We start from the raw sequence: 115,343 nt of genomic DNA, 5'->3' as shown, positions 1-115,343 counted from the left end.
ATACATTCCCTGAGAAAACTGATGTTCCTCACCATATATTGAACCCTTAAACCCTGAATAACCTACCACTCCATATATCTTATTATCAATTCCGTTTTGAAGGTTAGAAGGGCCTGCATGCGTATCAAAAGTGCCCCATCCATCAATTATAATTTCCCTTATATCGGCTTTATCATCGCCATCAGCATCTTTTAAAAACAAAAAATGGGGCGCTTGGGAAACTATTATTCCGCCATTATAAAAAGTAAAACTAGTGGGTATATTCAGCTTATCCGCAAAAACGATAACCTTATCCGCACGACCATCACCATTGGTATCTTCCAGTATTTTTATTCGATCATCTCCTTCTCCTTTATCATCACGAACAGTGTTTGGGTAATCTACAGTTTCAATGACCCAAAGCCTTCCTTTCTCATCCCAATTGGCCGCTATAGGATTTACAATATCAGGCTCAGAAGCAAACAACTGAAGTTCAAAACCTGGCGAAACTTGAATAAGTTTTGCAGATTCTTCAGGCGCGAGCGGCAGTTGGTATTTTAGTGGAGGGTCTCGTTTCTCATAATTGGGAATATTATCTCTTTCCTCATATTTCAATTCCGGCATTTCTTTTACAAATGCAGCCCAATTCTGTTTGGCCCGATTACTTACCGCCCAAAGAATTCCTTCCTTTAAAAGCTTATGGAATTTAGGATTCTCCCAAGTGCGTTCATCATGGCCAAGGGCCGTATAAAAAACCTTTCCTTCTCCATATTCCTTTACCCAGGTATACGGTTCACGTTGGTTGCCTTCTACACGCTCCATTAAAACGGTAATGTCTTTGGCTATTTTATCATGAACATAAGTTTCATCCCAAGTTTCAAATTCCTCAGTATTTTTAATAGCTGGATGGGTAGAATCTCTAACGGTTGCCGTAAATGTTCCCGTCTCGTGTGTAGCGAACTGCGCACCTACCAAATCTATATATTCCTCTGAATTTTTAAAACAAAAACTTGCCGAATGAATGGGTATAAATCCTTTGCCTTGTTCAACAAAATCTAACAAGGCCTCTTCTTGACCGGCAGTAATCTGTTCATGATTGGCATAGATAATTAGACCATCATAAAGACTCAAGTTTTGAGTATTAATATCGCTTACATCTTCCGTATACGTAATGTTGATTGCATCTTTGGCCAATGCCGAAGCTAAAATAGGCATATAGGCCCTGGAATTATGATTATCCTTATCATGGCCCAAAAACAGTAATTCCAATCGTCTAGGCTTATCATCCAATAGATTTTTTTCTTCACTTTTGGTCTGGCAAGAAACCATTAAAAGATTCAATGCCAGAAAGCTAAAAAACAATTTTATATCAGTTTTCATAATGTTGGATATAAGTACACCCCAATTTTATGAAATAAATGAAGATATGGTAGACTGTCTATTGTCAGATGCCGACTGTATTATGTCATCATATGTATATTTATCACATTTTAGTGATAAATTAGTATCTATAACATCATAAATACGTTTTATGAAAACTGCCCTTAAAAAATCTCCAATACCTAAAACACATGCTTTTGTGGTACAACAACTTAACCAACCTATTTTTGACCCTAATTGGCATTTTCACCCAGAATACCAATTATTTATGGTCTTAAAAGGGCAAGGCACCCGCTTTATTGGAGATCATGTAAAACAATTCTATGTGGGTGATATAACATTTACAGGACCAAACCTTCCCCACCTGTGGAAAAGTGATACGGAAGACCCCGGAAAAAGAGCCGAAGGTATTGTGGTTTATTTTGATTACGATTTTATAGGCGAATCCTTATTGCAAAAAGAAGAGTACATTAGACTAAGACATCTCTTTAAAAAGAGTTTACGTGGTTTTGATGTGATTGGAAAAACTGCGACCATAGTTGGAAAGAAACTAAAGGAACTACCCAATTTACAAGGTTTTGATGCCGTTTTAGGATTACTCCAAATTTTAAACCTTTTTTCCAAAACCGAAGATTTAAAAGTTTTGGCAAGTTCTGGATATACCAATACTCTAAGAGAAGGTGATACAGAGCGTATGAACATGGTTTATGCCCATGTAATGAAACATTTTACCCGTAAAATTCCAATAACGGAGATGGCCGGACTAACCAACATGACCACATCATCTTTTAGCAGGTATTTTAAGACCCATGCCAATAAAACATTTTCGGAATTTGTAAGCGAAATTCGTATCGGACACGCATGCAAGCTACTTATTGATAAGAAAATGAACGCCTCACAAGCATGTTACCAAAGCGGGTTTAGAACATTGTCTAACTTTAACAGACAATTTAAAGCTGCAACCAACTGTACGCCCACTGCCTATAAAGAAAGCTATAAAATGAAATAAGTTTAAAATAGCACTCACTTTACTTCACATTACAGTACCAATACCTCCTTACAGGACATTTATTTCAGCTCCTACATCCGTTTAGTTAAAAAAATATAAAACCCTTCAAAACATCAGTAAATAATTCTTATATTGAAAGTATATTCTTATAAACTGACCAAGTTTGAAACAAGCAACCAAAAAATCAAAAAAAAATATACCCTACCACGAAATTTTTGTTGAACAAGCACCCACTGCTATTGCGATGTTGGACAAGAACATGCGTTTCCTTGCCGTCTCCAATTGCTGGATCAAAGAATATAAACTAGAGGGAATTGAAATTATAGGTAGGTGTTACTTTGATATTTTCCCACATTTGAGCGAGGATTCTAAAGACTTGTACCAACAGTGTCTAAAAAATGCCATTAACATATACGATGAAACACCATTTACACGAAAAGATGGTACCGTACAATGGCTGTATTGGGATATACACCCTTGGTATGAATCAAAAAACCAAGTAGGAGGTCTCTTTATTCATACTATTGATATTACTCCCAATAAAGAGAGTGAATTAAAAGTAGCTAGGACACTAGATATTTTTACGCAAACAAAAGAGGTTGCAAAAATAGGGACTTGGGAAATTAGTATAGCCACAAAAAAAGTTTTCTGGAGTAGAATAACCAGAGAAATACATGAAGTTTTACCGGGGTACCAACCTGTTTTAGAAGAGGCTATCAGCTTTTTTGAAGAGAAAAAAAGCCGCCCTATCCTAAGAGCCAAAGTTAACGATGTTATTGAAAACGGTATACCATTTGACTTTGATTTTGAATTAATTACTGCTAAAAACAACCTTCGTTGGGTACGGGTCATAGGTAAACCCGAAATCATAGATGGAAAAATCATTAATGTCATTGGCCTGGTTCAGGATATAAGTGACGTAAAATTCTCAAAACTACAGCTGAACATTGCCCATGCACAATTGAGAGCTATTTACAACTCGGAATCTATTTCTATATTTTCAACAGACAGTAACGGTATTATAAATCATTTTAATAAAGGAGCCGAAAAACTTCTAGGCTATACGGAAGAAGAAATGAAAGGCAAAAGAGAGCCAACTCATTTTCTGTTTCCAGAAGAGGTGATCGCATTTAGAAAAGATCTTGCCGTTATTTACAAAAAGAACCCTGATGAATTCAGCCATTATAAAGATTTAGAGCATGAAAACGTAAACGATACCAGGGAGTGGAGGTATATCCGTAAAGATGGTCATGTAGTACCCGTTCAATGCACAGTATCCTCAGTTAAAAATGATAAGGGAAAAAATACTGGCTTTATTGTAGTTTCAACAGACATATCCGATTTAAAAAAATATCAAAACGAACTTCTCGCCAAAAATCAGTTGCTCAATTTTGCTGAGCAAATGACCTTAATGGGACACTGGCGGCGTAATTTTATTACGAACAAAGGGTATTGGTCCAAAAGTTTACATAGAATTTTTGAAAGCGATAAAGATATCTCAGATTTTGATCAAAAAGAATTTGAAAGTCTCATACATCCTGATGATAGGCAAATGATTTTTGATCATATGGAAGAAACATTGAAAACAAAATTGTTCAAGAGTTTCTCACATAGAATTATTACCCCTTCTGGAAAAATTAAAACCATTCATGTAATGGGTAAGGTTATAACTAATGAAAAAGATGAAATTTTAGAGATTATTGGTACAACTCAAGATGTAACCGAACTTAAAATGGCCGAAAAGAAATTTAAAGGCCTGTTAGAGTCCGCACCGGATGCCATGATAATAATAGATGAGGAGGGCTCCATTCAACTCGTTAATAAACAAACCGAAAGCTTATTTCAATATTCATCTAAAGAATTGGTAAACGCTTCCGTAGAACCTTTAATACCGTGTATTCTTGCATCTGTTAAAGCAGCTAAATTTTCGGTAAATAATAACACAAGACAAGTTGGTATCATAGAAGAGCTTTTTGCGATACACAAAACGGGTAAAAAAATACCTATTCAGATAAATATGGCTCCATTACAGTGGGAGGATGGAATTTTAGTGTCTTTGGCCATACGGGACATTACCAAGCAAAAAGCAGCGGAAAGGAAGCTCATTAAAGCAAAAGAGAACCTTGAGGGGTTTGCAAAAAAATTAACGGAGCAAAACAAACAACTTGCAGATTTCACCCATATTACTTCACACAACTTACGCTCGCCAGTAAGTAACCTTAATTCACTTTTAGATATCTATAAAACCACGGATAGTGAAACCCTACGTTCAAGTTTATTTGAAAAATTTGAAACAGTAATAAATCACCTCACTTTAACACTAAATACACTTGTTGAAGCGTTAAAAACAAAAAGCGAACCTTCTAGTGAAGATATTCAAGATATTTTATTTGAAGACATGCTGAATATAACTAAAGATGTTTTGGCCGGTCAAATTCTAAAATCGGGTATTACCATTACATCCAATTTCACAAAATGTCCTAAGATTGAATATCACAGAATCTATTTAGAAAGTATTTTTTTAAACCTGATCAGTAATGCTATTAAGTATAGGTCTGAAAAACGAAAACCAGAAATAGAAATAGAATCAATGTGCCAAGATGGTAAAATAATGCTGAAATTTAAAGATAATGGCCTAGGCATTGACTTGGAACAGCATGGACATAAATTATTTGGCCTAAATAAAGTTTTCCATAGGCATCCAGATGCCAAAGGTGTTGGTTTATTTTTAACCAAATCTCAAATAGAGGCTATGGGCGGTACTATTTATGCAACCAGCAAAGTAGATCAGGGTACTACTTTTACTATAAATTTTAATTGACAGAATGAAAAATGCACCTAAAATCTGTATTATAGATGACGATTACATTTACCGCTATACAGTGGTTAAAAAAATGGAGACCATGCACTTGTCCGTAAGCACACTGGCTTTTGAAGATGGGGAAATGGCTTTGTCGTTTATACAGGAAAACCTTGATACAAACTCGGAACTGCCCGATGTTATATTTTTGGATATAGATATGCCGGTTATGGACGGTTTTCAGTTTTTAAAAGAATATTCAAAAATTGAAAATCAGTTAAAGAAGAAAATCAACATATACATGATATCTTCCTCCTTAGACCCCGTAGACATTGATAGAGCCCAACGCATAAACTCTATACTGGACTATTTTGTAAAACCCATTAAGACAGAACAATTAGAATCTGTGTTTTTAAGTCTAAAATAAAACCTCTTCATTTTAGACCTGCCCTAAAAACTTTATTTTTCTATCCCATTAAGACCTATTGAGTATTACTTTTTGCCGCAAGTAATACTGTTAGCTACATTTGAACAGATATATAGATGACACCCCCTATGTAACATAGCCTTGCTCTATGTGACTCTTTATATTTTCTAAAATTAAGAGTTCTTCTTTTTAAGATTCAACTGATAATCATTCTGATGAGTTTTTTCCCACAATTGGGACTTTCTTGACTACAAACTCAATTTTTGCGCATTTTTGCCAACAAAACCTTAAAAATGGTAAAATAGTGCAATAGCCAGTTAAATTTCGCAAATATCCCCCCTCCTTTTTATGGTTCTTTTGTAAAAACTAAATGAATATTATCAATTTCATATACCAACCCAACAAATATGACCCTAACAAAAAACTAAAATAACGCGATATAACTGACCAAAAAAAGGAGAGTTCGCTAAACACTCTCTTTTCGAATTTCATGCTAGGCATGAAGTAAAGTAATACCCCATTGACCCTGGGGCATGTTTAACTCTAACTAATTCAAATTTATGAAAATTAAATGGTTCACTGATGCGGGTTGCCCAGGCAGCTCCATCAAAAGATTATTCGTTCTTAAGTTCGTGATAATCTTAGCTGTAACGATTCCGATTGAATCACACGCATCTTCAACATTTGCGGAATCGACCTTAGAAAACGACCTCACCACCAATCCCGTTCAACGTACCGTAACCGGTACTGTTTCTGATGCAATGGGGCCATTGGCTGGTGTAACTATCCTAATTAAAGGAAGTACTAAAGGTACTTCTACAGATTTTGACGGTAATTATAGTATTGAAGTAGATGAGGAAGCTACCCTTGTATACTCATATATAGGGTATTCTTCAAAAGAAATGCAAGTAGGTAGCCAAACTGAAATTAACGTTACATTAGAAGAAGATGCGGCCAAACTTGAAGAGGTGGTTGTATTGGGGTATTCAACCAAGAAAAAAGGAGAAGTAACTGGATCGGTAAGTACTATTGATAACAAAGCAATTGAGCAATCTTCAAGTAAAGATGTAGCTAAATCTTTAGCTGGTAGGGCTTCTGGGTTAATCATTAGTGACCGTGGTGGTGTACCAGGTGCAGGTAATGGCGGGGGTGGTAATACAGATGATGATGCTACAACAATTTTGATTAGAGGTAAATCTACCCTTGGAAACAACAGTCCTTTAATTCTTATAGACGGTGTTCCCTCAGGTTCATTCTCTCAATTGGCACCACAAGATATTGCATCACTTACCGTACTTAAAGACGGTGCTGCTGCAATTTATGGTTCTAGAGCAGCCAACGGGGTAATTTTGGTAACTACAAAAAGAGGTAAATCCGGCAAACCGAAAATCAATTTCTCTCATGCTTACAACGTTTCATCTTTTACCAAACGGCCAGAATTGATGAATGTAAACCAGTTTGCAACCTACGAGAATGAAATAAATGCAAGAGTTAATGGTGCTGATGCTGATCCTGTATTTACATCTCAGGATATTGCTGGTTTTCCAAATACTGATTGGGCCGATGAGGTATTGGCAAAGACTTCTCCTGAATCTAGAACATCTCTTTCTGTTTCTGGAGGCGCCGAAAAAGCAAAGTACTTCGTAAGTGGTGATTTTATAGACCAAAAAGGTTTATATAAATCAGGTGCTTTAGGTTTTAAGCAATACCAACTTCGTTCTAATATTGATGTAGATCTAACAGATAGCTTTAAATTAGGAGTGGATTTAGCTACACGTTTTGGTAAAAGGACTGCTCCAGGTGTTAGCGCCAATGGTATTTATAAATTAATTTTTGCCTTGCCGCCAAATGAAATTGCAAGATATCCCAATGGTCTTCCTGCACGAGGGGGTGATGAAGGCAATCCTATTTTAACCTCTAGCAATGCCTCTGGGTTTGATAATATCTTTACAAATACCATAACAGGTCGTTTCACAGTAGATTGGAACCTTGGAAAGGTGATAAAAGGTTTAAGTATAAAAGGGTTTACAGGATTTAGAAAAATAGAGAACAATAGAAAGACTTGGTATTCTCCTTGGACATTTTATGCACAATCTGATGATGGAACTTTTGAGCCAAGAATTGGATCTAATCAGCAAGGAACAGAACGTATCTTGACCGAGAGATTTGATAAATTTGATGAACAAATCTATAATGCACGTTTACATTACGATAACACGTTTGGCGACCACTCCGTAAGCACCTTTGTGGGAATGGAAAGGCTAAATAATGCTTCAAATGATTTCTTTGCAACTAAAGTTGGTGGATTTCCCGATGCCAGAAGAGGAGAATTATTTCAAGGTAATAATGATGATAGACAGTCTTCGGGCGGAACTAGCTCTGAGTTTAAAAGACAGGATTTCTTTGGATCGTTATCGTATGATTTTAAGAAAAAATATTTCATTGACTTTACAATGCGATATGATGGATCCAGTAGATTTGGTGAAGGCAATCGTTATGGAACATTTCCAAGTGCTGCGGCCTCATGGGCAATAGATAAAGAGAGTTTTTTAGATAATGTAGCTTGGATCGATGGTTTAAAACTTAGGGCTTCTTTGTCAAAAATGGGCAACGATCGTATTGGTGCCAACCAATTTCTTTCCTTGTTTGATCTTGGAACAAATACAGATAACACAAATAATCCATTAGGCACAAGATTTCCAAATTATTATGTATTGGGAGAAGGTGGTGAAATTTTTTCCAACACCTATAATCTTGCTAGGCTAGCAAACCCCGATGTTACTTGGGAGACTGCGCAGCTATGGAACATTGGTTTAAACTTTTCATTGTTCGATAATAAATTATCAGGTGACCTCAACTACTACGAACAAGATAGATCAGATATTTTAGTAAATAGATCAGGGGCTATTCCTGGGTTTATAGGATTACAGAATAGTCAAATTCCGGCTGAAAACATAGGTGAGACCAGAAGCTGGGGTTACGAATTTGAATTGGCTTGGAATGACCAAGTAAACGATAACTTCTCTTATAATTTAGGAGTCAATTTCACAAATGCTCGTAACGAAGTAGTTTCATTACCTGAGGGTGAAAATATCCTAGATTCCCAAAAGCAAGCTGGTAAACCAATAGACTCATATAATAATGTTTTCCCGACCAATGGAATCTTTAAAGACCAAGCCCAGGTTGATGCTACTGCTATTAAAAGGGAAGGTACTGTACCGGGAGAACCAATTTACGTAGACGTAAATGATGACGGTGTTGTTGATGGAAATGATTTTATCAGAACATCAACTTCGAACATCCCACAAGTACAATACGGTATATATGGGGGCTTCAATTACAAATCTTTTGGTTTCAATTTCTTGTTCCAAGGACAAGCTGAAGCAGAAACATTGGTATTCTTTGATCAATCAGGAGCAAAACCAGAATTTGTATTCAATGAAAGATGGACGCCAAACAACACAAACTCTATCTACCCAAGAGCGTTTGCGCAAGGAGATGCTATTAGTGGAGGGCAAATAGACGGAACTGATGGTTTTGCTGACATTTACTATTTTGACGCCTCTTTTGTGCGCCTTAAAGAAGTGGAACTTTCGTACACTTTAAAAAGCGATGTTATCAAATTTGCTGATGTTCGCCTGTTTGCCAGAGGGTTTAACTTAGCCACTTTCTTCTCAGATATCTGGGACTTGGGCCTTGACCCTGAAGCTACAGGGTATAACAATTTTAGAGGAGCACAATATACTCCCCTAAAAACATATACTTTGGGTGTTAATTTTAGTTTCTAAAAAAATAATTATGAGAAATAATAAAGCAATAAAAAAAATAAGCATTACAATGCTGATGGCGTTCTTTATGACCTTTAGCAGTTGTGAAGAAAGCTTGGATATAGATGTAAGGGACTCTTTTGCCAGTGATTTGGTATTGAGTACACCAGAACAAGTTGAACTGTTATTACTTACTACTTATAACAGTACGGAATCATTTGGGGCTGGCACCCAATTTTGGGCACGTTACATGAATGTGGAAATAGCATCTCTTGAAGCTAGAATGAATTTCAACGCAGCAACACAAGCCTTGGACATCTTTGGAGTTCTTAGGGGTTGGTCTTCTCAAAATGTAGGACAGTTAGGTCAAAAATGGCAAGACCTTTATACCTATGTTAGACAAGCCAATGTGTTTTTAGAATTGGTTGAAGGTAGCGAGGCTCAAATAAATAATCCTGATGAAATAGAGGCCTTAAAGGCAGAGATGCGTTTTCTACGGGCTAATCAGTATTCAAAACTATTAAAGTTTTTTGGGGGCGTACCATTATTAACCTCGGCTACAACGCTAGATGATGACTTTAATATTCCACGTAATAGTTATCAAGAGGTGGTAGATTTTATAGTTAGTGAAATAGATGAAATCGCCCCACTTTTACCGCTAACTAGAGAAAGTGGTGAATTTGGTAGAGCCACAAGATTGGCTGCGTTGGCCTTGAAATCTAGAACTTTGTTATATGCTGCAAGTGATTTGCATGATCCGTCTATGGCTCCGCAAACATCTAATTTGGAATTGTACACCTATGACAAGGCCAACAAATGGCAAGATGCAGCGGATGCTGCTAAAGCGGTGATTGATTTAGTAGGGGACCGAGATTTGATAAGTACTCCAGATGCTAAGGCTTATCAAGAACTATTTTTATCAGCAAATCAAGATATCTTGTTCGCAAGACCTTTTGGGGGAACTGTTTTAGGCTTCGGTACCGATGTAACCACGCAACCTGACAATGCGCAATCGCCTAGAGGTTTTGATGGATGGAGTCTTTCTACGCCATTGCATAACCACACCTTAATTTATAATATGGACGACGGTAATACTACAGATAGTCCTTCCTATGATGCAGCAAACCCTTACGAGAATCGCGAAATGCGTTTCTACGCCAATATCAATTACCAAGGGGCTATTTTTAGAGGAAGACCTATTGATTACTCTATTTCTTTAGATAACACGGTTGTCGCAGATGGTTTAGATTCTTTTTCACAAGACCAACAAACCTTAGGGAACTTTAGACACGGTTCTACAACTGGGTATGCAATACGTAAATTTCAAAATGAGGCATTGGGTGCAGATGTAAAACAAGCTACCCCAGGAAGACCCTATATCATCTATCGACTTGCAGAAATTTATCTAAATTATGCAGAGGCTTCATTTAGATCTGGTGATGAAGAGACGGCAAGAAGATATGTAAGTAGGGTTTCAGAAAGAGCCTTGCAGCCAGCTATTACAGCTAGTGGTCCAGAACTATTAGAGGCAATAAAAAGAGAGCGACGGGTAGAGCTTGCCTTTGAAGGTCATAACTTCTTTGATGAAAGACGTTGGTTAAATGAAGATAATCTTGGTTTTGACGTAAAAGGTATGCGCTGGACAAAAGATCTTGATGAAAATACTTCTTTTGAAGAATTTACAATTGAAACAAGACCATTTGATAAAAAACAGTACTACTTACCAATACCGCAATCAGAAATAAATAGAACTGAGGCACTTATTCAAAATGAAGGATATTAATTAAAATTAAAAGCCGCAGACGGTAATTTAACCAATGAAGAATACACCGTAGTAGAAAGACCATGGTTTGATAGACAGTACTATCTGCCCATTCCACAGTCCGAGGTTGAAAAAGCTCCTTCAATGGTTCAAAATGCAGGGTACTAAGGCCCTTATACCTTAGAAAAGTTGTTTGTTGAGTTAGTTTGTAACCGGAGAGCCATAAGGCTCTCCGGTTTTTTTGTACAAACTATAAGTCTTCTTACTCAATTGAAACTAAAAAAAAAGGAACAATCCGTTTTACCGGTTGCTCCTTCTCTTCAATAACAATCAACATCATATGATTTATCTCGTTCGCTCTAATTTGGGTGATGCATCAACCTTTCTTAGATAGACATAGAAAGCTCCAAATCTAACATCATCCTCTCCAATGAAATCCGCATACAATCGCTTACGACCTTTTACCAAGTAGGCTTTAAAAGTTGCATTATCCGCTTTCATATTTACCGGCATATCCAAATGCAATGCATCAATATCTATACTTGCTTGTTTAATAGGAATCAAAACTCCTTCAGGCTTGGTAACATACCATTTTTCACGCTTGCCCAATTCGGGCATTGTAGCATCAAAACTGAGTTTGGATTCTTTTGGCCATCTTCTCAATTCAACTTCATAATATCCATCTTGCTGTACATCTATCATATAGAAGCCCTTTCCAAAAGCGGGTTGCTTTCCTGATTTAGGATCACGAATATATACTTGACTCCATGCTATAGGCTCGGAGCTATGTAGATCATGAACGGTAATAGTGGTTTCGGCTATGCCCGGTTCACCCACTTTATACGCTTCATAGTGCGAAAAATCACGCGATGTATATGCCCACCATTCCTCATAGGCATTCCTCATTTCTTTAACCTTTTCCGTGTGCTTTAATGCAATATCATTTTCTTGGCTTGGGTCTTTTTTAATATTGTACAGTTCTTTACCGTCTATAAGCCTCCATTCGTCATCCATAACAGCACTCATACGCCATTTTACAGGTTGCTGTAACCTATTATTGTCTACAACGCAATACCGATGCGGGGCGGTTTTTATTTCATTTTCCAATATAGGTGCCCAGCTTTTACCATCATAGCCAAGGTTGGGTACTTTTCCCAAGTCACATAAATCTATTAATGTGGGCAATACATCAAAATTCATGGCCAGCTGATCAATTGAGCGACCACCGGTTAGTTTACCATCCTTCCAACGCATAAAGAACGGCACTCTATGTCCGCCTTCATATTGTGACCCCTTGTGTCCCCTCATGCCTGCATTAAAACCTTCAACTTTACCATTTGCTTCTCTATGTCCGGTAGAAGTCCCGTTATCGGTCATAAAAATTAAAATTGTATTGTCCTTTAAACCTAGTTCATCCAGCTTTTTATCCAGAAGGGCCATATTATCATCAATATTGGTAATCATTCCGTAATATGCCTTTTGACCTTCGTTTATAGAAGTTTCCGTTTTGTACATCTCATAATACTCTTGGGGTACATTTAAAGGGCCATGAGGTGCATTCAACGATATATAAACAAAGAAAGGGTTATCTTTTTTTTGTTCTATAAAATCCATAGCTTCGGAGAAAAAGACATCTGTACAATACCCTTCAAATTTTTCAGGAGTACCATTTCTCCAGTACGTATCATCAAAATAATCATTCTGCCAATAATCCGGGGTTTGGCCTACACCTCCACCACCATGGACTACAGTTTCTTGAAATCCTCTATCCTCTGGACGGTAAGGAAAAGCGTCTCCCAAATGCCATTTTCCGTACATTCCCGTAGCATAGCCATTATCCTCGAAAACCTGCGGCATTAACATGAATTTCTCCCGAAGGAAATTACCTCCTCCAATGGTATGCCATACCCCGGCACGATTACCATCCGCTCCCGTAAGCAGGCCAGAACGGCTAGGCGCACAAGTAGTACCACTATGAAAATTAGTAAAATGAACACCCTCGTGATACATTTTATCCATTGAAGGTGTTTTTATAACCTTGTTACCATGGGCAGCAACATCTCCATAACCCTGGTCATCGGTTAAAATAATAATCACATTTGGCTTATCATCACTCTGTGCCGTTACCATAGTACTTAAAAAGCAAAAGCCAAGTACCCATTTGTACGATACCTTCTTTAGTATTTTCATTTTTTAATTTTTATGAATGTTCTTATTTTTTCTGTTTTTGGCCTCTTGCTCCAGAAGCTGACCGTAATTGAGTTTACGGTATTTTTTCTTTAAGCTTTCCGGTGCTTTTCGGTCAAACAGAACCGCATATTTTGCGTAATCATTGGTCTGCATTCCGTCTTTTACCAAACTCATGTATCGCTCATCATACAGCTTACGCATTTTATCCAGCTCCGTTTTGTACGTCTTATCCTGCGCCAGGTTGTGCATTTCTAGTTTATCTTTGGATATATGGAACAATTCTTCAGTGGGTTGCATACGCTCATCCGTATATTGCCAATAGATGTATTTGAAGTCTTTTGTAACCACGCTTAGCGTCTGAATTTCATCATTGCCCCACATATTGGTCAATGCAATATGCTCTCTCTGTATACCCGCTTCCTTTTGTGCCAACGGCACCAAATTTTCACCATCCATATTATCCGGCACCTGAACACCGGCATAGGCTAAAATGGTAGGAGCCATATCTATATTGGCCGTTACGGTCTTTCGTTTTACCCCTTGTTTATTCTTTGGTACTCTTGGGTCATAAATAATGAGAGGTGATCGTGAAGCTTCCTCATAAGGAAGTACTTTCCCGCCAAGGTTATGTGCACCACAACTATACCCATTATCACTGGTGAATATGATAATGGTATTTTTATCCACACCTTGTTCTTCCAGCGACTTACGAATCATACCGATAGCATAATCCACACCGTGAATCAGCTGATTATATTTTCTGATCGCCTCTTGATAGCTGTCTTCGGATTCTCGCCAGAAATTATATGAATTATACTGCCTACCTGATTTTGCCTGTGGCGCTAAATGTTTGGCATTTGCATCACCATAATTTTCGGGTTTTTTATACGTCTGCCCAGCATATACGTCATCAAAGAAAGGGTCTGGAGTAAAAGGTAAATGAGGTGCCTTAAAACTTATGGACATACAGAACGGTTTTCCCGAAGCTTTGGCTTCCTTTATAAAGTCTCCCGCCCAAGCGCCATACGCTCGCGTGCTATGTGGATACTTTTTTGCGTACTGGGCTATAGTTGGATTCTTGGCCGTCTCATAAAGTGTCTGCCCAGGGCCTCCACCCCATTCGTCAAAATAACCTACTGGAAGTCCATCTTCTATTTTTTCTGTTTTTGTCTCATCAAGAACAAAACCCACTTTACCCGCGAAACCTGTAAAATACCCTTCCTTTTGGAGTAATACTGGATAGGTGTTTTCAAATTTATCTACGGCCAAATCGCCATGCATAAAATTACAACCGGTCTTGTACTCATACATACCTGTTAGAATATTGGCCCTGCTTGCCATACAGATGGAAGTAGTATTATAATGGTTCAGGAATAGAACACCATCTTTGGCCAACTTATCCATATTCGGGGTTTTTACCTGATCATTACCGTAGCAACCTGTGGCTACACTGGTCTGATCATCGGAAAGAAGGAATATGATATTGGGTCTATCATTTTGTCCAAAAACATGTTTTCCAACCATGAACGAAATTAGAAACATTATAAAAACCGTATTTCTTTTTTTCATACCTCTATTAATTTATCTATAATCCTTACTCAGTTACAAATAGTTTCACCAAGTTATAGGTTATTCAATTTTTTTGAATAAAATGTACCCCTCTTACTTTTACCTAAGAGAGGTACATTCATAGTTCCGTTTTTAATACCCGGGATTTTGCACCAGTACTCCTTGTGACAAATCTATTTGAGACAAAGGTATAGGCATAATCTCGTGCAATCCTTTTTTAAAGCCCAAGGATCCTAGCAAAGCCTCTGCTCTATCCGTTCTAATTAGGTCATGATACCGGAAGCCTTCGCCTGCCAATTCAACCCTACGCTCGTGATAAATGGCATCCAACAAAGCCTGCCCGTTTAGACTGCCGTCCAAATCCGGAACAACGGAAGCATCATTATCACCTCTTGCTCTCTGCCTTACCTTATTTACATAGTTTATTGCAGTTGTGGGGTCTGTATTGTAAATAGCTTCTGCATACATTAAATACGCATCGGATAAACGAAGGATTCTAATATTGTTACCGCTATTTCCGTTTCCTCCAACCGAAGGTTTAGGGTTTTCACTAAATGGAGTTATTGAATATTTTTTGATATACCACTCCGTTCCATACCCTCCCGGGACATTGTAAAATGAAGCATCAAACCTAGGGTCGTTAGGTTCAAATTCATTTCTTAAGTCTTCTTTAATCTGAGAGAAACCAACACCACCTTTTTTTCTTGCACCGATCATACGTGGGATTAAGGTACCCAACTTATCTGAATTAGAGGAAAAATTAATTTCAAAAATTGATCCCGTATTCCACTCACCTGAAGGTTCAAAAATAGTAGCATAATCTGCTAGTACATATGGCAATTCAATTAGTTGCTCCCCGTACGTTTTAACCTGATCCATTTTATTTTGGTAAAGCGCTACTCGCATCATTAAACCAAGGGCGGCTCCTATATCTGCATGCCCTAAGAAATCGGCTCCTTTATCAAATCTAGAAGGCAATTCTGAAATTGCTTTTTTCAAATCCTCTTCAATGAACCTGTATGTCTCTTCAGTTGAGGAACGTGCCACATTGTATTCTCCTGGCTCTAACGGCGTATCTATTATTGGTACGCCTCCAAAAGTATTTACCAGGTCAAAATAATAATAGGCCCGTAAAAAATGTGCTTCGGCAATAATGTCCTTTTTTCTCTCTTCATCCTCAAATTCAATACTAGGTACATTTGCCAAAACTAAATTGGCATAAAGCACCCCTTTGTAGTTTACTTGCCACAGTTTTTCTACAGCAGAATTAGAAGTCGTAAGACTATATATTTCTTTTTCATACAGATGTGGGCCATCATTTACTCTGGCTCCTCCCTTTAAAATATCATCTGTTCCTATATCTCCAAAGACCAGATCATTGGCATTGGCCGCTCCAAAATTCTCACGGGCATACATCTCACGCATTGGAGAATAGGCCGCTGTTAGAGCTTGTTCCGCATCTACCGGAGATTTATAAAAATTCTCAATAGTGGGCTCTCCGGAGGGCACTACCTCAAGATAATCTTTACTGCATGAACTTAACGCAAAAATCAAAGCCAAGGAACAAAACTTTAGTCCGTTATTAATTGTTCTATATGGTATCATAATAAATGTCTTTTTAAAATTTAATGTTCAAGCCCAAAGTGAATGTTCTTGCGGATGGGTACAATCCGTTATCAATACCTATGTCCAAAGGACTGGTGCCATTATCGGATGTATCTACACCTACCTCTGGATCCATACCTTCGTATTTGGTAAAAGTGAGCAAGTTCTGTGCGGCCAAATAAATACGAAGACTTGAAATTGGCGTCTTGTCCAACATATCTTGCGGTAACGAATAGCCTAATTGTACATTCTTCAATCTTAGATAAGAACCATCCTTAACGTATCTACTGGATGATTTTGGCATGTTAACTCCATTGTTGGCAAAAGTTACTCTTGGCAAGGTATTGGATGTTCCTTCTCCTGTCCAACGGTTCAACATATTGGTAGACATATTGGTTCCCAAATCTGCTTCTAACCAGTAAATTGTGTGATTCAAAATATCGTTCCCTTGACTTCCTTGGAAGAACATTGAAAAATCGAACTGTTTGTAATTCATATCCAGATTTATACCATAGGTATAATCCGGAAAAGGCGAACCAATGTACTTTCTATCGTCATCATTAATGATTCCGTCATCATTAAGATCTCTGTATTTTACATCACCAGGTTGGGTCTTAGGAAGTACTGCACTATTATCTACCTCATCTTGTGTCTGAAAAATACCGATCATTTCATATCCATAAAAAGAAGCAATAGGGTGGCCGGCCTCTGTACGACTATAATCTTTGGAACGGTTACTACCAATTAAGATACCGTCATCTGCTAAAGAAATAACCTTGTTCTTCACAAACGAAATGTTCCCTCCTAAGTTGAACGAAAAATCACCAAAACTCTTTCTGTAATTTGCGGTAAGTTCAAAACCTTTGTTCTCTATATCACCTGCATTTCCGTAAGGACTTGTCTTATAACCCGCTGTATTAAGAATAGGTATCGCCAAAAGCAGGTCAGTTGTATTCTTAATAAAATAATCTGCTGTAAGCGTCAGTGAGTTATTGAAAAGACCTAAATCAACCCCTACATTCTTAGTAACGGTAGTTTCCCACTTTAAATCTTGATTACCGGGTCTTAGAGGAGCTGCACCAACAGTAGTTACCTGATCTGCCCCATAAATATAATTTGTGTTTAGATTAAGGGTGTTGAAAGTTGAGGAATTAGGTATATTTTGATTACCCGTTTCTCCCCAACCTGCTCGAAACTTCAACTGATTTAAGAATCCAATATTATAAAAATGTTCGTTGTGAACATTCCAACCTAAAGCTACGGATGGAAACTTACCCCAACGTTGGTTTTCCCCAAAACGAGAAGACCCATCAAACCTATATGTAGCGGTTATTAAATAACGCTCATCATAGTTATAATTTAACCTCCCGAAAAACGAAAGTAATTTAGACTCGGATATACCACCATTGTTAGTAGAGGTAGATACATTTCCCGAACCCAAGGTTGGATTGGCAACACTTGAAGGAATCTCGCTACGCTCTGCCTGAACGTTATTAGCGTTTAAATTTTGGATTTCCTGTCCCAATAAGGCGTTAAAATTATGTTTGTCCTTAAAAACCTTTAGGTAATTAAGCGTATTTGAAAGTACCATCACCCTGTTTTCCGAACGGCTCAAAGTATAACTACTTACCGGACTGTTATAGGTTGGTCCCACAAAATATTCAGGCACGTAATTATCACTTTTTACATTTGTGATTTCCAACCCGTAATTAGACTTGAACTTTAAACCTTCCGCTAGGTCCAGCTCAACAAATAAGTTGCCGAAAAAACTTTCTTTCTTACGATTTCTTTTTCCATATTCTACAAGGCCCAATGCATTAATGGCACTCGAATAACCGGGAATACCTAAACTCCCATCAGGCGCATAAATTGGAGAGACCGGATCGGTAACGTAACCAACAAAGGCCGCTCGTTGCCAGGGGTTACCACCCACCTCGGGAACGGATGTCCTGTCTGAATTAGAGTACTGAATGTTGTGTCCTACTTTAATTTTCTTCCCTACTTGATAGGTGTTATTTACCCTGAAGTTATGACGGCTATAGCCCGACTCCTTGAGTATACCATCTTGCGAAATATATCCGTAGGATATGTAATAGGTAGATTTTTCACTCCCTCCGGAAATGGATAATTGGTGATCTTGAATAAACCCGGAACGGTAAGCGGCATCTTTCCAATTATATGTAGGCAAAGCCCCTGGATTGGCCAACTCTGGATCTATAGCGGTTCCATCATTTGTATTTGCCTCATTAACCAGCATGGCCCACTGTGGCCCCGTAAGAACATCTAAATTATCTATTTTGTTCTGTACTCCGGTATATATGTTGTAGGATACCGTAGTCTTACGTTTAGACCCTTTTTTTGTTTCAATTAAAATAACCCCGTTCGCTCCTCTTGACCCATAAATTGCAGTTGCCGAGGCATCTTTAAGGACATCTATAGAAGCAGCATCTGCCATATTAAAGTTGGCAATATCATTAATAGGTACACCATCAATAACATATAAAGGGTCTGAGTTGTTAACCGTTCCCGTTCCTCTAATTCTTACCGTTGGGCTAGCTCCCGGAGCACCAGAAGTTCCCGAAACCGTAACACCTGCCGCCCTACCCTGTATGGCTTGATCCAAGGAAACTGTATTGGTTTTTTGAATGTCCTCTGTACTAATGGAAGAAATAGAACCTGTTAAATCTTTCTTTTTCTGTACCCCGTACCCAACTACCACAACTTCTTCCAAAGCCTGTGCATCCTCTTGCATGGTTACATTAAGGTCTGCGCCTGATACGATTACTTCTTGTGACTTGTAACCTATGTACGAGAAGACCAAAGTGGCTCCTTTTGACACATCTTGAAGCACAAAATTACCATCAAAATCTGTAGTTGTTCCCTTTGATGATTCCTTTAAAAATACGTTGACGCCAGGCAGTGGACCTTGGCTATCGGAGACGGTTCCTTTTACTGTTTGGGCCTGCGCAAAAGCACTAAAAAAGGCCAACAATAAAAAGCACCAAAATTGACGAGAAAAACGTGTGTTCCTCACAATTAATCTAGTAAGTTTCATAAGCATTATTGTTTGAGTTTTTTTGAGTTGACCAAATTGATAATATTACCCACGGAAAAATGCAACAATTGTTTTTATCCATAGAACAACTTGCCATATTGCCAAATACTTACAAAAATCAGGCCTTCTCTCGGTAGTGACACTTGGGAAAGGTTACCATCTTTATCCGCCACCGTATACCTAACAATAATTCTGAAACCAAAAGAGCCTTGCTATTCTAGCAAGGCTCTTTTATTAGTTCATACTAAAATTGCTTCTTAGTCTCCTTCAACCACAGGTAAATTAATTACATCTGGCGATGGTATATCCAAAGGCCTTAAAAATGGGTTGCGCATGGCAGGCATCTCATTTCTAAAATTTATGTAGGCGTCAAAAATAGTTTGCATGACCTTGGGGTTTTGCTTACTTACATTTGTAGTTTCTGCAATATCGTTTTCCAAATCAAAAAGGTAATGTTTGTTGTCCTCTACCAAGAACTTCCATTTTCCCATTCGTGCGGCACCCATTCTATTGGCATACCAAAATAGGGTTTCATGGGGTTGTGTGTCATACCCGCCCCTAATAAAAGGCAATAGGTTTACCCCATCCAATATCGTTTTATTCGGAATTTTAACATCCGCAGCCGCACATAAGGTTGGATATAAATCTAAAGTGCTAACTGGTTTTTTAAACGTTACGTTCTGTTCTAATTGCGCAGGCCAACTTATAATGTACGGCACACGTATTCCAGCTTCCCACATATTACCTTTAAAGCCTGAAAGTGGCCCTCTTTGCCCTAACAAGTGATAGGGAGTATCCTCTGGCCACCAAGTGGGCAACGACAGATGAATGGGATTGGCAGGGCCGTTATCGCTAACGAACACAATAATGGTATTATCCCGTAATTTTTCTTTCTCGAGGTAATCCAAAATACGCCCTACGTTATCATCAATAGCTAGAACCATAGCTGCGTACAATTTCATGGCCTCAGACTTAATATGGCTTACCCTGAGCAGGTCCGATTTTTTTGCCTGAAGTGGTGTATGTGGCGCATTGAAGGCTAGGTAAAAGAAAAAAGGTTTTTCTTTATTCTCTTCAATAAATTCAATGCATTGCCTTCCACAACGATCCGTTAGATATTCTTCCCCTGGCCTTTCAGGACCCCATAACATCGGTGTCCAACCTCCTTTTGGTTTGGAATTCTCCCCTGGTTTATCATCTACCCCCAAATACTTTCCCGTCGGTTCCGGAAAATAATTGGAACCTGATGAAGTAAGGGAATAATTATAATCAAATGTAGTTTTAGGATAGCCTTGAAGGTTTATTTTACCTGCCATAGCGGTAACATAGCCTGCATCCGAAAACGCTTGATTCATGAATTTTTGGTTATTAGGAACAATCAGCTCATCTTGGCGATGCTTCATTTTCCATGTATCATGGTTCCATTGTACTCCAAAGCGCTGTTGATAGGCTCCTGATAACAATCCGTGTCTACTCGGAGAACAAACCGGAGCAGAAACGTAACCGTCCGTAAAGCGTACCCCTTCATTTACCAAACGGTCTATATTAGGTGTCGAAAAAAGTTCATTGCCATAAGAAGACAGGTCTCCATACCCCAAATCATCAACATTGATTAGAATAACATTTGGCCGTTTAACGGTCTCAACGTTCTTTTTCTTTCTTTGGGCCGTAGCTATAGTTCCAGACACAAAAAAAGCTAGCAGCAGTAAGCCTGTTAAACTTTTGCCGTATGCTCTTTTTAAATGTAACATGATGTTTCTTTTAATTATGAACAAATAATTCTTGGGGAGTTATTTCATTTCAGGATTCAAAAACTCCAAACGACGAAGAACTTCTGACTTCTCAGTTCTAAACTCTGGGTTTATCTTACTAATATCAATTGGAAATTCATATCCATAATCATACGAACCAAGAAGTACTATTGAATTTAAAATTAACAAGGCTTCTGTCTCATGTTTAGCGGAATAAAGGGCTTCCAACATAATAGGAACAGGTTCTCCCGCTTTAGTGATACCTAAAAACTCTGCAGCTCTAACTTTATTTACACCTTGATCATCATTCTGTGCTATTTTTTTTATTTCCGGAGTTAAGCTTTTCAATTCATTTCCAAAGCTGCTGCAAACAATCAATGCCCAATATCGTTGCCATGGGTCTGAAGAGACCAGTACTTCCTTTAACTTGGTTTGGGCCGTTGCAGCATCTTCTAACATTATATTTGCCGTTGCCACATAATCTTGAATCTCCTTTTTATGTGCTCTACCAAACTTTACGGGATTACTAAAAGCATTTTCCACTAAATAGAACTCGGGGTAAAAAGATAAATCCGGCATACCCATTACCCAATCGTTTAGAAGTCCACGCATTTCTAAAAGCTTTGTGTCAAAATTAGGGTCGGCGGCCAAATTCACGGTTTCATAAGGATCGTTCTCTACATCAAAAAGCATTTCAGGTGTACGTGATTTGAAAAAAGTAGACTGTTTATCATTTAATGCTCCTTTTTCGTACATTTTTTCCCACTCGCGATAGGCTGCTTGTTGGTAACGGTAATTATTCATTAACCCATCAAAATTAAAGGGCTGGTAGTTTCTTATGTATTTGTATTTGCCCTTACGAACGGAGCGTACCATATCATACTTTTCGTCAAACCTATCGGCATAACCATAAGCAACATCTTCTTTGCTCAATTCTTCTGCGTTAACATCCTTACCCAAAAACGGTTTACCGTCTATTTGTTCCGGAATTTTAGCACCGGCTAGGTTCAGTACAGTTGGGGCCAAATCTATAAAGCTCACAAAACGGTCTGTTTGGCTTCCTGATTTTAAGTCCACCATGTCTTTGTAGTTCTCGGGAATCCTGACCACCATAGGCACATGAAGTCCGGTTTCATATAAATACCCTTTACTTCCTGGTAATACCCCACCATGGTCTCCGTAATAAAAAATGAATGTGTTTTCTAGCTGTCCATCGGCTTCCAAGGCTTTTACAACCTCCCCCAATTGACCGTCCATTTCCACAATTTTATCACGATAGCGTGCATTAGTGTACCTGAACAATTCCGTGTCCGGATGGTTAGGTTGCACCTTATAATCATTAACTCCAGTTTGCGTAGGCGAATCGCTTAAATCACTCTCTGGAAAATGTAGTCTGGATTCGTGGGTAGTTCCAATATTATGCACATAGAAAAAAGGCTGGTCTCCTGAACGGTTTTTCCAAGTTGCTTTTCCCGATGATTCATCCCATGCATCATCACCTTTAACAAAATTATAGTCTTCTTTACTATTGTTTGCGGTATAATATCCGACATCTCTTAAATAAGCAGGAAACATTCGTAACGAGTCCGGCATAGGAACCAATTGCGACTTCCTATGATACTGAGCTCCTGTCCTGGGCGCGTAACACCCTGAGATTATAGTTGAACGTGCTACACTACAAACAGGAGCATTTGAAAAGGCACGGTTAAACTGCACACCATGTTGGGCCAATGCCTGAATATTGGGAGTTTCAATACCATTTTCATCAAACATTTTTAGATAATGTTTGGAGTTATCCTCTGAAACGATCCAAACTATATTTGGTGGTTTTTGATGGGTTTCCTGTTGCCCTTTGCACGCAATATTGATTATTAAAATAAAAACTGGGAGCACATATTTAAGCTTCATAACTAGCTATGATTTAAAAAATGAAAGTCTGGTTGTAACAATAAACAATCTCAATACCTCAAAAATGTCAATTATCTTTATAATACGGTAAGACTTTTGGCTTGAATAGTAGAACAAAAGTCTTTTGTGTAGAATTAGTTTAGTTCTTCTGGTCATATTTATGCTAGAAAAGTATCTATAACCAAAAAATATCATGTATTTGCACGGATGGTTCCCAAGTTCAACGTCTAGGAATGAAACAAATGTTTAAAAGATTAAAACTTTTGATTTTAAACTGAAAAAACCAACCTAAAACAATGGTTTCACGTTATTTTTATTTGTTTCTTATTATCCAAAGCTTTTACCCTATCTGAATTCTCTTAAAATTGAAATTCATTTAGGTGATGTTCAAAGACATATCCACATAAAAAAATAGTTATTCGTACTGCTCATATATTTTCGAAATTTAGACTTTGTTCAAGAAGACTTGGAACAATGGCAGGCGTTTTTACCCTATTGTTCTCATTGGTCCTAAACGCTCAAACTGAGACATACTTTCAGCATTTGGACAATAATGATGGTCTTTCCCAGAATGATGTGGTAGCCCTTTACCAAGACTCCTATGGCTACATATGGATCGGAACGGATGATGGTCTTAACCGCTATGACGGCAGAAATTTTAGAAAATTCAAACCATCCCCAAAAAACCCTTATGCAATAAGTGGCAACTTAATAAGTGCCATTGCCGAAGACTCTATAGGCAATCTTTGGATCGGGACGGCCGGTTACGGTATTAATTTCTACGAACGAAAAACAGGAAGATTCCACTCTTTTATGGTAGGGAAAGATAATTCCAACGGACTTATCTCAGATATTGTTAAGAGCATAATTATTGACGACGAAAATAGGCTGTGGGCACGAACAGACGGTGGTTTGCAGGTGGCTCAGATAGTAACCGGTCGTAAAACCCTCTCCTTTAATTTTCCTAATGCCGAGAACCCTAATATCCTAAAAAAACCAACTTCTGCCTTATTCAAAGACCAACAAGGAACTATATGGGTTGGAACCTCCTTTGGAATTTTAAAGACCACCAAAGAAGATAAAAGTGAAATTCCTCAGCTTGTTCGGGTACATACAGATACGGTTGCCGTAAGAAGTATGGGACAAAGCCCCAACGGCCAAATGGTTTTTGCAACCTCTAACGGTATTTTTACCCCCACCGAATCCGACGACCCTAATAATTTTCAACTAAAACGAATAGGAAACGAGACTATTCTAAAAATGGTAATCGACTCAAAAAACAGACTTTGGGGAGGAACCAAAAGCGGCCTGAATCAGTATAGGTTAAAAACCGATACCTTATTGCTAAAAAAACACCATGACAATAGTTTTGAAAATAGTTCAAGTTTAAGTTCCGACTATGTGCGGTCTTTGTTAATCGATAAAACAGGGGTTCTATGGATAGGGACCTTTGGTACAGGGATTAACAAATTAGACCTGAACGGCAAGCAGTTTAACCATTACTTGGGAGACATGCGCCCCGGAACATTGGGCCATAATATTGTAAAATCTATATACGAAGATAGCAACGGTACTCTTTGGTTTGGCACCAGGGGCGGACTAAGCTTACTCCTAAAAGAAGATAGTGACGGTACGTTTACAAACTTTAGACAAATAGACCGAGTAAACGCTGCTTTCTCTATGAACGAAATCAAGGTGGACGGCAAAAAAATACTGGAACTAGGAAACTCGGGTACACCGGGTGTCTATCAAATAGACATTACCACTCCTAGCCGTAATCCCAAGGTTACGTTTAGCGATAAAATAAAGTCTACCGTATTTAGTATGTGTACGGACCGATTTGGGCAAGTCTGGTACGGCACCTATTCTAAAGGGCTTTTTCGTGCAAAACATGCACCTTACAAGGCGGTTGAAAACTTTGATAGCTCCCATAATTTTGCAAGCAAGATTATTCGCAATATAGTTGAAGATAGCAAGGGAAACCTATGGGTAGGTACTGGGAAAGGGTTGAACAAACTACCCGCAGACCAATTACAAGAAGAAAATCCACAGTTCCAGTATTTTTCCGTAATCGCAAATGATTCAACCAGTATAAGTAATAACTATATCCTACCCATTTTTGAAAGTTCAAAAGGTACAATTTGGATAGGAACCCTTGGTGGAGGACTAAATAAACATGTTGTAGATAAAACTACGGGTAAAGAATCTTTTAAAGCCTATACGGAAGCTGATGGGCTTCCCAACAATGTAATTAAAAGTATTGAAGAAGATGATGACGGTAAGCTTTGGATTTCTACAAACAACGGTATTTCAAAATTTGACCCTTTAACCGAAACCTTTAAAAATTATGACGTTGAAGACGGTTTACAAAGTAATGAGTTTGAAGAATTAACATCATTGAAAAAATCCGACGGGCAACTAATTTTTGGTGGTGTCAATGGTTTTAATGCCTTCTATCCAAGAAAAATCAAGCAAAATAAGATTCCGCCCGAAATTCACATAGACCGTTTCTTGCTGAACAATAAGCTTGTGCTTCCGAATAAAAAAATAGCGGACGAGGAAATATTAGACCAGACCATTTTAACCGCTAACAAGGTAAACCTTAACCATAACCAGAATAATATTTCATTGGGGTTCTCTGCGCTACATTTTTCTTCCCCTAACAAAAATGAATATCAATATAGATTAAAAGGTTTTCAAGATGAATGGTCCGTTGCCTCCAACAACAGAAATTTGGTCACCTATACCAATTTAGAACCAAGAACTTATACTTTTGAGGTGAAAGCGGCCAATAGCGATGGTTTTTGGAATTTAGAACCAGACGCATTACAAATTGTTATTGCTCCGCCATTTTGGAAAACTACTTGGGCATATGCTCTGTATACCCTTTTGGCTATTTCATTGCTTTATGCCTTTGGTAAATTTACCCTGATCCGAATAGAGGAAAAACACCAACTCACCATGAACCATCTTACCAAACAAAAGGCAGATGAGCTCAACAAAATGAAAATGGAGTTTTTCACCAATGTTTCCCATGAATTTAGAACACCCCTTTCCCTATTGAACGGCCCGTTACAGTTCTTGGAAAAAAACAACGACATTATAGAGCCTAAAGAACGCCTGAACCAATACAGGCTTATGCAAAAAAATTCATCTTTATTGCTACGGCTTGTAAACCAATTATTGGATTTTCAAAAAATAGAACAGAAGAAAATGGTTTTAGAAGTTGGTTACTTCAACATTCTAAAAAACATACATGAGATAAAAGAATCCTTTGATTTCTTGGCTACCAATCGATCAATTCAGTTTTCGCTAATTTGTGACGAGCCCACTCTTATTACTTGGTTCAGTCCGGATGCATTGGAAAAGGTAATGAACAATTTATTGTCCAATGCTTTCAAATTTACTCCTGATGGTGGTGAAATATCCATCGTTGTAAGCAACACCTCCAAAGAAATAGACCAGACCAGAGAGGAGTACGTAAAAATAGAGGTACGTGATAATGGCAACGGCATTTCATCTGCTAGTCTAGAGAAAATATTTGACCGTTTCTTTAATGACGATAGCGCCGACAATAGGAATACTTACGGCATGGGTATTGGCCTTGCCCTTACAAAAAGCCTTGTACAGCGGCATCATGGCGAAATTCTGGTAGAAAAAGGAACCCGGAAAGGAGCCAATTTCATTTTCTACCTTCCTAAGAAATTTGATTTTTATAAAGATGATAAAATTATAGGTTCCGAGTCCACCAAAGCCATGGTCGTTCCTAATTTGGACCACCTTAAAGAGGTAGATTTTGAAACCGAAGACGAAACAGAAGTTCTGACTTCTGATGAAAAGCCAACCTTATTGGTTGTTGAAGACAATGCAGACCTCAGAGCTTTTATAAAAAGTGGTTTTTATAGAAAGTATGAAATACTGGAAGCGGAAAATGGCCAACATGGGCTTGACATATTAAAAAACCATATGCCCAATATTATCATTAGTGATATCATGATGCCCACTATGGATGGTATATCTTTTGCCAAGGAGGTTAAAAAACAGGTAGAGTATAATCATATCCCCATTGTATTTCTTACGGCAAAAACGGATGATGACAGCCAGCTTGAAGGTCTAAAAATTGGTGTGGACGATTACCTTACCAAACCCTTTAACTTAGAGCATCTAGAAGTGAAGCTGAACAATATTATGCGGTACCGAAAAGAATTACGGAACTATATGCAACGTGAAGTATCCCTTTCTCCAAGTGAAATTGAGGTTACCTCACCTGATCAAGAATTTCTAAACCGTGTTATTGAGCTTTTGGAAATGAATATTATGGATGCGGAGTTCAATGCAGAATCGCTTACGGCGGCCTTGTCTATGAGCAGAAGTGCCGTTTACAATAAATTTAAGGAATTTACCGGCCTTTCTACCGGAGAGTTCATTAGACGTTTTAGACTTAAAAGAGCCAAGCAATTATTGGAGACTACAGATCTTACCGTAAAAGAAATTCTCTACATGTCCGGATTTAATACGGCATCCTATTTTACGAAATGCTTTAAGAAAGTGTACGGAACACTGCCTAAAGAACATCAGGCAAACTATCGCCAACAAGGGAAACCCAACAATGAATTCCAAATTTAATTCGTTGCTTTTCTATTGTCGTGCAACTGCTTCGCTATTCGTATAAGCTTAATTTATTTCTAAGCCTTACAAGCTCTTCTTCAGTTTGTTCTATGCGCTTCAGTAATCTCGTGATTACCTCAACCCCTTCTAGGTTAATGTTGAGATCGGTATGCAATCTCAATATTTTCTCCGCCTTGGGAAGTTCTTCCATAGGAATATACAAACTATCACTACGTTGTATGATTTTTACCAGACCAAATTCATTCAGCTGACTTATGACCGTTGATGAAATGCTATGGCCGTTACAAAACTCGGTTACGGATACGTATTCTTCTTGTTGCATAATCTTAGCTTTTAAGTGATGCCAATTGTTTGAAAAGTGCCTTTTCTTGATCAGAAAGATTTGTAGGTGTTTTAACGTTATAGGTAATAAAAAGGTCCCCAAACTGACCTTCCTTCTTATAAACAGGAAAACCTTTGCCTTTTAGCTTCACCTTGGTATTACTTTGCGTTTCCGGCTTTACCTTTAGCTTAGCTTTACCATCAAAAGTATCTACGGTAATTTCACCACCTAATATTGCGGTATACAAATCTAGGTCTACCGTCTTGTACAAATCATTACCATCTCGTTTGAACGCGGTATTATTATCTACTACAAAAGTGAGGTACAAGTCTCCCTTGGGTCCCCCATTTCTTCCCGGACCGCCGTGACCCGAGATTTTTATGGTCTGTCCGTTTTCAATACCAGCAGGAATAGTTATTCTTATGTTCTTACCATTGACTGTTAAGGTTTGCTTCTGAGTCGTGTATACGTCCCTTAATTGCAAGCGAAGTTCTGCATTCAAGTCTTGCCCTCTATATCTTACCTGTTGTCCTCTATTTGAAGTATATCCACCTTGAGAAAATCCACCTCCCCCGAACATTGATTCAAAAAAATCTGAGAAATCCCCGCCGCCAAAATCCTGTTCATAGCTCTGGCCGCCGCTACGTCGTGAACTTTGCTGTTGTGCTTTGGCTTTCTCAAACGCTTCGGCATGCATCCAATCTTTTCCGTATTGATCGTATTTTTTTCGATTTTCGGCATTACCCAAGACCTCATTGGCCTCATTTATTTCCTTGAATTTCTTCTCTGCCTCAACGTCATTGGGGTTGACATCAGGGTGATATTTTCGGGCCATTTTTCTATATGCCTTCTTGATGTCCTTTTCCGTGGCATTCCTACTTACCCCCAATACTTTATAGTAATCTATGTATTCCATATTGATATTTTATATAAGAGAAGTACTAATTACACCTTGAAATTAACTAAAAAACAACCTTAGGTCAACCGTTTTCCGTAATGTTTTTAATGCTAAAAAAAGATAATTGATATCATATGACCATTGTCACCTTTTTGAGTATAAAGCACAAAAAAACCATAGGTACCAATTTAATTGGGGGAACTACCTATGGTTTAATTTAAGAACGTCCATACGCTCTAACAATTCAAAAAAATGAAAAATCTATTTAGCTACAGGCTTATAAATCCTAATCCAATCTACCCTAAACGTGTTGTTATCTATATTCTCTAACTCCTTATCTGTTGGGGTATACGTGTCCGATGCTAAACCAGAAGCCGGGCTAGAACGCCATGTTTGATCCTCAGTATTTATAATAATATCCATTTCTTTACTAAGGCCCGTGCGGGTATCTACCTGCGTATTTCCCTGATCCGCTTCATTTGTAAAATATTTGGGGTCTATAATATCCTTTCCCGAAACGGTTCTCACCAATTCTCCGTCTATATAATATTCTAAGTGCCATGGATTTTTCCAATAGACTCCGTACGTATGAAAATCCCTGTTCCAAACGGTACCGTTTTCAAACCAAGTTCCTGCGTCTCTGGGCTGATAGTCCTGAAAAGGCTCCCTAATGAATACATGATGACTGATATGAATCTTCTTGGAGAAATACGAATGTTCCTTTTGCGCGCTTTCCGAATAATCTGCACCGTAAGCCTCTAGGATATCTATTTCTTGGGTGTCATCTGGGCTCAGAAGCCATACATCCGACGCTAAAGTAGAGTTCATAACCTTTGCCCTAGCCTCAATATATACCGGATAGATTACCCTTGTTTTTGATGTAATGCAGCCCATGTTCATTCTTTTTGAACCTGGTTTTCTAGTGGCCCACATTTGTAGTTCTCCGTTTGCTACATAAGATTGTTCCCTTCTCCATTCCGTGAGGCCGGGCCCTGACCATCCGTTGTGGTAAAAGTCATCCCACTTTTCAAAAAAAATATCTCCTTTATTATCTCCCGGGGATTGGTATTCAAAATCATCTGACATTTCTTGAAACTCCCAAACCATATCCGGCCCTGCATTAGCGGGTACCGGAATTTCTTTCCAGTTGACTTCTTTAGTATCTGGTGGAACGGTTTCTTGTTCCTCTTCCTGTTGGTCCTCTACTTTCTGTTCTTGATCTACGGGCAATTCTGTAGAATTATCAAATTTTGAACCCGTACCGCAACTTCCCAACAAGACACAACAAAGCATTAATGCAAGTTGATTTCTATTCATAGTTTTTACTTTCTTGTTCATTTTTAAGTTTGATTTCTAAATGAAAAAAAAGGGAGAATCTTTCAATTCTCCCTTAAACTCAAACAAACTACTTTGTGGGGAATTATGGTCTTTCTTCTTTTTCTATGATAGAGAAATCATCATAGTATACGGTCATGTCCGTAGTTTTTTCTGCATTAGGAATAATTCTCAAATAGAACTGAGATAACGGTGTTGTACTTGTGTAATCTACAGTATGGGTCTTCCATTCTCCTACAGGATGTGCAAAATTGTTCCAAAATTGGAAACCCCAATTCTGTAACAAAAACAGACCTGTATGTGTACCACCATCTGTACCTACACCACCTGGTGCAATGTACATTTTATACGAAACGGTATAGGTTTTACCTTCTTCAAAAATTATTGGATTTTCAAACGGAGCACTGGCTTCAGCATTATCCTGACCTGCCTCAATTTTTAATTTTAAGCTATATTCACCGGTTGCTGCTTGCTCCGTAGAATACTCAACCGTTCCCTTATTACTCCAATATGGCACCCAACTATCAGCTCCTGTTTCCAACCCTGCAATAGCTGCGGGAATTAAATTAACCGTACTCATTATTACAGGCTCATCCGTAAAAGGCAATGCCTCCCTAGTATCTGAAGATTCTATACTACCACCTGCATAGGAAACCGTGATTACGTCAGGACGATAGATTGGAGCCGCCAATTTGATATCCATTTTTGTAGCATCATTTGCATTTACCGCTACAGAAGCAATTTCAAAGGCTTCTCCGTTTACCATAACCGTAAAGAACTCCTCTTGTCCTCCAAATGAAGCAAACTCCCCATTGTAAGGTACTTGTATGGTTTCATCTTCCAATTCGCGGATTTCTCCGGTAAGTTCAAATGGTTGAGATGAAGGGATTACCCTAATTGGTGCGTTCATAACATAGGTTTCTGAATCACCAGGAATGTTCTGACCTGAACGGGACAGGTTCATCGTAGCCCTAAAAGCTCCCAATTTATTAAAGGCAATATTGGCCAATGAATCTCCGCTACTGTTTACAACAGGATTTTCCGCAACTTCCTCACCCGGCTTCAAAGCTCTTCTTATGTTCCATGAGCGACCTGTAGGCTCACCAATAGTAGACAGATCAGTAAACTCCATAGTATTACCTGCCTCTATATAAACTGTATCCGTTGCTTCATGATTTACAACCACATCGCCATTTCTAACCTTAATTTTAGGTACAAGTTTAGGATAGACCTTTACTAAAAAAGTAGTGTCTATAACATAAAGGTCTCCTTCTTTCTTGGCCGGCATCTCATAATCTACATCTCCGCGATTACCTTTAAAGACCACCATTTCATTAAAAGTGTTGTACAACCTTACTTTTTTCATTCCGGAGGTTTTGAATTGCACATGAACGGTTTTCTCAAACGACGTTGTGCTTCTAGGCTCTATTATGAACTGATCAAGGATTGTATCTGTCCTATCTATAGGACCTTCAAGAAAAACATCCGTTTTATCAATTCTCCACGAATGGGATACTGCACCTTGGGATAAATCCGTGAAAGACACATAATCGTCCAAATTTACTTGAAGGTCATTTAACGTACCCTTGCTGGTATAGAAACCTATATCGGAGAAAGGAAAAGGCGCCTCGTACTCATTATCGTCACATCCTACAAACAGGATGGCCAAGACGGCTAAAATTCTTATTGCGTTTTTCATTTTATACTTTTTAAATTTCTTGCTTTTTGCATTTTTCATTGATGTTATCACTGTAACCGTCAATTTTAATTATTCAATTGCGGGTTAGATATGATTTCAGAATTTGGCAATGGCCAATACGCATGTAACGCTTCGTTATAATTTGAAGATGCTTCCTGAAATTCGTTCCAGTTCTCGTCAATATCAGGATCTCCAACTGGCAACTCCTTAACAATTGAAGCCCATCGGGTTACCTCTTTACCATCTTCATCCAGCAATTTGTAGTGATCGGCCGTATAACGTCTTTGGGCCAATTCTTTAAAACGATCTGCCTTAACACCCCATCTTCTAAGGTCTACATTTCTGTTTCCATCTCCTTCAGCGGATAGTTCCAAAGGCAATTCGGTAAACATTAAATGTTCCATCAAACTTTGAGCATCATAAGCTACATTGTCATGGTCATTTGCCGGAAACTCTCCAGTACCTGCTAAACCTAACAACTGCACTCCAGACCTTCTTCTAACCCTATTGATATAAGTTAAGGCTTCGTCTATGTTTCCTAACTTTATCTGACACTCGGCATATTGAAGATAAATTTCCGCTAGACGTATCAAACGCTCATTTACACCTGACCTTACTTTACCTGGAGAAAGCTCTTCTTCCGATCTAGTAATATCCCAGTTGGTATGCTTACGCCAAAAAGCGGTCATACGCACATTAAAGACAGACCCTTGTCCGGTCTCTTCCCTTAAGTAGTAACCCATATCCGTGTCATCCACCAAAGCTACTGACCAAGAGGTTCGCAAGCTGAACTTCCTAAAGCCTTCATTACCATCTTCATCCACAACCTTGTTACGAGGGTCAGAAAAATCCAAAGGTTCATTCCTGTATTTTAAAATAAGCCAGTTTGCAGGAATCGCTCCACGCCAAGTACCGGCACCTCCGGTAAATTGTCTTACATAAGCAGAATTTGCTACATCTCTTCCATCCCAAGGGCCCAATTCATTTTTATAATCCAATGAATACCCTATTTCAAGAATAGATTCCTCATTAAACTCATCCATAGTTGTAAAGTTACTTCCTATGTTAGGTGTTAATGCGTAACCAAAGTCATCTATAACACTTTTAAAAAGCGTAGCTGCGGTTTCATAATCACTGGCATATAAGTATGATTGTCCCATTACGGCAACGGCCGCACCCGCAGTAACACGCCCTTTGTCCTTGCCTTCCCAAGAAATAGGTAGGTTCTCTGATGCAAACTTTAAGTCTTCTAAATAGAACGCTTTAACCTCTTCTGCCGTAGCTACAGATTGATAAAACTCACTCTCTTCTACCGGTACAAAATCATAGATGGGAACCGCACCTCCGTTAAAAGAATTGTACAGGTTAAAATATATATACCCTCTTATGAACCTTGCTTGGGCCAAAATGCTAAGACCTTCTTCCTTTTCGTCTTCCGTAGTATAGGTTTCTGCTAATTTCCCAGCCGCTTCTATAACTTGGTTGGCCCTAAAAATGGTTGTGTAATTAGCACTCCATTTTTGGTTTATTTCATTATTGGCATCATTAAAAATCTGCAAATAATATGGGTTAGTATTAGTAGGTCGTTGGTATCCACTAGCCCAAGCTAAATCAGTACGTGCCAACTCCGCTACCAAATGAATATTCTGAGAACTCGCCAAACCTTTATAGGTAGCGGTTAGACCTTGTCCTAAGTCTTTATTATTGTTCCAGAAAGTTTCAGTAGATATTTGGTTAGGATTGGTTTGCTCCAAAAAATCATCAGAGCAGCTCCAAAAAGCTAACATGGGCACTATTATAAAAAGTAACCGTTTTGTTATCGTTGTTTTCATAACTATCATTTTTTCATTTTTTTTATCGGAATTATTCATCTTCATATCAAATTCTTTTAAAATTCAATTTGAAGTCCTGTTCGTATTTGAGAACTTACAGGATAGGTCCCTTTATCAATACCTCTTGTACTAAGACCATTGTTCCCAACTTCTGGATCATACCCATCATACTGGGTAATGGTAAAAAGGTTTTGTGCTGCTACGTATACCCTAAACTTGGTGATACCCAACTTCTCCGTGTAATCTCTAGGTATAGTATAGCCTAAAGAAATGTTACGTAATCTGGCAAAAGTTCCATCATCCAACCAATAGTCCGTCTGCCCTCTAAAGTTGTTATGTGTGGCATTTCTGTTTACAGGAATATCAGATGTGTTGTTCTGCGGAGTCCATTGATAGACCAAATCCTGATGGTTGGCTACCTTATAAGCCAATGCTTTGTTACCATTTATAATTTCTGCACCAAAGGCACCGTACCATTGCATTGAAAAGTCCATTGCTTTATAATAGGCCGAAAAATTAAAGCCTATTTCAAATTCAGGAGTACCACTACCCATATATTGACGGTCGTTAATATCTATTAAGCCGTTCTTATCAAAATCTACATACTTTAAATCTCCTAATTTTGCATCAGGTACAATTTCTTGGTAGGCCGCCAATTCTTCTTCGTTCTTAATAGTACCATCGGTCTCTATTAAAAAGAAAGCACCGCCTTCATACCCTTCTGCCAATGCAGATACCAAATCCTGATCATTACTATGTCCGGAAATACTACTATCATCAAAATAGATGATTTTGTTACTACCGCTCATTTTAGTAATAACATTTTCGTTTTTGGTATATGTTAAACCGGCATTCCAAGAAAATTTACCCGAATGGCGATAGTTCATGGCAAATTCCATACCCTTATTGGTCATATCGCCCACATTTAGCGTAACCTCAGCATTTTGACCACCACCTGCAGTAGGCGGCAATAATACTGGGAATAACATATCTTCTTTCTTGGTTTCATACATATCTGCGGACAAGGTTAACTTATTATCAAAAAAGCCCATGTCCAAACCTCCGTTCAATGAAACCGAAGTTTCCCAGCTTACCAAAGGATTGGCAAAACCAGTTTGGGTAGCCCCTAACAATAAATTCTGATTGTCTCCAGCACCAAGTACATAATCATTATCTAATGTAATAGTAGGTGTATATGTATAATCTGCAATACCTTGGTTACCTGCTGTACCTCTACTTCCCCTTAGCTTAAATGAGGAAACGGTATTCTTAATAGGGTTCCAAAATTTCTCTTCGGAAACGTTCCATCCGGCAGATATAGAAGGAAACACACCCCATGGCTCTTCTTTAAATTTAGAAGACCCATCATGTCTTACAAAAGCATTCAACAGATATCTTCCTTTATAGTTATATTGTAAACGGGCCAACATACCTATTAAAGTGCTGGTACGATCTTGTGTCCATTGGTTGTTACCCGACCCCACATTAGGGTCTGCCGTAGCACCATTTAATACGGTTATATCATTGGAAGCCAAATCGCTCTTCTCCGCAAAGAATTCTGAGTAACTGTACTTTTCCGATGAATATACACCCGTTAAGTTAATGTTATGATCCCCAAAACTTTTCTGGTAATTGATAATGTTCTCCCAAGTAGACTTTTTGGCCAAAGAACTTAAATTTCTAATTCTTGAACGTTGAGATGTAACTTCTGTACCATCATCTCTATACGCGATAAATTTAGGGTTAACGGTAATTCTAGTACCGTTGTCATAACTTGAGGCCACCCTTGAAGTGAATTTAAGGTTATCTGTAATATTGTAGGTAACACTTAAATTTCCATCAAAATATTGATTCTCTTGATTATCTTCTTGCAAGAATTGGTATCCTAAAGAAGAAAGGTTGTTAGCCCCGCTACCATCTCCTGCATTTTCTAACACGCTCGTATTTGGATCTATAAGGGGTTGATAAGCGTTATACCCTATTGCATTTCTTAAAAGTCCCCAAGGCTCATACTCCCTATCTTCTATTCTAAAGGAAAGGGCCGTAGTTATATCCCATCTTCCTTTTTTAAACTGTGTATTGGCCCTAACGTTGAATCTCTCGTAACCTGATTTAATCACAACACCTTCTTGATCAAAATAGTTTCCAGTAACATTGTACGTAAGACCGTCTTTACCTCCTGATAGCCTAAGACTATGGTTTTGGATAGGTGCCATATCATTTTCCACCACACTCACCAAATCTGTATTATTGGTAAGGAAATGAGGACTCTGTTCTATGGTAGTCCATGTATTACCATATCTTCTATCACTTAACGCTGCGGATTGAACAAAAGTCGTATATAGTCTATCCTCCACGTTCAACAAGGGCGTTCCGGAAGTAATATTTTGAAGACCATAATAACTGTCTACCGCAATTTTCATTTGTCCTTCTTTACCCCTTTTAGTGGTAATCAAGATTACACCGGCTGCACCACGAGTACCATAAATTGCCGCCGAAGCTCCATCCTTTAGAACATCTATGGTTTCTATTTCATTGATACTTAATTTTGGATCTCCTTCAAAAGGAATACCATCTACAACATATAGTGGTCTATTGGCCCCGTTAATGGAAGTAAGCCCCCTAATCTGTACGTTAGCTTCCGCTCCAGGAGAACCCGAACTGGCCGTTACGTTTACCCCAGCAATCTGACCTTGTAAAGCGGCACCTATATCGGATGTTGATGTTTTCATTAACTCTTCCGACTTCACTTGCGCTACCGCACCTGTCAATTCCTTCTTTTTCTGGGCCCCGTAACCAACAACGACTACTTCATCCAACGCGGATACATCTTCTTGCATCGTTACGTTAACCGACTTTTTTCCGCTGATGGCGACTTCCTTGGTTTTGAATCCAATGTAACTGAATACCAATACGTCACTAGGTTCTGCCTTTATTGAATAAAGACCATCAAAATCTGTAACGGTCCCGGTATTGGTGCCCTTGACCACCACACTTACTCCCGGCAAAGGCGTATCATCTGCAGATACGGTACCACTAACTGTTTGAGATTGTGCTATTGCCGTACTTAGACAAAAGACCAAGAACAATCCCAACCGAAAAGCGTGGGATTTAAAATGAAAAATGTTTTTGAAATTCATATAATTTTCTTGTTAAATATTAAAAATGACCAATGAAACCATGAAGTAGGTTTAACCTTGTTAAGAAGGTTGTATTCCAATTCAAAACCTATATTATTTTCTGATTTCATTGTATCTAGACCATACATTCCACCCCTCTTGACTGAGGACTTAAAAATGAGTTGGTTTTAAGCTAAACCAATTATTTGCTCAAAAGGAAATGAACACGATGTCCATTTTTTTTAGGAATACATGTTAAGAAACACCTGTTCTAAAATGGGGGGAGGGTTGTTGAGAGGCGAGTGATTTTTTCTTTCCATAATACGAGTTGGTTTAAAATGAGTAAAGTTTGTTTATTAGATTACCAATTAAGTGCGCTATAAATTTTCATATACACTGTAATTGGTGTCCAAAATAGAGATATTGTTAATTTACTCCTAAAAAAAGTGCTTGACAAAAACTTGACAAAACGTTTATTTTCTACCAACAACACCTCCTCACTCCCCTATCTACAAAGCTTTTTGAAAAATTATATGGTATAGACAACTCTACAAAAAGGTCAATTAGAGAAATGTTAAAATTAAGGGGTGAAATCCACAAAAAAGGGAGGTAAATACGTATTAAAAATGAATAATGAAGCCTATAAACTATGGACTTTCGCTAAATTCCTATCGGCTTTAACCATTCTCTATATTACCCTAGAGCAATTGGAGAAATAAGCCAATTAACACGCCTACTTTGAGTATAACATATGGTTTAGAGTATAACATATGATCTGTAGGAGACCTCTTTAAAACCTAAAATTGAATAACATACGTTAAGCAGCCGCAAGTCTCTATCAATCTAAAAATCCATTGCATTTTATTTCCAAAAGACATAAAAACAATACAGATTAGAAGGTTAGTTTAAAAACATAAGCATGTTTTCCTTTCGGTTCTTTGGGTAAATTAATGTGTAATCCGTCTTTTTCTCTACTAAATTTTAGTTTTTCCGTAGACCCTAATAATTCAACGGACTTAATTTCTCCTTTAAGAAGATTCTTCTCCTTTCCCAAAGTTCTTATGACCGTCTTTCCATTTTTTGGCCAATCTAATTGTATAGCGTACAACGTGTCTCCCTTTTTTGTAAACCTAATATCATCGGCTGTGTTATCCGGGTTCTTTCGTTCACTTAGATGACCTTCAATTACCTTTGCAGGCCCTTCCCCATATACTTCCCACGGACGCGTGCCATATATGGCCTCTCCATTGAGCTTTAACCACTCTCCTATTTCCAAAAGGCGTTCTTGTACCGGACCAGGTATTTCCCCGTTTGCTTTGGGGGTAATATTCAACAACAAACAACCATTTTTACTTACTACATCTACTAAAAAGTCTATAATTCGGTTGGCACTTTTGTAATCCGGGTTGCTTATATGGCTCCAAGCTTTCCAATCAATAGAATCATCCGTTAACCATGGAAAATCCTTCATTTCACTCATTCTGGCCCGCTCAACGTCCAGCACTGCGGTACCTTTTGCAAAATCATAGAATTTGTATGTAGCAACTACTTCCTGCTGGTTCCTTTCTGCATGATTATAGTAATAAGAGAGAAATTCTTTTCTGTACGCTTCATCAATAACATCCATTTTATTATTGAACCACACCAAATCTGGATTATAGTTATCAATGATTTCTTTTAACCTAGCTAACCATTCTTCGTTGAACTTTTTATCACCTACGGGATAATATCTATCTGAACCTTCATCTAATTCCTTTGTGCTCAACGGATACTGAAAATCTCCTTTCTTTAATTTTGGACCATATAAATCTGCATATTCCGGATTTGATGCGTCTGTAGATTCATCCCAAGTAGGAAACCAACCAAACAACCATTGGCGGTGGTAGGTTGCAATAAATTTCATGTCCCGCTTTCTTATTTCTTTTGCCAATTCTCCCATTATATCCCGTTTAGGCCCCATATTTTTAGCATTCCAACGGGTGAGTTTACTATCCCACATGGCAAAGCCATCGGCATGTTCGGATACAGGACCCGCAAACTTGGCTCCTGCTTTTTCAAAGAGATATGCCCACTGGGCTGCATTAAACTTTTCTGCCTTGAACATGGGAATAAAATCTTTGTACCCAAACTCGTTTAAGGGGCCATAGGTTTGTGTATGATGCTCATAAAAACGTTTTCCCTGCTTGTGTTCGGGGTTATTGGGCGATGTATACATCCAATGTGAATACCATTCATTCTCATAAGCTGGCACGGAATAGGGTCCCCAATGGCAATAAATACCAAATTTTGCATCCCTAAACCAGTCTGGTGTTTCATGCTTTTTCAGGGATTGCCAATCTGCCTCATAACTTTTCTCCTGAGCAGCAACAAAATTAACCGCCATCATCCATACCAATACAAAAATCAAAGTCCTCATAGTTTCAAAATTTTCATCAACATTAGGAATACAACCTTATGCAAGTTTTTCTCTTTATAAAATTAGAACTTATGGGGTGTTTTCAATACCACAAATGTCTTCTTTAGGCTATGTTGAGTTTATGTAAAGTTCTATTTGAACAAAATACCAATATAATAATCGTATAACTTCTATTTTAAAAGCCTTATATACCCAGTTTTACAAGACTATTTAGGTCTAAAAAATTATATTTCCAATGCACCGCTAGTTAGATAGTATATCTTGATTATTTTGATAAATAGAAGAAATTAGTTACACTTGATGTTACCCATTCTTTATATCTTGAACATTTATGATTTGATTCTTGATACAAAGTTGTATTTATGATTATGGTTAAGGACATTTAAAAGTTTGAGGTATATGTTTCATACAAAAAAGCTAATGCGTTATTATATTCTTATTGGTTTTCTCGTTGTCCTTGGGATAAAACTCAGGGCTCAAGATTCTTCTATTCCTCTAAACATCCCTATTGAAGATACAGATACGCTTTCCGCTCAGCATACTACAAAACAAATAGATTCTTTAAAATCCGTTGTTTCGGCCAATTTAGTCAAGGGAGATACATTAAAGTCCGTTTGGACACTATTAAAATTGATGGATGTCTACAGTCATCAAGCTCACTATGCCCAAGCTTATGAAACTGTATGGACCGCCCTTAGCCTAGCGGACAATTCTGAAAATGTTGTGGTTAAATCCCATATATACCGCAGACTTGGAGCTATGTACAGTTATAATAAACGTAAGGAAGAAGCTCTTAAATACTTGCAGATGTCCCTTGACATTATGAAAAAAGCGGTAGAAAAAGGCACCATGCCCAAAACCTCCTTATCACAGAACTATTATACCTTTGCTTATACTTATAGAGGGCTTAATGAACCTGAAATGGCAAAAAAGTATTTGGATAGCTGCTATGCACATTATGGTGATACACCCGATAAAATTGCGCTACCATTCTTAAAATTTGAAGAATCTTATGTTCTAAGAGAGGAAAAAAAATATGATGAAGCTTTACAAATGCTTAGTGACATAGAACCCTGGTTTAAAGATAATGTACCTTCTTACTTGGTTCTCATTTACGCGTACGTGGCAGTGGTCCATAAGAGGTTAGGCAATATAGATAAGACCTTGGAATATTATAAAAAAGCCATTGCCATTTCGGACAAGTACCAGAGTCATATTGACTTCACTCCTTTTATCTACGAAAAACTGTCCGAAAACTATAAGTTGAAAGGAGATTATAAAGCGGCATATCAATCCTTGGACAAAGCAAAAACCTTGAACGCCCAGTTTTTTGATGGAAGAAGTCAAAACAATATTCCTCTTATGGAAATTAGGAACGAATACCGGGTAGAAAAACAAAGACAACAAGAGGTTATACGCCAGCAACGTATGGAAAAGTTGGAGCAGCAGGATAAAATCTTACTGCTTCAACGTATAATTTTGGGTACTTCGCTCATATTTGTAATCATTATAGGCTTTGTTTATGTAAAACATATTCGCTCCAAACACAAGGTTGAGAAGCAGTTGATGCAAAAAACAAAAGCGCTTGAAATGGAACAGGCCCACCAGCTTTTGGAAACCAAAAACAAAGAGTTGGCGGCATCTACACTACAACTAGTTGAAAAAGATGAATTTCTAAAAAAGCTAAAAACCGAATTAAAAGGCGAAAACGGTAATGTAAAAGTCTCTGAAATCAATAGAGTCTTAAAGTCAATATCTGTAGGGAACGCCAATAACTGGGAAGAGTTTAAACTACGGTTTACAGATGTTAACAAGAACTTTTACGAAAAACTCAATAACGCCTATCCCAACCTTAGCCAAACAGATCAAAAGATATGTGCTTTGATCAAATTAAACCTTAGCAGTAAAGACATGGCCAGATTATTGGGGATATCTACCAAATCCGTTCATACCACAAGACATCGTTTACGCAAAAAAATGGGATTGCAACGCAGTGATAATCTGGAGGAACTAATTGCATCTTTATAAATACCGAGGTAGCGCTTTTAAGTAGTATTACGCCGTAACAGTTATATCGGTCACGTTTCGTATTGAAAACGCTAAAACTAGCCGTTTTATAAGGTTATTTTTGCATTCTAACAAACCACACTATGAAACTGAAAATCTCTCTTTGGCTTTTACTGGGCTCGTTTTTTTTATCTGCCAATCTAAATGCGCAAGCTCTTAGCCGAGAAGAAATGCGCGACACCATGCAGCATATTCCATGGTTTACCATTCACAAAGACAATTACTTTGTTACGGGTATACCCACTAATAAACCCATTAATAGCTCTACCGCAAATGCCAAATACCAAGTTAGTTTTAAACAGATTATTACCCGTAGTATTTTACCGTGGGACACCTATCTATACTTAACCTACAGCCAAAAAGCTTTTTGGGATATCTACAAAGATTCATATCCTTTTAAGGAAATCAATTTTAACCCCACCATAGGTGTTGGTAAAGCTTTTTATGACTCCGATGATAGAATTAAAGGACTGGCCAATCTTGTTTTTGAGCACGAGTCCAATGGTAGGGATAGTATTTTTTCTAGAAGTTGGAACCGACTTAGCCTGAAATATTCCACTCTTATTGGCAAGAAAACACTCCTTCATGTAAAAGGATGGTTGCCTTTTGGCTATAAATCAGGAAATCCGGACTTGTTGGATTACGTAGGGCTGGGAGAAGTGAGCCTATCCCATGATTTTATTCCTGACAAACTTATATTTGAGGTAAAGGTCAGAAAAGGGTTAAATTTAGACACTAGGGGGATGATTCAGACCCGGCTTCATTATCGTCCTTTCAAACACAAATCCAATCAATACATTATGCTGGAATGGTTTGCCGGCCATACAGAAAATCTAATTAACTACAAGCAGTACAACAGCATGATCCGTGTAGGATATGTTATTAAAAGTAATGAATTCAATATCCTGAAGAAAAACAGAAGAACTCCTTAAATCCGAGGTTACTTGCATAAAAAAAGCCCCTTTTCAGGGGCTTTAAATTTTCCGCAAAATAAAAACTATCTCACGTCTTCCAACGTTTTAATAGTCTTAAGGTCGTCCATCAACCAATCGCGTTGTTTTCTAATTACCGCAGCGGCTTCAAGGGGTAAATGTGTATCTCCTAATACTTCATTATACTCATCAATAGCGGCTTTGTCACCACGTATAGCTTCCTCCAACATAGCCTCATCACTATCGCCCGAAAAGAATGTTTTAACATCCATCCAAGCCCTATGCATAGCTCCGGTAACACTTCCGTCTATGTCATCTCTAGTTTTTAAGGCAGGTGCCGCAGCTTTCAATTCTACAAGAAAGTTTCTGCGTTCTATAGATTTATTCTGGAAATAACTCTTAAGCCCTATTTCTTCTGAATTCTCAGCTGCTTTTTCATACCCTTTAATGGCATCTTCGTTCTTTTGTATAATATCATTTATACTATCTTCAATTTCTTTTATATCGTTATTCATATCTCTTTTATTTTTCCGGTAACTTAAACGCCTACCGTTTGACGTACATTCAAATTTAGAACAAACCTTAGCCTTTGATCAATGCTAAAGGATAAGGTTTGGACGCAATGAATTTTATACTTTCTATGCCACCTTTTGCACGCTTCCAAACCTTACGATACAGATGTAATCTTCGTTTTCAAGTTTGCATTCGCCCAAACGTTTCATGTTTGCCTCTGTGGCGATGTATTGAAAGAAACTATCCTGAGATAAACTTCCTATTTGACTAATATCATCTATCCCTGAAAAAAGTGTTTCTCCCGTAATTCTGTTCTTAATAGTATACTTGTATTCAAAACCCTGCATAACCTTTCCTTTTAATTAAACACTTACTAGCTCAACTCATAAAATCAATGATTCTCTCTTCATCTTATGAGCTTCCGTCAAAATTATTTTATGGAATAAAATTTCATGATCACTTTCAATTGAAAAATGAACTTAATTGATATGAAATAAGAAAGGCATTCCGTATTGGAATGCCTTTCTTATTTCTTTAATTTTAATTGAACCTGTACTAATTTCTTGCTACATCGCTAAGTAAGAAATCTTCCACAGGCCTTTCATGCTGCTTATGGAGTACGGAAATATCTCCGGTGGTTTCAAATATTACTGCTTTAACTTCGGAGAGCTCCGTTACATTGGCCTCTCTTAACTTGGCCCGTAAATCGGATTTTGCAACACGGCCTTTCCGAAGGTTTTCTTCCAAAATAATTTCACCGTCCATAAGTAGTAATGGGGTGTTGTCCATTAGCTTCTTAACAGTGTCATTCCGTCTGGCAAAAGCGGCTCCCATTTGCAACAAATAAACTGTTACAATACCAACAATGCCATCTGTAAGACTAACGGATTTGGAAAGTATTGTTGTAGCTATGATTGACCCGACGGCAACGGTCATTGCAAAATCAAAACTCGACATTTTAGAAAAACTGCGCTTGCCACATATTCGTGTCATTAAAATCACGGCTATATAAATTCCTACTGCCGTGATACAAATGGCGCCAAACGCTTCCCATGAAAATTTAAACCACTCCTCCATAAATTCAGTTTTTCAAAAAATTGATACTACCTCTTACCTATTATTTCAAATTGCAAGTTGAATCTAATTTAAATCGCAATTTATCATCCAATTAATACCAAAACGGTCCGTAAAGCGTCCAAATAATGCGTTCCATTCGCGCTCCCTTAGTTCGTGATGTATACGACCTCCTGAAGACAATTGCTCATATAGACTTTCCGCTTCTTTCCTATCATTAAGGTCTATACTCAAATGAATCTTTGTTCCTTCAGTTAGCGGTGTATCCGGTGCGGCATCATATGCCATAAAATGAATGCCTTTACCTTTTAATTCGGCGTGTTGCAAACGGTCACGATAAGAAGAGGGTACATCTATCTTTTTATCGGCATAGGTCTGCCTGTTTTTTATTTCGGCGTCAAATAGGTCTGCGTAAAAATTAAGTGCTTCTTGGCAATTTCCATCAAATGCTAAATATGCTTGTATTTTCATTGTATTGAATTTTAAAATTTACAGCAAGTTATAGGAACTACACCTTCATGATCGATTACATCGCACTAATAGTTAACACAAAAAAATGGAGCATTGAGCTTCATACTTTTATATGATAATGCTATTTATAAAATCGAAATTTCAGATAGCATTTGCACTAATAATGATTTTTTTACAGCCAATCAATTCTTGGCCTCTTCCCTAATTTTAGCTTGAAAATCAATAATTATAAGGATGGAATGTCTTGAGCAACTATTAAAGGTGTATGTCATTAGCGAACTGAGATGCATTGAAGGTGCGGTAAAATCCAAAACGCCCCTTATGCGAATGTTTATGGAGCAATGCGCTATTGAGCGGTCCAACTTCATTCTGGACATTTGGCATACTGCCATAAGACAGGAACAGAACGTTGAACTCTCTGAACTTTACGCATGGCATAATCAATTATATGGCAAGAATTATTTAGCTGTTACTACAGGCAGCAATATTAATATAGACTTGCTACACAGAAAGGCTTTGGAAATTTGTGAGTGTATGATCGATATGGACCTACCGGACAAATTAACCATACTATTGGTAGAGCATTACACAAAAATCCAAGGAGACCTTCTTGCGTTAGCTCACATAAGAGCGCTAACAGAAAATTAGAAAACCTGATCATTCCAATGTTAAACATTACCATAATCCTTTAACTCAACAAGAACCCCATAAGAACATCCCTTAAAATGAACTTTATATGAAAGCTGATAAAAACACAAGCACAAAAAAAGAAGAACAACTAAAGAAATCTACTGTTGATTATGAGGGCAAGCCCTTAACCACTAGGCAAGGACTCAAAGTAAACGATACAAACAACTCTTTAAAAGCCGGGCCGCGAGGAGCTACGTTATTGGAGGATTTTCTGCTACGTGAAAAAATTCACAACTTTGACCACGAACGTATTCCAGAGCGAATTGTTCATGCCCGAGGAAGCGGAGCACATGGCTATTTTGAACTCTATGAAAGTATAGAGGAATATTCCAAAGCCGGTATTTTTACCGATACATCTAGAAAAACCCCTGTTTTTGTGCGGTTTTCTACCGTTGCAGGATCAAAAGGTTCTACAGATTTGGCAAGGGATGTAAGAGGCTTTGCCGTAAAATTTTATACAGACGAAGGTACTTGGGATTTGGTTGGGAACAACATGCCCATCTTCTTTATACAGGATGCCATGAAATTCCCTGATTTAATTCATTCGGTCAAGCCTGAACCACACCAGGAAATTCCGCAAGCAGCCTCTGCCCATGATACATTCTATGACTTTGTTTCACTTACACCAGAAACACTTCACAACCATATTTGGGTAATGAGCGACAGGGCCATACCGCGTAGTTATCGTATGATGGAAGGATTTGGTATACATACATTTAGACTTGTAAATAAAGAAGGTAAAGCTCATTTTGTAAAATTTCATTGGAAACCAAAATTAGGAGTACACTCCGTTACTTGGGACGAAGCCGTTAAAATTAGTGGCGCGGATTCGGATTTTCACCGAAGAGATTTATGGAACGCCATTGAAGCTGGAGAATATCCTGAATGGGAACTAGGGTTACAAATAGTTCCAGAGGAAGATGAACACAAATATGATTTTGACCTCTTAGACCCTACCAAACTAATACCTGAAGAAATGGTACCTGTTAAAATAGTAGGTAAAATGGTCTTGAATAGAAATCCGGAAAATTTCTTCGCAGAGACAGAACAGGTTGCATTCATGCCAGGAAGTATTGTACCAGGTATAGATTTCACAAATGACCCTCTTCTACAGGGCCGGTTGTTCTCTTATAGAGATACCCAACTCTCTAGATTGGGTACACATAATTTTCACCAGATACCAATTAATAAACCTGTGGTAGAAGCTCGTAACAACCAACGGGACGGTCATATGCAAACCGAGATTCCTAAAGGACGAACTGCTTATTTCCCAAATTCAATTGGTGGTGGTTGTCCATACCTGTCATCTGTTGAAGAAGGTGGTTTTGAATCCTACCAAGAGCGTATTGATGCCAAGAAAATTAGAACTCGGAGCGAAAGTTTTAATGACCATTTCTCCCAACCTGCTCTTTTTTATAGAAGTCTTTCTGATTGGGAAAAAGAACATGTTATTAGCGCCTACTCTTTTGAATTAGGTAAATGTGACATCAAGCATATAAAGGAGCGAATGCTTTATTTAATTGATAAAATTGATTCTGATCTTGCTAAAAAAGTAGCGAGCAATTTAGGTATGAAGGTTCCTTCTTCCATTAAAGAACCCATAAATCAAGCTATTGGTGCAGATGCAGATGTAGAGGCGCAACAGCCATCGGAGAAGAAGAACTATTTGGATGAATCCCCTAAACTTAGTCAGGCGAACACTAATTTCAGTTCTATTGCCACACGGCAGATTGCGGTTTTGGTAGCCGATGGTTTTAGTATGAGCCAATTCAAGACCGTAAAAGATGCTCTGGAAAAAGAAGGCGCCATGATTAAATTAATTGCACCGCACGGTGGTACGGTCACTTGTGATGAAGATATGGAGCACCAAGTTGATGCGGCAATTATGACTACGGAAAGTGTTCTATTTGATGCTATTTATATTCCTGGAGGCAAATCATCTATTGATGGGCTATCGGCACAGTCCAAATTTACGAAGTTCGTAAACGAAAGTTATAAACACTGCAAAGCTATTGCGGTAAGCGGCGAAGCCGAAGATTTCTTCAAGAATACCGCCATTACGGATATAGAAGGTGATGAAGCGATTTTTATAAATGGCAAACCAGAAGAGTTCATTAAAGCTATTGCTAAACACCGTAACTGGAAGAGAAGAGAAAAAGCGGAAAAAATACCCGCTTAAGTTTAACCTTAAAAAGAAAATATTATGACTAATGAATATGCAAAGCACGAAACAGACTATATAAAGAGTTATGAGAAATTGGGGTATACCGACTCATACCGATTTGTAAAGGGAGAATTAAGAAGTACTAAGACAGATAAGGCATACGCTGCAAAAGATATTACTATCGTAAAAGAGCACCGTTATGAAGGAATGAGCAATCCCTCAGATATGTCATTGTTGTATGTCATAGAAACTAGTGATGGTGGTAAAGGTACATTGCTTGCGGGTTATGGCCCCAGCGCAGATGCAGACCTCTACGAGTTTTTAGAAACCATTCCTGAAGAAAATATCAAAGACGAAGATTTATTACCGGCAGACGCTAAGTAATTTATCTATTCCCCCATTGTAAAAGCCCGAAGTATTTTGCTTCGGGCTTTTCTTTAACTTAAACGGAAGGGCAAAAATCAAGACGAAAACATCCTATTGAAACGTCTTTGGCAATAGAGATAAAATTTCAATCAATAGAACGACCTACAACTGTATGAGCTTTTTAATTTTGAAAAAAACAATCTCCTAAGAATATGCCTAGATTATTAGCTAAGAAGAAAAGTTCCATCAAAACAAATACAACAAAGAACGCCCTAAAAAGAAACCTGAATAATTTAAATAGACAGGTTAGGGAATTAAAAAGAAATTTTGAAAGCAATTTCCCTAAATATCCTTCAGCTAAATTTGAAGCAGTCAGGGAATTCAATATTAAATTGGTTCGTGTAAAATCGCGATTAAACCGCATTGCTACCTTAGTTTCTCAAAATAGAAAAGGAGCCCGTAAAAATCTTGTTCGTGTCTCCCGAGAAATTCAGACTCTAAAAAATACTAGGCACAATCTCTACGAATCCTAACTAGATTATTGCGCTTTTTCAGCTACTATTAACAGCCTGTTTAGGCGAGTCTTTTCTGATTACCCGTCCAAACAAACTTATTTCGTGTGCGTACACAAAAACAAACCCTATAGTTTTATAAGACTAGAATTATCCTTATATTTGACATACAAATAATTCAACTACAACCAACTAACCATGGTAGCTCTAAATTGCCGCTACACTCATAAATTATTGTATTGAAAACAATTAAAGATATTGCCGAAGAAGCTAAAGTTTCTACCGGTACGGTGGACAGGGTTATTCATAAACGCCCAGGGGTCTCTCCAAAAACCAGGGAAAAGGTTCAAAAATTACTTGACAAGTATGACTTTGAAAGAAATATATTGGCAAGCACCCTGGCTTTCAAGAAAAAATACAGAATTGCGACTCTAATTCCCTCTGTCGTATCTAAAAACCAATTCTGGCACGGACCACACTTGGGTATGAAGTCTGCCGCCAAGGAAATAAAAAAATATGGGGTTGAAACCCACCGCTTCTTTTTTGATCAATACGATTTAAAATCATACGAAAAGGCACTTGATAAAATTCTGGACCTGAACCCTAACGGGGTGGTTTTTGCTCCTTTCTTTTACAACACATCTCTTGCTTTTGCCGAAAAATTAAAAGCCAAGGATATTCCATTTATTTTTATAAATATTGATTTGGATACGTCTAACAAACTAACTTACATTGGCCAAAACGCACAGCGCAGTGGGTATCTGTGTGGTAAGATGATGGATTTAATCACCAAATCATCTGGACATATCGCTGTTTTAACTTCCCAAAAAAATGTGGACAGCCATTTGGCCATTGAAACAAGGATTAAAGGGTTTCATGATTACTTTGAAAACAATTCAAATACGAATCATATAAAAAAAGTTCTGATTGATGATTTTGATTCGAAAAAAGTAGAAATCGCGCTTTCCGACGCCCTTAAGAAGGATGAAGCTATCTCCGGAATCTTTGTTCCCTCCAGTGCTGTTTTTACCGTTGCCCAATACTTTGAAAAGAAGAATATTACGCATATTCGTACGGTAGGGTTTGACACACATTTAGATAATCTTAATTACATTAGAAAGGGTGCCATTGATTTTGCCATTGACCAAAATCCTTTTGAACAAGGCTATATGGGATTAAAAATACTTTGTGAGTATCTATTGTTGAACAAAACGCCCAAACCCAAATATAACTCGCCCATAAACATTGTTACCCAAGAAAATGTTGACTACTTTGATGTAGCGGAAACCATTGAATACGCTGTCTAGGTAAAGTTTACGAAAAGTATTTTTCGTACAAAATGTTACATGAAAAAAATTCTGCTTTTAATCCTTTTTTGCGCTGCATGTGCCGCCAATGCACAACACTCTATTGCCAGACAATGGAACGACGTTCTTTTAGACGCTATTAGAGTGGATTATGCCAGACCCACGGTTCATGCGCGTAATCTATACCATAGTTCCGTACTCATGTACGATGCCTGGGCATTGTTTGATGATACGGCCCAAACCATATTCCTTGGCCAGACTTACGGTGGTTACAATTGCAGATTTAACGGAATTATACAACCAACAGCCATAGATCAAGCTAGGCAAGAAGTTATGAGCTATGCACTGTTCAGGTTATTAGCCCATCGTTTTTTTACTTCTCCCGGTGCAAATGAAACATTGTCCAACATAGAAAACCTGTTCCTGTCCCTTGGCTATGACCCACAATTTACCTCTACTGATTATAGTAACGGTTCATACGCTGCGTTGGGCAATTATTTGGGCAATGAGATGATCAAGTTTGGCGAACAGGATGGAGCTAACGAAACGTTTGAATATGGTAATCAACTGTACCAACCTACCAACCCTCCCTTGGTACTGGCAGAATATCAAGATATAACCAATATTGACCCAAACCACTGGCAGCCCCTGTCTTTTGACCTTTTTATTGACCAATCAGGAAATTCCGTTCCAGTCTCCATACCGGATTTTCTAGGACCCGAATGGGGTGCCGTAGTGCCGTTTGCACTAAATGAGGCCGATATGCAAATTAAGAACAACGGTTTTGATTCTCATTTATATTTCAATACTCAAGAGCCTCCCCAAATAGAAAATTCCATGGGCAACGGAATTGACGACCCTTACAAGTGGAATTTCACTTTAGTGGCCGCTTGGTCTGCGCATCTAGATCCAGAAGATGACACTGAAATAGACATCTCTCCGGCCAGCTTGGGCAATGTAGATATTGACACCTACCCTACTACGTTTGAAGCTTATAAAAATTTCTATAATCTTATGGACGGAGGGGATACCGGTCAAGGTCATAACCTCAACCCACACACCAACCAACCCTACTCCCCTCAGTTTGTAAAGCGATCGGACTATACGCGAGTCCTTGCCGAATTCTGGGCAGACGGCCCCGACTCCGAAACACCACCGGGACATTGGTTTACCATACTCAATTATGTAAGTGACCATCCATTGGCGGATAAAAAACTTAAGGGTGAAGGTCCCACTTTAAATAATCTTGAGTGGGATGTAAAATGTTATTTGGCACTTGGTGGAGCCATGCACGATTCGGCTATTGCTACTTGGGGCATTAAAGGATATTTTGATTATGTTAGACCTATATCGGCAATTAGGTATATGTCAGGAAAAGGGCAAAGTAGTAATCCTGCCTTACCCAGCTTTGATCCTCAGGGCATACCGCTGATTCCAGACCTAATTGAACTAATTAAAGAAGATGACCCCTTGGCTGGCACTATGGGTGAGTTTGTGGGAGAAATCAAAATCAAGGCATGGCGAGGCCCCGATTTCATAAACAATCCCATAAGCGATGTAGCAGGTGTGGGTTGGATTTTAGGTACGCATTGGTGGCCTTACCAACGCGGTACTTTTGTTACACCTCCATTTGCAGGCTATGTATCCGGACATTCTACCTTTTCCAGAGCGGCCGCAGAAGTAATGACCCAATTAACGGGAGATGCTTTTTTTCCTGGTGGCATGGGAACGTTTGACATTAAAGCCAATCAATTTTTAGTATTTGAAAATGGCCCTTCAGAAGATTTCACCTTGCAATGGGCCACCTATAGGGATGCTTCGGACCAAACTAGCCTTTCTAGAATATGGGGCGGTATACATCCCCCAATAGACGATATTCCTGGTCGCTTAATAGGAGAGCAAATAGGAAAACAGGCTTTCGCCAAAGCGGAACTTCTTTTTGGTAACCCAACTTCGGCTGAGGAAAACGAAGCTAACACCATTCCATTTCCTATTCCATTTGAACAAGAAATAAACCTTGCTACAGATTTGCAAGGCCCGTGTACGGTGCTACTCTTTAATATGAGGGGGGAATTGGCCCATACCGAAAACATCGACTTTAATATTTCCTATAAAATTAACACTCATGGGCTTTCCTCTGGGATGTATATTCTAACTATAAAGAATAGCGAGGGGGCAATTGTTCATAAGCAAAAGGTGATTAGAAGGTGAGCTTTTCTTATCATAGTCTACAACCTTTCTTTTTTCCTGAGAACAAACCAACAAAAAAGGTCCGCATAAATAAATCATACGGACCTTAAAAAAAACAAAAACAAACTGCTTACGGTATTCTTCTCTACATTGAGAAGTTATAACTTAGGTTCCCAACCTTGGGCGTATTCACGTTTCCACCAGTCTTTCATAACCTTTTCGTTATTCAAGACCTTACCTGTAGCCTTATCAATTTTAAGGGTTTCTCCGGCATCTTGTGCCATATTACCCAGATGACAAAGCATGGTAGAGATACTTGCATCTTTAATATCAGAATTGAGGGATTTATCTTCCCTGATTCCAGCAAAGAAATTACCTACATGGTTCACATCTAGACTGCCACCGCCTTGAGTATTGGTACCTGTGCTTTGATCCCCTCCTTCTTTTATATCCTTAATTTGGTTTCCACCTAAATCATACAATTTGTAGCCTCCCCTACTTAAAGTTATAATTCCTTTACTTCCGTAAATGGTAATTCCCCTCCCTGGTTGGTTTGGAAGGATTTTTCCTCTACTATGGCCTGTCCACGTGATAAATTTATCATCACCAAACTTATAGGTTACCTGTTGGTTGTCTACAAATTCCCAATCGTCATCATATGCATATTTCCCTCCGAAGGAAGTTACACTATCCGGTAAATCAACTCCTAAAGCCCATCTACAAATATCTATTTCATGAGTACCATTGTTATGAACTTCGCCAGTACCCCAATTTTTAAACCAATGCCAGTTGTAAGGATGAATGTTATCTCTATAATCTTCTCTAACGGCGGGCCCTTGCCACATATCCCAATCTAACGTTGAGGGTACAGGAACTTTATTGCCTACACCAATAGAGCCACGATTGTTAGAATAATAGGCTTCACCCTTAAAGACATCTCCGATGATGCCTTCATTGATTTCTTTTACAGCTAAGGCAGAAGATTTTGCCGAACGCTGTTGGTTACCCATTTGAACTTTTTTACCATATTTCTTTTGGGCCTCTACGAGCAGGTCGTTTTCCCAAGGGTTATGGCTACAAGGCTTTTCAACATATACGTGTTTACCGGCCTGTAGCGCCATTATGGCCATTGGGGCATGCCAATGTTCCGGTGTAGCAATAAATACGGCATCTACCTTTTTATCCTCTAACACTTTTCTAAAATCCTTTTCCACTTTAGGTACGTAACCTATGTTTTCTTTACACCAGAGATTATGCTCTGCTATGATATTATCATCTACATCACAGGTATATATAATTTTAGCATTCTTATCGGTATGAATGGCCGCAATATGTGCTTTTGCTCTACTTCTTACACCAATGATAGCACAATTAATATGGTCATTTGCACCAAGTATATTGGCATGGGCCATAGAAGGTAAAACAAGTCCGCTAAACGATAAAGCCATTGAACCCGTTGCGGTTTTCTTTATAAAATTTCTTCTACTAGTCATTACTTATCTTCTTTAGGTGTTTTTATTTGAATGTTTTTAAAGCTAACTCTATCGCCATGATCCTGCAATAAAATCTGACCCTTGTCCAACTCTCCAAAATTGGGCCACTTGGCGTATTTACTTTCCGAAACCAATTTTCTGTATGTATCGCTTTTACGCTCATACTCCAAAACTTTAGCTCCATTAAGATAGTGTTCTACATGGTTATCCTTGGATACAATATATGCTGTGTTCCACTCCCCTATTGGTTTGATCGGTTTCTTTGGGTCTGCTTGAATTAAATCATAAAGCGAAGAAACGGTACGGCTACCATCATGGTTTCCTTTTTTTGCATCCGGATGTCTCTCATCGTCTAAAATTTGGTATTCCAATCCAATGGAAGAACCTGCACCTTTATTTAGTTCGGTATCTACATAGTACTTAATTCCGCTGTTAGCCCCTTCGGTCAACTTAAAATCAACTTTAAGTTCAAAATCGCTATAAGCTTCAGTGGTAACAATATCTCCTCCGGCAGCAGACTCTTCTCCACCTGAAGATAACACAGTAAGTATGCCATCTTTTATCTCCCAGCCCTTATCAGGGAAACCTTCCAACTTGGCACCTCTCCAACCTTCGGTAGTTTCTCCGTCCCAAAGTAATTCCCAACCTTGGTCCTTTTCATTTTTTGTAAGCTGGTTGGCCATATTTATAGCTGGCAACGGACTCTTTTGAGCATATTTCTGAACATCGTCCGTAATAATTTTGATATTCTTCCAAACGATTTCGGTTCCCGGAGTTTTGTCCTTTCCTATAGAATGAACCTGTAAACCAATAAAACCACTATCTGTCTGCGTATCTATCAAATGGGCTGCGGGTACACCATTAATCCATGTTTTTAACGTATCGCCAATAGCTTCAATCCGGTAATGGTTCCAGTCATTTTGCTTAAAAGCCTGTTTTGCCTTTGTATTGTCATCATCTAAAGGATGTAACCAACCCCTACGTGCCTCATCGTAAATCCCGGCACTCCATGCCCGGTCTGATGGGTCAATCTCAATTTGATACCCATGGATTCTACCGTTCATATAATAGGGAAAACTATTACTACGGATTTGAATTCCAGAATTCATCGACGGGTCTACTTTATAATCCAATTCCAAGATAAAATCATCGTACATTTTATCTGTTGTCATAAATGAGTTTGGAGTGTTGCTAACCGTAGTTCCAACGATAGAATTATCCCTAATTTCATAAATGGCCTTTCCGCCTTTTTGAGTCCAACCGGTAAAAGTTTCTCCATCAAAAAGATCTGTCCATGGTAGGGTTTCTTTTTTCTGGGCCTCACAGCTTACAAAAAGACTTGATGCCATTAGTAGCAGTGCACTTTTATACCCAAAGGTCCTTAGTTTACTTACGTTTAAATGCTTCATTTTAATAGTTTAAAATTGTTTTGATGTTTATGATTTTAAAATTTTTCTAAGATAAGTTGTGTTTCCACTAACGATTTTTAACATGTAAACCCCGGCCGGTAAACTCTCGTACCCGCTAAGCGTAATTGAACCATTGGCGGATTTACTATTTATATATTGATTACTAACTATATTCCCCAAAACATCACTGAACACAACGTGCACCTCATCTTCAAATGCATCTTTGGAGACTATGCGCAAGGTGTTATTAAAAGGACTAGGATATACTACCATTCCCAACCCTTCCAGATTCTCTTCATATGGAACCATTACTTGTGAACAATCTTCTGCTTCCGCAGGGTTCAATACTAATTTAGTTAATTTGATGGTGTTAATTTTGTCGTCATTAATGATTTCTTTGTAAACACCTGGATTGCTAACTGTTTCACTACCGATAACAATTTCATCACCTTCACAAATCTGAATGGTTTCAAAAACTCGTTTAAAAACACCTTCGTCTTCTTTTATATAGTAATCCGAATTAGCCTCCAAATTCTTGAATACTTCTTGTTTTAGCCCTTTTGGCCATTGTACCACCAAACTGTCTATTGTTTCAATTTGATCTAAACCAAAGTGAACCACAGAACTATGAACGGATAAATAACTACTCCCTCCGGAGACTTCTCTTATTTGTTCTTTTCCATCTGTATAAATTTTTACCAAAGCACCATACCCACTTCTATTATTCTCGGTGCCTTCTAGCTTAACTTTTAACCAATTAGACTGTTCATTGCCTGTATTCATATAAACCTTTGTGCTTCCACGGTTTTCATCGCTCACACGAATATTGGCTGTAACAATATCTAGTTTACCATCATTGTTCAAATCTCCATAGGCCATACCCCTAGCCTTGTTTGGCTGACCGGTTACGAGTATATCCGAAATATCCTCAAACCTTGTTTCGCTTCCAAAACCTAAATATAACAGGTTGTTCTGTGTATCGTTGAGATTTAACAATGACCCTTTTGAAGCATAGATATCTAAATGTCCATCATTGTTTACATCTAAAAAGGCAGTACCCCAACAAACACCGGTTCCATCACTCACTTCTATATCTCGCGCCACATCTACATAGGAAAGTAACCCTTGGTTTTGATACAGTTTATTATGACCGATATTGGTTACATAATAATCAAAATGTCCATCTTCATTAAAATCGCCCACAGCTACCCCCATGCTATTCATAGCTGCGTTCATACCCGATGAATCGGAGATATTACTAAAATCCTTGTTTGGGTAATTATTAACCAGAATTTTATTGGGTTCATAAAAATCTCCAAAATCATTTAGAACAAACAGGTCTTGATCGCCATCTTGATCTACATCCGAAAAAGAAGAAACTAAGGTTGTCCCTGTTTCATTGGGCGCCAATGGATTATCAATCTGTAAAAAAGTACCATCCCCATTATTCTCGTAGAAAAAATCAGCTAATGGACTAGTAATATTTTGATCAAAAGGGAGGGCATCATAAGCCACATAATTACCCACATAAATATCTAAATCACCATCTAGATCATAATCTGCCATAGTTGCCGTCATACTCCAAGCTTGTTGGTTTATACCCGCTGATGGAGAAATGTTGGTGAACGATTTGCCTTCCAAATTTTTTAGAAGATAACAACGCGCTCCTTCTGCCGTAGTAATAAAAAGATCGGTAAACCCGTCATTATCTATATCTCCGGCCACTACGCCCATTGTTTTTATACTTCTAAATTGGGTGATTCCCATTTCTTTGGTCACCTCACGAAACGTATCGTTTCCCAGATTTTCATAAAGTTGGTCGTTTTCATCTCCTCCCGTAAGATAAATGTCTTCCAATCCATCATTATTAAAATCAAAAATAGCAACGCCTCCTCCCATGGCCTTTGAATCCGACATATAATGCTCTATTCCAAGGGCTTTTGACTTTTCCTCAAAATCTTGGGCGTGAAGAGACAAGCTCAGTAAACTGAACCAAAGACTAAGGTAAAATGTCATATCTCCCATACGTTTCCGATAACCTCAAAAATTTGACATAGGGAAAACTCCCCATGTCAAATTCCTTTAATTTACTTCTATTCTATCTAACCCTCATTAATATCCGGGGTTCTGATCTAAATTTTTGTTGGCCTCAACCTCATCTTGCGGTATAGGCTGCAACATATACCTGTCCGGAAATGAATTGCTAAAAGCTGGATCTTCAAAAACCGTAAACGTAAGCTGCGCAGGGTCAAACACGTGCTGTGGACCAGAATCTCCAGAGGCCGGCACACCGTTACGTTCAATTTTTATACCATGGTATGTAGCATTCAAAACGGTAGAAGCTTCGTCCCAACGAATCAAATCAAACCACCTATGGTTTTCAAAAACCAACTCTATCCTTCTTTCCTGTCTGATTTTTTCACGCATATCCTCCTTCGAAAGTCCGGCTGGCAATTCAGGCATAAAAGCCCTTCTCCTAATTCTGTTTACAGCTTCGGTTACCGCTGCACTAGGCCCATTGGCTTCATTTTCTGCTTCGGCAAAAATCAATAATACCTCTGCAAAGCGTATTTCTTGCCAAGCCGTTTTACTCACTCCTTCAGGAGCGAATCCTAAAGATGGATCTACGAATTTTTTTACTAAATAACCCGTAATAGAAGCATTACCGTCACGTATGGTTCCCGGCCCTTCATTAAATCCGTTCCATTCCATATCTATAAAAGGTTCACCACGTGATGGAGATACCTCTGAAAACTCGGAGCCATGATAAAAAATAGAGGCGTAAAACCTAGGGTCTCTGTTTACATACGGATTATTCGGGTCATAACCAGATCCCGCATCTTCTACAGGCAGGCCATTGGTCATTTCAAAATCATCTACAAGTTCCTGCGTAGGATCGGTCTGTCCACCGTTATCATTTCTCCAGCGTACCGGCCAGTTTCCACGATCAAATTGGTGAGATCTTTCTGGTGGCAAGAATAAAATTTCGTAAACTGTTTCTACATTGCCTCCCGTTGACAAGAATAGATCACCGTAGTTTTTAATAGCTTCTTCTATACTCGCAGGATTTGCCCCGTACAGCTCTAAACCGTCATTTTCAGGACCACTGATTAATGAATTGGCCAAGGCCGAAGCATCCTCATATCGTTCTGCGAACAACATGGCTCTTGCATTTAAGGCAATGGCTGCCTGCTTGGTTAACTGGCCTGCTTTAACTTCGGATTTATTTGGCAAGCTCGCAGCTGCAGCAGTCAGTTCTTGATTTACAAATTCATAAATTTCAGGTCTTGGTGTTCTAGACGGAAACAAATCTTCATCATCCAAACTTTGAGGTTTCGTTAATAAAGGTACACCCCCGTACCTTCTTGTTAAGTCAAAATAAAACCATGCCCTAACATATTTTGCCGAAGCTTGTGCGGTAGCTTTGTACTCCGCATCAAAATCCGACGCTTCCAAACCGATAAGAAATTCGTTTACTTGGCGAATGGCCGTATAGGCCCCATCCCAAATATCCAATCCTCCTAAATCCAATGGGTTCATAGAACCTACGCGGACTACAGAATTAGAAGGCACCCAACCACTTTTGGAACGGGCCTCATCTGAAATGGAAGCTAGTAAGTAGTTGTTTCCATACCCTCCCCCAGGGCTGTTGTATTGCCCTGCCGGCAGTTGACCTATAATATTATTTAAAAATGCCTGAGCTAAGGATTGATCTTCAAAAACTGTTGATGCGCCCAATTGGTCCGTTGGTTCCTTATCTAGAAAATCGTCGCTACAAGAGGTCGCAAAAGCAAGACCGAGCGCTAATATTGTTACAATCTTTTTCATTTTGTTCACTTTAAGTTTTGTTTTTTAGAAGCCTACATTTACACCAAAAGAAATAACCCGTGATATAGGGTAGAATAATGAGTTCCCTTCGGTTCCTTCCGGGTCTCCTAAAGAAATGTTCGTAAAAGTCAAAAGGTTGGTTCCTGACGCGGTAAGACTTAATCTCTTAATGCCATAAGCTTCCAATTGTTCTGAAATAGATGTAAAGTCATAACTGATCTGTGCACGTCTTAATCTTAAAAAGGAAACTTCTTCCATCCAGAAATCACTGGTTTGGTTGTTGTTGGAGTTTCCATCCGGTAATATTCTTGGATATTTGGCATCTGGGTTATCTACCGTCCATGAGTCGTTCAACGCTTTAAAATTGTTTCCTACGTCCAATAAGAAACCTCTTGGTGTTACCTGTCGGGTATAATCCGTGGCACCTTGAAAACTAAATGCTAAAGAAAAACCTTTGTACCCTAGTTCTGCATTAAGACCATAAATAACCCCTGGCGTATTACTTGAACCAATTAAGGTACGGTCATCTTGATTTACCACTCCATCTGGCTGACCTGTTAGATTTCCATCCGCATCACGACCGTTTATATCCTTATATCTGATATCTCCCGGAGCCAACTCTCCAAACTGGGCCGGACCGTTAGCAATCTCTGTTTCATTCTGGTACAGTCCATCTGAAAGATAACCTACACGGGCACCTATTTCATTTCCGGTAAGACTAGCTCCTGGAATAACATCTGCAGGCTCATCTATAAAAACAATCTCGTTTTTGGCCAATGTTAAGTTGGCATCCAGGTTATAATAAAAATGTTCCCCTATGGATTGTTTATTTCTTACGGTAAACTCCCATCCCCAGCTATCAACTACACCTAAGTTTTCACTTGGTAATTCCGCGCCAAAAGTACCTGGTACGGATAAGCTTCTTTCTGCAAGAATATCTTCGGTTCTTTTCTTATAGTAATCTACTTCAAGTCCCCATTTGCCTTCTAAAAATTCAGCTTCTAGACCAATATCCGTAGTAGTAGCGGTTTCCCAAGTAATGTTGGGGTTAGGTATTCCTGATGGACTTATCCCTTGAAGAAAAGCTCCATCGGACACATAACCACCTTGAAAATTAAATCCAGTGATATATTGAAAAGGGTCTACCCTATCGTTACCGGTAATACCCCAAGAACCCCTCATTTTTAAGTCCGTAATTACTTCGGAATCTTTCATGAAATTTTCCTCGGAAATCCTCCAACCGGCAGAGAATGCCGGAAAGTAACCGTCACGACCTTCTTTTGGAAAGATATAAGATTGATCTAAACGTAAGTTGGCTTGAAATAAATACCTGTTTTTATATCCATAATCCACACGGGCCACATACCCTCTTCTGGCGGTTTCCGAAGCACCTCCAAAGTTTTGGTCGTTATCTACCGCACCGGCAAAAAGCTCTTGAATGGCCGGAGAAAGAAAACCATCTCTATAAGCGTTAATGTTGTCCGACTTCTGTTCTATCTTCTCAAAAAGGGCCAAGGCCGATATTAAGTGATCACCAAACTCTTTTTTATAGTTAAGGCTTAACTGCGTGGTCTGTTGGGCAAAGTCTCCTCTGCTTTCATCCAAATAACTCAAATTATCACTAATATTTGGAATATATTCACCCGTTGCTTCGTTCAATTGGTAAGAAGTATAAGGAGTAAAGAATACCTTTTGTTTGGTAACGTTCCTATCATAAGAATACATAGCTTTTGCCGTTAGCCCGTCTATACCGGGAACTTGGTATTCCAACTGAAAATTGGTTTGAAAATAATCGCTATCTCTTCTATCACTACCATTTCTGTTGGCATCCCCAACAGAGTTACCACTAAAACCATCAAAACCAAGCGATCCTGAAGGAAGACCTTCCGCTCCTGGGCGGCCATCTACAAAGACAGGAAATAATGGATTTGCCCTCAAGGCATTGGAGAATATCTCTCCATCAACATCTGCGGAACGCAAGGTGTTTTCCAACCTTCCGGCAATATTTAAACTAAACTTTAAACGATCTGTAATATCCGCATCTACATTTGAACGGATACTACTTTGCTTAAAGCCTGCATTTTCATACAATGCTCCTTGGTCTAATAGACCATATGAGAAGAAGTAACGCAATTTTTCACTACCTCCATCTACGGAAAAATTATACTGTTGTTGAGGAGCAGAGTTTCTAAGGGTTTCGTTCCACCAATCAAAACTTTCTACTGTTCCAGCTTCCGCCTGTGCCACCAAATCATCATATGGCAAAGCATCGGGAGCAGTTCCTCTATTCAAGAAAGATTGTCTAAATGCCAATACGTACTCGCTAGCATTCATAAGTTCTGGTCGTCTAGTGGGCGACTGAAACCCATATTGACTAGAAAAATTGATAGAAGGCTTTCCTATTTTACCTCTATTGGTCGTAATTAAAAGTACTCCGTTTGCAGCACGAGAACCGTAAACCGCAGTAGAAGCTGCATCTTTTAACGCCGTTACACTGGCTACCTCAAACGGGTTTACCCTTTGGTAAGGACGCTCAACACCATCAATTAAAACCAAAGGACTATTGTTACCCAAGGTGCTGCGGCCCCTAATCTGGAACTGCGCATCATCTTGGCCAGGCTGACCTGTAGTTTGAACCGCTATAACTCCAGAGAGTTTACCGGAAAGTGCCGCTGATAAGTTTGGTGGAGGCGCTACGGTAAGTGTTTTACCTTCCACTTGAGAAAGAGACCCGGTAACATCTTCCTTTTTTTGCGTACCGTACCCCACTACTACTACTTCCTGTAGGCTTTGCGCATCTTCGCTTAATGTAATGTTCAGGGTAGATTGGGAGCCTACCGTAACTTCTTTAGACGCAAAACCCAATGAGCTAAAACGCAATACTGCATTTGCATCTGCTACTTGAATGGTATAATTACCGTCAAAATCCGAGACTACACCATTCGTTGTTCCTTTTTCAACAACGTTAACCCCTGGCAAAGGCACACCGGCATCATCTGTAATAACCCCGGAAATAGAGGTTTGTACGGCCAATGTATTTATCTCATTTTCATTAAGGTTTGGGGTAAGCCGTAAATTGTCTACCAGCGGAATATTCCTGCTGGAGGCCGTGGCATTGGCATTCCCCATTAAAAGCAAAACAAACGCAAAGGACCCTAAACGAGACGTAAAACCCGGAAAGGAACCTGTACGCAAAATTCTTGCAGATCGGTTTTTTCTTTTCATAATTTAAATTGAGTTGGTTACTAATATTACATGAGTTGTTTACTAACAATACAATTGAGTGGTATTCATAATGCATCTTGAGATTTTATTGCTGCACGCTTCTCTATTTTAAAAAATCAGCTCATAACAGCAATTTGAGATTTTACGAGTTAATTAATTGACAATCAACCAAATAAACACCCGTAATTGTTAATTAATTCTCAAAATTCATAGTAATATTTTACGAATGTAATTTTCTGAAATCAAATAACCTAGTAAATTATGCTAAAATGTGTGCGCACACATATAATAATCGTGCACGAACACGATGTAAATATTATGATTCCGCCAAATACAGGTGTATAAATTACCGAAAATGTTAAAAGTCCTTCCTATACAACAAGGTTATTATCATACCTTATTATCTGGAATAACGCCCTAAAATTGTACTGAAAAATTCATTTGAGTTAATATCAAAAGTAATCTGAGTCCGTTTTTCACCACGGATTTATTATTTTGGCCCCAATCATTTCTTTTGTTAATTAAAGTCTAAATAAAGCTCCAAACCAAGTTCTTTTAACGTACATAGATTGGCTTTTAAAATTTCTAAAACAGAATGTATTCTGACAGATATTTTAAGGCAACAAATTATTTAGGACCAAATAAACTATAAAAATTACTATGACTCTCAACCTTTATTTAGCGGATGACGATACTGAAGACCGTGAACTGTTTGTTGAAGCACTTGATGAAATTGATGTTTCTACTCAAGTAACCCAGTTTGATAATGGTGTGGACCTTATGGACGACTTATTTTCTTCTACTGATTTGCCCGACGCCATCTTCTTAGACCTGAACATGCCCCTCATGAACGGTTTTGAGTGCCTTACAGATATTAGGAACTTTCCTAGGTTTGATGATATTAAGGTAATCGTTTATTCTACCTCTTACAGACAGCGAGAAGTAAACCAATTACAAACCGATGGTGCCAACCAGTATATACAAAAGCCATCTTCATTTGATGACTTAAAAGTAATGCTTCAAAAAAGTTTGGTTTCCTTAATTGAAAAAAATACTTCGGCTATAAACCCTAGTGAGTTTGTTATATTGGTCTAGCTACATATAGACCTCCGATTTTCACAAATTCCATTGACCCAAACGGTAATTATTTTACTCTAAAAACTTCCTTCTTTTTGCATCATAATTTCAATGAATAGCGGCAATTTAGGCTTAGAACGACCTGTATTTTTGTATCAGAATTTAAGTTTAATTTAAAACTATTGATATGAAAATCACAAAATCAATTTTAATAGCGGCAATGGTACTTTTCTCTTTAGGTACGTATGCCCAAGATCAAGATGACCAAAGAGTAATGGCTGATGCCGAAAAAGCTAAAGCAAAATTGCAGAAAGCAGATTATGGACTAGACCAATTTTTCAAAAACGCACCGGGATATGTCGTATTTCCTAATGTTGGTGAAGGCGGACTTATCGTTGGTGGTGCATCTGGTAATGGTGTACTTTACGAAAACGGAAAAGCCGTAGGTATGGCAGATTTAAAGAAAGTAGACGTAGGATTACAAGCTGGTGGTCAAGCGTTAACTGAAATTATATTCTTTGAAACTGAAGATGCCCTTAACGAGTTCAAACAAGGTGAATTTGAACTTTCTGCCGAAGCTACTGCAGTAGCCCTTGAAAAAGGAGTTGCTGCCAACGCTAATTATGATGACGGTGTAGTTGTATTTGCCAAGCCTAAAAAAGGATTAATGGCAGACCTATCCGTAGGTGGTCAAAAGTTTAAGTATACGGACATGGAGCTAATTGATAAGAAATAATTAGATTGTTCACTCATATGAAAAGGGGCCTTACACTTGTAAGGTCCCTTTTTCTTTGTACACTTTTTTATTTACTCCCGTTCGTAAAGATGGACTTGTATGTACACTATCCTCTCCTAAATTTTGTTTTCAAACCTTTTAATCTATCATATCCATAAGATTAATATTTAGGCGATTAGGGTTATTTTAAAAACCCTTTGAGACCAACTTCCAATTCAGATTCGCATTATTTTGTACTGAACAATATGAGCTCCTTTGCTTATACTAATTACAGATATTATGGAAGCTATTTTAAATAAAAGTGCGGGTATGGGAGCCATCTTAACAGAAGACGGGCCTACTACCTTTAGAGTTTGGGCGCCCAATGCAGACAAGGTTTTTGTTATTGGCGATTTTAACGATTGGAAAAAAGATGATTTTGAACTGGAACACGAAGAAAACGGCTACTGGGCCGGTGTTACGGATAAGTGTAAAGAAGGTGATGAATACAAATTCCTCATTCTAAACGGGTCCAATGAGTACGAACGTAACGACCCCTATGCCGTAGAGGTTACGAATAGTAATGGGAATTCCATTGCCAGAAAGCTGGATTTTGATTGGGAAGGAGATGATTTTCAAATACCTAATTGGAACGAACTGGTTATTTACGAATTACATGTAGGAACGTTTAATCGTAAAAAACCAGATCAGGTAGGTACTTTTGAAGATGTCATTGAAAAACTGCCCTATCTAAAAAAATTGGGAATTAACTGTATTGAGTTACTGCCCGTGGCTGAATTTGCCGGAGGTATTTCTTGGGGCTACAATCCGGCACACCCTTTTGCCATTGAACAGGATTATGGCGGACCGGATGGTTTTGCAAAACTTGTAAAGGAAGCTCATAAGAATGGTATTGCGGTAATTATGGATGTGGTCTATAACCATTTTGGACCTTCGGACGTAGATCTTTGGCAATTTGATGGTTGGCATGAAAATGACAAAGGAGGAATTTATTTTTATAACGATTACCGCTCGGAAACCCCTTGGGGAGATACCCGTCCGGATTACGGTCGTCCCGAGGTTAGAAAATACATCGCGGACAATGCTATGTTCTGGATAGAACAATACCGTTGTGACGGTTTGCGTATGGACGCCACCTCGTACATTAGGTTTGAAGGCGGTGGTCTTGGACTGGATACGGAAATTAATGAAGGTAATATTCTTATGAGGGATATTAACATGCAAATTCAATCTAAATATCCACACATTCTAACCATTGCCGAAGACCTTAAAGGAGACGACAAAGTTACTGATGGGGCCGAGTACGGAGGATTGGCATACGGCTCTCAATGGGATATGAATTTTGTACATCCTGTGCGGGAAGTACTCACCATGATAAACGATGACGATAGAGACCTACAGCATATCGTAAATGCGTTGACCTATACTTATAGTGGTGATGCCTTTAAGAGAATAATTTATACGGAATCGCATGACGAGGTAGCCAATGGAAAGGCTAGGGTTCCTGAAGAAATACAGCCGGGAGATGCCGAGAGTCCGTTTGCGAAAAAACGTGCCATTTTAGGTATGGTACTTACCTTAACAGCTCCTGGAATTCCCATGTTGTTTCAAGGTCAGGAATTTATTGAAGATGAATATTTTCAGGATACCGAAGCCTTGGATTGGGAAAAATTTGAAAAACTAAAGGGCATCAGCAAATTGTCTACGGACCTAATTGCACTTAGAACAGGAAAGGCAGATCGTACCAACGGCCTGCGAGGGCAACAGTTAGATATTGTTCATTTTAATCAGGACAATAAAATCCTTGCCTATATGCGCAGTAGGGATTCCGACGATAACGAACCGGTATTGGTAGTTCTTAATTTTGGGGACAGGCCATTTGAGGAATACGGAATTGGGGTTGCCGAAGATGCCGATTGGAAATTAAGGTTCAACAGCACCTGGAAAGGTTATGATGATGATTTCTCAGAGTTGGAAGTAGAAGATATGGAAAAAGTAGCGGAGTCTACAGATGAAAAACCATTTACTGGTAAGATTACGATTCCTGCTTATGCCGCATTAATTTATACAAAATAGCTTTTAGTAAATTAAGAGTCAACAACTGCTCTATAGGGATAAGGATAAGTACTTGTTTCGCAGAGCAGTTTTACTTTTCATCTGCCCTTTGCCCTACTATTTTAGAAACTATTATGATCAAAAAAGATTTGGATAGCAGCTATAGCCCATAAAAGTGTATCATATATTACCAATACTTAAAAATAAACTCTAGGGAATGGTCATATTTAAAACTTTTATGCCCTTGACCCTTTAAAACAGAAAAAAATATGAAATATCTTATATATACCCTCATAATAGTATTGATAATTGGATGGATTTTAGGATTTTTGATTTTTAAAATTCTAGGAGGCCTTATTCACCTATTATTGGTACTGGCCGTCATTCTCATAATCTATAACTGGTTTATAGAACGAAAAAAAAACTAAATAACAAAACACCAACCTCTTAATTATGGCTTCAGGATTTTTTGCATTACTAGATGATATTGCCACACTCATGGATGACGTTGCCGCTATGAGTAAAATTACGGCCAAGAAAACAGCAGGTATTCTTGGTGATGATTTGGCCGTGAATGCCGAAAAAGCTTCCGGATTTATGTCCAATCGTGAGATTCCAGTGCTTTGGGCCATCTCCAAAGGTTCTATGGTGAATAAATTAATCATCCTGCCCGTAGCCTTTCTGCTCAGTGCTTTTTTGCCCTCTGCCATAATTGTCGCCTTAATTTTAGGAGGATTGTACTTGGCCTATGAAGGTGCGGAAAAAATCTATGAAATCTTCGTGCCCCATCATGACGAATCGCATGAAAAACTGAACGCGAACATGACCGAAGCAGATATCCTTGCTTTGGAAAAGGAACGCGTAAAATCTGCCATTGTAACGGATTTTATACTTTCCGTAGAAATAATAATCATTGCGTTGGGCGCAGTAGCTGCAGAACCACTTTCCATACAAATACCGGTAGTTTCATTAATTGCCCTTATTGCCACCGTTGGTGTTTACGGCATAGTGGCTTTAATAGTCCGTATGGATGAATTTGGGCTAAGGCTCATCAACCTAAATGAGCGGGACAATAGCTTTTCGGACTATATGGGTAGATTCTTGGTAAACGCTTTGCCTTGGGTAATCAAAAGCCTTTCCGTTATAGGTACTTTAGCCCTTCTATTGGTTGCAGGCGGTATTTTTGCCCATAACATTCATTTTTTCCATGACCTTTTACCGCAACTTCCAAGTATCGTTAAAGAATTCTTGGTAGGCCTTGGTGTTGGTTTTGTGGTCTTATTGGTCGTTAAATTGGTAATGAAAGTTGTAAGTCTTTTTAAAAAGAAAAAATAGGCTACTACATCAAAACGGTGTGGGGTTTTAAATCCTATAGGTATCATTGGTCTTCTTTCTGTATGACATCCATTTCCTGTTGAAAAAAGCTACTCAGCGGGTGACTCCCGTATTGTGGTGCAATGGCATCTTTGTACTTCACCCCTCCCGCTCCACGGTAAACAGTTCTACGGTTTCCTCTTTGCCCCTAAGTGGTGTATTTCCCATATCGCGGGGCTTTAAATGGGCTGGCAGCCGTAGTGCTTCTATCAGCCTTTGGGACACTAGAAGGTCTACTTGGTAACTGTTACAAAGCCCTTGTATACGGGCCGTAGTATTAAGAACATCTCCAGTAAAGATAATCTCCTTTTTTAGGGCACCTATTTCTCCGGTGGTTACCTTTCCATAATGCAGTCCGGCCTTAAAACGAGGCACTACGCCAAATTTGGTACGGTAGGCTTCGGTCTTGGCATCTAGGCTGTCTTTCATTGCAAAAAAACAACGGATACAATTGTTGTTCTTTATGCCCGCTTCAAACGGCCAGGAAATCACAATTTCATCGCCTATATACTGGTAGACCTCACCTTCATGGGCCACAATGGCATCGGAGAAATCCGAGTAATAGGACTTCAGCAATTCAAAATAGGTAATATGGCCCAGCTCCTCCGCGATGGTGGTAGAAGATTTCATATCCAGAAACAGGAACACCCGTTTCTCCTCCACAGGTTTATGGTATTTCCCCGTGAAAAAATTCATAAGTACCCCATGCCCCAGATTATCACTGATCTCTAAATAGAAGAGCGACAAAAACAGGCTGACCACCAAAGAAATTAAAGTGCTATAAAAATCCATGCTCAGTAAAAAATTCATGAACTTCTGTAGCACAAGAGAATCCCACGGAGGCACCTCTAGTTCTATACTTGCCGCCAGCGGATAGGTCAAGACTATAACGGCCAAGATAAATAGGAGGTAAAACCCCATTTTATAAACGATTTTCTTTGCCAGACTCCGGTTCTGGAACAGCTTGCCCAACCAGAATATTTCAATACACCCCATTAACAGCCCCACGCAGCCAACGGCAATAATGGCAAAAACAAAAACCTCTAGCGTAAGCGAAATGGATGTTTCCGGGTTTATATTTTCATTACCCGTTACGGCCTCCTGAATAAAAAGAATAAACAGCCCCAAAACCATATGGATAATACCAAACGGCGCAACACGCGCTAGGTTTCGCTTCATTTTTGGAGATAGGCCGGTTTTCATGGTTGGTTTGTACGATAACTGTGCACTAAAGTTATAATCTTTTTTAAAACCCGTGCCGTACAGAGCAGCCAAATAAAAGCTGAGCCGGCCCTTGGCGGATTTAACACAAGCGCATCGCAACCCTTTGGCCAATTTCACATCTATCTAAAGAACCTAAAACACATATGTACCAATGAAAAGAAAATTCATTTTTTTATTTACCGCAGTTCTTTGCAATGCATTTTTTATTTCCTGTGAATCCGATAACAGCGTAACCTGTCCCGAAGATTATACGGGCGCTCTGGATACCACCGAAGAAAAATTAGTGGGTAAATGGGTGCTGACCGCTATGACGGCCGATACGGAAATTGACCTTACGGACGATAGCGAAGAAAACCCCAGCGAGGACCTTTTTGCCCAGTACGGCGATTGCCAAAAAGATGCCAGCTACACCTTTAGCGCCAACAGGGACTACACGTACGACCAGAGCCAAAATGCGGCCGATTGCGATAACAAGGTCGTTTTGGGCGGTACGTGGAAGTTGAGCGGAGACCTGCTTAGTCTTACCGGTAGCTGTAACGTTCAGAACATACCGCTAAATTTTAAAGATGACGACTCTGCCTATACCTTTACGGATACGTTTAATATCGTAGACGTAAACGGACAAACCACTCAGGCCAAGGTTACGTTTACCTACACGGCTCAATAACGGCTGTACGCCAAAACATACGCCCTATTCTATGGGCACAATTTTGCCGGTTTGGAACACCCAGTTCTAGCCGGCAAATTTGTTTTAGGTTTCTTTGGGCGGATAACAAAGCAAATGGATTTCCAACAGAACATTACTCCCATATAAACCACAGCGCTTGCCTATAAAAGTCTCTAAATTTTTAACTTTGTTCTACCCTAAAAATTTGGCGGTGCCTTGCTGCCCAATTTTAACTTTTGCGCACTAGGTTCCGCGTACGGATAGTATAAAATTTGCACATTCATGATCAGAACACAGCTTACAAAATTGGCCCTTGCCTTGGTACTCACCATAACTAGCTTGCCCCTTAGGGCGCAAGATAATTTTAAAGAAACCTTTGCCGAAACCAACAGACCTGCTTCCCAAAATATTAGGGTTACGCTAACCGATGCCCAAGACCGTGCGGCTACGGTGCCCATCACTATCCTAAAAGGAAAAAAAGAAGGGCCGGTATTTACCATCCTTTCCGGGGTGCACGGCTATGAATATCCGCCTATTATAGCAGCACAGGAATTGATTCAGGAACTGGATACGGACCGGTTAACGGGCACCGTAATCATTGTGCCCATAGCCAATACCGCTTCCTTTTTCTCCCGTACGCCGTTTAAAAACCCCCAAGATGATGTGAATTTAAACCGGGCCTTTCCGGGGGATGCCTCTGGTTCCATTACCCAAAAAATAGCGGCCATGTTCACTACGGATATCATTCCGGTAAGCGATGTTCTTTTGGATATTCACGGGGGCGATGCCAATGAGGACCTCCTCCCCTTTGTCTGTTATTACAACAACGAACAAAAACCGGAACAGACGCAATTGGCACGCAAACTGTCCAAAGCCAGTGGGTTTCAGTATATGGTTACCTATCCGTACACCTTAAAAGATACGGACCCTGCCCATTACGCCTTTAAACAGGCCGTACAGGACGGAAAGACCGCATTGAGTATTGAGAGCGGTAAATTGGGTAACGTACAAAAAGAGGCCGTTGCCAGCATAAAAAAAGGGGTGTACCAAATGCTACATAAAATGGAGATGTACCAAACCAAAAGCAGCCCTGAAAAGCCCATTGAACTGAACGGGCAGGCTTATGTAAAGGCGGAGACCAAGGGCGTATTTTTTAGCGACCTAAAAGCGGGAGATTCTGTAAAGAAGGGCGATATTCTAGGGCACACCAAAGATGAATTTGGGAATACCCTAGCCGAAATAAAAGCGCCCCAATCAGGGATTATTCTTTATAAAATTGGAACCCCACCCGTAAATGTGGGCGAAACCGTATTTTGTATCGGGTACAACCGTTAAACGGTGGTAGCTTTCTACTCACCCTTTTCTTTATGAATTCCAATTGCATAAAACACTAGAAGAATAAACTAAAGCTAAAATTGAATTGGTTTGATAGTTCTAAAACAAACTACCTACTATTCAATATAATTGTTAGGCTTAGTTGCCGGGTTTGCGTATTTTTATAATACACTAAATCAATCTGTTATGGGACAAGATAGCAAACCTCCAACTTCCTTTTGGCTCGTATCTTCTTTTGCCATTTTATGGAATATCATTGAAATTTATTTTAGTTCCTATGAGCTTAATTTTCTACAGGAACATTTAACTACCGAGGAGTTTGATAAAATGCAATCTCTTCCTAGTTGGTATATTGTTGTATTTCTCATTGCCCTATTTGCCGAAATGCTAGGTAGTTTTATGCTGTTTATGCGAAAGAAAATTGCCTCCAATTTTTTTGCCCTATCACTATTTACGCTGCTTTTTATAGAACTGTATTGGCTACTGGTTTTTGACATTAAAAAAACCTCGGTTGTATTTTATGCCATTATTCCTATGGTGGTTATTGCAATTGCCACATTCCTTTATTTCTATAGCAAACGGGCCACTAAAAAAGGTTGGCTGCAATAAACAAATTGAATTTATAGAAAACACAACGAGAACAAACGGCCCAACAGCACATTTTTCTAAAGTGGGGTGAAGAAGAACTGCCAAAAAATAATAAACCCATAGAGAACGGAAATTTAGAACCACCTTCTTCTCTTTTTTATACCGATGAGCTAAAACTAGCCCGTTTAGAAAAAACGTTTTACCCTACCCTTTACCGATAAATTCTTACACTTAAACGAATAGTGTATTTCTTACACGACACTTACGGTTTTCTGTAATCGTATAATGGTTTTTTGTGTGATATTTAAGCACGGTTTTAAGAAAAATTATCCATTTTAGTTAAAAATGATAAGATTTTTTGAGATAGTGTAAAAAATTGAAAATAAATAATTGAATACAATTTCATACTTTAAATTTCATTGAAAAATTTAATAAAATATGTGGTCAGATAACGAAACATCAGAAGATTTACTTGGCTTTAAAGTACATGCAGACTTATTGATAGATGTCATTAAAGATGATTCTGTATTACCAATAACAATAGGTGTATTTGGAGATTGGGGAAGTGGAAAATCTAGCATCCTTAAAATAATTCAAGAACAATTTCAAGACTTAAATGGGGAGCCAAAAAACGATGAAACACTTTGCATTTATTTTAATGGGTGGACTTTCGAAGGTTATGATGATGCAAAAGCAGCTTTGTTAGATTCTATATTAAAAGAACTGGAAAACAATAAAAGTTTAAGTGATGAAATAAAAGAAACTGTAAAAGAAAAAGCAAAAAAACTTTGGAAATCAATAAACTGGATGAGAGGAGCTGGTATGGTTTTAAAAAACGTAGCACTTCCTGCTGTATCAGCCTATTTTACAGGAGGACTAAGTTTAGCTCCTTTTGCTATGCAAAAACTATCAGAGTGGAATCTTGACAGTCCCAAGAAGTTAATAGAAAAACTAAACTCAGAGGAAGGAGAAGATTTTTTTAATTCATTACAAAAAGAAAATGAGGAAGAAAAGACCTCTAGTAATCCGGTAGCAGAGTTCAGGAACGACTTTATGGATTTATTAAACACAACAGCATTCAAAAGATTAGTAGTGATAATTGATGATTTAGATAGATGTAAACCTGAAAGAATAATTGAAAATTTAGAAGCAATTAAATTATTTGTGAATGTTCCAAAAACTGCTTTTATCATAGGTGCTGACCCTAGGATTGTTAGACACGCAATTGAATTTAAATATGGAAGTTCCAATCCTATACAAGATGACAATTCAAGAATAGTTGATGATTACTTAGAAAAACTGATACAACTACCCTACTCATTACCTAAACTATCAGAGCCAGAAGTTGAAACTTATATATCAATGCTTATTTGTAAAAGAGAAATTGGTGATGAAAAATTTAAAAACATTCATTATGATTTTCAGGAATTTAGAGTAAAAGACAAATACTCAACCTACGGTTTATTGAATATGGAAACGGTTCTTCCTATAGAAGATTTCGAAAAAGTAAAATCCAATGTTATATCAATTCCTTCATTAGTTCCTCTTATAACCCAAAGTTTATATGGAAACCCTAGACAAATAAAAAGGTTTCTTAACACGTATATTTTAAGGCAAAGATTATCAGATGTAGCAAAGCTTAGTGATTTCAACACGTCTGTTTTAGCAAAACTTATGCTACTAGAATATTCAGAAATTAGACTTTTTAGACAATTGTTCGATTGGCAATTAAATCAAGATGGGATGCCAAAAGAGATAAAAAGTTTAGAAGAGATTTGTAATGGTGATAATTTAGGAAATGAGTTACACGAGATAGATAGTGCAGGTTTTGGTGACTGGAGTAAAGATAAAATTATTAAATGGCTTCAAATTGAACCAAAACTATCCGAAATAGATTTGAGAGATTACTTTTGGATTTCAAGAGATAAGATATCTACATCTATTTCAGCATCCAGTTTAATTCCTCCTATTGTAAAATCCTTGTTTAAAGAATTAAATCAAGAAATGCCTACTGGTACAAGGAAGAAAATATTTAACGATAAATTTCATTCGTTAACTCCTCTAGAAAAAGATGCTTTCCTAAATCTACTATCAAATAACGTTAAAAAGAATCCAAAAGAAAAAATCGGTTTTGAAATATTCAATCTACTTGTAGATGAAAACATTGATAATGTTGCGTCTTATTATACCGAGACATTAAAAACACTGAATAAAAACGAAATAGAAGCATCAGTTGGTCTTAGTTTGAGAAAGTATAAAACACACCCTGAATTAGGGGAGTCTTTAAATGAATTATTTAAAGACAATAAAACTAGAGCCAGCAAATCTTATAATCTAAAAAGCAAATAAATATGGGAACTTCAAAATCATTTTCTGATGCACGACATGCAATGATGCCTAATTGGAGTGACTTAAGCACTTCTTTAACAACAAGTTGTGACTCTGGCCCAATTCCTAATGTAAAGAAAAAGAAAATTTTACGGAATTATGTTACTGTAATTGGAGGAGCAAACAAAGCGGGTCGTGGAGGCTCAAAAATTGCAGGAAAAAGTGGAATTAAAACAGGAAAAAAAATAGGCAGTTTTTTAGGAGCATTTACAAGTTCAGGAAATAACCTTCGTCAAACTTTAGAAAATACTGGATTAACAGATTTACAAAATAAATCAGTTGAAGATGTAATAAATCATTTAATCGAATATTGTTCTGGTACTGCATCAACAATTGATGAAGTTGCTGCAAAAGAAGCTACAAGAAAATTACTAGAGGAACTTGTTTCAAATGCCCAGAGTATTGATGAAATGGAAGAAATATTATCAAATAAATTTGATGAATCCTCTTCAGAAGATATTATTATCCAATATTTTGGATATTATATTTATGAGCATTTAGATAAATGGTTTTATGAACATTTGATAAAGAAAAAAAATCAATCAGACTGCAACAACCTTTTTAGGGAGATAAAAGACTTTATTTTTGAAAGTTTAAAAGGTGTGCAACGTGTAAACTCATTACAAAAACTTGATTGGGGTTCTGATGATGCTGACAGATTAATAAAAAATATACAACAAGATATATTAACTGTATTTGAATAATTATGAAAATAAATATCCAACTTAATGAAGCTATTGGTGGAAATTTTTCAACCATCAAATTGGTTTTTAATAACCCTAGAAATGATCATAAAGAAGAAGAAATAGAGCTAACACTTCGAAGTTTTGATATTGCCTATGATTTAACAAATGACACAAAATCTATAAAATTTGATTTGTTTTTAATCTCAGCATTGGTTTATGGTATTGATAACCTTTTAGATAGAAAGTATTGTTCTGATGATGGATGGGCAAGAGAAATAGAAGTTGTTTTCCCTGTTTATAACCTTGACAAATGGCAAGGTCAAGAAATCATACTACAAGATGCATTAAAGTTTTTAACCGGAGATTACTGGTCAATTAATTTTAATCTGAATACTATTCAAAATTGTTATATCGATACAAAAAAGAAAACAAAAAAAAATACAAGGAAATTTAATTCTAAGAACATAAAAGAAACTAGTTTGTTTTCAGGTGGGTTAGATTCTTTAATAGGAATAATAGATATACTTGAAAGGTTAGATAAGGATGAAGAAATATTGTTAGTGTCACACTTCGATTTCAAATCACCAGGACCAAGTAGAGATCAAAATATATTATTTAAAGCATTAATAAAAAAATACCCTAACAAGATTCAAAATAATTGGATACAAATAAAATTAGCCCTGAATAGAAAAAATTCAATTGGTGAAAAATTTGAAACTGAAAGCAATTACAGAAGTCGTTCATTTTTTTTTATTGGTTTAGGTTGTTTCCTTTCACCATCATCAAATTTAGTTATTCCTGAAAATGGAACAATTTCTATCAATTATCCACTAACACCCTCTAGAGTAAGTTCACTTAGTACAAGAACCACTCATCCTTATGTAATTTCTAAATTACAAACCTTAATTAAAAATCTAGGTATCAATATTGAACTTCAAAACCCCTATAGTCTTTTTACTAAAGGCGAGATGGTCGTTAATTGTATGAATTCAGCCTTACTGAATGTAATTTTAGAAAACTCTACATCCTGCGGCAAACCCGGTCGAAAACAAACTTGGAAACGAAAAGATACTAATCATTGCGGTGTTTGTATGCCGTGTATATATAGAAGAGCATCACTGAACAAATCCGGAAAAGATAATCAAATTTATGGTAGTGATATCACTAAGCCTTTATCAACGAATAGTTTTACCGATATGCCTGCATTGATAAATTACCTAAAAAAAGATATTAGTCTTGAACAAATGAAAAGAGATATATTAATAAACGGTAGCATTCCTCTAGAAAATTTAGAAGAATATGCTGAAATGGTCCTTCGCTCGAAAGAAGAAGTATTAAATTTGTTTAGAGATAAAGGAAATCCTTTTGTAAAGTCAGAATTAGGAGTTTAATGATTGTAGATACTCATTGTCATTTTGATTTATATCCAAATCCCAAAGAGGTTATAAACGATTTAGAAAGATTAGGAATAATAACTATAGGAATGACCAATTTACCTAGTCATTTTAAAATGGGGTATCCTCATATCAAAAACCTAAAAAAAATAAGGTTAGCTTTAGGTTTACATCCTTTAATGGCTTCAAATCATTCTCAGGAACTACCATTTTTTATGAAGTATCTTGATTATACTTCTTATATAGGAGAAATTGGATTAGATTTTTCAAAAGATGGAATTGCCACAAAATCCATTCAGATAGATAGTTTTGAAAAGGTTTTACAAGCTGTTTCAAATAAACAAAAGATAATAAGCATACACTCTAGAGGTGCAGAAAAAGAAGTACTACAAATGCTCCAAAAATATAAAATTGAGAATGCAATCTTTCATTGGTATACTGGAGGTTTAAAATTAATCGATGAAATAGTAAGTTTAGGATACCTCTTCTCAGTTAATACAGCAATGATAAAATCCACTAATGGTCAAAAAATAATAAAAAGAATACCGAAGGAACATATTCTTACAGAATCGGATGGCCCCTTTATAAAACATAATAACAGAGTTGTTAAATCATCTGATATTACTATTGTAATAAACTACCTTAACAAAGTAGTGGAATCAACCGAAATGGAAAAACAAATAACTGAAAACTTCATGAAGTTAGTGCAAAAAATAAAATAAGCCGAGTACAATTAAAAACTGATAGGAATGATAATTAAATTCTTAGTTTAACCTCGTCCACCCCCCGCTAGCGCTCGTTTGTAACGCGTGTTCCACATGAGTATACAAGTAAAACCTAATCTGTATTAGACCAGTAGCTCAACCCAAAAACACCCAGTTACATGAGCACAATGCATACTTCATTTACGCTATCTTTGTTTTTCATACCTAATCTGTCCCAAAATGAAAACGCAACTGCTACCTACCCACTTCTACAATGTATTCTTGATAGTTTTTCTAATAGCCTACAACCCTATTTTTGCACAAGAGAATTTAGAAAACAACAAGATGGTAACCACTGTTTTCAAAGCCTTTAAAAAGAACAACGAAAAGAAAATTTTAAAGTGCTTGCCTACCAAAAAAGATATTGAACACCTTGTTCCGCTAATTAAAGAAGCACGACCGCAAGAAACCATTCCTGCAACAGATTCGGTATTAGCTAATTTTAAAGTGGAGCTAATTAAAAATTTTAGACAATTGATTAAAAAAGGTAACTCTTTTGGTGTGCAATGGGAAAATATAGTTTTAACGGGAGTCCGTTATAATGTTAATCCATACCGGAACCTACTTGTTGAGCGAGGAGATATTACGCTAGAATGTACTAGTGGAGCTATAGAATTTCTTTTGATCATAAAAAAGTCCATCAATATCCGCGGAAATTGGAGAATAATGAACCAAATGAAATTTAGGATACTGTAAACTAATGCATTAGAATTTTATGTTTGAGAAACTAAAAGAAGTGTTTCTATTCCCAAAATAGATTTACACCTTTAAATAGAATCCATTTAACTATAAAAAAAACAAACCAAATTGGATAATAGTATTATTGGAGTTGGAGCGGCAATTGGTATTAGTTTCTTTATACTTAATAAAAGGAAAAGGCCATGGATGAATCCTAAAGTAGTATGGCTATCCTGCATAGGGCTTTTAGCAATGGGGCTTTACGGGTTTTTGTTTATAAAACCAGAACTAAGACAAGACCGTACTATGTTTTTCGGGTTTTGTGTACCCATTGTTTACTGGATTTTTGATCGGATTTTTAAGCGTATTAGCGAAAATATACATCAGAGAGATTTTATCCTTTTTTTGAGGTATTCGGACGAGATTAATCATGGTTTTGGAGCAAAAAACCCTCATGTAAAAATATCTGATAAATTTTTCTCCATTGGCCTTTTGCTAATTATTGTAGTGACCCTAGTAATTGGGATGAGCATAATAAACACATAAAGAAGTGCTGCAAACACCATAATTTATACAGACTTCGGGTTTTAGAACTAAGGTCTATGTATACTTACAAAGTTGCACTACTGTGTTTCGTTTTCAAAATAAAACTATAGCGCTTTACTCATTTTGCAGACCGAAAACTAATGGTATCTTGTCTCCGCAATATGATTTAGCATAAACCGTTTTATACTTAAAATCAACTTTTGAAGAAGCCAAAAGACAAAAAAGGCCTAATCGTTTTTTCGCTCATTTTTGGAGTTATACTAATTGGTTCTTATCATACGTGGCAAAAAGAAGCCTCTTTAAGTAAACATAGAAAAATGACAATTGGAAAAGTAACCGATTTTAAATATCGTAAAAAAGGGTTTATAGATTACCAATTTTACGTGAATGGGGAGCTTTTTGATACAAGTGACCCTGACGACGCAGGCTGGCCAAACTATATTAGAAACGCAAAAGCTCAGAAACAACACTTTTATTTTGTTGAATACGACTCTACCAACCCATACAATTCTAAAATACAAATACAACGTAAATCAATAGGAACAAACACCTTATTTAAAGATAGTATTCCTATAAAAGCTACTATAGAACAAATAAATAGCATTTCTGATTCTTATATGGATTTGTACATTAGTTACGTTTACCAACAAGGTAGATTTAAATTCAGAACTAGAATTCATAAAGACAGTTTACCGTGCGGAACAGTAGCTAATTGTGAACAAGGAGAGATTGATCTGACAATATCTAAGTACTTTCCAGATGCGAATAACCTTTATTTTAAGAGTTATGATAGAATGGCCATGAAGAAATCTAAAGAGGAAAGAAGATAAGGACCCCAACGTACGTTACATAGAGACGTAGTTGCTGATTATGCCTGTAACTATACTCATATCCATTAAAAAAACAAAATGAGAAAATTCAGCATTGATAACTTCCCAAGTATAGGCGGTGTTATGTGTTCAAAAATGATAGTTGAAGAGAGCTACAAACCTTTGTTCATTTTCAGAGAAAAACCAACTAATGAAAACGATAGCGGCTGGCGTATTTTTTCAGGATTTGAAAGTGACCAATACTCCGAAAATGCTAATAACTTCGGTATTTATGACCCGAAAACCATTTTAAAAATTGACAATTCAATTTCAGAACTACTATTATACAAAGGAGTTGGAACAGTATGGGAAAGAGAACCTAATAAAGATTGGTATGAAGTCTTTGACTATCCGTTAGAAGATGATTTTATGATTGAAAATCAATTAACCGAAAATTGGAAACTTTCAATTAATAACCTCTTTATTAAAAATAAAGATGAAGATGGCATCATGTTTACCACTAATGACAAAACACTACGCTTAGATATTTGGAACTACGATGGTAAATCCAAAGAAGAAATTCTTAAAGAAAAAAAAGAAGAAATCAGCAAAAGAAATGCTGAGAACAAGGTACTAAAGAAGTATCTACTTGATCAAGGAAACCGAATTAAAATAGGTTATCACATTAAAGAATATAGCCAACAAAAAGATATAGAATATAACTTAATCTGTGGCTTTTGCATTGTTGATAATGAAGTATTGAATGCCTTTTTTTATTTTGACAACGAAAGTGATTTGGAATGGGCCTTAAATACTTGGAAAATGATAGATTACTTATAAAAAGGTAACAGTTACACACCTGCCATAAAAGCTATAACCAATTCTACCTCCATCCATGCTGAACGGTGAACCAACATTCCTAGAATCTCCTACACACAATAATTAGTAAGAAATATCATCAAAATAAGTAAACATATAATGATAATTTTGCGATATTTAGTGAAATTTTTGGAGCGACCTTTAACGATTACTGAAGTAGTTAAAGTGTGAACCTCTATTTTTATAACCCTCATAATGGAAAATATGAATTGCCCTTCATGTAAAAAAGAATATCTAGAATCAGTAGATATTTGCAGTAATTGTAGATATCCCTTTAGCGGAACTGAAAAAGAAAAAGCCATTCATATTGGAAAGTTTATCAACCAAAAAGGCGTTTTAGTTGATTCTGAAGCTTCAATAGAAAAAAGTCAGAAAATACTTTATGGGGTTACCGTTATCAACTTAGTATTTCTTGCTATAGGTTTCTTCAATGGTACATATCCATTACTACATATTTTACTCAATGCTGTACTAATCGTTGTATTTTTATTCTGTGCTTATTTTATAAAAAAAAGTCCACTTATGCTAACCATTATTCCTTTAGCATTATTAATCGGTGTTTACACCATCAACTTCATTGTCGACCCGAATTCAGTTTTAAGGGGTGTAATAATGAAGCTGTTTATACTGGGAAGTCTAATCTATAGCATATACTTAATTAAATCTGCGGAAGGGTTCAAGAAAAATTTTGGGTTGAACGGATAATACAATTCCTTTACTCCCCTATATATTAGGGAATAACATGCTTCTGGACACAATAAATCTAAGAATGAAAATTATTTTAATTCTAGTATTACTTTTCACGGTTCATTCAACATATGCCCAAGATTTTTACGAATCTACCTGTGATTGTATCAATCAAATCAAGGATAAATCCAATGAAAGTGAATTAGCCTATAGAACCAAAGATTGTTTAAAGGAATCGACTACCAATCATCCCGAAAAAGTCAAAAAAATTTTAGAAAATTTCGCGAATGATAATCCTAAAAAAAGCTTTGAATTAACAGAAAAGAATACCTCTTACATATTATCCGAAGGACTAAAAACCAATTGTCCCGAATTTGCTAGAATTGATTCCCTGTTTACTACACTGCGAAACAATTCTGAAAATATTATCGAAAAAGTGGCTGATGACATTTGCACTCAGGCAAAAATTGAACCTAAATTATCAGGGCAAGTCGTTGACAGAATTAGAAAAAAAAGTATCGAAAAATATTTAGTCAGTATTTATGGGCAATATAATCTTAGTGATAGTTTAGATTTCAGCCGATTTGAAAATGATCTTAATTTAGAGCTTGAGGAAAACTGTGATGTTCCTAATAAGTAAGAAAATAACGTTTCTTAACCAACCCGTAATACAAATTAGGCATACATTCAATTAAAGAAATACTAATGGACATTGAACCCTATTAAGAACTCAATCCATTTCAATAAGATTAAATTCTCCTTGCTTTTTCAACATACCAATTAAGTGATGTTTTATAGTTTGCATAGGATTGGAATCAACCACAAAATCCGTAGAAAACACGAGGAATAATTTATTGTTTTGCTGTACCCATATCCAACTAATGAACTTAAAATGTATTTCTCGTTCCCTATAATTTTGTAGACTCTGAAAACAAGAATTAGCGGTGTCCTCATCTTTAAAAAACCATTCTTCTACCTTAATATTTCCGTTAGGATTTTCTTCGTTTTTAGTTAAAAAAGAAACGTTTAATCGGGTTGCCTTTGTAAAATCTCTATTATCAAAATCTTGGGCTAAGGTTCCCGCAAATCTTTTGGCTTTGTAATTGTTCAGTCTTCGCTCTATATATTCTTCTCCCTTTATATCGCCAGCATCTTTATACGCTCTGTTTAAGCGTTCATTAAGCTGTGTTAATTGTTCTACAGCGTCTGTCTGAACACTATCAAATAGAACAGTGAACACCTTAATGGGAGTCTCCGTAACACTATCATTTTGCACAGTTGATTGCTCAGGAATCAATTTGCTTTGGTTGTTAGCGCTTTTACAACTACAAAACGAGAGAACACTAAATAAAGTAATTAGTACCTGTTTCATTTTTACACTGTTATTAATGAAGGACGTGTGGCACTTTCATACTCAACAGTCAATAATTGACTATTGCTAATCTGAGTTAAGCTATTCTCTCCCGTCAGATTCCTAATTGTATCACTAAATCTGTCCCATTCACCACCACCACAAATTTCTATGCACCCAATTGAACCATAGCCCCCAGAAATAGGGTTACTAGGACCTTGGTGAATAAAAAACCCATCATATACTCTCCATGCATCATCGTCCATTGTACTTATATAATCCCATGTTAGCGTATGTGTTTGAGCATCGGCTAATCCCACAACTCTAGGTCCTTCCGTAGTTGTTCTATGTACTCCAAAACGTATAGCCTCAAAATCTTCGATCACCGAATTATTTCCGGAAGTTTTACCCTCAATGCTAACACGGTATAAAGGGACTCTATATAAAGTAGAAGGTCTGTTTGGTCTATAAGGATAACTCGTTATGTGTGCATTCCCTAATGTTAGATTTGTAATACGAATGGTAACGGGTCTCATGCTTAAATAGTTTAAAAAGTCTACGAATTATCAGCTTGCTTGCAGTAGCGAACCATAGCCCATATAACGGTTGGAATTGACTAATATACTGATTTCTGTTTACTAAAATGCGCTAAGAAGACCAAAACGGGGTTAGCTTTTGATATAAAAAAATAAATTAATCAATACCCCAGATGGCACAAGCATCATGCTAGTGACTAAGCCCCCCCGCTAGCGTTCGTTTGCAACGAGTGTTCTACACCGTTGCAAGTAACCGTAAGGCCTTTTGATGGTTAAGAACAGGTTCATGACCAGTGCTGGTAAAGCTTTTCACAAGAACATTCAACCTTAAAATAGAAACTTAAATTGCGCACCTAACTTTAACTAACAGAGAAAAGACCAACCAAACCAGGCAGAATTACACCTCTAAAACCTAATACGTCAATCCAAAATAGTCCATAAGCTCCTCATAGCTCATTTTCTCAAAGTTAGGCCGCTCAGAACGCCCAGCAAGAGATACGCCCCCAGGAATCATAACGTACTTATATTGTGGTTTGGCTATAGAGGAACCGGTTAATTCGTGGTCGCTAAGGTCTGTATCGTCCGTAGAGGTGACTTGAAATCTTATTTCCCCCCTATCATCAAAATGAATAGCGACAAAATACCGTCGTATGGCAAAACCGGAGTGATCAAAAACTAAAGGTAATTGGTATACAGCATTAGAACTACTTCTATAAAAGCACAATACAAACCCACCATTGTCTAAAAACTCTCTGGTAAGCCTAACCTCATCTACTTTCATACTTTTTGACCGTGCTCCATCCAAATAACTAAAATCTTGGTCTAGCCAATCGCTATACATAACGTTTGCGGTTCCTGTTTCTCCCTGTTCACCTGTATCTCCTTTTGGTCCTTGCTCACCTTGTACGCCCTGTTCTCCAGCAGGCCCCACGGGCCCAATATCTCCATCCGCACCATCTTTTGAACAAGATGCCAATGTTAGGGTCAACACCATTAATCCGCTTGCTAAAACTCTCAGAATAGTTTTCATAATTTTTATTTCTTTAGATTTTACACCTATTTATGGCGCGAAAAATAAAAGGTTAACCTGTAGAGAGGAAAAAAAGAAAAGAGTAAAATTCCTAGAAAAGAAAGGAAGTTGTGGCTTATTAAGGCCAAGCGCATAAACTGTGGTAGAAAATAGAAATAAAGGGCACTAGCAGTCTGGAATATTTAATTTTCTTTGCTGCGGGTGTTAGCCTTACCATTCTTTTAATATTCCTGTTTTTCCCTCAAAATGAATTTAGTTTTAAACTAATACCAGCAAGTTTTCTTCTTATGGTCCTAATCATAGGAATAGGGAGAAAATTCATCAAAAATAGAATCGCCGAAATCCTTGAGGATATCGTAAAAAACAAAACTTAAAATCTTCGTTACCATACCCCTATCATTAAAAAAGTTATTTTGTTTTTATATGTGAAAGATATGTGCTAAATTTAAAGGAACAGCGCCCTAAACTACTAGCATACAGTAGTATATACAACATCTTAATTACTTAACCACCCTAAATCTAGTCGTATGGAAAAACTTATACGCGGTAGTATCTACATAGACATTTTTCACACCATTTTTGGCGTGGCCGGAGCCATATACTATTATGCACAAGGCCGTTATGCAGCCGGTAGCGTTTTAGCACTTATAGGTATCGTATACTTGATAAAAATTTTGGATCCTTTCTTTAGAAAGCAAAAGTCTAATTTTCAGGAAACCCAAGGGTGAGCACCATCTTAAGCTCATTTTAATGAAACAAAACCGACTCTGGAATTGCTTCTTTGGCAAATGTTGGACCGTTCCATTCAAGATTAAATTGTGGCTTTCCCTTTTTACCGCTTCTGTAATACAATGAAATGGGATGCAATCCGGCTTTTAGCCTGTATTGCCCGCTCATCTTGGAGTTTTTTGTGTACCCATAATCCGCATCAATAACGGTAGATTCGTGAATACGTAGAACTCCTCCTGCATTGGCACTTAGGTAAAAAGTATAAACTCCGTCTGCAGGCACCTCTATATAGCCTTCAAAATAAAGCACTTTACTATTTTCCGAAATTTGGATTTCAGGCGATATTTGCTTGGACACTCCGGTTTCCGATGGTGTTAGTGCCGCTACTGAAGGAACCCAAGGGAAATTCCCCTCAAAGGATTTCCATGTCACACCTTTTTTTAAATCCTTTGCCAATATGCTGGGAACCAAGGCCTGGTCATAAGGACGGACTGCGGTAGAATTGGGCATACGCTGCTGCAGTACACGCGCTTTCATTTCTTGCTGAAGCTCCAAGAAGTCACCCGAACCCGCCAAGTTCTCCGATTGTTCCATATCCTCGATTACATTGTAAATTTCAAAATCATCATTCTCTGACTTAATATCGTATCGGACACCCACATAATCACCCTTACGAATCATCTGCATTTGGTTTCTACGACGGTCTCTTAAATCGACACTAAAATCATCATAACCCGGAGTTTTTCCGTTCTGAAAATATTCCACATAAATAGAACTGGGTGACTGATCTCCCTGGCCCGTTAAGGAAGGTAATAACGAGGTTCCGTTAGATACCGCTGGAGCAGGAATACCGGCCACTTCGGAAAAGGTAGGCATCCAATCATAAGATATACTGGGGCTGGAAACTACCGTGCCCTTCTTTATGTGTTTAGGCCATCTGGCAATAGTGGGCATACGTAGACCTCCCTCCCAACAGTCTCTTTTAATTCCGGTAAAAGGTCCGTAGCTACCAAAAAATGTTGGTACAATAGGCTGGTTTTCCAAATAGGATTCCACCGATGGGCCATTATCCGAAGTAAAGATTACCAAGGTATTATCATCAATTTTTAAGTCTTCTAAAAGTTGAAGGATGTCACCTACGGCCGAGTCTATCCTGCGGGTATCCGTTGCATATCTCTTATAAACGTTCGTCCACGGAACGGGCTTTTTACTGTTCTCGGGAATGTAGGTGGCATCAGCATAATCCGGGTGAATCCAAGAATCTACTTCGCCACTGGCCGTATTTATCATTTTACCGGGTTCACCAAGCCATTGCAGCCCACCGTTAAGTCCGCCTCCTTTGGGATATGCCTGTGTGGGCAGTTCCAATACCGCATGCGGTGTGTCATAGGCCAGATACATGAAAAAAGGTTTGTTACCTTCCTCGCTCTTTTTATGGTCTACAATCCATTTTTTGGCTGCGGCGGTCCATAAGTCTGCGGTATAGGATTTGTCCAGGTCAGGAGTTATGTTGGTCCTGTTTTCATAAACCTCTTTGGTGCCACGGTAAATACCTTCTTTTGGATAATGCTCGTGCCCATCGCCATGCCTTATATATCCCAAATAATAATCAAATCCTTGGTTTAAAGGATGCGAAGGCCAGTTGGGGGCTTTCCCCTTTCCCTGCAATCCCCACTTACCTATGGCCGCTGTCTTATAATCCGCTTCTTGTAAGATAGACCCTAATGTATGGTTGTAAGCCAAAGCCTTATCAAACTGATTGTCCCTGATATTGGCATGCCCTTGACTTTGCCCTAATAGTAACGATGCCCTAGAAGGTGCGCATACAGGCGCCGCGGAATAATGGTGTGGCATTAACGCTCCTTCGTTGGCCATGCGGTCTAGGTTGGGCGTAAATTCCTGGGGCGCGCCATTTCCGTCCTTGGTTGTCCTTTGCTTTTGAAAAAGAACCCCTAAATCGCCAAAACCCAAATCATCCGTTAAGATGAAAATGATATTGGGTTTTTGATAGGTATCCGAAGAGGTCTGCGCGTTTAGCCCCCAACCTATACCAATCATTAAAATTCCGATAGTCGCGATACGTAGTTTGGTAAAGTGCTGCATATATTCCTATTCCTAGTTATGATTTTTTTATTTGAAAACGAAGGTGGTCACAGACTTTTTGGGTATCGTGAAGTTACCGCCTTCTAGTTTCTCTAAATCTTTATATTGCAAATTCTGCTTGTCATCTGTGATATAGCTACGACCTTCTCCATATGCTTCAACTTCTATCGGCAACTTTAAATCTACGGACGCTTCTGTCTGGTTTACAGATACCACCACCAGACTATCATCTTTATTTTTATATGCTGAAATCAATAGCCCCCTCTGTAAGGTTTCAGTTGAATTATAGTGCTCGTAATCAATAGAAATACGCTTTGCTCCAGGGCGGATGAACCTGGCATAATTCCCCAAAGCCCACAACAATTTTGAATCATAGATAGCACCATCTTCCCTATTTTTATCATGATAGACCAAACCGTCTTTAAAGTCATACGGACTCATAGCCAGCCACCAGTGCCACATACTGGCATTAGCAATAGTTAGATCGGCATGGATAACCCGTGCCACATATAGGGCGGTCTGCATACCCAAACCCTTACCTTTTCCTTTAATTTCCTCGTTGTTTTCCAAGATGCAATATTCACTCATCCCGTATGCCAAGAAAGGATATTTTAAAAGCTTTTCCGCAATACGTTCCCTTTCCCTTTTGAGCTTTTCTATAGGCCAGGTGGTGAAATAACTATGCGCCGCGACTTTAGGGTTCAGCGTACTTAAGTTTCCTAAATAATTGGGACTTGAAGGACTGAAGAAGGTTTCAATCTGATTACTTCTATTGTTGTGTTTCTTTTTGGTTCCAGTGAGATAATCAATGGCTCCCGCTTCCGTAATTTCTAATTGAGCCGAAACATGTTGGAGCCGAAAAACAGAATCGATAACCCTAGCGGCAGAGGCCAACTCATTATTGTTCCAAGGAGAACCTTCTTGACCGCCTTTCCATTCCCATTGTGGTTCGTTAAACGGACTTATATAATCAAAATCTACTCCTACACTATCCTTAAAATGATGAAATACATTTACAAGAAAATTAGCGTAGGTACCGTAATTTTCGGCAGCCAGATTCGCCGATAATCCATCATCCGAATGCCCTTTCCCATTCTTTGTAAGCTGAATAGGCGGACTGTTTACAAAAGCAATAAATTGCTCCACTCCCCTCTCCTTCGCAGCTTTTAAAAACCACTGTTGTCCTGCCTGTTTTTTCCAGTCGTATACACCTTGACCCTGTAAAAAACCTTCCGTTCTTCGCCAAGGGTCCTTTATGCCACTATCATCCCCTTGAGCTGCACTTCCCGCTCCAATATTAAATCGCCAAGCGGATAGCCCAATCCCCTTTGGGGAACCTTGGTCATTTATCTCCATACTAAACAACCAATCCGCTATTTGGTTTCGTTTATCATCGGGCCATAATCCCGTGAATTGGGCCGCCCATGCATCCGAAGCCGCAAAACTATGAAGGGTCTGGTACTCGATATCCTTATCGATTTTCACTTCAACGGAATGCTGTGCCATTCCCTTTCCGCAAATGCCAAACACAAATATTCTCAATAACAAGTTCTTCATGTACCTCACGCTTCTTTTCTTTATGTGTTCACTACTTGCCAGCTTTGGTGACTTTTAAAATACTTCCGTTATTTCTGAAATGGCCATTTCTAAAATCGCCCTCACAAGCATCCAAAAGTTGGCTTTTCAATTCTTGTAATTTCTGCGGATGTTCTTTGGACAAATCTTTGGCTTCCTTAAAATCATTGGGCAGATAAAACAGTTCAAAAACATCCTTATCCAAATCTGTTCGTATTTTCCAACCTTCATTGGTAATTAAGGTGGGGCCGGTATAGGAGGAGTACACCACAAACTCATGTTCCTCTCCCAAATTTTGCCCTATCAACTCATTGTAAAAGGAAATTCCATCAGTATTCACCGGTCCTGAAAAGCCAACAAGTTCCGCTACGGTAGCCAAAATATCATAGTTGGCTATTAGCTTATGAGACGTTCTTCCCGCTTCTATTTTAACGGGGCATTTAATGATCAAGGGAACCTGAATGCCACCCTGAAGGTTACTTCGCTTCATTCCGGCACGCCCCCCGTTTCCGTCAAAAACATCGCCGGACAAATGACTGTAGTATTTATGCTCCACATCATCAAAACGCTTGCCCGTTTTTATATTGGAATACGGTTTTTCTACACGCCCTTCCTGTGCATAATAAATTTCATGTCCATTATCGGCCGTAAATATGATCAAGGTATTATCATCAATTTTAAGCTCTTTTAACCTTTGCATAATCTGCCCCACATTGTCATCCAACATTTTTACCATAGAGGCATACTCCTTTTCAATGGGCGTTAAGCGGTCGTCATTTAGAAAATCCTCATGGACTTTAGGAATGGCCACAGGGCCGTGAGGTAACTGCGTGGGGAAATACAGAAAAAAAGGCCGGTTCTTATTGGTGCCAATAAAATTGAGGGCTTTGTTCATGAATAAGTCTTGGGAATACTGCACCTTCCCATCCATAAGCTTTCTTTCCTTATAATTTTCGGGTATTTCCGGTTCACCGGATTTACCACAGTTGGCCAAAGTGTTCCCTTCTATATGTACCAGTTTTCCCTTTTCAAATAAAAATGGAGGATAAAACCCATGTGCACGTACGTGATCCAAATAACCATAATAGTAGTCCCAACCGTGTCTTTTCATTTGATAATCTGTAGTTGAAAAACCCCATTCCAATTTTCCAATTTGTACCGTTTTATACCCAGCCTCCTGTGCCACCTGCCCTAAAAACAATTGATTATCAGGTATTGGTGTTAACGCACTATTTACCATATTTTCAATTTGAGCTTGACTCAATTCTCCCGTACTTATCTTCTTATATAATGTGCCCGGTGTAATCTCAAAGCCCTGTTCGTGACTATCATGAAGGCCGGTAATAAGGGATGCGCGTGCCGGGGCACATAACATGTTGGAATAGGCTTGGGTAAAACGCATTCCTTCTCTGGCCAACTGGTCTATGTGAGGTGTCTTTATAATTTTTTGTCCTTCATGCCCTAATAATCCTATTCCCAAATCATCGGCATATATAAGAACAATGTTGGGTTGTTGAACTGTAGTATCGTTACTTTTATATTCCTGCGCATAGCCGCAAAACAACCCAATAAGCATGACAAAAATGATCATATATCTTTTCCGAAACTGTACTACATACTTCATATGAACAGAATTAAATTAAATGGCGTCTAAGCTATTTTCTATTCCTTCTACCACCGGTATAGAAAGTAATCTATAACCTTCCTTTGTATAATGTACATTACCCGAGCCAGCGGGGTGTTTCTTGTGAATCTTTTTGGAAGTACGATTAAGCGGGTTTACCCGTATCCCATGTTTTTTCATGACCTCTAACGCCGCTTTATTATATATTTTGTCCGATTTTACAAAGCGCCCCACTTCGCCTTTAGGCACATAACTGGTTGTGGCAAAAATGAGCTGGGCCCCTGTCTTTTCTAAGCGAATTACCAGCTTTTCTAAATTTGCGGCATACACTTCTGGAGTATAGGTTACCGTACCCTTTATTTTATCTCTGTTCCCCACTTCCTTTGAATCCGGATGGCGGTAGCATAAATCCCACAGGCCCCAATTAAAATGGATAACATCCCATTGGGTACCCCCTAACCATTCCTCCAATTTCTCAAGCCCCGTACCCGTATGTTGGGCATTTCCTTCATTATGAAATACATTGGCCCTATCCCGTAAAGCCGATTTTACATGTGGCGTATAACCTATAGAAATGGAATCACCTATGATGAGAACATTAGGTTTAGTGTCCTGTTCAAAACCGACTAAAATTCCGCATAGTGCGATAATTAGAAACAATTGTTTTTTCATTTTCTGTAATTTTATTGGTGATGAAACTCTTGCTCTCCACTCAAAGTCCTATTCTTAAATCAAATAAAGAGGCCCAAAAAAATGGACCTCCCTCAACAAAAATTAACTAACTCTAAATCACAATATTATTTTACGTTCAGATAGGTTTCTTGGTTAAATGTAAACACTTCTGATGGCGTTCGTGCCTCTTCAAACAAGGTCTTCATTTCTTCTATAACTTCAGGATGCTTTTCTGCCAAATTATTTTCCTCGGCAACATCCGTATTCATATCATACAGTTCAATGGGCACATTTGGCCCACCAAAAACGTTATATTTTACCGCTTTCCAATTATCCTTACGAATGGCCTGCCTACCACCCTTTTCATGAAATTCCCAATACAGATATTCATGATTTTCCTGCTGGTCGTTATTCCCTAAAAGAGTGGGCAAAAACGAAATTCCGTCTAAACCCTCTGGAGTTTCTATACCTGCTATTTCCGAAAATGTAGGGAACACATCCCAAAAAGCGGATACTAATTCCGTGGTTGACCCTGGTTGAATTTTTCCCGGCCATGACGCAATCATAGGAACACGGATACCCCCTTCATACAAATCCCTTTTTGTTCCCCTAAGCGGTCCGTTACTGTTAAAATAATCAGGGTCTGCGCCGCCTTCCGTATGGGGTCCATTATCCGATGTAAAAACCACTATAGTGTTCCGGGCAAGACCCAACTTCTCCAACTTGGCTACAATTTCACCAACTTGTTCATCCAAGAGATGCACCATGGAAACAAATGCCGCATGCGGTTCTTCCTGTGAACGGTAAGGACCTTGGTTAAATTCTGGACCATCATCCACACCCTCGTAAGGGGTCTCCGGTGGAAATTTGCCACTATACTTTTCCATGATTTCTTCAGGTGCCGCCAATTCCGCATGCGGAATAATGGAAGCTACATATAGAAAGAAAGGATTGTCCTTGTTCAACTCAATAAACTCCAATGTTTTTTCATGTATCAATTCTGGAGCATACGTTCCTTTATTTGCGCCCTTGTTACCATTAAGTACCAGAGAGTCCTTATTGGCCCATAAGTGACCCGGGTAGTAATTGTGCCCCAAACGCTGACAGTTATATCCGAAAAAAGTATCAAAACCTTGATTTAACGGGTCTCCTTCAGAGCCCGGAAACCCTAATCCCCATTTTCCAAAAGCGCCTGTAGTATAACCGGCATTCTTCATAGCTTCGGCCATGGTAAAAGTATTGTCCGGTAAAGGGTATTGGCCTTCTGGCATAATTTCTTTATTTCCCCTAACCACCGTATGACCAGTGTGCATACCTGTTAATAAGGCCGATCTGGAAGGTGCGCAAACCGTACTGCCAGAATAATGTTGGGTAAAGAGCATGCCGTTCTTTGCCAGCTTATCTATGTTGGGCGTGGCAAATTTTTCCTGCCCATACGAACTTAGATCACCGTACCCCAAATCATCTGCCAAAATATAGACAATATTGGGTCTACCGCTATCGGTTCTTTGGGTAGTTTCGGTAGCTTCATTTGCTTTTTGCCCCTTGTTCTTACAAGAGAAAACCAAGCTTGCCAACAGAATAAAATAAAGAAAATGTTTCATCATGATGATAAGGTTAATAGATGCCACGAAGCATTTAATACTTCGTGACATTTGCATTCAATTAATTATCGGTACCCATTGTTTGTAGGGTCTGATTCTAATAGGTTTGGATTAAGCTCCAACTGATTCTGCGGTACTGGAAGTAACACATGGTACGGCTGAATATTGGCCCCTGGATTATTCCAAGGTCTATGCTGAACAGATTGTACCGTTTCCAACAAAATACCCCATCTGATCAAGTCCATACGACGGTGACCTTCTGCACTTAGCTCAAATTTACGTTCATCATATAAAGCTTCCCTAAATTCTTCTTTGGACATGCCGCTCCATGGCTGGTCCGGTTCAAACGCTCTTTCCCTAACCTTGTTCACGTAAAAATAGGCTGCTCCTGGTCCGTTCAGCTCGTTTTCGGCTTCTGCAGCCATTAAGTAGACGTCCGCCAAACGGAAAACAATATAATTTTCCGGGTGATTACCACGCAAGGAGTTCTCCTGATCTAAATTCCAATTTTTTCGGAAGTAGGGAAAGGACAATTTCCAACCTAAGTATTCAGTTACTATAGTGGCATCATACCTTAAATCTCCCTCTTGCCAGTTCTCTCGCATAGCGAATTCCGGTAAGGGTACGGACCAACCATAACCTGTCATATCCTCGCCTTGAGCACGTAAAAGCCCTTGAAATATATCGACCTTTTTTCCAGAAACCCCGTTTACAATAGTATCGTTATTTCTTCCTGCGGGTTCATCCCTAATACGTGGGTTGTAGTCATCCGTTCTAGTAGTGGATAAGTTTCCGTCATAATCTGCCTCAAAATCTACTACAAAGATATATTCATCATTGTATTGATTGCTAGGATCAGACTGATCAAAAACATCAGAATAATTATCTAACAGTCTGTGTGCACCTCCATCAATTACAACATCGCACTCTGCTTTGGCCAGGGCCCACTCTTGATCAAAAAGATGATATTTGGCCTTTAAGGTTGCAGCTGCCCATTTACTGGCCCTTCCCAAATCATTACCGGAATACGTGCTAGGCAACAAATCAAACGCCGTAGCTAAATCTTCTTTCATAGCACTTCTTATCTCCTCCTTTGGAGTTCTTCCCAAGACCGATCTTTCAAGAACGGGTAATTGCTCTGTATAAAATGGTACGTCTCCCCACAAGTTGGTAAGATGAAAATATGCCAAAGCCCTTAAAAAAAGTAACTCCCCTAACCTGCTGTTCTTGGCATCTTCGGACAAACTTTCATTTCCTTCAATATTGGAAATAAACTCGGTTGTGTTGTTTACCACACGATACAATTGTATCCAAGTACCGTTACCATCTGCCGTTCCTTCCTGAATGAGATAGTTATGGATAGAGCCGTTAACGTCTCTATTAGCTGCTTGGATGTCCGATCCGCTGGTGTAATAATTATCTAATCCACGTTGTCTGTACACATTGTTGTCATGAAGTAATCGGTACACTCCGTTCACCGCCAATTCTGCTTCTTTATCATTTGTAAAAAAAGCATCTGGGGTAATCTCGTCCCGTAAATCTTCTTCTAGAAATTCTTCACATGAGCTTAGAGCTAAAAAGCCCACAAGCAGCATCAAAAATTTATTTGCTATTTTAGTTTTCATATCCTTATTTTTTTAAAATTCTACTTTTAGACCTAGTGATATTGTTTTTGCATAAGGATACTGCCCTGATGCGAAACCTTGGGATACAGAACCAAGGCCACTCCCGTCCGTAAAATTATTTACCTCGGGATCACCTAAACTAAAGTCTGTAAAAAGTAGGAGATTGGTTCCTGTAACATATAAGTTCAAAGAACTGAATACCTCACTAAGTGCACCCGATTCTAAAGGAACATTGTAGTTTAAAGACAGGGTCTTTAGCCTTATGTAAGAACCGTCTTCAATATTTAAACTGCTATTTGGGTTGAAAAGACTATTAGAAGGACCCGCTCTTGGAATATCAGAAGTTTCGTTTGACCCTGCCATCCAACGATCTAAAACTATTGGATCTACGTTTTGTTCGCCTCTACCAAAATAGGCCGTTTGTGTTCTTATGTTGAAGATTTCTGCACCATAACTCCCGTGAAAAAATACATCTAACGTAAGATCCTTATAAGTAAAGGTATTTCTAAACCCACCATAAAATTCAGGAATAGGACTACCCAATACTACAAAATCCTCATCGTTAATATTAGAATCACCATTTAAATCTTCGTACCTAGGACCTCCGATAAACGATCTCCCTTCCCTACCATCTGCAATAATTTCATCAGCAGATTTGTAGGTTCCCAAGTATTTTGCACCAACAAAAGTTGGTAATGCTTCGCCAACAATCAATCGTGCCGAATTACCTCCCTGGTTCCCTGTTGACTGTAATGAAATATACTCCTGACCATCCAGCTCCAATATTTCACTTTTGTTGGAAGAGATGCTTAGATTGGATTCCCACTGGAAATTTTCATTTTCTACATTAACCGTATTTAAACCAAATTCAAAACCACTGTTCCTTACAGAACCCAAGTTTTGTAATTGAGTGGTACTATTTGCACCAACCTGTCCTGATAATGCCACAGCTAACAAAAGATCATCTGTTGTCTTGTTGTAATAATCGGCCTCAAAAGATATTCGGTGGTTAAAGAAACCTAATTCCAGACCCAAATCCAGCTGCTTGGTAGTTTCCCAACTTAATCCGCTACTAGGAACATCGCCTACTACCACGCCGTTGATCAATGAACCATTAAAGACCGTTGTTGTGTTGGAATAGGTAGCCAATGAATTATAAGCTGCTACACCTTGCTCTCCGACAATACCGTAACTACCTCTAAGTTTAAAGCGATCTATAACATTGGAATCTGCCATAAACTCTTCTTCATCTACGTTCCAAGCAGCCCCTATGGAAGGAAAAAACGCATACTTATTGCCCGTCTCAAATACCGAAGACCCATCATACCTGCCCACCAGAGTAAGCAAATATTTACTCTTGTATCCATAATTTACACGACCCAAAAATGAGCTTAAGGTACGTTGTCCATAACCAGAACCTACTACAGCGGTTGAGGCATCACCCAATGCCAAATTATTGAAGAGTACTACATCATTTGGAAATTGATCCGCCTCAGTGCGAACACTTTCATTGTTATCTTTCTGCCAAGTAAAACCACCTAATAACTTTATAGAATGATTATCAAGGTCTAAATTGTAGTTAAGTGTATTCTCATTTAGTATACTTTTTGTAAAATTGGTATTAATTCTACCAAAGCCACCATTAACTCGTTCCGGTAAAATTCCGGGTAAATAGTTATTTTCTTTTACATAATTTAACTGGGCACCAAAAGTAGATTTGAAAGAAAGGTTTTTGGCCAGTTCATATTCTACATAAGCATTGGTTATTACCTGTGTAACCAAGTCATGGTCTACCCGTAATTGGATATCTGCTTCTGGGTTACGTTCCAGTCCCGCGCTAATAGGGTTCTCAAAAGAAAAGCTCCCATCTTCCAAATAAACCGGACGTGTTGGTAATACATTGGACACAATATCCGAATAATTGACCTTATTATTTTCTACTTTGTAGTGGGTAATATTAGCTCTTATACCCGTCTTGAACCGGTCTGAAACCCTAACATCAAGATTGGTCCTAAAGTTTACCCTTTCCAAACCAGAACCTCTTAAAACCCCTTTTTGGTTGAAGTAGTTTCCTGAAATAAAGTAATTGGCATTTTCAGAGTTTCCCGTTACAGAAACATCTGTATTGGAAATGGTACCAGTTTGTTCAACAAGATCTAACCAGTCCGTTGTGGCCGTTGTCTCAGGATTCAATACCAATGGTAAAGAAGTATCCGTAAACCCAAAACCATCTGCTCCCGGCGTAAATTGGTAAGACTCGTTTTTGTAATCAACAAATCCTTGGCCGCCTAAAATATTGATACGGTTGGCCGTTTCCTGAATACTTTGGTAATGGTTAATAGCTACGACCGGCTTACCGGGCGACATCCCTTTTCCATTTTTTGTTGTGATGAGAATAACACCGGAAGCTCCCCTTGTTCCGTAGATGGAAAGCGCCGTGGCATCTTTAAGAATTTCAATGGATGCAATATCGTTTACGTTAATGGTGTTCAAGTTAAATCCGGTTCCTGCAATAAAACCGTCAATAACATATAAAGGATCGTTATTTCCGTTTATGGAACTATTACCTCTAATACGAATGGTGGAACCTGAACCTGGAGTACCGTTATTGGAGGTTACTTCTACCCCTGTAGCTCGCCCCTGCAATGCCTGGTCTACCCTTGCTACCGGTTGGTTTTCCAAAACATCGGATTTAACCGATGATACGGAAGACACCAAATCTTTCTTAGTAGATGTACCGTAACCAATTACGACCACTTCGTCCAGAAGGGCCACATCTTCCTGCAGTACAACATTAATAGTAGTGTCATTTCCTACCAAAACACTTTTGGTAACAAACCCCAAATAGCTAAATTCTAAAGTAGCACCCTCGGATGCCTTTATAGAATAGTTCCCGTCAAAATCCGCAACGGTTCCTACCGTGCTTCCCTGAACCAATACATTAACACCGGGAAGAGGTTGGCCAGACTCATCCGTAATGGTTCCTGTTAAATTTTGCTGCGCCTGAAGCGATACCAGACTGAAAAACAGCAGTAGCAATAACATTCTTTTTAAATTCATAATGGTTTATGTTAGTTATAATTAATAGCCTTAAGTTGAGTTGTTGAAGGCCTATGGTAAATATATTGCAGGGTTGGATCGTGGATATCTCATAATGGTACACTTATGTTGCATATTGCCATTTTATGGGCTTTAAGAGACCTTTTTGCAACATATATACCCTATATTTAGTACATGATTTAACCTTATTTTAACTGGTCAGCATTAAAACAAGGGTAACACTCCCTAGAAATACTTTTAAAAAACACCTTAAATCAAAATGTAAACCTTCGTAACCACACCAACCGATTACTTTTTATGAAGCAAATCCTCCCCCTTTTTCTTTTTGTTTGTTACTGGATAACTGGCAGTGCGCAAAATGCACAGGCCTATTTTCATGCCCTACATATAGATGATAGCCGTTTTAACAAAAAAACGAATGTGGCATATGAAGACCACTTGGGGTATTTATGGTTGGGGACGGATAGCGGCCTCTACAGATATGACGGACATGCATTGGTAGAGAACCAATATGACGTGTTTGATGAGACATCTATTCCCAATAATAGCATTAATTCTATTATAGAAGACAGTTACGGGAATCTGTGGATAGGAAGTGAGAGCTATTTAATATGGTACCATAGAAAAACCAATAGTTTTAAGGGGTTCTACAAGAACAATACTACCGTAATCTTAGGAAAATCAGAAGATGGTACAGTCTGGGCCAATTTGCGAAATACAGGCATTGTTAGAATTACCCCTAAGGAGTCACTTCCTGAGATTACATTCCATACACAGCTCAACTATCAACAAAAGAATAGTATTTGGACCGGAAATAAGGCTGTAAGTGACTTCTATGAAGACATTTTTGGTAGAAGTTGGTTTGCTACGCCCAAAGGGATATTGGCATTGAATAAGAAAGAGCAACTTATAGATACGGAATTCTTTAAGAACACCTCGCATCTTATACCCGCAGAAAACAACACCTTTTTGGCAACTACCGATGAAGGCATGTTTCTTTTGGAATACAGAAAAGAACAATTTGAAATCAAGATTTTAGAAAAAATTGATGGTTTCAAAGAGACTCCAAAACCAATGGAATTCACTTCTTTCTCAAAAGACCAAGAATCCGGCACCTTATGGGTGAGTACTCAATCTGGCTTATACAAGGGAAAAAAAGTGAATAACTCTTATGTTTTTAATTATGTAGAAGAAGAGCTGCAAACGAACACCAATCCCTACGAAAACCGCATTAATTCTACCATTATAGATAAGTACAACAATCTATGGGTTACCACCAATAAAGGTATAAAGAAACATATTGACAGAAATTCGATTTTTGGCTACACAACCCTTGGTAAAGACTTGAGCAACCGTTTTACACAAGACCTATTAATGTTAGGTAACAATCAATTATTAGTGACATTGGACAGGGACGGACTGTACAATTTTGACCTTAAGAACCATACCAGAAAATTATTGGCACCTGCCGACCAAGATTATAGTGTCATTAAAAAAGATTTTTTCCAGAAAGAAATACTATACGGCACCGGTAACCACCTTTTACTTTCCAAAAATTATAGTTCAAACCCTGATAAGGTACAATTTGACACTTTAAAAAAATACCACTACAACGTACGCGATGTTGTTGCCTTAAACCCAACCGAAATATGGGTAGGACTTTGGGGTGGTGGCATTCACATTATTACCCCCGATACCACAGTTAATACCTTTAAAAAGAAAGTAGTTTCAGCCCTTTTTGGAAAAAATGTATCCGTCATGCATTTAGATCAAAGTCAAAATTTATGGATAGGAACACGTGGCGATGGTTTGTTTAAGGTGAATCTAATTGATGAGGAAATCAAAACATTCAATCCTTCTTTTGAGAACGGCCTAAGCTCAAACGCCATTCTATGCCTGCTTGAGGACAAAGAAGGGAATATGTGGATTGGTACCAGAGGTGGAGGTTTAAATTTTTACGACAGCAAATACGGGAGCATTACCAGCTATGGGAAATCTGAAGGTTTGGTATCTACTACTGTTGCGAGCGTTGCAAAAGATAAATCCCAAAACTTATGGTTGAGTACAAGAGATGGTATTTCCAGATTTGATATCACGGAAAAAAAATTTGTGAATTTTGGAATTGAAGATGGTGTAACCGAGAGTCACTTTACCTTCAACTCTCAAGCCGTAGCCAATAATGGAAAAATATATTTTGGGTGCCCTGGTGGTTTCTTCTCCGTTACCCCCAACAACTACAAGAAAGCTTCATTGGTTCCGAATACCATCATAACCAGTTATACCATTTTTGGAGACTTAGACAAATCCAATAGTTCAACTAACGAAAGTCATTCCAATAAGTACTTGAATACAGCGGACAGCCTTAGTTTGGAGCACAACAAAAATAATATTGCTTTTGAATTTTCTACATTGGATTTTACCGCTCCCAATAAAAACCAGTTCGCATATATGCTAGAAGGTATAAATGATTTTTGGCATTACACCAAAGCCTCTAACCGTAATGCCAACTACAATGACCTGCCTCCGGGAGATTATGTGTTCAAAGTAAAAAGTTCTAATAGTGACGGGGTTTGGAACGATAATCCTGCCACGTTTAATTTTACAATTAAACCTCCCTATTGGAAAAGTAATCTAGCTTATGTCATCTATTTTCTACTTCTAATTACTTCTATCTACACTACTTGGCTCGTTATAAAAAGATGGTACAAACTAAAGAAAAAACTAGTTGCAGAAACGGTAAGTAGAGAAAAGGACAATGAGATGAACCGAATGAAAATGGTGTTCTTCACGGATATATCCCATGAATTGCGTACACCACTTGCCCTAATTCTTGGTACCATAGAAAAAGTGGTTAAAGACAAAAAATTCACCCTAAGCCCCATTACCTCCCAGCGGATATACAATAACACCCTTAGAATGCATCGGCTGATCAATCAGCTAATGGATATTAGAAAGTTTGATGAAGGCAAATTGAAATTACATATCTCTAAAAACAATATTGTCAAGGATATTGAAATCATAAAGAATGCATTCAATGATTTTGCTAAAATCTACAATATAGACTATCAGTTTAGCACCCAAGAGAAGGAAATCATAGGTTGGTATGATGTAGATATTCTAGAGAAAATTCTTTTTAACCTCCTTTCCAATGCCTTTAAGTACACCCCTAAGGATGGTGATATCAAAGTTACCCTAAAACAGGTTTCCATTAAGGAAAAGCGTAATTTCAGAAAAAAAATACGCACAGGAGATTACATAAAATGTAGCGTTAGGGACAATGGTATAGGTATTCCCCAAAAAGATATTGCCCAAATTTTTGACCGCTACTACCAAGCTACAAAAAAATACAGTAACCAAATTCCCGGTACCGGTATTGGAATGGAATTGGTACAAAAACTAACGGAACGTCATTATGGTACGATTGAGGTGGAAAGCGAAGAAAACGTTTTTACGGAATTCACGTTCTACCTGCCTATAAACAAAAACAGATATCATAAAAAAGAGCGTATCAACAGGGGTACACCACTTACCAAAAATTTTATAAAAAACTCCGAATTTCAGGTAATTGAAGAAGTTTCTACACAATTGGAAACGAAACCAAAAGAAACGACCGACAAAAAACCTAAAGTGTTACTCGTAGAAGACAATCATGATTTGCGTTCAATGGTGAGAGATGAGCTAAAACAAGATTTTAATATCATTGAAGCTTGCAATGGTCAGGAAGGGTATGCCACCTGTTTATCGGAAAAACCCGATTTAATTATTTGCGATATCCTTATGCCGATAGAAGATGGTATTTCTATGTTAGGTAAGTTAAAAAACAATCCGGATACCAAAACCATTCCTATTTTTATGCTTACCGCTAAAAACTCCGAAGAATCTAAAATAGAGTGCCTTAGTTTAGGGGCAGATGATTACATTGAAAAGCCTTTTAGTCTGGAATTCGTAAAGTGGAAGGTAAAAAACACATTCAGTTCACGCGAAGACCTTAAGGACAAATACAGTAGAATTATAACGCCTGAGCCGTCAGAATTAAAGGTTGATTCCAATGACGAAAAGTTTATTCGTAGACTCATAGAAATTATTGAGGAATTTATAGATGATAGTTCTTTAAACGTAGAATTCTTAGCATCAGAAGTGGGCATGAGCCGGGCCAACCTCTATCGCAAACTCCAAGTTATCAATAATGACACTCCAGTTAACTTCATTAGACAGATTCGTCTAAAACGTGCCGCACAGTTATTGAAAAACAATAAAATGTATATCTCGGAAGTCGCCTATATGACCGGCTTCAATAATCAAAAATACTTTAGCAAATGTTTTAGCAAAGCATACGGAGTGAGCCCTACAGAGTATAGCAAGCTACATTTTCAAGAGACAAACACGAATGTTTGAGTAGACAAATATCAAATACTTAACTTTTATTAAAAACTGCACATTTGTATACCTTTCTTGGACTATTGCACCCCTTGCCCCCGTAGATGAGATGTATATTTACGGCTATGATTTACTACAACAAGATGTGTAAGATAGCATACAACGCCATACACTTAACCAAAAAAGGAAAGATGATTAGCCGTACTATAAAAATTTTGTTCATATCCCTTCTACACTTGGCCATACTGCAATGTAAACCGGCCAAAACAAAACTCCAAGATGCTAAAAAACCCAATATTGTTATAATCAATATAGACGACCTTGGTTATAAGGATCTAGGATTTATGGGAAGTGAATATTACGAAACCCCAAATTTAGATGCATTTGCGAAAGAAGGTATGGTTTTTTATAATGCCTATGCAGGCGCGGCCAATTGTGCTCCAAGTAGGGCATGTCTCATTTCAGGTCTAAACACGCCTAGACATGGTGTTTATACCGTAAGTCCATCTGATCGTGGTGATATAAAAACAAGAAAACTGATTCCAATTAAAAATACGGCCCATCTTAAAGATACTATTTTCACCTTGCCCCAAATGCTTAAATCTGCGGGCTATACCACCGCTAGTTTTGGCAAATGGCATATTGGAAAAGACCCTAACAAGCAAGGGATTGATTATAACATAGGTGGAAGTGAAAAAGGTCATCCAGGCAATGGCGGATACTTTTCTCCTTACAAAATAGATCATATTACGAACGGCAAAAAAGGAGAATACCTTACCGATAGATTAACGGACGAGGCCATACATTATATCAACAAAAATAAAGACACCACATTTTTCATATACATGCCTTACTATACCGTTCACACTCCCATTATGGGAAAAGAGGACCTAGTCGCTAAATTTAAATCGAAAAAAGGGCAAAACGGACAAAATAGACCCGATTACGCGGCAATGGTCTATGCTATGGACCAAAATGTGGGCAGACTTCTAAATACCCTAGAGCAAAATGGGCTGGAAGAAAATACGCTAGTCATTTTCACCTCGGATAATGGTGGGATACGGTCTATTTCAGAACAAAACCCATTACGCGCAGGTAAAGGCTCTTATTACGAAGGTGGTATTCGCGTTCCTTTGGTTATAAAGTGGCCCGGAAAAATTAGGCCAAATTCCACATCAACCGCAACGGTGAGCAATTTAGATTTCTACCCTACACTACAACATATTACAAATCCTAAAGAGAAGGCCAATTTACTTGATGGTATAAACCTTGAACCTATCTTATACGGAGAACAGCCGGTTGCACGAAATCTCTATTTTCATTTCCCCATCTATCTTCAAAAATATAACCAACTAAATGATCAAGGCAGAGACCCTCTTTTTAGAACACGACCAGGTTCTGTAATTATTTCTGGGGAATGGAAACTGCATGAATATTTTGAGGACGGTGCACTTGAGCTCTACAACTTAAACACGGATATTGGTGAAAAAAATAATCTGGCAAAACAAAACCCCGCTAAGACCAAAGAACTATACGAACAATTAAACAGATGGCGCAAACAAACAAAAGCGCCAATACCTACTACAGTAAATGAAGCATATGACCGTAATGCAAACCATTAGGAGTTTAAAAATTGGAACTTAGATGTATTCTTACGGGTTATGGCAGCCCTAAAGCTTAGCCCCATAGGCCAAATCGCCCGCATCACCTATTCCAGGAATAATATAACCACGTGCATTCAATTCCGGGTCTATAGCCGAAATCCACAATTGGGTGTTTTCAGGGAACACCTTTTGCACATGGTCTACCCCTTCTTTTGCCCCAATAACAGAAACAATATGTATCTGCGCCGGTGTACCATGATTTTTAAGTGCTTTTAGCACATTTTCCAAAGTTCTGCCCGTTGCCAACATAGGATCGGCAAGTACCAACACTTTACCTTCTAAAGAAGGTGCCGCAAAATAGTTCACGATTACCTCAAACTCATCTTGGTCTCCTTCATGGTGTCTATATGCCGATATAAAGGCATTCTCAGCCCCATCAAAGTAATTCAACATTCCTTGGTGTAATGGTAATCCCGCGCGTAAAATAGAGCATAGAACCAATTGGTCTGTGGGCAATTGCATTTCTTTCGCGCCCAATGGGGTGATAACATTACTTTTATTAAAGTGCAAGGATTTACTCATTTCATAGCTGAGTATCTCCCCTATACGTTCAATATTCCGTCTAAAACGCATAGTATCCTTTTGCAAGTCCACATCCCTTATTTCTGAAATAAACTTGTTCATGAGCGAATTGTGTTCACCAAGATTATGGACTGTCATACTTTGTGTTTTATTGATATTGAGAAATCTATTTTAACAAAGGTATCCTACTTTTTTAATAATCTCAAAAAGTAGGATTAAATCGTCCTAGAAGAATTTAAACCAAATAAAAAAGGGCATTGCCATGCAACACCCTTTTTCCAACCATCTAATTAATACTTGCTAAAAACCTTTATCGATTCCCCAATTCAACTCAGGTATTATTTAGCTAAATAGATATTGTTATTTGTCCGTATAAAACTCTATACTCCACATGCCCCTTACTTGATTTACATCATAGCCAAGTGCCATATCATTAGGATACAATTTGTTCAATGCTGTCATAGTCTCTGGCATTACTTGCGTATTAGGTGTTCCATGACATTGTAAGCAAAGTGCATTGGTTACAATTGGGTAATAAAAAGACACCTCTCCATCTTCTGTCTCAACAACAGGCGAAATTTCATCACCAGATGGCAAAACTTCTTTAAACCAGTTTATATATTCCAATTCCTTTGGAGTAGCTTTATTTTTAGGATTTCTTAGTTTGTCCGAAACTCTATTAATAGCAGCATTTTTCATCAATGAAACGCTATCCGTAATTTGTATAGCCTTAAGATTACAAAACCCAATGGCCCCGACAGTTCCTTTTTCCTGAATAGCTTTTGTAAGGCTTTGACCTAGTGCTTTTTTAGCTTCTTTTGCATAGGCCATGCCTATGGATCCATACACTTTTTCCGGTCCTGGGTTTTCATAACAATTACAATCCTCTAAATCTGCTCCTGCCTTGTGCGAAGATTTAAAATGTTCATCAAATCCTTCTGGTCGTTCCAATTCATTGTTGTAAATGTAATCTGCTATCTGCGTCAAAGCATCCTCACGATTGGGCAAATATGGCATAGGCCCAAACTCTTTGTGTGCGGCAGGTATCTTGGTTTCTGTCTCGGGATCATTTATCCACTTAATCAGAGCTTCCGTAAATTCCTGTTGAGAAACGGTAGAATCTATATAATATCTTTTAATTGCTTCCATGGGAGGTGCAAATCTCTCCGCCACTTTTGCTTTTGGATCATGACATAGGTAACATTCCCGCTCCATAATTACCTTCCCTGGATGCGATTCTTGAGTTTTAGCACTCTGCGTTTCATCAATATTTTGCGCAGATTCAATTTTAACCTTCTTCGTTTCATTACAACCTGTAAAGAAAATAATGATCAATAGAAAAATGGAGTACTTTTTCATTTTTGGTTGAATTAGATAAAATTAAATCGCATTAAGAATTCGACTTTACAATTTGTACAATGTCATTTTTTTGCAAAACACCTGATTGCCTCCATACTTGCTTTCCGTTCTTAAACAAAATCATTGTGGGTACGCCCCGAACATTATATGTGCCTGCTAGCGGTTGGTTCTTATCTACATCAATCTTTACTATCTTAACATCTTCTCCCAGCTCATCCTTGACCTGTTTTAAAATTGGCGCCAACATTTTACAAGGGCCGCACCAATCAGCAAAAAAATCTACTAATACCGGAGTGTCCGAATCTATTATATTTTTGAAACTGCTTTTCATCTTTTTTAATTTCGATTCATAAAATTACTTAAATAACACCTCAATTTAACTGACTTTTATCATAGTTTACATAATTTAAACCTGTTACATTTACCCGATTACAAAAAGTGAACGAGGACATAATCTTAGTCGGTTTTAAATAGATTACTTTACGCTTAACACCTTTAAAAAACAACCTCTAACTATCCTTTAAAAGTTGTAGATAAACATGAAAAAAATAGCCCCATTATTGTTGCTACTATGTCTTGGTTGTTCCTCTGCTAGTTTGGTGGAAAATTGGAAAAATCCGGATATTGTTCTGTTCGATGCTCAGAAAGTACTTATTGTAGGTATGACCCAAAACCAAAATGCAAGAGAAAGTTTTGAGGCCAAATTACAAAAGGAATTTACCAAAAGAAATGTTGAGGCCATGCAGAGCTTGGATGTCTTTGATGTTTCTTTTACCAACTCCAAAAAATCCGAAAAGGAACTTGATGCCGTAGAGCAAAGTCTTTTGGATAAAGATTTTGATGCCATACTATTTACCAAAATCACCGGTTCCGAAAATCGGGAAAGTTTTTTGAGTGCTATTTCAAAATTGGATAACTACAAGGGTAGATTTAACGATGATTATCTAGAAAATCAAGATATATTCTATGACGATAATTACTACGATGATTTTAATATTTACCATGCCGAGACTACCCTCTACTGTATTTGTGAAGGCAAGGACCGATCTATGATTTGGCGAGGAAGTATTGATATCTCCGACCCAAAGAATATTGAAAAAGCCGTGGACGACTATATTCAATTGGTCGTTACTGCAATGGAAGAGCAAGATTTAATTTTTAGGAAAGACGAATAGACCACAACGGTTTAATCTCCTCTCTATATCTATCACTTGGCATTGCCAAAACGGATTCTATTGGTTACATTTATCTACGTAACCAACTCTATCCATGCAAGACTTACAGTTAGATATCAATCCAAAAGTGGAATCTGTATTCGCTAATTATCCGGATTATGTGCGCCCTCAGATGATAGCTTTACGAAAACTGGTCATAGACACCGCCAAAGCAACGGAAGGTATAGCCCAATTAGAGGAAACCCTAAAATGGAGAGAACCCAGTTACCTGACCAAAATAGGCAGCACCCTTCGCATAGATTGGAAAGCCAAATCCCCAGACCAATATGCGCTCTATTTTAAATGCACCAGTAGATTGATAGAAACCTTTAAGACCGTATTTAAAGACACTTTTGAGTATGAAGGGAAGAGAGCTATAGTTTTTAAACTGAATAGTGAACTTCCCACAGAAGAACTTACTTACTGCATTAAATCTGCCTTAACCTATCATAAAGTAAAACATTTGCCTACCCTTGGTATTTAATGAGGTATGGAAGAAACCGAAATCTATTGCCCAGCAAACCAACAGGAATGGCGGAAATGGTTAGAAAAAAACCATCAGCAAAAAAACTCCGTTTGGTTGGTTATCCACAAAAGGAATACAGCAAATACCAATCTATCCTGGAGCCAAGCTGTAGACCATGCTCTCTGTTATGGTTGGATAGATAGCACAAAACGAACTATTGATGCAGAGCGGTACAAACAATACTTTTGCAAGCGAAAAGCCGTAAGCAACTGGTCTAAAATCAATAAAGAGAAAGTAACATCGCTCACCAAAAAAGGTCTTATGACCCAAGCTGGCCACAAAAGTATAGCTATAGCAAAAGCCAATGGTTCATGGACTATATTGGACACTGTGGAAGCCTTGGAAATACCAGCTGACCTCGCCGAAGAATTAAAAAAAAGAAAAGGTGCTACAGAATTCTTTATTGCACAAAGCAAGTCCGGAAAAAAACAGCTTCTATATTGGGTAATTTCCGCCAAAAGAAAAGAGACCCGGCAAAAACGTATTCAAAAAATCGCGGAGAACGCCGGTAAAAACCAAAAACCAAAGCAATTCTTGTAAAAGAAAAATTGCTACTTTTAAAAGCTTAGTGATTTTCCCCTACCACCAAAATTCACCATTATGAAAAAACTTTTTTTTCTACTTTTATTTACGCTGAACTTTAGTGTTCTTATAGCACAAGAAACTTCTAAAAAGAGCAGGGTAATCATTCTTACGGATATTGAGGCTGACCCGGATGACACACAATCATTGGTACGTTTACTCCTGTACGCCAACGAAATAGATATAAAAGGTATAGTAGCCACTACTTCTTGTTGGCTTAAAAATTCCGTACACCCGGAATCAATAAACAAAGTGCTTTCCGCTTATGCAGAAGTGCAGCCCAACCTTAAATTGCATCATCCGGATTTCCCAGAACCGGAAGATTTATTTCCATTGGTAAAATCCGGTCTACCTGTTTATGGGATGTTGGGTGTTGGAAAGGATAAAGACTCCGAAGGTTCTGATTGGATCATTAAAACACTTGAAGAGAAAGATGAGCGCCCTTTGTGGATTTCCGTTTGGGGAGGTGCCAATACCTTGGCTCAAGCTTTGTTCAAAATAAAGAACACCAAAACCAAGGAAGAACAAAAACGACTCATTTCCAAATTACGGGTCTATACCATTTCCGACCAAGATGATAGCGGCATTTGGATCAGGGATAAATTTCAAGACCTCTTTTATATCGTAAGCCCAGGTGACGATTATGGTACAGCCACTTGGAATGGTATAAATAGTTTTATTAAGGGTATTGACAATACCGAAATCAGTAACTCTTGGATTTCTGAAAACATACAACAAGGACATGGTCCGCTTGGTGCCTTATACCCTGATGTTGCATGGGGAGTTGAAGGTGACACCCCAGCTTTCTTATCTCTTATCCCTAACGGATTAAATGCCCCTGAACATCCTAATTGGGGTGGTTGGGGCGGTAGGTATGAATTTCTAAGACCTACTTTTTCCGGTCGGAAGAAAGGGAATTCCGGTGTACCCTTTGAAGTTGAAACTAGGGCAATCTGGACCAATACAGAAGATAGTTTTTCTCCTTATCTAGCAAAAGATTATGGTAGAAATGTAGAATTAGACACCACAGTTTTTAAAGGTGATAAAGTATCTCTATGGCGATGGAGAGATGATTTTCAAAATGATTTCGCAGCCCGAATGGATTGGTGCACCCTACCATTTTCCGAAGCCAATCACGCTCCGGTAATCGCTTTAAAACATGCTGACAGAATTACAGTGAAATCGGGAAAAGGCATAACACTTGATGCCTTTGATTCTACTGACCCGGATGGAGATAGCCTAAGCTTTCTTTGGTTTGATTACCCAGAGGCGGGCACGTATAAAAAACCAATAAAAATAGGAGGAACCGAAAATGCCCATTTAGTTTCCTTTGCTGCCCCAAAGGTAGAAAAAGAAATGACCGTTCATATGATTTTAAAAGTAACGGATAAAGGCACACCTGCATTATCTAGTTATAAAAGGATTTTTATAACTGTAAAGCCCTAACCTGCTGTTTAGAGCTGCCCAGACCTTCAATTCCCAACTCTACAACATCACCTTCTTTAAGGTATTTAGGTGGATTAAAACCTAGACCTACACCTGATGGTGTTCCCGTAGAAATAATATCGCCGGGCAATAAGGTCATGTATTGACTGATATAACTTACCACTTCCTGCACATTGAAAATAAAATCGGAGGTGTTGCTATCTTGAAGCGTTTCTCCGTTCAGCTTTAACCATAGATCAAGATTATTAGGATTCTTGATTTCATCGGCAGTGGCAATAAACGGACCTATAGGCGCAAAAGTATCGCACCCTTTTCCCTTGCACCATTGTCCTTCTTTCTCTATTTGGAAAGCACGTTCGCTATAGTCATTGTGCAGTACATAGCCGGCCACATGGTCCAAAGCATCCTTTTCCTCAACATAAGAGGCTTTTTTTCCGATGACAATGGCCAGTTCTACTTCCCAGTCGGTTTTTTCGCTGTTCTTCGGAATGATCACATCATCATTTGGACCAACAATAGCAGAGGTTGATTTAAAGAAAAGAACCGGTTCCTTTGGGATAGTCATTCCGCTTTCGGCAGCGTGCTTAGCATAGTTTAAGCCCACACACACAATTTTTGAGGGGCGTAACAAAGGTGAGCCTAAACGTACATTATTAGCAACCTCGGGACAGTTTTTTTCATTTTCACTCAACCAATTGCTTAGTTTTTCAATGCCATCACCTCCAAAAAAATCTTCGTTATAGTCCGATACAAATCCGGAAACATCCAAGCGTGTGCCGTTATCCAATTGAACTCCGGGTTTTTCATTCCCTATACTTCCAAATCTTATTAATTTCATATGTATGCTGATATTTTATTAGGTTTCTTTATTTATTTTCAATTGCAGTTGTACTATGAACCGTTTAGAGTAACAAACCCTCCATCTATTGGAAAATTGGTTCCCGTAATAAACGAAGCCTCTTCCGAACAAAGATACACGGCCAAATTCGCGATTTCCTCCGGTTTGCCCATACGACCAATAGGCTGGGTTTTGGAAAGCTTTTCAAAGATTTCCTTTTCCCTACCCGGATAATTTTTATTGATAAACCCGTCAACAAAAGGGGTGTGCACCCTACCCGGAGAAATACAATTACATCTAATGCCATCCTTAAGATAATCTTTGGCCACGGAATAAGTCATGGTTAATACGGCGCCCTTGGTCATGGAATAAGCAAACCTATCATTAATACCTACCGATGAAGCTATGGATGCCATGTTGATAATTACACCGTTCGTTTGCTTTAAGGAATCAATACTGGCATACATGCAATTGTATACCCCTTTGATATTAACATCGTACAAACGGTCTAAGTCTTCTTCTTTGCAGTTTTCTAAATTCCCAATATGGGCTATGCCCGCATTGTTGATTAAAATATCTACCGGACCTTTTGCCTTTATGCTTTCAAATGCACCAACTACTTCTTTCTGCACCGCTACATTACAACCGTAGGTATGGGCCTTACCTCCCATATTCTCAATTAGCATTGCAGTTTCCTTTGCATTTTCCTGGTTCATTTCCAGAATATGAAGAACTGCGCCTTGCTCTGCCAGTGCCAAGCAAATGGCCCTACCAATACCGCTACCTCCACCGGTAACCACTGCCAATTTATCTTTTAAACTAAACTTCATAAATAATCTATGCTATTGTAGTTAATTCCTTTTCCCAGTAACTCCCCTTAGGAAAGCTATATTCCGCTAGGTCCTAGCTATAGATAAAATTCTATATGTTGCCTAAAGCACCCCCTGTAAAGGCTCCCCATCCATATCCGTAAAGGCTTTGTTCTCTCCTGCCATTCCCCAGATAAACCGGTAGTTACTAGTACCTGAACCGGAATGAATAGACCACGGTGGTGAAACTACGGCTTCAAAATTTTTCACGGCAATATGGCGCGTTTCCTGTGGTTGCCCCATGTAGTGCATTACAATGTTGTCTCCGGGAATATCAAAATAAAAGTAGACTTCCATTCTACGCTCGTGGGTATGTGGTGGAAAGGTGTTCCAAACACTACCTTTTTTTAGCTCGGTATACCCCATGACCAACTGGCAACTTTGAATCCCGTCTTCATGAATGTACTGGTACAAGGTTCTTTCGTTACTAGTTTCCACTGCTCCTAGCTCTACGATATTAGCGTCTGACTGTGTCGCTTTTTTAGTTGGATACTCCTTATGTGCCGGAGCGGAATTCAAATAGAATTTAGCCGGAGCGGAACCATCCACACTTGCAAAAATTATCTCTTTTGATCCTTTACCTACGTACAATACCTCTAAGTTTCCTAACTCAAACGCTTCACCATCTACGGTTACGGTACCTTTACCTCCAACATTAATGATTCCCAATTCTCTTCGTTCCAAAAAATAACCGGCTTTCAATTCGTCATAAGTTGGTAGTGTAAGGCTCTTAGACATTGGGAAAGCCGTTCCGTACATAAAGCGATCGTAATGTGTATAGATCATTTTAATGGCATCTTCGCCCATTAGATCGGAACTATGGAACTCTTTTCTGATTCTCTGTGTGTCGTAAAATTTGGCATCATAGGGATGCACGGCATATTTAACTTCCATTCTATATTTTTTGATTTAATTATTTAGTTATTATTTTTTGAAGTTCCTCCAAAGTTTTTCCTTTGGTTTCGGGCATCATGAATATGACGAACAATAGCTGTAATACCATCATTCCGCTAAAAAAGAAAAACACAATACCAGGGTTATCAAAACTACCCATGGCTATAGGCATAAATAGGGTTATTAAAGCCGCCAACACCCAGTGTGTGGAACTTCCAAACGACTGCCCTTGTGCACGTAAATTGGTCGGGAATATTTCGGATATAAAAACCCAAATTACAGCTCCTTGCCCTATAGCATGTGAAGCTATGAAGAGGAACAGAAAAATAGGAACCATAAGACCTTCCCATTCTAAAGCGAAAGCTACACCTACCATGGTCAATGAAATAATATAACCAATAGAGCCAATGTACATGAGTACTTTACGGCCTACTTTATCAATTAAATAAAGGCCTAATAACGTAAAAACCAAGTTAGTTACACCAATACCAATACTGCTTAGCAAAGCGGTATTTTCTCCCAAACCAGCAGAACTAAATATCCGTGGGGCGTAATATAAAAATGCATTGATACCTGACAATTGATTGAAAAAAGCAATCAAAAAAGCTAACATTAAAGGGAATTTATACTTCTGGACAAACAAGGCAGATTTCTCTGATTGTTCCTCTTTTAACTGCTCAATGACGGACTCATCCAATTCGGTTCCCGCGAGTTCCAATTGAATTCTTTTTGCCCCTTCCAAATCATTTTTTTTCTCTAACAACCATCGCGGACTTTTTGGAACGCCTATCATAGCAATGGTATAGATCAAGGCAGGAAGCGCTTCTATACCAATCATCCAACGCCAAGGTTCGGACCCAAAATCTTTCAGCAAATAATTGGATACAAAAGCGATTAAAATTCCGAAAACGATATTAAATTGATACAATGCCACCAATCTACCACGGCTTTTGGCCGGTGCTATTTCGGAAACATAGGTGGGTGCGGCAACTGTTGACGCCCCTACCCCAAGACCTCCTAGAAAACGGAAAAACGAAAATAAATAAGGGTCATTTGCCAACCCTGAACCCAATGCGGAAACAAAATAGAGTATCCCAATCCAAAGAAGCGTGTTTTTTCTTCCTAATTTATCACAAGGAATGGAAGCAAAAATAGCTCCTAATACCGTACCCCATAGCGCCATAGACATGATGAACGTACCATGAAAAAGGTCTGATGTACCCCATAAAGTCTGTAATTGTTGATCGGCACCCGAAATAACCACGGTATCAAAACCGAACAAGAATCCGGCCAGGGCCACAACAAAAGACGTAAAAAGTAATTTGGTTTTCATAATGTTTATTTAGTTGGTTGTATGGTTACGGTCAAGGGATCGGCCAAAATTTGAGATTGCTTTTCCAACATGATTTCCCAGTCTTTTAAAGAACCTATTTGTCCGCTCTTATCCCAAGCAAAACCGGCATAATACGTTAGTTTTCCCTGAGGTTCAGCTATAACTAAAAGGTTACTTTGGTCTACCACGTCTGACTTATGGATAATGGCATCCTTTACGATTTTAGGGTCAATAACAATACCTTCCCCTACTTTTGAACTGTCTATGGTTTCCCAATGGCGGAACCAACCTTTCTCTTTATTTACAGCTCCTTCTCCCTTATTTTTATGCAGGGTGATACCTACCGTGTAATTTGGAACCTCTTTATCCGAAGAAAGGCTCACATCAAACTTAGAAAAATTGGAACCTAGATCAAGTGTGATTCGTTTGGTTTCTTTTACACCATACGGACTCCATGGCGCATAGTCCAATTCAAACACCGTGCGTAACGGACCCGCGGCCAATGTTCTGGATGCCGTAAAATTATTGGAAACCAAAAGGCTATCATTTTCCCAGATACCAATACCTCCTGTTCCTCTACTACTTCCAACATGATACGGGTCATAGCCTTCACCGTGATCCTTGTGGTAAGAACCCGGGTTGGTCATATGTGCCTTGTACCATTTATTTATAATAGCCTTATCCGTACGTTTTAGCCACAAATCTATTCCGCTGGAAAGTGTACTTCCAGGAACACCCGCCAATGCTTCTTTCTCCCCAGTGGGGCCGTAAGTCCTAAAAGCTACTTTATCGTTCTCCCACGTATAATCGTCCGTTCTTTCCGGAACTAGACGCGAATAGGCTATAACATTACTTTCTGCAGGAGCAGTTACACTATCTACTAGAATTACATATTCGGCCGTACCGTTAGCTGGTACATGGGCCTGAAAAAGCAATTCATCATTTGTCCCGTCCTGATCATTATCTATCCATTGGGTACGCAAGTATTCTTGATCGCCTACTTTTTTAATGCGAATATTGCTTTCCGAATTATTTTTTAAAAGAGCGGACAAGTCAGCAACGTTTGCGCCCACGACTTCACTCCTAGAAAAGTTAAGGTCATTTTTTACTTCTACGGATACCGTTTTAATTTTAGTGCCAGATTCACAGGATGCAAGCAAACAGAATACTGTTAGGTACGCAAGGTTTAAAGGGTTAGTTAAGTTGATTTTCATGTTTTTTGTTTTGTGTTACTTCGCTATTTCCTCACTCTTTAGACTAAAGATTTTAAAGTTTTCTATAGTCATATGATTGTTGACCGTTCTAAAACCGAAATGTCCTGTTGTGTAAGGGTTTTGATCGTAAAAATCTATGATACGTTCCCCATCCCTATAATATTGGATGATTCCATTGTAAGCTACAATTTTGATCTTAGTTTTCCTATTGGGTTTAATCAGATATTCCTTTTGAGTAAAATCATGTTCTGGTAACAAGGGTCTGTTACCGTCACCCGTATACCTTCTGAAACGGGTTTTGGAATTATCATGTCCGCCAACACCCATATAATACAACCGAAGGTTATCATAATTGGAAAATTTTCCTCCCCGGTTCTCTGAATTCACGAATAAATCATTAGGATGCTCCGTATCCTGTGCCATCCAAAAGCAATTGAGGTCGGATACCCGATCTTGTGGTCCCCCTTCATCAATCACATAAGCTTCGTAGGTTATCATTAATGGGCCTTCCAACTTTTTCTTTAACCAAATGGTGCAACCGGAAACATCCGTGATTTCTAGTTTTCCCTCATTTACTTGTACAGAACCTCCTGGCATTTGCTCTACCTCCCAGTTTTCCAATCCTAGTTGAAAGGAATCCAAATAGGTTAAACTTGCTTTCGCCGTAAGGGTGTCATTAATTTTAACAAACTCATCTTGTGCCATGACGGACAAACACATACCCCATACCAGCACAGCTGACAACACTACCTTAATTTTTGCTCTTCTACTCATAGTTCTTTATATCTTCTTCATTTTGTAACCTGGCCAACCTATATCTAACAGGTCAGCAAAATCTAGAGGCACAAAATAGAAAAAACAAGCTCTAATTCCTCACAATTTCTCCAGACTAACAAAATAAGCGCCCAAAGTGTCTTCTGTATCCAATGTAAACCAAGTCTGCAATTCTGCTTCTCCCTGTTCCAAATCTACCGTAAACTGTATATATTCTTGAGTTTGATCTACAGGTACGGTCTTATCAAAACCCTGTACCTTTAACCTTCTACTCTTCAAAAGGGTTTCCGGGCTTACCTCTCCTACCAAACAACCGTTTTCAACACGCCAATAATTAGGATCACCTTTCCAGCCGTTCAAAGTTCTTGCATCAAATATTTTTATAAAATCGCCTTTTTTCCCCAGAACTTCTAAAGTGGGTTCTCCATCAGCTTCCTGTTTTTTTTCTTTGCAAGATTGAAAACAGATGAGTAACATTAGGGGTATCATACATTGGGTAAGAAACTTTGGTATAGTCATACAGGCCGGATTTAAGAATCTCAAAATTAAATATAGATTTTGGGTATACCGTCCTGTTCTATACTGTCTGGAACAGTACCTAATGATGGTTTAATCAAAAATTGAATTATCTTTTCGCCTTATAATACTTTCGCTAATATTAATTTCCATTTAAATGAAACTAGCTTCAATAGACATCGGGTCCAACGCAATACGGCTTCAAGTGGTCAAAGTTTATGAAGAAGAGGACCTAGTCAGCTTCAAAAACCTACAGCTATTACGGTTTCCTTTACGGTTGGGACACGATGTGTTCTCCCAAGGGAAAATATCGGAACCAACCAAAGAGAAGTTCATCAAACTAATGCGTACCTTTAAGCACTTAATCGACTTGTACGAAGTAGAGGGTTACTATGCCGTGGCCACGTCGGCAATGCGGGAGGCCAGTAATGGTAAAGAGGTTAGCGAGCTCATTCTAGACGATGTGGGCATGAAAATCAACATCATTACGGGCAAGAAAGAGGCCAGTATCCTGAACAAGGCCATAAGACCTACCCTTAAAGACAGGAAGTACGTGCATATAGATGTGGGCGGCGGTAGTACGGAGCTAAATCTTCTGGAAAGCGGTAAACTTGTTCAAAGCAAATCCTTCAAAATAGGATCAGTGCGCCAATTGGCACCAAAGGAACGTACAGACGTTTTTGCCTCTATGAAAGAGTGGGTTCGCTCCACAAGTTTCCATAAATCAAAAAACATAGTAGGGATAGGAACCGGGGGGAATATTAACCGCCTTTACGGACTGGCCAACAAAGCTTCTAATATGGCCATATCCTTTGCTGAATTAAAAGCCCTTAGAGCCTATGTAAGTGAGTTTTCCTATGAACAGCGTATGTCTATTTTAAAAATGAATCCAGATCGGGCAGACGTTATTGTTCCTGCTTCCGAGATTTATCTAAGGGTACTTAAAGAAATGGGAAGCGACCAGATACTAGTGCCCAAAGTGGGGCTAAAGGACGGCCTCATCTACGAACTCTACGAACAGAAAACCCAAAAGAACCTGGACAGGATAGAATACCTGGGGTACCTCTAGACCCGCTTACGAACATATTTTTTATATCGAGTTCCTGTCGATGAAACGGAACGGGTTCTTGACCTTCCCCTTTTTCTTGTCCATGATCATACGGGCAGCGGTCTCCCCCATGGCCTTGAAATCCGTGGAGATACAGGTAATGCCCAACAGTTGCTTCAGCGGCGTGTCGTTATAGGAGATCACCCCTATGTCGGTCCCCAGGTCGAACTCCTGGTTGCGTATCTGGTTCACCAAACTCACCAGGTCCGATTCGCTTATGGTAATGAACAGGTCGCCCTTTTTAAGGACCATATCGTCATAGATCTCGTCCAGCACCTCAAAGTCGATCCTGTGCTCCCCGCAGAACTTGCGGAACCCGTGAAGGATCCTCTTCGGGTACGGGTAGACCGATTCCTCGGGGTAGGTAATGATCAGTTTCTCGTATTTCGATATCTTCCCCAGCCCCTCCTTCAGCGCATGGTAGATATCGTTCTCGAAATCCTGGTAGATCTCTATGTAACCGCCCTTCAGTTCGGGTACGGGGTTGTCCATTATGATCAGTTTGTCCTTGGGGATACGGTCGATCGCCTTGATCGCTTCCGGGGTATGGCTGGCATGCTTCAGCTTCTCGGTCTTGAAATGCGGCATGATCACATAGTAGTCATAGGCGTTCCTGTT

The 115,343-nt window shown here is 38.4% G+C and carries 86 protein-coding genes and 1 pseudogene (1 of these 87 running past the window's edge); 42 read left to right on the top strand and 45 right to left on the bottom strand.

The features are described from left to right. A protein-coding gene (locus Q4597_RS10215; protein WP_303406129.1) for a PVC-type heme-binding CxxCH protein crosses the window boundary here: on the bottom strand, positions 1 to 1,359 show its 5' portion. 2,148 nt of this gene lie to the left of the window's left edge; only the first 1,359 of its 3,507 coding nucleotides appear in the window; the start codon lies at positions 1,357 to 1,359; the stop codon falls past the left edge of the window. Between the two features lie 151 nt (positions 1,360 to 1,510). Here Q4597_RS10215 and Q4597_RS10210 point away from each other — a divergent pair, with 151 nt between their 5' ends. The 6 genes and pseudogenes from Q4597_RS10210 to Q4597_RS19745 all read left to right on the top strand — a co-directional run. Continuing rightward, the gene (locus tag Q4597_RS10210; RefSeq protein WP_303406128.1) at positions 1,511 to 2,368 is read left to right on the top strand and encodes an AraC family transcriptional regulator; all 858 of its coding nucleotides are present in this window, start codon (positions 1,511 to 1,513) and stop codon (positions 2,366 to 2,368) included. A gap of 163 nt (positions 2,369 to 2,531) precedes the next feature. Beyond that, on the top strand, positions 2,532 to 5,189 hold the full coding sequence (locus Q4597_RS10205) for a PAS domain S-box protein (RefSeq protein ID WP_303406127.1): 2,658 nt from the start codon (positions 2,532 to 2,534) through the stop codon (positions 5,187 to 5,189). 4 nt (positions 5,190 to 5,193) lie between these two features. Next, positions 5,194 to 5,595, top strand: coding sequence for a two-component system response regulator (locus Q4597_RS10200; RefSeq protein ID WP_215439666.1), 402 nt, complete (start codon positions 5,194 to 5,196; stop codon positions 5,593 to 5,595). A 560-nt stretch (positions 5,596 to 6,155) separates the two neighbouring features. Beyond that, the gene (locus tag Q4597_RS10195; RefSeq protein ID WP_303406126.1) at positions 6,156 to 9,383 is read left to right on the top strand and encodes a TonB-dependent receptor; all 3,228 of its coding nucleotides are present in this window, start codon (positions 6,156 to 6,158) and stop codon (positions 9,381 to 9,383) included. Between the two features lie 10 nt (positions 9,384 to 9,393). After that, positions 9,394 to 11,145, top strand: coding sequence for a RagB/SusD family nutrient uptake outer membrane protein (locus Q4597_RS10190; protein ID WP_303406125.1), 1,752 nt, complete (start codon positions 9,394 to 9,396; stop codon positions 11,143 to 11,145). Between the two features lie 51 nt (positions 11,146 to 11,196). Then, a pseudogene (locus tag Q4597_RS19745) lies at positions 11,197 to 11,292 on the top strand (RagB/SusD family nutrient uptake outer membrane protein); the annotation flags it as partial. 177 nt (positions 11,293 to 11,469) lie between these two features. Here the strand turns inward: Q4597_RS19745 and Q4597_RS10185 are convergent. The 6 genes from Q4597_RS10185 to Q4597_RS10160 all read right to left on the bottom strand — a co-directional run bounded on the left by Q4597_RS10185 (position 11,470) and on the right by Q4597_RS10160 (position 23,202). Further along, positions 11,470 to 13,314 carry an arylsulfatase gene (locus Q4597_RS10185; protein WP_303406124.1) on the bottom strand — a complete coding sequence of 615 codons (1,845 nt, stop codon included), beginning with the start codon at positions 13,312 to 13,314 and terminating at the stop codon, positions 11,470 to 11,472. Positions 13,315 to 13,317: 3 nt separating this feature from the next. Further along, complete coding sequence (locus Q4597_RS10180; protein ID WP_303406123.1) at positions 13,318 to 14,883, bottom strand: sulfatase; 1,566 nt, start codon at positions 14,881 to 14,883, stop codon at positions 13,318 to 13,320. A gap of 132 nt (positions 14,884 to 15,015) precedes the next feature. Beyond that, on the bottom strand, positions 15,016 to 16,488 hold the full coding sequence (locus Q4597_RS10175) for a RagB/SusD family nutrient uptake outer membrane protein (RefSeq protein ID WP_303406122.1): 1,473 nt from the start codon (positions 16,486 to 16,488) through the stop codon (positions 15,016 to 15,018). A 13-nt stretch (positions 16,489 to 16,501) separates the two neighbouring features. Continuing rightward, positions 16,502 to 19,543 (bottom strand): TonB-dependent receptor, encoded by a 3,042-nt coding sequence (locus Q4597_RS10170; RefSeq protein WP_303406121.1) that lies wholly within the window; start codon positions 19,541 to 19,543, stop codon positions 16,502 to 16,504. Between the two features lie 257 nt (positions 19,544 to 19,800). Beyond that, complete coding sequence (locus tag Q4597_RS10165; protein WP_303406120.1) at positions 19,801 to 21,294, bottom strand: sulfatase-like hydrolase/transferase; 1,494 nt, start codon at positions 21,292 to 21,294, stop codon at positions 19,801 to 19,803. A gap of 39 nt (positions 21,295 to 21,333) precedes the next feature. Then, entirely contained in the window at positions 21,334 to 23,202 is a 1,869-nt protein-coding gene (locus Q4597_RS10160; protein ID WP_303406119.1) for a sulfatase, read from the bottom strand. 474 nt (positions 23,203 to 23,676) lie between these two features. Between Q4597_RS10160 and Q4597_RS10155 the strand changes: the two genes are divergently transcribed. After that, positions 23,677 to 27,828, top strand: coding sequence for a hybrid sensor histidine kinase/response regulator transcription factor (locus Q4597_RS10155; RefSeq protein WP_303406118.1), 4,152 nt, complete (start codon positions 23,677 to 23,679; stop codon positions 27,826 to 27,828). 34 nt (positions 27,829 to 27,862) lie between these two features. On the opposite strand, the gene Q4597_RS10150 is transcribed toward Q4597_RS10155, so the two are convergent. From Q4597_RS10150 to Q4597_RS10125, 6 genes are all read right to left on the bottom strand, one after another. Then, a complete protein-coding gene (locus tag Q4597_RS10150) occupies positions 27,863 to 28,153 on the bottom strand; it encodes a chaperone modulator CbpM (protein WP_303406117.1) in 291 nt (96 codons plus the stop codon). A 4-nt stretch (positions 28,154 to 28,157) separates the two neighbouring features. Continuing rightward, positions 28,158 to 29,069, bottom strand: a complete 912-nt coding sequence (locus Q4597_RS10145) for a DnaJ C-terminal domain-containing protein (RefSeq protein ID WP_303406116.1) — start codon at positions 29,067 to 29,069, stop codon at positions 28,158 to 28,160. Between the two features lie 243 nt (positions 29,070 to 29,312). After that, a complete protein-coding gene (locus Q4597_RS10140; RefSeq protein ID WP_303406115.1) occupies positions 29,313 to 30,389 on the bottom strand; it encodes a family 16 glycosylhydrolase in 1,077 nt (358 codons plus the stop codon). Positions 30,390 to 30,471: 82 nt separating this feature from the next. Continuing rightward, complete coding sequence (locus Q4597_RS10135; RefSeq protein ID WP_303406114.1) at positions 30,472 to 32,085, bottom strand: hypothetical protein; 1,614 nt, start codon at positions 32,083 to 32,085, stop codon at positions 30,472 to 30,474. Positions 32,086 to 32,150: 65 nt separating this feature from the next. Further along, entirely contained in the window at positions 32,151 to 33,917 is a 1,767-nt protein-coding gene (locus Q4597_RS10130; RefSeq protein WP_303406113.1) for a RagB/SusD family nutrient uptake outer membrane protein, read from the bottom strand. Between the two features lie 56 nt (positions 33,918 to 33,973). Further along, positions 33,974 to 37,057: a TonB-dependent receptor gene (locus Q4597_RS10125; RefSeq protein WP_303406112.1), complete on the bottom strand. Its 3,084-nt coding sequence runs from the start codon at positions 37,055 to 37,057 to the stop codon at positions 33,974 to 33,976. A gap of 566 nt (positions 37,058 to 37,623) precedes the next feature. On the opposite strand from Q4597_RS10125, the gene Q4597_RS10120 reads away from it, so the two are divergent. After that, positions 37,624 to 37,755 carry a hypothetical protein gene (locus tag Q4597_RS10120; RefSeq protein ID WP_303406111.1) on the top strand — a complete coding sequence of 44 codons (132 nt, stop codon included), beginning with the start codon at positions 37,624 to 37,626 and terminating at the stop codon, positions 37,753 to 37,755. Between the two features lie 173 nt (positions 37,756 to 37,928). On the opposite strand, the gene Q4597_RS10115 is transcribed toward Q4597_RS10120, so the two are convergent. Then, entirely contained in the window at positions 37,929 to 39,452 is a 1,524-nt protein-coding gene (locus tag Q4597_RS10115) for an alpha-L-fucosidase (RefSeq protein WP_303406110.1), read from the bottom strand. Positions 39,453 to 39,851: 399 nt separating this feature from the next. Between Q4597_RS10115 and Q4597_RS10110 the strand changes: the two genes are divergently transcribed. Further along, positions 39,852 to 41,480, top strand: a complete 1,629-nt coding sequence (locus Q4597_RS10110; protein WP_303406109.1) for a tetratricopeptide repeat protein — start codon at positions 39,852 to 39,854, stop codon at positions 41,478 to 41,480. A 122-nt stretch (positions 41,481 to 41,602) separates the two neighbouring features. Beyond that, the gene (locus Q4597_RS10105; RefSeq protein ID WP_303406108.1) at positions 41,603 to 42,451 is read left to right on the top strand and encodes a phospholipase A; all 849 of its coding nucleotides are present in this window, start codon (positions 41,603 to 41,605) and stop codon (positions 42,449 to 42,451) included. Between the two features lie 65 nt (positions 42,452 to 42,516). On the opposite strand, the gene Q4597_RS10100 is transcribed toward Q4597_RS10105, so the two are convergent. From Q4597_RS10100 to Q4597_RS10085, 4 genes are all read right to left on the bottom strand, one after another. After that, positions 42,517 to 42,966, bottom strand: coding sequence for a PA2169 family four-helix-bundle protein (locus tag Q4597_RS10100; RefSeq protein ID WP_215914107.1), 450 nt, complete (start codon positions 42,964 to 42,966; stop codon positions 42,517 to 42,519). 123 nt (positions 42,967 to 43,089) lie between these two features. Then, on the bottom strand, positions 43,090 to 43,311 hold the full coding sequence (locus Q4597_RS10095) for a hypothetical protein (protein WP_303406107.1): 222 nt from the start codon (positions 43,309 to 43,311) through the stop codon (positions 43,090 to 43,092). A 208-nt stretch (positions 43,312 to 43,519) separates the two neighbouring features. Next, positions 43,520 to 44,041 carry a DUF421 domain-containing protein gene (locus Q4597_RS10090; RefSeq protein ID WP_289039907.1) on the bottom strand — a complete coding sequence of 174 codons (522 nt, stop codon included), beginning with the start codon at positions 44,039 to 44,041 and terminating at the stop codon, positions 43,520 to 43,522. A 63-nt stretch (positions 44,042 to 44,104) separates the two neighbouring features. Further along, positions 44,105 to 44,509 carry a VOC family protein gene (locus Q4597_RS10085; RefSeq protein WP_215914106.1) on the bottom strand — a complete coding sequence of 135 codons (405 nt, stop codon included), beginning with the start codon at positions 44,507 to 44,509 and terminating at the stop codon, positions 44,105 to 44,107. Positions 44,510 to 44,743: 234 nt separating this feature from the next. Here Q4597_RS10085 and Q4597_RS10080 point away from each other — a divergent pair, with 234 nt between their 5' ends. From Q4597_RS10080 to Q4597_RS10055, 6 genes are all read left to right on the top strand, one after another. Beyond that, entirely contained in the window at positions 44,744 to 45,157 is a 414-nt protein-coding gene (locus Q4597_RS10080) for a hypothetical protein (RefSeq protein ID WP_215914105.1), read from the top strand. Positions 45,158 to 45,245: 88 nt separating this feature from the next. After that, positions 45,246 to 47,378 (top strand): catalase, encoded by a 2,133-nt coding sequence (locus Q4597_RS10075; RefSeq protein WP_303406106.1) that lies wholly within the window; start codon positions 45,246 to 45,248, stop codon positions 47,376 to 47,378. Positions 47,379 to 47,402: 24 nt separating this feature from the next. Beyond that, on the top strand, positions 47,403 to 47,747 hold the full coding sequence (locus Q4597_RS10070) for a hypothetical protein (protein WP_215439630.1): 345 nt from the start codon (positions 47,403 to 47,405) through the stop codon (positions 47,745 to 47,747). A gap of 194 nt (positions 47,748 to 47,941) precedes the next feature. Beyond that, a complete protein-coding gene (locus Q4597_RS10065) occupies positions 47,942 to 48,262 on the top strand; it encodes a hypothetical protein (RefSeq protein WP_215439628.1) in 321 nt (106 codons plus the stop codon). Positions 48,263 to 48,480: 218 nt separating this feature from the next. Beyond that, positions 48,481 to 49,548 carry a substrate-binding domain-containing protein gene (locus Q4597_RS10060; protein ID WP_303406105.1) on the top strand — a complete coding sequence of 356 codons (1,068 nt, stop codon included), beginning with the start codon at positions 48,481 to 48,483 and terminating at the stop codon, positions 49,546 to 49,548. A 39-nt stretch (positions 49,549 to 49,587) separates the two neighbouring features. Beyond that, a complete protein-coding gene (locus Q4597_RS10055) occupies positions 49,588 to 51,759 on the top strand; it encodes a vanadium-dependent haloperoxidase (protein WP_303406104.1) in 2,172 nt (723 codons plus the stop codon). Between the two features lie 137 nt (positions 51,760 to 51,896). On the opposite strand, the gene Q4597_RS10050 is transcribed toward Q4597_RS10055, so the two are convergent. The 5 genes from Q4597_RS10050 to Q4597_RS10030 all read right to left on the bottom strand — a co-directional run bounded on the left by Q4597_RS10050 (position 51,897) and on the right by Q4597_RS10030 (position 61,693). Continuing rightward, positions 51,897 to 53,231: a Gfo/Idh/MocA family protein gene (locus Q4597_RS10050; protein ID WP_215439622.1), complete on the bottom strand. Its 1,335-nt coding sequence runs from the start codon at positions 53,229 to 53,231 to the stop codon at positions 51,897 to 51,899. After that, the gene (locus tag Q4597_RS10045) at positions 53,231 to 54,640 is read right to left on the bottom strand and encodes a DUF1080 domain-containing protein (RefSeq protein ID WP_408065834.1); all 1,410 of its coding nucleotides are present in this window, start codon (positions 54,638 to 54,640) and stop codon (positions 53,231 to 53,233) included. The genes Q4597_RS10050 and Q4597_RS10045 overlap by 1 nt, the downstream gene beginning before the upstream one ends. A 27-nt stretch (positions 54,641 to 54,667) precedes the next feature. Next, positions 54,668 to 56,656, bottom strand: coding sequence for an FG-GAP-like repeat-containing protein (locus tag Q4597_RS10040; RefSeq protein WP_303406103.1), 1,989 nt, complete (start codon positions 56,654 to 56,656; stop codon positions 54,668 to 54,670). Positions 56,657 to 56,752: 96 nt separating this feature from the next. Next, a complete protein-coding gene (locus Q4597_RS10035; protein WP_303406102.1) occupies positions 56,753 to 58,468 on the bottom strand; it encodes a RagB/SusD family nutrient uptake outer membrane protein in 1,716 nt (571 codons plus the stop codon). Positions 58,469 to 58,492: 24 nt separating this feature from the next. Then, positions 58,493 to 61,693 (bottom strand): TonB-dependent receptor, encoded by a 3,201-nt coding sequence (locus tag Q4597_RS10030; protein ID WP_303406101.1) that lies wholly within the window; start codon positions 61,691 to 61,693, stop codon positions 58,493 to 58,495. A gap of 660 nt (positions 61,694 to 62,353) precedes the next feature. Between Q4597_RS10030 and Q4597_RS10025 the strand changes: the two genes are divergently transcribed. From Q4597_RS10025 to Q4597_RS10005, 5 genes are all read left to right on the top strand, one after another. After that, positions 62,354 to 62,788 carry a response regulator gene (locus Q4597_RS10025; RefSeq protein WP_289063973.1) on the top strand — a complete coding sequence of 145 codons (435 nt, stop codon included), beginning with the start codon at positions 62,354 to 62,356 and terminating at the stop codon, positions 62,786 to 62,788. Positions 62,789 to 62,957: 169 nt separating this feature from the next. Then, on the top strand, positions 62,958 to 63,506 hold the full coding sequence (locus Q4597_RS10020) for a YSC84-related protein (protein WP_215439618.1): 549 nt from the start codon (positions 62,958 to 62,960) through the stop codon (positions 63,504 to 63,506). A 279-nt stretch (positions 63,507 to 63,785) separates the two neighbouring features. Beyond that, positions 63,786 to 65,582 (top strand): alpha-amylase family glycosyl hydrolase, encoded by a 1,797-nt coding sequence (locus tag Q4597_RS10015; protein ID WP_303406100.1) that lies wholly within the window; start codon positions 63,786 to 63,788, stop codon positions 65,580 to 65,582. A gap of 248 nt (positions 65,583 to 65,830) precedes the next feature. After that, positions 65,831 to 65,989: a lmo0937 family membrane protein gene (locus Q4597_RS10010; protein WP_215914098.1), complete on the top strand. Its 159-nt coding sequence runs from the start codon at positions 65,831 to 65,833 to the stop codon at positions 65,987 to 65,989. A gap of 25 nt (positions 65,990 to 66,014) precedes the next feature. Further along, a complete protein-coding gene (locus tag Q4597_RS10005) occupies positions 66,015 to 66,896 on the top strand; it encodes a DUF808 domain-containing protein (protein WP_303406099.1) in 882 nt (293 codons plus the stop codon). Between the two features lie 138 nt (positions 66,897 to 67,034). On the opposite strand, the gene Q4597_RS10000 is transcribed toward Q4597_RS10005, so the two are convergent. Further along, positions 67,035 to 68,138, bottom strand: coding sequence for an adenylate/guanylate cyclase domain-containing protein (locus Q4597_RS10000; RefSeq protein ID WP_303406098.1), 1,104 nt, complete (start codon positions 68,136 to 68,138; stop codon positions 67,035 to 67,037). Positions 68,139 to 68,310: 172 nt separating this feature from the next. Between Q4597_RS10000 and Q4597_RS09995 the strand changes: the two genes are divergently transcribed. From Q4597_RS09995 to Q4597_RS09935, 13 genes are all read left to right on the top strand, one after another. Next, positions 68,311 to 68,826 carry a DUF5004 domain-containing protein gene (locus tag Q4597_RS09995; RefSeq protein WP_303406097.1) on the top strand — a complete coding sequence of 172 codons (516 nt, stop codon included), beginning with the start codon at positions 68,311 to 68,313 and terminating at the stop codon, positions 68,824 to 68,826. 282 nt (positions 68,827 to 69,108) lie between these two features. Next, positions 69,109 to 70,161 carry a succinylglutamate desuccinylase/aspartoacylase family protein gene (locus Q4597_RS09990; RefSeq protein ID WP_303406096.1) on the top strand — a complete coding sequence of 351 codons (1,053 nt, stop codon included), beginning with the start codon at positions 69,109 to 69,111 and terminating at the stop codon, positions 70,159 to 70,161. A gap of 186 nt (positions 70,162 to 70,347) precedes the next feature. After that, entirely contained in the window at positions 70,348 to 70,770 is a 423-nt protein-coding gene (locus tag Q4597_RS09985; RefSeq protein ID WP_303406095.1) for a hypothetical protein, read from the top strand. 417 nt (positions 70,771 to 71,187) lie between these two features. Next, positions 71,188 to 73,098, top strand: a complete 1,911-nt coding sequence (locus Q4597_RS09980; protein WP_303406094.1) for a P-loop NTPase fold protein — start codon at positions 71,188 to 71,190, stop codon at positions 73,096 to 73,098. A gap of 2 nt (positions 73,099 to 73,100) precedes the next feature. Then, the gene (locus Q4597_RS09975) at positions 73,101 to 73,841 is read left to right on the top strand and encodes a hypothetical protein (RefSeq protein WP_303406093.1); all 741 of its coding nucleotides are present in this window, start codon (positions 73,101 to 73,103) and stop codon (positions 73,839 to 73,841) included. A gap of 2 nt (positions 73,842 to 73,843) precedes the next feature. Further along, positions 73,844 to 75,214: a Qat anti-phage system QueC-like protein QatC gene (gene qatC / locus Q4597_RS09970; protein ID WP_303406092.1), complete on the top strand. Its 1,371-nt coding sequence runs from the start codon at positions 73,844 to 73,846 to the stop codon at positions 75,212 to 75,214. Continuing rightward, entirely contained in the window at positions 75,214 to 75,939 is a 726-nt protein-coding gene (qatD, locus tag Q4597_RS09965; RefSeq protein WP_303406091.1) for a Qat anti-phage system TatD family nuclease QatD, read from the top strand. Before qatC ends, qatD begins: the two co-directional genes overlap by 1 nt. A gap of 222 nt (positions 75,940 to 76,161) precedes the next feature. Beyond that, on the top strand, positions 76,162 to 76,677 hold the full coding sequence (locus tag Q4597_RS09960) for a hypothetical protein (RefSeq protein ID WP_303406090.1): 516 nt from the start codon (positions 76,162 to 76,164) through the stop codon (positions 76,675 to 76,677). 111 nt (positions 76,678 to 76,788) lie between these two features. Further along, the gene (locus Q4597_RS09955; protein ID WP_303406089.1) at positions 76,789 to 77,205 is read left to right on the top strand and encodes a hypothetical protein; all 417 of its coding nucleotides are present in this window, start codon (positions 76,789 to 76,791) and stop codon (positions 77,203 to 77,205) included. Between the two features lie 200 nt (positions 77,206 to 77,405). Further along, on the top strand, positions 77,406 to 78,035 hold the full coding sequence (locus Q4597_RS09950) for a hypothetical protein (RefSeq protein ID WP_303406088.1): 630 nt from the start codon (positions 77,406 to 77,408) through the stop codon (positions 78,033 to 78,035). 78 nt (positions 78,036 to 78,113) lie between these two features. Continuing rightward, the gene (locus Q4597_RS09945; RefSeq protein ID WP_303406087.1) at positions 78,114 to 78,854 is read left to right on the top strand and encodes a DUF2185 domain-containing protein; all 741 of its coding nucleotides are present in this window, start codon (positions 78,114 to 78,116) and stop codon (positions 78,852 to 78,854) included. Positions 78,855 to 79,088: 234 nt separating this feature from the next. Then, complete coding sequence (locus Q4597_RS09940; RefSeq protein WP_303406086.1) at positions 79,089 to 79,598, top strand: hypothetical protein; 510 nt, start codon at positions 79,089 to 79,091, stop codon at positions 79,596 to 79,598. A 64-nt stretch (positions 79,599 to 79,662) separates the two neighbouring features. Further along, positions 79,663 to 80,220, top strand: coding sequence for a hypothetical protein (locus Q4597_RS09935; RefSeq protein WP_303406085.1), 558 nt, complete (start codon positions 79,663 to 79,665; stop codon positions 80,218 to 80,220). Between the two features lie 90 nt (positions 80,221 to 80,310). On the opposite strand, the gene Q4597_RS09930 is transcribed toward Q4597_RS09935, so the two are convergent. From Q4597_RS09930 to Q4597_RS09920, 3 genes are all read right to left on the bottom strand, one after another. After that, positions 80,311 to 80,952 (bottom strand): hypothetical protein, encoded by a 642-nt coding sequence (locus Q4597_RS09930; RefSeq protein ID WP_303406084.1) that lies wholly within the window; start codon positions 80,950 to 80,952, stop codon positions 80,311 to 80,313. Between the two features lie 2 nt (positions 80,953 to 80,954). Continuing rightward, a complete protein-coding gene (locus Q4597_RS09925) occupies positions 80,955 to 81,467 on the bottom strand; it encodes a hypothetical protein (protein ID WP_303406083.1) in 513 nt (170 codons plus the stop codon). Between the two features lie 412 nt (positions 81,468 to 81,879). Continuing rightward, positions 81,880 to 82,497, bottom strand: a complete 618-nt coding sequence (locus tag Q4597_RS09920) for a hypothetical protein (RefSeq protein ID WP_303406082.1) — start codon at positions 82,495 to 82,497, stop codon at positions 81,880 to 81,882. Positions 82,498 to 83,024: 527 nt separating this feature from the next. Between Q4597_RS09920 and Q4597_RS09915 the strand changes: the two genes are divergently transcribed. Continuing rightward, positions 83,025 to 83,225, top strand: coding sequence for a hypothetical protein (locus Q4597_RS09915; RefSeq protein ID WP_215439595.1), 201 nt, complete (start codon positions 83,025 to 83,027; stop codon positions 83,223 to 83,225). Positions 83,226 to 83,244: 19 nt separating this feature from the next. On the opposite strand, the gene Q4597_RS09910 is transcribed toward Q4597_RS09915, so the two are convergent. The 7 genes from Q4597_RS09910 to Q4597_RS09880 all read right to left on the bottom strand — a co-directional run bounded on the left by Q4597_RS09910 (position 83,245) and on the right by Q4597_RS09880 (position 95,489). Next, a complete protein-coding gene (locus tag Q4597_RS09910; RefSeq protein WP_303406081.1) occupies positions 83,245 to 85,329 on the bottom strand; it encodes a sulfatase-like hydrolase/transferase in 2,085 nt (694 codons plus the stop codon). A gap of 27 nt (positions 85,330 to 85,356) precedes the next feature. Further along, positions 85,357 to 86,886: a glycoside hydrolase family 30 protein gene (locus Q4597_RS09905; protein WP_303406080.1), complete on the bottom strand. Its 1,530-nt coding sequence runs from the start codon at positions 86,884 to 86,886 to the stop codon at positions 85,357 to 85,359. 31 nt (positions 86,887 to 86,917) lie between these two features. After that, positions 86,918 to 88,528 carry an arylsulfatase gene (locus tag Q4597_RS09900; RefSeq protein WP_303406079.1) on the bottom strand — a complete coding sequence of 537 codons (1,611 nt, stop codon included), beginning with the start codon at positions 88,526 to 88,528 and terminating at the stop codon, positions 86,918 to 86,920. 15 nt (positions 88,529 to 88,543) lie between these two features. Then, a complete protein-coding gene (locus Q4597_RS09895) occupies positions 88,544 to 89,200 on the bottom strand; it encodes an SGNH/GDSL hydrolase family protein (protein ID WP_303406078.1) in 657 nt (218 codons plus the stop codon). A 125-nt stretch (positions 89,201 to 89,325) separates the two neighbouring features. Next, positions 89,326 to 90,807, bottom strand: a complete 1,482-nt coding sequence (locus Q4597_RS09890) for an arylsulfatase (RefSeq protein WP_303406077.1) — start codon at positions 90,805 to 90,807, stop codon at positions 89,326 to 89,328. A gap of 62 nt (positions 90,808 to 90,869) precedes the next feature. Further along, a complete protein-coding gene (locus Q4597_RS09885) occupies positions 90,870 to 92,429 on the bottom strand; it encodes a RagB/SusD family nutrient uptake outer membrane protein (RefSeq protein WP_303406076.1) in 1,560 nt (519 codons plus the stop codon). A gap of 12 nt (positions 92,430 to 92,441) precedes the next feature. Further along, positions 92,442 to 95,489, bottom strand: coding sequence for a TonB-dependent receptor (locus Q4597_RS09880; RefSeq protein WP_303406075.1), 3,048 nt, complete (start codon positions 95,487 to 95,489; stop codon positions 92,442 to 92,444). 297 nt (positions 95,490 to 95,786) lie between these two features. Between Q4597_RS09880 and Q4597_RS09875 the strand changes: the two genes are divergently transcribed. Together Q4597_RS09875 and Q4597_RS09870 are read left to right on the top strand one after the other, a co-directional pair. Beyond that, the gene (locus Q4597_RS09875) at positions 95,787 to 99,884 is read left to right on the top strand and encodes a hybrid sensor histidine kinase/response regulator transcription factor (protein ID WP_303406074.1); all 4,098 of its coding nucleotides are present in this window, start codon (positions 95,787 to 95,789) and stop codon (positions 99,882 to 99,884) included. A 125-nt stretch (positions 99,885 to 100,009) separates the two neighbouring features. Then, complete coding sequence (locus tag Q4597_RS09870; RefSeq protein WP_303406073.1) at positions 100,010 to 101,488, top strand: sulfatase; 1,479 nt, start codon at positions 100,010 to 100,012, stop codon at positions 101,486 to 101,488. A 48-nt stretch (positions 101,489 to 101,536) separates the two neighbouring features. Here the strand turns inward: Q4597_RS09870 and upp are convergent, their stop codons facing one another. The 3 genes from upp to trxA form a co-directional block, all read right to left on the bottom strand. Continuing rightward, entirely contained in the window at positions 101,537 to 102,190 is a 654-nt protein-coding gene (gene upp, locus Q4597_RS09865; protein ID WP_215439578.1) for a uracil phosphoribosyltransferase, read from the bottom strand. Between the two features lie 222 nt (positions 102,191 to 102,412). Further along, a complete protein-coding gene (locus tag Q4597_RS09860; protein ID WP_303406072.1) occupies positions 102,413 to 103,411 on the bottom strand; it encodes a DUF3365 domain-containing protein in 999 nt (332 codons plus the stop codon). A 31-nt stretch (positions 103,412 to 103,442) separates the two neighbouring features. After that, the gene (trxA, locus tag Q4597_RS09855; protein WP_215439575.1) at positions 103,443 to 103,742 is read right to left on the bottom strand and encodes a thioredoxin; all 300 of its coding nucleotides are present in this window, start codon (positions 103,740 to 103,742) and stop codon (positions 103,443 to 103,445) included. 208 nt (positions 103,743 to 103,950) lie between these two features. On the opposite strand from trxA, the gene Q4597_RS09850 reads away from it, so the two are divergent. The 4 genes from Q4597_RS09850 to Q4597_RS09835 all read left to right on the top strand — a co-directional run bounded on the left by Q4597_RS09850 (position 103,951) and on the right by Q4597_RS09835 (position 107,179). Further along, positions 103,951 to 104,586 carry a hypothetical protein gene (locus Q4597_RS09850; protein ID WP_215914079.1) on the top strand — a complete coding sequence of 212 codons (636 nt, stop codon included), beginning with the start codon at positions 103,951 to 103,953 and terminating at the stop codon, positions 104,584 to 104,586. Between the two features lie 94 nt (positions 104,587 to 104,680). Then, entirely contained in the window at positions 104,681 to 105,109 is a 429-nt protein-coding gene (locus Q4597_RS09845) for a DUF1801 domain-containing protein (RefSeq protein ID WP_303406071.1), read from the top strand. Between the two features lie 6 nt (positions 105,110 to 105,115). Beyond that, positions 105,116 to 105,691 carry a YdeI family protein gene (locus Q4597_RS09840; RefSeq protein WP_303406070.1) on the top strand — a complete coding sequence of 192 codons (576 nt, stop codon included), beginning with the start codon at positions 105,116 to 105,118 and terminating at the stop codon, positions 105,689 to 105,691. Positions 105,692 to 105,751: 60 nt separating this feature from the next. Beyond that, positions 105,752 to 107,179 (top strand): DUF1593 domain-containing protein, encoded by a 1,428-nt coding sequence (locus Q4597_RS09835; RefSeq protein ID WP_303406069.1) that lies wholly within the window; start codon positions 105,752 to 105,754, stop codon positions 107,177 to 107,179. Here the strand turns inward: Q4597_RS09835 and Q4597_RS09830 are convergent. The 7 genes from Q4597_RS09830 to Q4597_RS09800 all read right to left on the bottom strand — a co-directional run bounded on the left by Q4597_RS09830 (position 107,160) and on the right by Q4597_RS09800 (position 113,620). Next, complete coding sequence (locus tag Q4597_RS09830; protein ID WP_303406068.1) at positions 107,160 to 108,017, bottom strand: fumarylacetoacetate hydrolase family protein; 858 nt, start codon at positions 108,015 to 108,017, stop codon at positions 107,160 to 107,162. The two genes, Q4597_RS09835 and Q4597_RS09830, sit on opposite strands and share 20 nt — an antisense overlap. A gap of 53 nt (positions 108,018 to 108,070) precedes the next feature. Next, on the bottom strand, positions 108,071 to 108,847 hold the full coding sequence (locus tag Q4597_RS09825; protein ID WP_303406067.1) for an SDR family NAD(P)-dependent oxidoreductase: 777 nt from the start codon (positions 108,845 to 108,847) through the stop codon (positions 108,071 to 108,073). A gap of 102 nt (positions 108,848 to 108,949) precedes the next feature. After that, positions 108,950 to 109,780, bottom strand: a complete 831-nt coding sequence (kduI, locus tag Q4597_RS09820; RefSeq protein ID WP_303406066.1) for a 5-dehydro-4-deoxy-D-glucuronate isomerase — start codon at positions 109,778 to 109,780, stop codon at positions 108,950 to 108,952. Positions 109,781 to 109,799: 19 nt separating this feature from the next. After that, entirely contained in the window at positions 109,800 to 111,113 is a 1,314-nt protein-coding gene (locus tag Q4597_RS09815) for a sugar porter family MFS transporter (RefSeq protein WP_303406065.1), read from the bottom strand. Positions 111,114 to 111,118: 5 nt separating this feature from the next. After that, a complete protein-coding gene (locus Q4597_RS09810; protein ID WP_303406064.1) occupies positions 111,119 to 112,327 on the bottom strand; it encodes a DUF4861 domain-containing protein in 1,209 nt (402 codons plus the stop codon). 15 nt (positions 112,328 to 112,342) lie between these two features. Further along, a complete protein-coding gene (locus Q4597_RS09805) occupies positions 112,343 to 113,101 on the bottom strand; it encodes a DUF6250 domain-containing protein (RefSeq protein WP_303406063.1) in 759 nt (252 codons plus the stop codon). Between the two features lie 99 nt (positions 113,102 to 113,200). Beyond that, positions 113,201 to 113,620: a hypothetical protein gene (locus tag Q4597_RS09800; protein WP_303406062.1), complete on the bottom strand. Its 420-nt coding sequence runs from the start codon at positions 113,618 to 113,620 to the stop codon at positions 113,201 to 113,203. A 154-nt stretch (positions 113,621 to 113,774) separates the two neighbouring features. Between Q4597_RS09800 and Q4597_RS09795 the strand changes: the two genes are divergently transcribed. After that, entirely contained in the window at positions 113,775 to 114,686 is a 912-nt protein-coding gene (locus Q4597_RS09795) for an exopolyphosphatase (protein WP_215439517.1), read from the top strand. 21 nt (positions 114,687 to 114,707) lie between these two features. On the opposite strand, the gene Q4597_RS09790 is transcribed toward Q4597_RS09795, so the two are convergent. Then, on the bottom strand, positions 114,708 to 115,343 hold a 636-nt coding region (locus tag Q4597_RS09790), incomplete at its 5' end, for a substrate-binding domain-containing protein (protein ID WP_303406061.1).

The organism is Zobellia sp. 1_MG-2023, assembly GCF_030549125.1.
Taxonomy (GTDB): domain Bacteria; phylum Bacteroidota; class Bacteroidia; order Flavobacteriales; family Flavobacteriaceae; genus Zobellia; species Zobellia russellii.
This window is presented reverse-complemented; position numbering and strand designations above follow the sequence as displayed.

Bases quoted from the DNA above. Each gene is read 5' to 3' on its own strand.
- Q4597_RS10185 (WP_303406124.1), bottom strand. From the start codon at position 13,314: ATGAAAATACTAAAGAAGGTATCGTACAAATGGGTACTTGGCTTTTGC.
- Q4597_RS09890 (WP_303406077.1), bottom strand. From the start codon at position 90,807: ATGATGAAACATTTTCTTTATTTTATTCTGTTGGCAAGCTTGGTTTTC.
- Q4597_RS09960 (WP_303406090.1), top strand. From the start codon at position 76,162: ATGAAAACGCAACTGCTACCTACCCACTTCTACAATGTATTCTTGATA.
- Q4597_RS10015 (WP_303406100.1), top strand. From the start codon at position 63,786: ATGGAAGCTATTTTAAATAAAAGTGCGGGTATGGGAGCCATCTTAACA.
- Q4597_RS09905 (WP_303406080.1), bottom strand. From the start codon at position 86,886: ATGAAGAACTTGTTATTGAGAATATTTGTGTTTGGCATTTGCGGAAAG.
- Q4597_RS09810 (WP_303406064.1), bottom strand. From the start codon at position 112,327: ATGAAAATCAACTTAACTAACCCTTTAAACCTTGCGTACCTAACAGTA.
- Q4597_RS10145 (WP_303406116.1), bottom strand. From the start codon at position 29,069: ATGGAATACATAGATTACTATAAAGTATTGGGGGTAAGTAGGAATGCC.
- Q4597_RS10110 (WP_303406109.1), top strand. From the start codon at position 39,852: ATGTTTCATACAAAAAAGCTAATGCGTTATTATATTCTTATTGGTTTT.
- Q4597_RS09885 (WP_303406076.1), bottom strand. From the start codon at position 92,429: ATGAAAACTAAAATAGCAAATAAATTTTTGATGCTGCTTGTGGGCTTT.
- Q4597_RS09830 (WP_303406068.1), bottom strand. From the start codon at position 108,017: ATGAAATTAATAAGATTTGGAAGTATAGGGAATGAAAAACCCGGAGTT.
- Q4597_RS09945 (WP_303406087.1), top strand. From the start codon at position 78,114: ATGAGAAAATTCAGCATTGATAACTTCCCAAGTATAGGCGGTGTTATG.
- Q4597_RS10065 (WP_215439628.1), top strand. From the start codon at position 47,942: ATGCCTAGATTATTAGCTAAGAAGAAAAGTTCCATCAAAACAAATACA.
- qatC (WP_303406092.1), top strand. From the start codon at position 73,844: ATGAAAATAAATATCCAACTTAATGAAGCTATTGGTGGAAATTTTTCA.
- Q4597_RS09825 (WP_303406067.1), bottom strand. From the start codon at position 108,847: ATGAAGTTTAGTTTAAAAGATAAATTGGCAGTGGTTACCGGTGGAGGT.
- Q4597_RS10170 (WP_303406121.1), bottom strand. From the start codon at position 19,543: ATGAAACTTACTAGATTAATTGTGAGGAACACACGTTTTTCTCGTCAA.
- Q4597_RS10165 (WP_303406120.1), bottom strand. From the start codon at position 21,294: ATGTTACATTTAAAAAGAGCATACGGCAAAAGTTTAACAGGCTTACTG.
- Q4597_RS09925 (WP_303406083.1), bottom strand. From the start codon at position 81,467: ATGAGACCCGTTACCATTCGTATTACAAATCTAACATTAGGGAATGCA.
- Q4597_RS09815 (WP_303406065.1), bottom strand. From the start codon at position 111,113: ATGAAAACCAAATTACTTTTTACGTCTTTTGTTGTGGCCCTGGCCGGA.
- Q4597_RS10150 (WP_303406117.1), bottom strand. From the start codon at position 28,153: ATGCAACAAGAAGAATACGTATCCGTAACCGAGTTTTGTAACGGCCAT.
- Q4597_RS10040 (WP_303406103.1), bottom strand. From the start codon at position 56,656: ATGACATTTTACCTTAGTCTTTGGTTCAGTTTACTGAGCTTGTCTCTT.
- Q4597_RS10050 (WP_215439622.1), bottom strand. From the start codon at position 53,231: ATGACTAGTAGAAGAAATTTTATAAAGAAAACCGCAACGGGTTCAATG.
- Q4597_RS10125 (WP_303406112.1), bottom strand. From the start codon at position 37,057: ATGAATTTCAAAAACATTTTTCATTTTAAATCCCACGCTTTTCGGTTG.
- Q4597_RS10025 (WP_289063973.1), top strand. From the start codon at position 62,354: ATGACTCTCAACCTTTATTTAGCGGATGACGATACTGAAGACCGTGAA.
- Q4597_RS09850 (WP_215914079.1), top strand. From the start codon at position 103,951: ATGAAAAAAATAGCCCCATTATTGTTGCTACTATGTCTTGGTTGTTCC.
- Q4597_RS10055 (WP_303406104.1), top strand. From the start codon at position 49,588: ATGAAAAAAATTCTGCTTTTAATCCTTTTTTGCGCTGCATGTGCCGCC.
- Q4597_RS09875 (WP_303406074.1), top strand. From the start codon at position 95,787: ATGAAGCAAATCCTCCCCCTTTTTCTTTTTGTTTGTTACTGGATAACT.
- Q4597_RS10095 (WP_303406107.1), bottom strand. From the start codon at position 43,311: ATGCAGGGTTTTGAATACAAGTATACTATTAAGAACAGAATTACGGGA.
- Q4597_RS10175 (WP_303406122.1), bottom strand. From the start codon at position 16,488: ATGATACCATATAGAACAATTAATAACGGACTAAAGTTTTGTTCCTTG.
- Q4597_RS10155 (WP_303406118.1), top strand. From the start codon at position 23,677: ATGGCAGGCGTTTTTACCCTATTGTTCTCATTGGTCCTAAACGCTCAA.
- Q4597_RS10070 (WP_215439630.1), top strand. From the start codon at position 47,403: ATGACTAATGAATATGCAAAGCACGAAACAGACTATATAAAGAGTTAT.
- qatD (WP_303406091.1), top strand. From the start codon at position 75,214: ATGATTGTAGATACTCATTGTCATTTTGATTTATATCCAAATCCCAAA.
- Q4597_RS10140 (WP_303406115.1), bottom strand. From the start codon at position 30,389: ATGAACAAGAAAGTAAAAACTATGAATAGAAATCAACTTGCATTAATG.
- Q4597_RS09840 (WP_303406070.1), top strand. From the start codon at position 105,116: ATGGAAGAAACCGAAATCTATTGCCCAGCAAACCAACAGGAATGGCGG.
- Q4597_RS09935 (WP_303406085.1), top strand. From the start codon at position 79,663: ATGAAAATTATTTTAATTCTAGTATTACTTTTCACGGTTCATTCAACA.
- Q4597_RS10090 (WP_289039907.1), bottom strand. From the start codon at position 44,041: ATGGAGGAGTGGTTTAAATTTTCATGGGAAGCGTTTGGCGCCATTTGT.
- Q4597_RS10115 (WP_303406110.1), bottom strand. From the start codon at position 39,452: ATGAGGACTTTGATTTTTGTATTGGTATGGATGATGGCGGTTAATTTT.
- Q4597_RS10010 (WP_215914098.1), top strand. From the start codon at position 65,831: ATGAAATATCTTATATATACCCTCATAATAGTATTGATAATTGGATGG.
- Q4597_RS10190 (WP_303406125.1), top strand. From the start codon at position 9,394: ATGAGAAATAATAAAGCAATAAAAAAAATAAGCATTACAATGCTGATG.
- Q4597_RS10180 (WP_303406123.1), bottom strand. From the start codon at position 14,883: ATGAAAAAAAGAAATACGGTTTTTATAATGTTTCTAATTTCGTTCATG.
- Q4597_RS09930 (WP_303406084.1), bottom strand. From the start codon at position 80,952: ATGAAACAGGTACTAATTACTTTATTTAGTGTTCTCTCGTTTTGTAGT.
- Q4597_RS09940 (WP_303406086.1), top strand. From the start codon at position 79,089: ATGGAAAATATGAATTGCCCTTCATGTAAAAAAGAATATCTAGAATCA.
- Q4597_RS09975 (WP_303406093.1), top strand. From the start codon at position 73,101: ATGGGAACTTCAAAATCATTTTCTGATGCACGACATGCAATGATGCCT.
- Q4597_RS10075 (WP_303406106.1), top strand. From the start codon at position 45,246: ATGAAAGCTGATAAAAACACAAGCACAAAAAAAGAAGAACAACTAAAG.
- Q4597_RS09800 (WP_303406062.1), bottom strand. From the start codon at position 113,620: ATGACTATACCAAAGTTTCTTACCCAATGTATGATACCCCTAATGTTA.
- Q4597_RS09990 (WP_303406096.1), top strand. From the start codon at position 69,109: ATGATCAGAACACAGCTTACAAAATTGGCCCTTGCCTTGGTACTCACC.
- Q4597_RS09900 (WP_303406079.1), bottom strand. From the start codon at position 88,528: ATGAAGTATGTAGTACAGTTTCGGAAAAGATATATGATCATTTTTGTC.
- Q4597_RS10160 (WP_303406119.1), bottom strand. From the start codon at position 23,202: ATGAAGCTTAAATATGTGCTCCCAGTTTTTATTTTAATAATCAATATT.
- Q4597_RS09985 (WP_303406095.1), top strand. From the start codon at position 70,348: ATGGGACAAGATAGCAAACCTCCAACTTCCTTTTGGCTCGTATCTTCT.
- Q4597_RS10080 (WP_215914105.1), top strand. From the start codon at position 44,744: ATGGAATGTCTTGAGCAACTATTAAAGGTGTATGTCATTAGCGAACTG.
- Q4597_RS09995 (WP_303406097.1), top strand. From the start codon at position 68,311: ATGAAAAGAAAATTCATTTTTTTATTTACCGCAGTTCTTTGCAATGCA.
- Q4597_RS09860 (WP_303406072.1), bottom strand. From the start codon at position 103,411: ATGAAAAAGTACTCCATTTTTCTATTGATCATTATTTTCTTTACAGGT.
- Q4597_RS10005 (WP_303406099.1), top strand. From the start codon at position 66,015: ATGGCTTCAGGATTTTTTGCATTACTAGATGATATTGCCACACTCATG.
- Q4597_RS10030 (WP_303406101.1), bottom strand. From the start codon at position 61,693: ATGAAAAGAAAAAACCGATCTGCAAGAATTTTGCGTACAGGTTCCTTT.
- Q4597_RS09805 (WP_303406063.1), bottom strand. From the start codon at position 113,101: ATGAGTAGAAGAGCAAAAATTAAGGTAGTGTTGTCAGCTGTGCTGGTA.
- Q4597_RS10020 (WP_215439618.1), top strand. From the start codon at position 62,958: ATGAAAATCACAAAATCAATTTTAATAGCGGCAATGGTACTTTTCTCT.
- Q4597_RS10195 (WP_303406126.1), top strand. From the start codon at position 6,156: ATGAAAATTAAATGGTTCACTGATGCGGGTTGCCCAGGCAGCTCCATC.
- trxA (WP_215439575.1), bottom strand. From the start codon at position 103,742: ATGAAAAGCAGTTTCAAAAATATAATAGATTCGGACACTCCGGTATTA.
- Q4597_RS10135 (WP_303406114.1), bottom strand. From the start codon at position 32,085: ATGAAAAACGCAATAAGAATTTTAGCCGTCTTGGCCATCCTGTTTGTA.
- Q4597_RS10130 (WP_303406113.1), bottom strand. From the start codon at position 33,917: ATGAAAACAACGATAACAAAACGGTTACTTTTTATAATAGTGCCCATG.
- Q4597_RS09870 (WP_303406073.1), top strand. From the start codon at position 100,010: ATGTGTAAGATAGCATACAACGCCATACACTTAACCAAAAAAGGAAAG.
- Q4597_RS10100 (WP_215914107.1), bottom strand. From the start codon at position 42,966: ATGAATAACGATATAAAAGAAATTGAAGATAGTATAAATGATATTATA.
- Q4597_RS09880 (WP_303406075.1), bottom strand. From the start codon at position 95,489: ATGAATTTAAAAAGAATGTTATTGCTACTGCTGTTTTTCAGTCTGGTA.
- Q4597_RS09920 (WP_303406082.1), bottom strand. From the start codon at position 82,497: ATGAAAACTATTCTGAGAGTTTTAGCAAGCGGATTAATGGTGTTGACC.
- Q4597_RS10200 (WP_215439666.1), top strand. From the start codon at position 5,194: ATGAAAAATGCACCTAAAATCTGTATTATAGATGACGATTACATTTAC.
- Q4597_RS10045 (WP_408065834.1), bottom strand. From the start codon at position 54,640: ATGAAGCATTTAAACGTAAGTAAACTAAGGACCTTTGGGTATAAAAGT.
- Q4597_RS09835 (WP_303406069.1), top strand. From the start codon at position 105,752: ATGAAAAAACTTTTTTTTCTACTTTTATTTACGCTGAACTTTAGTGTT.
- Q4597_RS09895 (WP_303406078.1), bottom strand. From the start codon at position 89,200: ATGAAAAAACAATTGTTTCTAATTATCGCACTATGCGGAATTTTAGTC.
- Q4597_RS09845 (WP_303406071.1), top strand. From the start codon at position 104,681: ATGCAAGACTTACAGTTAGATATCAATCCAAAAGTGGAATCTGTATTC.
- Q4597_RS10105 (WP_303406108.1), top strand. From the start codon at position 41,603: ATGAAACTGAAAATCTCTCTTTGGCTTTTACTGGGCTCGTTTTTTTTA.
- Q4597_RS09910 (WP_303406081.1), bottom strand. From the start codon at position 85,329: ATGCAGCACTTTACCAAACTACGTATCGCGACTATCGGAATTTTAATG.
- upp (WP_215439578.1), bottom strand. From the start codon at position 102,190: ATGACAGTCCATAATCTTGGTGAACACAATTCGCTCATGAACAAGTTT.
- Q4597_RS09915 (WP_215439595.1), top strand. From the start codon at position 83,025: ATGGAAAAACTTATACGCGGTAGTATCTACATAGACATTTTTCACACC.
- Q4597_RS09795 (WP_215439517.1), top strand. From the start codon at position 113,775: ATGAAACTAGCTTCAATAGACATCGGGTCCAACGCAATACGGCTTCAA.
- Q4597_RS10035 (WP_303406102.1), bottom strand. From the start codon at position 58,468: ATGAAAAAGATTGTAACAATATTAGCGCTCGGTCTTGCTTTTGCGACC.
- kduI (WP_303406066.1), bottom strand. From the start codon at position 109,780: ATGGAAGTTAAATATGCCGTGCATCCCTATGATGCCAAATTTTACGAC.
- Q4597_RS10085 (WP_215914106.1), bottom strand. From the start codon at position 44,509: ATGAAAATACAAGCATATTTAGCATTTGATGGAAATTGCCAAGAAGCA.
- Q4597_RS10210 (WP_303406128.1), top strand. From the start codon at position 1,511: ATGAAAACTGCCCTTAAAAAATCTCCAATACCTAAAACACATGCTTTT.
- Q4597_RS09980 (WP_303406094.1), top strand. From the start codon at position 71,188: ATGTGGTCAGATAACGAAACATCAGAAGATTTACTTGGCTTTAAAGTA.
- Q4597_RS10000 (WP_303406098.1), bottom strand. From the start codon at position 68,138: ATGAAAACCGGCCTATCTCCAAAAATGAAGCGAAACCTAGCGCGTGTT.